The organism is Pseudarthrobacter arbutini, from assembly GCF_054510915.1.
Genome location: NZ_JBTNDQ010000004.1, coordinates 168849 through 260900 on the forward strand (window position 1 = coordinate 168849; position 92052 = coordinate 260900).

The following is a 92052-nucleotide window of genomic DNA, read 5'->3' on the forward strand; positions in this document are numbered from 1 at the left end:
GGCTGAAACGTCCTCAGCCTCAGCCAGGACACGGAGTTCAAAGCCAAGGGCGGTAGCGGCCGGGGCCATCATGCGCGCGAGTTGGCCGCCGCCAACTACGCCGATTACTGGAAAAGTCACATATGCCAGCCTACAGAAAAGCTCACCGGATCCGGGCTTTGGGACGTCGAAGGGCCCGCTTTTCGGGTATTTTCGCGATCACCCTTCACTCCGCGTGGGGCGGGTTCACCGATTTCGGGTCTAAAATAGACCTCTGGCCGTGTGGCCCAATGAACGGACGGCCATGGAGGGTCATGTTTAGCGCACTTGCAGATCGTATCCGGGGGCTCGCCTCGCTATTTTGGCGTGAAGTGGCCAAGTTCGGAGCCGTGGGCGGTGTGGCCTTCGTCATTGACTCGGCCATCTTCATCTGGCTGTTCACCGGACCGATGCACGGCAGCGAGGTCTGGGCCAAAGCGGTGGCAACCATCGTGGCAAGCATCTTCTCGTGGGTTGCCAACCGTTACTGGACGTTCAGACACCGCAAGCAGGCCAACGTGGCCCGTGAGGCCGCGCTGTTCGCCGTCATGAACCTGGTGGGACTGCTGATCGCCTCAGGCTGCGTCTGGTTCGCGAAGTACATCCTGGACCTGAACGACAAGCCCTCGCTCTTTATTGCCGGCAGCGTCGTGGGCCTGGTCCTGGGCACCATCTTCCGCTTCTTCGCGTACCGGTTCTGGGTCTTCAACGAAGAACTGGATCAGGAGCCGGAGTTCTCCCACGACCACGAGCTCATCGAACGGCACCATCGTGAGAAGGCAGCTGCCGCTGCTGCCGTCGCCCAGCACGGGGAGCAGCCGGAGGCAGACTCACCGGAAAGCCGCCGGCAGCAGCCGTAACCCGGCCGTGCCGGGAAAGCTACTTGCCGTGGATGCGTTCCGCGGCCAGCAGCTTGTCCGTCAGCTGCACATCGGCGTGAGCCAGCACCACTGAACCACCGTTGTGCCACGCGCCGAGTGAGTTCGCCAGCGCCGGCTCCAGCCCTTCAGAGGCCGGGACCAGAAGCCTGACGCCTTCCTCATGCGGCGCCGCAAAACCAGTGATCAGGCTTTCGTGGATGTGACGCTGCCCTCCGCCAGCCCGAATGGCACAGCCGGCCGCCGAAGGGTCCGTGTGCGCCATAAAGACGTCGCCATGGGAGCGGACCTCGGCGGCGTAGTCGATGACTCCGGCAGGCAGGTCACCCGGCCACCGCATCGCCAGGGCCGGAAGGGCGACGGCGATAACGGCGTCGTGCTTCCCCTCAACGGTTCCGGGCCTGTCGGTGACCAGGAGCTCCGCCTCCCCGCCGTCCAGGACTGTTTCCATGCCCAGCTGCCAGGCGGCCAGTGCCCAGATCATTGACTTCCAGTGGGCTGGCAGGTCAAGAGTCAGCCGCATGCCGGGCTCGGCGTCGAGTTCGTCCTGCAGCAGATTGCTGGTTTTTGCCACCCAGTTGTCCAGCACACGACCGGAGAGTTCCACGCGCTCGGAGTCCGGGCCGTACCAGGTCAGGCGGGGTGACGTGGCGTGGCCGGAACGCAGGGCAGTCATCAGATCTATCGCCGGGATGCTCATGGCTTTATCTTGCCACGGACACAGTGGGGCGTCCTTGGCTGGGATGCAGCGCACCGAGTCCCTAAGGGTCCCAGTCGGGTCCGGCCGGGCTGTGATTTTACTCACAGGAGTTTGTCATCTTATTTGTCTAATTCGGGCTGCGCCTGTATTTTCGGCAGCTATTCAGCGGAAACGGGACCTTTTGGCCGCCGATGCGGACCGCCAGGCCTCCGGCGCGCCGGACCTTCGGAAAACTCCCGGGCGTGGCGTGACCGGGATTGTCCCGGAAAGTTGATTATTATCCCGTCCACGGCTTGACTCCCCAGTAGTTACACGCGTGTAATTAGATATCGAAAGTCACTGCATAAATACGGGCACGCAACCGAGTGTCCAAGTATTCAGGCAAGGGCTGCAACATTTTGGGGAGGGTCGCCGTGGGGCAAGCAGAGCGTATCCATGAAGATGCCGTCGTCGCCGGACTGGCAACGGCAAAATACCGCGCACGGGGGGTGCCGAGCGACTGGTACGTCGATCCCGCGGATCCCGACGCCGCGGACCGCTACAACCGCAATACCAAAGACCCCCTCCAGGACCAGGCCACAGCCTTCCTGGCGGCGCACGAAGCACTCCTCGACGGCGGACACGACCAGGACGATGACGACCTGGATCCGCCCATGGAACTGCGCACCCCGGCACAGGGAACAAGTTCTCAGCCGGTGTGGATCGGACTGCCGTTCGGGCAGGACTTCGACGACGAAGGTGAACTCGGCTGGCAGACTGATGCATTGTGCGCGCAAACGGATCCGGAAGCCTTCTTCCCGGAGAAGGGCGGATCCACGCGCGACGCCAAGAAGGTCTGCGGTGCATGCAATGTGCGGTCGCAGTGCCTGGAATACGCGCTGGCAAACGACGAACGGTTTGGCATTTGGGGTGGCCTTTCCGAGCGTGAGCGCCGGCGGCTAAGGAAGCGAGCAATCTAATTCTTCAGGAAGTACATGTCACTGCCGTTGTGGTGTCCCACAACGGCAGTGCCTATCTCCCCAGAACCCTGGCTGCCCTCGCGGACCAGACCCGGCCCGCGGACTCCCTCATCGGAGTGGACACCGGATCCCGCGACGACTCCGCCCTCCTCCTGGAACGGGCCTTCGGCGCAACCAATGTGAGCACTTTTCCGCCCGGCAAGAGCGGCATGGGCGGCGCCGTGCGCGCCGGGCTCAACAAGCACGCGCCCTGGGAAGGCCAGTCCCAGCGCGCCGCCACAGAGTGGGTCTGGCTGTTGCACGACGATGCGGCCCCGGCCCCGGAGGCGCTGGCCGAACTCCTCAGTGCCGTGGAGCGCGCACCATCCGTGACCGTGGCCGGCTGCAAGCAACTGGACTGGCACTCGGAACGCCGGCTGATCGACGTCGGACTCTCCACCAGCCGCTGGGCCGAGCGGCTTACCCTGATCGATGCCGACGAACTGGACCAGGGCCAGTACAACGGCCGCACTGACGCGTTTGCGGTGAACTCGGCCGGCATGCTGGTCCGCCGTGATATCTGGGAACTCCTGAACGGCTTCGACCCCGCACTGCCGGGCACCGGCGACGACGTCGACTTCTGCTGGCGCAACCGCCTCGCCGGGCACCGTGTGGTGGTAGTTCCCACTGCACGGATGTTCCACGTAGCCCACCGGCCGCATGCCCAGGGAAACGCTTCCGCGGCGCGAAAGGCCCAGGTCCATCTGCGTCTCAAGCACGCCCCGCTGTGGAAGGTGCCTGTCCATGCGGTCGGTGCGCTGCTTGGCAGCATTTTCAAACTCGTGCTCAGCATTGCGGTCAAGGATCCCGGGCACGGTTTCTCGCAGCTTGTGGCCACATTCGCTGCCCTGGCCCGGCCCGGTGCCGTGGCAAAGGCCCGCCGGACCGCGGCAAACAGCCGGCGGATCCGGCGGTCCGTCATCAAGAAGCTGCAGACGCCCCGGCGTGAAGTCTGGAACCACCGCCGCTCCCTGATGGAAGCCCTGGGCGCCGACAACTCCACGGCCGATGGCCTGGTCCATGACCCCCTGGCGGACCAGCCGACGGGGGACTCATCAGATGATTTCGCTGCCCTGACCACCACCGAACGGGGTTGGGTGGGGGTCGGCGCCATCGCCGCCATCATCATTGCGTCCGCGGCTTCCCTCACGGCGCTCACCGGGCTGTTCCGGGCCGACGCTGTTTCCGGTGGAGGCCTCATTCCGGTGTCCTCCACCCTTGGCGAAATCTGGCACCACGCCTCCAGCTGGTGGATCAGCCTGGGGGCAGGGCTTCCGGGCAAGGGCGACCCCTTCGGCTATGTGCTGTGGATCCTTGGCCTGCTCGGCGGGGGAGACGCCAACGCGGCCATGGCCTGGCTCCTGCTGCTCGCCGCCCCGCTTTCCGGCCTGACCGCGTGGTTTGCGGCCGGGGGCCTGACCATCCGGCGCCGATTCCGCCTCGTTGCCGCACTCTTCTGGGCGGCCGCTCCTGCCTTGCAGATAGCACTGAACCAGGGCCGGGCCGGTGCCTTGGTGGCCCACATCATGATCCCGCTGCTCGTCCTGGCACTCCTGCGCGCCACCGGGTCCGCTGTGGGCCACGGACGGTTCATTGTCCCGTCCCCGGGTGACCGGCGTTTCACCGAAAAACCACCCGCACGGCCTGGGATCAACGGCATGCCGTCCTGGACTGCCGCCGCCGCCGCAGGATTGACGCTGGGTGTTGTGACCGCGTCGGCGCCTTCACTGCTAGTCCCGGCCGTTGTGGTTATTGTGCTCTGCGGGCTGATGCTTGGCCGTCGTGGCCGCACCGTGTGGTGGGCTCTTTTGCCCAGCGCCGCGCTCTTTCTTCCCTTCGGGCTGTCCGTTATCGACCGGCCGCGGGCATTGCTGGCAGACCCGGGTGTTCCGCTGGGATTCGAGGCAGCCCCGCTGTGGCAGCAGTTCCTGGGCCAGCCGCTGCTGTTCTCCGCCGAAGGTGGCCTGTCCGGCCTTCCGTTCTTCAGCGGCCAGGCGATCCCATGGGCACTCGTGCTGGCACTGCTGCTGGCCGTTCCCGTCCTGCTGCTTGCCGTTGCCGCCCTGTTCCTCCCGGGTAAGCGCAGCAGGACAGCACGTGTTCTCTGGGTGGCGGCTCTGGTGATCTTCGCGGGTGGCTGGCTCGCAGGGCACGTTGCCACGGGCGCAACTGCCGACACCCTCGTGACACCGTTCACCGGTCCAGCCGTCTCCGCCGCAGGGTTCGCCCTGCTCGGAGCCGCCCTGATCGGTGCCGAGCGCTTGCTTGATGCCGCGGACCGGGCAGCCTCGCCGAGTATTCGGCGCAACGTGGCCCTTCGCTCCGCGACGGCATTTGCCATGGTGGTGCTGCTGGCCGGTCCGCTGGCCGGCATGGCGGTTTGGTCGGCGCAGAACCTGCTACGTTCCTCAGCCGTTGCCCTCCCGGCCGACGTGCCGGCAGAGCCCGCGCTGGGAACGCCACGGCTGGTGCAGCCAGGCAGCGCCCGGACGCTTCCCGCCACCGCCATAGACCGTGGCACCGGGCCGGAGCAGACACGCACGCTGCTGATCAGCACCCAGGAGAACGGCGCCTTTGACGCGGCCCTGATGCGCGGTGCCGGGACCACCCTGGACAGCTTGTCAACGATTGCCGCCGCCCGGAACATCCTGGGCGCGCCCGGCCAGGAGACAGTCAGGGAGGACGACGACGTCACGGCGTCCATCCGCAGCGTGGTGGCCACGCTGGTGGCCGGCCAAGGCGTGGACCCCCGTCCCGAGCTCGAGCGCCTTGGTGCTGGATTCGTCGTGCTGCGCTCGGCAGACACCGCCGCCCAGCTCACGGCCAGCAGGATGGACGCAGTTCCGGGGCTCGTTGCCGTCGGCCAGACGGATGTCGGCTGGCTCTGGCGGATAACGCCGCTGAACCAGCCGGTACTGCAGCCCGCCGACGTCGCCCATCGCGTCAGGATCGTGGACGGCACCGGCGCCACCGTGGCGCTGGTGCCCTCCAAGTACGACGACGTCGACACCCCTGTGGCCGAGGGGCCGGAAGGGCGGCTGGTGGTGCTCGCCGAACGGGCGGACCCGGGATGGAGCGCCTGGTTCGACGGGCGAAAGCTCACTGCCACAACGTCCGGCTCGGCCCAGGCCTTTACCTTGCCTGCCACCGCCGGCCAGCTGACCATCCGGTACGACACCCCTTGGGCCCTTTGGTCCGGAATCGCACAGATCACGGTGATAGGACTCACTGTAATGCTCGCCATTCCCATGCCCGCGCGCCGGCCCAACACAGGGCTCTCGAGGGACGAGGGATCTTTGCGTAAGGAACACCAGAATGCATAAGGACGCAGCCCGCAGGACCCCTCGCAAGCAGATGCTGGCAGGCCTGGTCTCGGCCGTGGCGATTGTGGCCGCAGCCGGCGCGGGACTCGCAGCCTCCTCGGTCGCTCCGCAGCCGGCAGGGAGCCGCAGCATCCCGGCCGTGCTGGCTGCAGTTCCCGCAGGCGCCAGCGCGGGGGTATGTCCTGGCCCGGCCCGCCTGCTCGAAGGAACGGAGGCGGGCACCGACCCCCAGTTCAGCCCCGAATCCGCGACCGCCAAGAGCGCTGTCACGGGCGCCGTCCTGAGCGCCCCCGGCGGTGTCCTCCCCGGCAGTAGGCTCGCCGCCCTTGACGGGACTCCCGCCGTCGAGATCGCCAAGGACGGCAGCCAGCCCGGCCAGGGAACAGGTCCCCAGGACCTGACCGCCGGCGTCCTCGCCGGGCACAGCGTGGATGATGCCAGCTTCCTGAGCGCCGACGCCCAGGCAGGCCGGAAGCCCTCAGCCGCCGGGCTTATGAGATTCACTGCCACGGACGGTGACCTGCAGGGCTCGGCGGCTGCCAATTGCCAGCCGCCCGCCAACGACCTTTGGCTGTCCGGTGCCAGCACCACCGTGGGCCGCACCTCCGTCCTTGTCCTCAGCAACGCCTCAAGCACACCTGCCACCGTCAGCCTGGAGCTCTTCGGCAGCAAGGGTCAGATCCAGGCCCCGGGCAGCAGGGGGCTGCTGGTCGCGCCGGGAGGTACGCGCTCAATCGTCCTGGCTGGCCTGGCCCCTGGTGAAGCCCAGCTCACGGTCCATGTCCGAAGCGCCGGCGGTCCGGTGGCCGCGTCCATCCAGCAGAGTGTCCTGAGGGGACTGACGCCCGGCGGCGTCGATTTCATTGCTCCGGGCGCCGCACCTGCCGCACGGCAGGTCATGACCGGAGTGGACATCCAAGATGCCGGCGCGATCTCCGCCTTCACGGGAAACAGCGGCTTCAACGACGCCGGCCCCGCGCTGGCCATCACGGTTCCGGGACCGTCGGATGCGGTAGTGGAGGTCAAGCTCTTCGGCCGGGACGGCCAGAAGGCACTCCCGGGCGGCGGCGTTGTCACGGCAAAAGCCGGGGCCGTCACCGAGATTTCCCTGGCTGGCGTCCCCGCCGGCCACTACACGGTGTCCACCAGTTCGGACGTGTCATTTGTGGCCGCAACCCGCATCACCCGGGGCGTCACGAACGACAAGGCCTCGGACGTCGCCTGGGCTGCCTCCGGTGTCCGGCTGGGAAGCCAGCATGTGGTGCCCGTGCCCCAGGGCGGTGACCGAACCCTCGTGTTCGGCGTCCTCGAGAACCGGGCCACGGTCTCCTACGCTGCCATCACCGCGGACGGCAAGATCCGCGCGGCCGCAACTGCCGACGTCGCCGGCGGCACCACAACGTCCATCAAGGTCCCCGAGAAGGTGGACGAGTCGGAAGTGGTGGCGTACGTTGTCTCCGCGTCAGGTGACGCTGCCTACGGCGCGCTGCTCCTGCAGCAGGACGGCCGGGACGACACCTCCACGGTGGCCTTCACGCCGGCGGCTTCAGGGCAGGAAAAGGTGCCGGTCTCCCTGGGATACTGACAGGACAGCACCGGCGGCGTCAGTACCGGCGGCGGTAGACCGGATCCAGGGTTTCCGGCGCTACGCCGAGCATTTCGGCGGTGTGTTCCACCACGACGTCGTGCACCAGGTCCTGGAGTTCCTCCCGGCTGGCGCAACCCTGCTCAACCACCCGGCGGTACAGGGTGATCACCGGGCCTTCCTCTGCCGTGGCGGGGGTGTAGGCGCCCATGGGAGGCGGGGCGGCGTCGGCCACCAGCTGCTCCAGCAGCGGGGGTATTTCGTCGACGGCAAACCGGACGCCGTCGAGCGTTTTGCCCCAGATGTCGTGGAGCCGCTGCGCGGAATCCAGCACCATGTCGTCAAAGCGGTCCGACCGTGTCCTGTAACCGGGGTGCGTTGGCAACACCAGCTCCCCGCGCAGGCCGCGACCGTGGCGGTTCCGGCGGCGCATCGCAAAGCTTCGGCCGGGCGAACCCGAACCCGTTTCTGCGGCGCGGTCATCCGGGTCAGCCAAACGGACCGTAAAAGCTGAATCATGGTTCGATGACTGCATACCTTGACTGTAAACCCGGGCGCAGAATTACGCGACATAACCCCGGTTTGCGTGCAAGGGCGCGGCGGCCGATTCGGCAAATACTCCGAACAAGTTGGGATACGGAGTAGTCTGTGATGTCGTGGGAGCTATCCGTCAATGTTCAAGGTCAGCCTGCCGTCAGTCGGCGGTGGCAACTTTGACGTACGTCTATGCCGACTCCACCGCCGTCCTGGGTCCGCTTGCCACCTACGCCGAGCCGCATTGTTACGATTTGTGCGAGCAGCACGCCGGGTCACTGACCGTGCCCCGCGGCTGGGAAGTGCTTCGCCTGGCGATGCCCACAAGCCCGCAGCAGCCCGGACCGGACGACCTCCTGGCCCTCGCCAACGCGGTCCGCGAAGCAGCGGCCCAGCCGCCCAATTCGCAGACCACGCCGGGTCAGCGTGGCTTGCATTCAGCGCTGGAGGCCCCGGCCGGCACCGAAGGCGTCCGCCGGGGGCATCTGCGCGTCCTGCGCGAACCTTCCTGAGGCGGATCTGGCGGTAGGCTGGAACCTGCTAATCAGTCAGCCAACGGCGCGAACGCGCCCCTGTCGGGAGCACCAATCATGCCAAAGATCAGTCCTGAACTGTTGTCCGTCCTCCGCTGTCCCGTGACCGGATCGCCCCTGGTCCAGGAAGGCGAAGAGCTTGTGTCGACGGCGGCGGGAGATTCGGGCGTGAAGCTGCGCTACCCGATCGAGGACGGTATCCCGCTGCTGCTGCCGCCGGAACTTCTCCAGGCCGCCACGGCTGCCGGTTCGGACCAGCACGATCCCGCCGTCCGGCCGGCCACGGACCCAAGCCCCGCCACGGACAAAACCGCAGCTACTGCCTAGGCAACGCCTGGACAACCCGCACCACCACCAGCGGTCGACTTTCGCGCAGAGGCTTCAACGCCGGCGCCGCCATCGGACAAAAGCAAAGGAACCCCATGACATTTGACTACAAGGTAGCCGACATCTCGCTGGCCGAAGCCGGCCGCCACCAGATCCGCCTGGCCGAGCACGAGATGCCAGGCCTGATGTCACTCCGCAAGGAGTTCGGACCCACCCAACCGCTGAAGGGCGCCCGGATCGCCGGATCCCTTCACATGACGGTCCAGACTGCCGTCCTGATCGAAACCCTCACTGCCCTCGGTGCCGAGGTCCGCTGGGCCTCCTGCAACATCTTCTCCACCCAGGACGATGCCGCCGCAGCCGTCGTGGTGGGCACGGGAACGGTCCAGGACCCGCAGGGTGTCCCGGTGTTCGCCTGGAAGGGCGAGACGCTGGAGGAATACTGGTGGACTGCACAGCAGATCCTGGCCTGGCCCGGCGCGGACACCAATCCGGAGCTCGGCCCGAACATGATCCTGGACGACGGCGGCGACGCCACCATGCTGGTCCACAAGGGCGTTGAGTTCGAAGCTGCCGGCGCTGTACCGGCGGCAGGCGAAGACGAGTCCGAGGAAGGCCGGATCTTCCTGGACGTGCTTCGCGCCTCGCTGCAGGAAGACCCGCAGCGGTGGACCCGGATCGGGGCCAGCCTGCGCGGCGTCACCGAGGAAACCACCACCGGCGTGCACCGCCTGTACCAGCTGGCTGAACAGGGCAAGCTGCTGTTCCCGGCCATCAACGTCAACGACTCGGTCACCAAGAGCAAGTTCGACAACAAGTACGGCATCCGCCACTCGCTGCCTGACGGCATCAACCGCGCCACCGACGTCCTGATGGGCGGCAAGGTGGCCGTCGTCTGCGGTTATGGCGACGTCGGCAAGGGAGCCGCAGAGGCCTTCCGCGGCCAGGGTTCCCGCGTCATCGTCACAGAGATCGACCCCATCTGTGCCCTCCAGGCAGCCATGGACGGCTACCAGGTGGCCAAGCTGGAGTCGGTGCTGAGCCAAGGCCACATCTTCATCACCACCACCGGGAACAAGGACGTCATCCTGGCCGAACACATGGCCGGCATGCGTGACAAAGCCATCGTGGGCAACATCGGCCACTTCGACAACGAGATCGACATGGCCGGTCTGGCGCGGATCCCCGGCATCAAGAAGGTGGAGATCAAGCCGCAGGTGCATGAGTGGGTGCTCGACGCCGGGACCCCCGAAGAGCGCTCCATCATCGTCCTGTCCGAGGGACGCCTGTTGAATCTGGGCAACGCCACCGGCCACCCGTCCTTTGTGATGAGCAACTCATTCGCCAACCAGACCATCGCCCAGATCGAGCTGTGGACCAAGCGGGACCAGCCCGAAGGCGAACGCGAATACAGCAACCAGGTCTATGTCCTGCCCAAGATCCTGGACGAAAAGGTTGCCCGCCTGCACCTCGACGCCCTCGACGTGGAGCTTACGGAACTCTCCAAGGAACAGGCCGACTACCTGGACCTGGACATCGCCGGACCGTACAAGCCCGAGCACTATCGTTACTGACGTGTGATGCCCCGGGTGCAGACCGCGCCCGGGGCTGTTATGTCCAAGCATTAAGATCGGACTATGGAACCTGTTGTTAAGCCACGCCGGCGGGGGACCGCCAAGAAAATTCTCTTGGTGGCAGCCGTGTGTGTCCTTGCCGCAACGGGCGGCGTCTTCGCCGCCGTCGCGCCGGGTTTTGCGCGCGGTGGCCTGGAGTCCGAAGCCAGCTCGGCAGTCCGGTCCGCACCGGGCATCGCATCGCCCGTGGTGGCCCCGGTCAAGGTGGACGTCACGCCGGCCAACGCCGCAAAGCAGGTGAACCCGGCAATGCCGGTGTCGCTCAAGGTGGGCAACGGCAGGATCGAGAGCGTCACGCTGACCAGCACCGCCGGCGAAGTAGTCCACGGCACCTTTGCCGGGGACGGCAGCAGCTGGACAGCGACAGACTCGCTGAAATTCAACACCGAGTACAGCTACACATATGTGGTCACTGACGGGGCGGGACGGGATACCAGCACCACAAACTCATTCAGTACGGTTTCGAGCACGCACGAGGCGGATGCTGCTATCTACCCGCTGGATGGGATGAAGGTTGGCGTGGGCCAGCCGCTGCAGGTCATCTTCAGCGAACCGGTGGTCAACCGGGATGCCGTGGAGAGGGCCATCAAAATCACCTCCAGCGCAGGGCAGGCCGGGGCCTTCCACTGGTTCAGCGACACCATGGTCCGGTACCGCCCGGAAGCCTTCTGGGCGGCGAACTCCACAGTCACCATGGACATGCAGCTTTTCGGCGTGGACCTCGGCAACGGCCAGATTGCCAACTTCAACAAAAAGGTCACCGTGAATTTCGGTGACAAGCGGGTGGCTATCGCCGATGCCGCCGCACACACTTTCACGCTCAGCGTTAATGACCAGGTAGTGAAAACCCTCCCGGTCAGCATGGGCGATCAGCGTTTCCCGTCAGCGCGCGGCTACGCGGTCCTGATGGAAAAGAACCGCTATGACCACTTCCGGGCGGCCAGCATCGGACTCAAGCCCGGCGATCCGGCCTACTACGGCGAAGTGGACGTGGAGTATGCCATCCGCCTCACCCTGAGCGGCGCCTACATCCACCAGGCGCTGGAGTCCGCCTACCCCTTCATCGGCAACACGAACGTCTCGCACGGCTGCATCGGGTTCGCTCCCGACGGCGCCGCCTGGGTTTTTGACAACATGACCACCGGCGACGTGGTTCAGATCATCAACACCGAAGGCGACTACGCCGCCGTCGACGACGGCTATGGCGACTGGAACATCCCCTGGGCGGAGTACAACAACTAGGAACCGTTTGGCCCAGGACCAGGCCCAGGACCAGGACGAGGTTCAGGCCTATGGCTCGAACGGCAGGCGGTCCAACCGCTCCGCCGTGGCCGAGTTCCGGCGCCGGGCCTGCTGCAGCCGCGCGAGTTCACGGTGACGGCGCTCCGCGGTGACGGCCGCCAGGTACTGGTCCGGGCTGGTTCCCGGGGGCGGCGGAGGGGCCACATGCCCGGCCAGTTCCGTGGCGATCGACGCCGCCATTCCGGCGGCGGACAGCGGTGACATGCGTCCGGCCTGCCGGATGAATTGGGCGGCCTGCCGTGCGGTCGCATCTGGGATCCGGCCGATGTCCGCAGCTGTGGCCCAGCCCTGAAGCTGTGGGGGAACAAAGACGCGGACCGGTACCTCTGCCGGCACGCGCCGGCGCAGCGCATACGTGCCGGCAAGGATGTCACCCAGCCGCTTGGAGCGGCTGTTGAAGAGGGCGACGCCGATGGCGAGGCCACCCAAGGTGAGGTAGATTTCCAGGAATCCAGTCAGCCCCCGGATCACGGCGTGGCGGAACCGGATGGCGCCGCCGTCGTCCCTGACCACACGCAGGCCGGTCGCCAGTTTTCCGAGCGAGAGCCCCCGGGTGAGGGTCTCCACGGCTACCGGGACAATCACGAAGCAGAAGACCACGCTCACCAGCGTCAGCGCCCGCATTGCTGCCTCGTCAAGGTCCTGGGCGGCGGCTGCGACGCCCAGCAGGATCAGGACCAGCAGGATGATGTTGAACAGGACATCCAGCAGCAGGCCAAGGGCACGGGCGGCGAAGGATGCGGGGCGCAGTTCCAGGACAACGGCCTCGCCGGTGATTATCGAACTCAAGCGGATACCCCAATCCCTGGTCAGCCGTCCTGCGGACCTTCACAGTCTATGGCGGCTAGGCTGTTGCCGTGGATATGGATGCCTTCTCCGCCGCCAACGGGGACAAGTGGTCAAGGCTGCACCAGCTCGCCCATAAGCGGCGCCTCAGCGGCGAAGAGGCCGATGAACTGCTGCGCCTTTACCAGTCGACGTCGGCCCACCTTTCCTTCATCCGGTCGATTGCCCCGGAGAGCGGCCTGTCGGCGTCCTTGTCCGCCACCCTGGCCCAGGCCCGGACCCGTTTCACAGGCGCCCGGTCCAACGTGATGGCGGACCTGGCCCGGTTCTTCGTGGCTGCCCTGCCGGCGGCTCTGTACCGCCTGCGGTGGCTGACGGTGGCCTGCGGCGCCGCATTTATCCTGGTTGCCGGCGCCTACGCGCTCTGGATCGGGACGTCCCCCGAGGCCCTGCGGTCCGTTGCCTCCGAGGCTGCGGTCCGGCAGTACGTCGAGGAAGACTTCATTGGCTACTATTCGGAAAATCCCGCGGCCTCGTTTGCGGGGGCCGTCTGGACCAACAATGCCTGGATCTGCGCGCAGGCGGTGGCCCTGGGCATCACCGGCTTCTGGGTACCCATGATCCTGTTCACGAACGCCCAGGGCGTCGGGATCGCCGCCGGAGTTTTCGCCGCCGTGGGCCGGCAGGATGTCTTTTACAGCTACATCCTGCCGCATGGCCTGATGGAACTGACGGCTGTTTTTATTGCCTGCGCGGCGGGCTTGAGGATCTTCTGGGCCATGGTGTCCCCGGGACCACGGACGCGGGGACGGGCAGTGGCGGACGAAGGCCGGTCGCTGATCACCGTGGCCCTGGGGTTGGTGCTGGTGCTGTTCGTTTCCGGATTAGTGGAAGGTTTTGTCACGCCCAGCCCGCTTCCGGTATGGGCCAAGATCGGCATCGGCCTGGCGGTGCTGGCTGCCTACTGGGGCTACGTCCTGGTATGGGGACGGCGGGCCTATGACGCCGGTGAACGCGGCGACTTGGTGGCCGGCGACGCTGGATACAGCGAAATCGCCGCATGAATCCGGGAGCGACGGGGTGGCTCCTCGCCCTCGTGGAGGAGCGGGCGGTAGGCTCGACATCAGATACACGGCGCTGCCCGGATCAGAGCCGGCGGCGTGGAACCCAACGGAAGTGACGCTGCTGTGAACGACAATTCGCCGACCCCTGCCAAACGCACGGAGCCGCAGCCGGATCCGGACCTGGATACTTCGTCGGACTCGGAAGAGCCTGCTTTTGCTTGGCTGACAGACTCCGGCTCCAGCACTCCCGACGTGTCCCCAGCACGTAGCGCCGGTGCCGGGCAGGGCGGTGCCACCCAGCCCGAAAGCCGCGCCGGCCGCAAAGCCGCGGAGGCCGCCGTCGAACCTCCCGCCGCGGTACCTTCCGTAGAAGAGTCGCTCCGCAAAGAACCGTCCGCCCAGGGCGCCACCCGAAACGGTGCCCACTTCAGCGAGCCGCTGCCCACGTCAGCGCTGCAGGTCCGTCCGCCGCAGGAGGAAGTGGAGCGCCGCAACGCGGAGCGCGAAAGCGCAGCCAACGCCAAGCCCGTGGCCCCGCGCATCTGGCAAGTCCTGCTGGCCCTTTTCTACCCGGTGATCCTGCTGGTGCTGGCCGTCCGCGCAGTCACCAGCCCGCTGTTCCTGTGGGCCGAGTACAACAGGCCCGGGTTCCCGGGCGACGGGTACGGGTTCAGCACCGACGACCGGATGACGTACGGTTCCTACGCGGTTGACTACCTCAGCAACTGGGCGGGCCCGCGGTACCTGGGTGATCTGGTCAATCGCAGTGGCGGGGACCTTTTCAAGGACGGCGAAGTCAGCCACATGGCCGACGTGAAAGTTGTCATCCTTTCCGCGTTTGGCGGGGGAGCACTCCTGATCGTCCTCAGCCTCGTGGCCATCGCCTACCTGCGCCGCCGCAGCACCGGCGGTGTGCGCCGCGGACTCTTCGCGGGATCCATTGTTGCGCTGGCGATCATCCTGGGGCTTGGCGCATTGGCCGTGCTCGGCTGGCAGCAGTTCTTCACCGAATTCCACCGGATCTTCTTCGCCAGCGGTTCCTGGACGTTTGCCCTTGAAGACACCCTGATCAGGCTGTTCCCGGGCCAGTTCTGGATCGATGCCGGTATTGTCATCGCCGCGCTGGTCCTCCTGGCGTCTCTGGTGACGCTCATCCTCACTTGGCCCACCCGCCGCCGTCGCGGCCTGGCCAAGGATGAGCCGATAGGCGCTGAGGCGTAGCCCCAAGCAACTGCACGTGCTCAGCCGTTTATTTTGGCGGGCTGCTTCTTGCGGCCGGTGATGGTCAGGAAGCCCTGAGGGTCGAGCTCGCCGAGGTCCCCGGTACGGAAGAACCCGTCCACAAAGGCCTCGGCGGTGGCCGCTTCGTTGGCGTGGTAGCCCTTGAACACGCCGATCCCCTTGACCAGCACTTCGCCGTCCTCGGCCACGCGGATGGTGGTGCCCGGCAGGGGGACGCCCACGCTGCCCACCCTGGTCCGGGCGGGCGTGTTGGCCGTACAGGGGGCGGTTGTCTCGCTCAGCCCGTAGCCCTCAAGGACCGGGATCCCGGCGCCGCGGAAGAAGTGTGCGTCCTCAGGTGCCAGGGGGCCGGCCGCCGATACCGCGTATCGGACCCGGCCGCCAAGGAGCTGGCGGAGCTTCGGGTACACCAGCCGGTCAAAGACGGCGTGCCGCGCCCGCAACGCCAGCCCGGGTCCGCTGCCCCCGCCGCGGGCCACGGTGTCCTGTGCCGTGGAGAAACGGATGGCGGCGGCTGACGCAGCCCTGAAGATCCCCGCTTTCCCGGACCCGGCAGCCTGATGCGCGGCGTCCGCCCGGACCTTCTCGAAGATCCGGGGCACCGCCAGGAGGAATGTGGGTTTGAACGTGCCCAGATCCGCCCGCAGGTCAGCAGGACGGCTGACGTGTCCCAGGGTGGCGCCCGCATGGAGGCACGCCACCTGGGCGGCGCGGGCGAGCACATTGGCCAGCGGCAGAAACATCAGGGTGCGCGCATTCTGCCCCTTGAGGATCTCCGGGAGAAAGGCGACGACGTTGACGGCCACGAGCGCAAAGTTGCCGTGGGTGATCACGCAGCCTTTGGGCCGTCCGGTGGTGCCGGACGTATAGGCAAGGGACGCGACGTCGTCCAGGCCCGCGGCGGAGCGGTGGCGTTCCAGCTCGGCGTCCGTGACGCCCATTCCGGAAGCCGAGAGGCTGGCGAGGTTCGGAGCCTCGCCGTCGTTATCCATCCTCACCACGGTGACCAGCCGGTCCTTGAGCAGGGTGGAAGACTCCAGGATGCCTGTAATAAGCGACACCTTGCCGCGGTCCTGCGCGAACACGCGTCGCGCGCCGGCGTCGTGCAGGATCCACTCCACCTGGCCGGGGGTCGAGGTCTCGTCGATGGGGACGCTCACGCCGCCGGCAAACCAGATGGCGAAGTCCACCAGGGCCCACTCATAGCGAGTGGCGGACATGACGGCGACGGTGTCGCCGGGCTCCAGGCCGCCGGCGATCAGTCCCTTGGCGAGGGCACAGACATCGTGCACGAATTTTTGCGCCGGGACGTCGGTCCAGCCGTTGGGGCCTTTGCGCGCGTAGAGGGCGTGGGCCGGGTTGGCGGACTCCCGTTGGCGAAGGAGATCCGTGACATTGCTGCCGGGCTCCAGCTCCACCAGGAGTTTTGTGCTTGCTTCTCGCACGGGGGCGTCTCCGTTCCGCTGCCTCAACGCAGTTCGCGGCTGGTCAGGGTTTCATGCAATCCTGCCTTAGATCCAGGACGGCATCCACATCCGGTAGCGCCATTCCTGGTAGGGGATGGTCTCCGCCGTCCACACCGGGTAGAAAAATGCGGACAACAGGACTGCCCCGGCGACGAAGAGCGCCACCAGGTAGACACCGGACCGCCGGCGCCAGAGCGGGTCGGTGTCCCGGCCCAGGACGAGGCCCAGGCAATACACCAGCGCGAGCACCAGGAAGGGCTCAAAGGAGACGGCGTAAAAGAAAAACATGGTCCGCTCCGGGTACAGGAACCATGGCAGGTAGCCGGCGCCCACGCCCGCAAGGATCGCCCCTGCGCGCCAGTCCCGGCGCCCGGCCCACCAGAACAGCAGGACCACCAGCGAGATGGCGGCTCCCCACCAGATCATCGGGTTCCCCACCGAGAGAATGGCTGAGGCGCAGTTGGGCACGTCGCATCCCGGGACGCCCTGCTCCGGCTTCTGGTAGAAGAACGACGTCGGCCGGCCCATCACCAGCCAGCTCCAGGCGCTTGCCTCATAAGGGTGTTCGGAGCCCAGGCCCTGATGGAACTTGTAGGCCTCCAGATGGTAGTGCGCCAGCGAACGCAGGGAGTCCGGCAGCCAGCCCCACTCCGCTGAGGGGTTGCTCTGGGCCCACCGCCGGAAGTAGGCGCCCCCGGAACGGAACCAGCCCGTCCAGGTGGCGGTGTAGACCACCGCCGCAACCGGAACCATGCTGACAAAGGCAGGCATGCCATCCTTGATGATTCCGCCGCTGACCCAGCCGCGGATTCCCGCGACGCGCCGTGCATTGAGGTCCCACAGGACCGTCAGCACGCCGAAGCCGGCGAGGAAAAACAGGCCCGACCATTTGGTGCCTATGGCGAGTCCCATGCACACGCCCGCGGCGAGACGCCACCAGCGGATCCCCAGCCACGGTCCCGCCAGCAGTTGGCTGGCTGCGGGCCGAGCGTTCCGGGACGCGGCCGCGAGCCGTCCGAGCCGTGCGGCCAGCCGCCGTCGTCCGTCATCGCGGTCCAGCAGCAAAGCTCCGAAGGCCGCCAGGAGCCAGAACATCAGGAAGATATCCAGGAGTGATGTCCGCGACATCACCAGGTGGTGGCCGTCGACGGCGAGCAGCAGGCCCGCGGCGGCAGCCAGCGGCACTGAGCGGAACAGTTTAAGTGCAATCAGTGTGAGCAGCAGGATGGACAGGGTTCCGGTCAGTGCGGCCGCGAACCGCCAGCCGAACGGATTATCGGCCCCGAAGAGCCACATGCCGCCGGCGATCATCCACTTGCCCACGGGCGGATGGACCACGTACTCGGGAGTGTCCAGGAGGATGGCCGGGTTGCCTGCGTTGAAGGAGTCGTTGGCCTTGTCCGGCCAGCCCCGTTCGTAGCCGCTGACCACGTAGGAGTAGGCGTCCTTGACGTAATACGTTTCATCGAAGACCAGGCTGTGCGGCGTGTCCAGCCGGACAAAGCGGAGGACGCCGCCGATCACGGAGGTCAGGGCGGGCACCAGCCAGAACCAGAGACGCAGCGACGGCGGGTAATCCCGCCAGCTGCGGGTGCTGCCGATCAGGCGCTCGCGGAGGGCTGTGGCAGAGAAAGCCTCCGCCGGACGGGCGATCCACGGGCCTCGTGCCGGCGGGATGGTCTGGCCGGCCTCGGCAGGCCGCATGGAGGTCTGCGTCACGAGCCCCATGCTACCTTTTGCAGCTTGGGCCGCCGGCCAGCAGTACGCTGGGGGAGTGGACCCTAACCCCAGCACCTTCGCCGATTCCCGCCCCGCAGAACCTTCCGTTGCCGCCGGGGAGGAGCCAGAGACAGAGGTTCACGTGGCAGCGGACCCGGCTGCGGCGGCACCGGTCGCCACGGGGCCGGGCCGGATCGTACTGGCGGCAACGCCCATCGGGAATACGGGAGACGCGTCGGCGCGCCTGATCGAGCTCCTGGGGACGGCGGACATCGTGGCCGCCGAAGACACCAGGCGCCTGCACCGCCTTGTCCAGAGCCTCGGAGTCACCGTCGCCGGGCGGGTCATCAGCTACCACGAGCACAACGAGGCCACCAAGACGGCCGAACTGCTGGAGCACGTCCGGTCCGGCAAAACCCTGGTCATGGTCACAGACGCCGGCATGCCTTCGGTCTCGGACCCGGGGTTCAGGCTGGTGGAAGGCGCTGTGGCAGCCGGACTCACCGTGACCGCCGTCCCGGGCCCGTCCGCGGTACTGACCGCCCTGGCACTGTCCGGTCTGCCCACCGACCGCTTCTGTTTTGAGGGATTCCTGCCCCGGAAAGCCGGCGAACGGGCGTCGCGGTTGGCGGACCTTTCGGCCGAACGCCGGACCATGGTGTTTTTTGAGGCCCCGCACCGGCTGGAATCGATGCTGCGGGCCCTGCGCGAGCGTTTCGGTGCCGAGCGGCGGATCGCCGTCTGCCGGGAACTGACCAAGACCTACGAGGAAGTCATCCGCGGGACGGTCGGGGAACTGTTGCTGTGGGCCGAAGGCAACGAGGTCCGCGGCGAGATTGCCGTGGTGCTGGGCGGCGCCCCTGAGCAGGCGCCGGGCACCCCCGAGGACCACGTGGCGGCCGTCAACGAGCTGGTGGCCCAGGGAATCCGGCTCAAGGAAGCCGTGGCCGCCGTAGCCGAGGACGTCCGCGTCAGCAAGCGGGAGCTGTACTCGGCGGTCCTCGCGGCACGCTGAGCGTACAAAAGGCCAGCTGTGCAGCTGCACAACGAAATCTCGCTTCAGCAGTGCGTCCAGGCGTAGACCCCTTGGCGGCCGCGGCAGTAGTGTGACAGTAAATCAGCCAATACGGCAGGCCGCCCAGGCCCTGCGTCAAGGCTGAACCAAACCTTACTGACGAGGGAGTCACCGTGACTGTCACCGCACAGCCAGCTGTTACCGCGGAGCGCGAAATCGCACTCCTGGCCTCTGTACCCACCGGATTGCTGATCAATGGCGAATGGCGCCCGGCGGCGTCAGGCAAGACGTTCGACGTTGAGGACCCCGCCACGGGCAAGGTGCTCCTCAGCATCGCTGACGCCGGCGCCGAAGACGGCAAGGCTGCTTTGGACGCGGCCGCCGCAGCGCAGGAATCGTGGGCGAAGGTCCCGGCCCGTGAACGTGGCGAAATCCTCCGCCGTGCCTTTGAGATGGTTACGGCCCGTGCCGAGGACTTCGCGCTGCTGATGACCATGGAAATGGGCAAGCCGCTGGCCGAGGCCCGCGGCGAGGTCACCTATGGCGCCGAGTTCCTGCGCTGGTTCTCCGAGGAAGCCGTCCGTGCGTTTGGCCGCTACTCGGTCTCGCCCGATGGCAAGTCCCGCCTGCTGGTCACCAAGAAGCCGGTGGGCCCGTGCCTGCTGATCACGCCGTGGAACTTCCCGCTGGCCATGGCCACGCGCAAGATCGCCCCTGCTGTCGCGGCCGGCTGCACCATGGTGCTGAAGTCCGCCAACCTCACGCCGCTGACCTCCCAGCTGTTCGCCGCAGTCATGCAGGAGGCCGGCCTTCCGGCCGGAGTCCTGAACGTCATCCCCACGTCCACGGCAGGGGCCACCACCGGCCCGCTGATCAAGGACCAGCGCCTGCGCAAACTCTCGTTTACGGGCTCCACCGAGGTGGGCCGGCGTCTGCTCGCCGACGCGTCCGAGACCGTCCTGCGGACCTCCATGGAACTCGGCGGCAACGCCCCGTTCGTGGTGTTCGAGGACGCGGACCTGGACGCCGCCGTCGCCGGTGCCATGCTGGCGAAGCTGCGGAACATGGGCGAAGCCTGCACCGCGGCGAACCGGTTCATCGTCCACGAGTCCGTCGCCGACGAATTCGCCCAGAAGTTCGCCGCGAAAATGGGTGAGATGACCACCGCCCGGGGCACCGAACCGGAGTCCAAAGTGGGTCCGCTGATCGATGCCAAGAGCCGGGACAAGGTTCATGAGCTGGTGTCCGATGCCGTGGCCTCCGGCGCCAAGGCTGTCCTGGGCGGCGCCCCGGCCGAGGGCCCGGGCTACTTCTACCCGCCCACCATCCTCACCGGCGTCACCGAAGGCACCCGGATCCTGTCCGAGGAAATCTTCGGCCCCGTCGCCCCGATCATCACCTTCGGCACCGAGGACGAAGCCGTCCGCCTGGCCAACAACACCGAGTACGGTCTGGTGGCGTACGTCTTCACGCGCGACCTGAACCGCGGCATCCGGATGGGCGAACGGCTCGAGACCGGCATGCTCGGCCTGAACGCCGGTGTCATCTCCAATGCCGCCGCACCGTTCGGCGGCGTCAAGCAGTCCGGGCTGGGACGTGAAGGCGGCCTCGAAGGCATCGAGGAATACCTCTACACCCAGTACATCGGCATCGCGGACCCCTACGCCGGCTGAAAGGATCGTCCTTCGCCTGACAGGATTATCCTCCGGTCAGCCGCTTCCTCCACCGCCAGTAGGTAGCCGCCGCGGCGAGCCGCTATTGGCTACCACGCGGCCGGAACAAGCCGCCGCGCGCCCTCGACCAGGAGCGTGCGGCGGCTTTTGCCGTCCGGCGCGCCAGCCTGTTGAGCCCTCTGAACGGGGCAGCCAGGAGCCAGGCCCACCGGCCCAGAACCGACGGCGGGAGCCAGTCGGCACGGAGGCGTCGAGGGAGCGAGGCGTTGGCACGCAGGGAATGCTGCACCGCCGCGATGCGTGGGGCGATGGCCCCTGTCCTGCCGCGGCCGGCTGTGTCCTGGACAGGCGGGCCGTAGTGCCGGCGTTCAAAGTCGGAGGTGAGGCTGCGGATGGCTTGGTGCGCGGCGTCGTCCATGCCTCCATGTTCACCGAGCAGCGATGAATGGCGGAGCCGTGCGGAATACGTCCGGGCTGTTTCGCTGGCGCCCGCTGGCAGTCCGTAGTCGGTTCCGAGATCACGGATTTCGGCCCACGCCAGTGGAATCACGTCCTCCCGCGCCCGGCCCTCGGTGCGGAGCCGCCGGGCACGCCGCCCCATCCTCACCAGCCGCGGCGAGGCCGCCAGGAGGACGAGGCCCAGCGCGGCCGCCGTCCCCAGCAGCCATGGCAGGAGCAGCTGCCCGAGGTCCCCTGCGCCGCCACCTGCACCGGGGAGGGGCACGGCCGTGGCGCTTGGTGTGGGGGTCGGGGCGGTTGCGCCGGGAAGGAGGTCCTCGTTATTACCCAGCGAACCGGGGATGCCGGGTGTGCTGGTTTCCGTGGCGTACGCGGGTATGACACCACGCGACGGCGTGGGTTCGAAAGGCACCCACCCCAATCCCTGAAAGTAGAGCTCGGGCCAGGCGTGGGCGTCCCTGGCGTCCACCTCATACTCCGGCAGCGCACCTTGCCCGGCCACTGAAACCGTGGAACCAGTGCTTCGGCCCGGCGCGTAGCCAACCGCGATCCGGCTGGGGATACCTTCCAGCCGGGCCATCACGGCCATCGCGGACGAGTAATGGATGCAGTATCCGCTCTTCTGAGTCAGGAAATCGGCCAGCACCGAGAGCCCGTTACCGTCGTAGCCGCCCTGGACAGGTGACTGGAGCGAGTAGGTGAACTCCCCTGAGCGAAGGTATTTCTGGATGGCCATGGCCTTGGCGAAGGGCGTGTCACTCGAAGCTGTCACCGTGTCAGCCGTGCTGCGGACGATGTCCGGGACGTTGCCGGGAACCCTGGTGAAGTCGGCAGGGATTCCCTGCACGGCCTGCGACGACTGTTGAAGGAGGGTGGCCGTGAGCTTCGGCGCCGTGGACACCACAAGGTATTGCTGTGACCGCGTGTTGGTGTTGGAACCCTTGACGGCCAAGGTGGCCGGGTCCCATGTCCAGGCGCCATTGAGCCCGCGGATTGTTTCCGGCGCGTACGGCAACGGCAGGTACGGGCTGGTGAACGTGCCCGTATCCACGGCAGTCACCTGGCGGAGCTGCTCCTCGGCGACGATCTCGTGGCCCGTCTCAAACTGTCCGGCCACGGGGCGGCGCTCTGCGTCGCGGTCATCAGGTCCCCAGGATTCGCCGTCGAAATTGTCAACAGTGACGGACCGCAGATACAGCGGCCCGGCCGCGTTGGTGGCATAGGTGATCCGCCCGCTTCCGGCCGGTGCTCGCAGGCTGTTTCCCAAGGTAATCATGGGGTTCAAGCCGGTCCCGGCGCCCCACGGGTTCAGCCGGGAGCCCTGCGGAAACGTGCCGTGGTCGAACCCGGGGATGGCCGCCGGCACTGCCAGTGTTGCCACCAGTGCCACGGTTCCGGTCAGCATGGCCCGCCGGAACTGGCCGGGATTCCGGCCGCTGTCGGCCGCAGTGCGGGCATCCGGTGCAAACCACTGGCTGCACGCGAGGATCAGGAGGTACCCGGCCGCCGTGGCAGTGAAGCCCCAAACCCCCACGCTCTGGGGCTTCACTGTGGCGGGGACTACCAGGATGGCCAGCAGGCCCAGTCCGGTTGTTGCCGGCATGCCAAGCGGCACGGCCAGCGCATCGATGAGGATGACTGTCAGGCCCAGGGCTGCGCAGCTGACCATAACGATTCCGGCGTTCGGGGCCACCGGGGCACTTTCCGCAAGTACCGTCTCGCTCGCCCGGCGGACGAACCTGTCCACTTCAGCCAGGGTTGCCCCGGACGGGATGAAACCGGCAATGCCCGTGCTCCGGAAGAACGTCAGGGTGAGAATCGCGATCAGGGAGGCAAAGCCGCCGGCAGCCACCACGAGAGGATGGGCCCGCAGCGCGCGGAGCGTGGCGATGGTCAGGCAGACCACCACCACCGTGGTCAAGAGGGGCAAGTACCAGCCCCAGCCCCGCAGGACACCGTTAAGGGAAATCGCGGCGCCGGCCACGGACAGGGCGACGGCGCAGGCCATGGCCCAGGGGTACGCCCCGACCCGCGTCCGTGCCGGAACCTGGCCCGGGGCACCTGTGGCTGCCTGCCCGCGGGACGCGTTGCGTTCCGGTGCCAGTGTCACCGTCCCACCCCCGCTCCGCGGCGTACGTCTGCCGCTGCCGTGGCCGGCGCAGCACCACCCTGGTCGAAGTGCGCCCAGGCGTCCGGGACCGGAACCGAGGTTGGCACCGCCACTGCCCGCCAGCCGCCCCGGCGGAGGGCCTCCAAAGAGTCCTCGGAATCCGCGGGCCTCTCGGAAACGATGATGGCGAAGGCATTCGCGCCATAACCCGCCGCCGGAGCGAGGGCTCTGGCCTCGCTCGGAGAGATCCTGCCGAGCACGGCAATAAGGGGCCCCCGCATCCGGTGGGCGGAGAGTTTGTCCATCAGATGATCGTCGAAAACGGCCGGTCCGGCATCCTGGCCACCGTGGTCCCGGGCAGCGTGGTGCGGACCGGACAGCTGGATGGCGGCGAGGCTTTCGGCGATCGACTGGAGCCCGGACACTCCGCTGAACTCTTCCGCTTCCGGTTCCGGTGCGGACGGGGAGCGGAGGAACGCGGGTTCGCCGCGGGGGTCCAGGAGGCGGAGGGCGTAGTTCCGCTCCGACAGGTGCGTGCAGATGGAGATCGCGGCCACCACGGCCCACTCGAACGTGCCGCTGGTGATCATCTCGTGGCCGTCCACGGCCGCATTGCCCCCGAAACCGGAGCCGTGCCCGCCGGAGAATGCCGCGAACCGTTGGTCAAGGATGATGGTGGCCTCCGGCGTCGTGACGGACTCCTCCTGGCGCACCATCAGGGCGCCGTGGTGCGCGGTGGCTGCCCAGTGCACCCGGCGCATGGGATCGCCCGGGCGGTATTCGCGGGTCATGACGTCGTCGTCGCTGGGGTTGGCGCGGGTACGGGTTGCTGTGATGCCGTCGTTGCCGCGGGCTCCCGCGAGGCCCGTCACGGGAAGCTCGACGGCGGCGGGCGTCACGGTGAGTGTGTCGCCGTCGTCAATTGACCGCCGGTGCAGGGACAACCCGAACGGATCCGTGAACTCTGCGGTTACCGGGCCGATCAGGTACTGTCCGCGTTTGGTGGAGCGCAAGTGGTATTCGTACCTGCTGGTCCCGCCCTTGGCCGAGCGGGCGGGGAAATGGAAGGCCGGGGACTCGCCGAACCGTGGCGGCAGCCGTTCCTCCATGATCGCCCGGCCGCCCCCGTAACCGGTCCGCGCCACGGCGAGCCGCACTGTGGTGGCGGCGGAGGTCTCCACCGGGGACGGGTTGAACTCGCGGTAAACCTGGAACCGGGGCTTGAGGAGCCTGATCCCGGCCAGCGAAACCAGGGGAAGTACGATGAGCAGGACACTCAGGCTCAGCAGGTCCCGCCGCCCCATGATCTGCGCAGACAACAGGCAGAGGGCGCCGGCGGCCAGGAGCCCCCAGCCACGCTGGCTGAACAGGTGCCGGGGCAGTCGGTCACGCAGCGCCATATGACGGCCCTGCCTAGTGGTTCCGCCGCAGTCCGGCCGGCGGGGCCGGGTTGTTCACCGGGTCCTGGTTCACCGGGAGCCGGGAGAGGATGCCCCGGATGACGCTGTGCGGGGTCTCGCCGGCGCCGGCCGCCTTCCGGTCCACGATGATCCGGTGGGCCAGCACGGATTCCGCCACGCTGACGACGTCGTCTGGCAGCACAAAATCACGGCCGTCCAGCGCCGCCGTGGCCTTCGCGGCCCGGAGCAGCTGGAGCATGGAGCGTGGGCTGGCGCCCAGCCGGAGCAGGGGGCTTTCGCGCGTTGCGCGGCCTACTGAGACGGTGTATTCCTTGATGGCCTGGGAGACGTAAACCTGTTGGACCGTGGCGATCATCGCTGCGACGTCCGCCGAGGTGACCACAGCGGAGACCTTGGCCAACGGGGAGGTTGCCTGATGGGTCTCCAGCATTTCGATTTCGGAGTCCTTGTCCGGATAGCCCATGGAAATCCGCGCCATAAAGCGGTCGCGCTGGGCCTCGGGGAGTGGATAGGTGCCTTCCATCTCGATCGGGTTCTGGGTGGCCACCACCATGAACGGTTCGTCGAGTTTGTACGAGTCCCCGTCCACCGTCACCTGGTGTTCCTCCATACACTCCAGGAGGGCGGATTGGGTCTTGGCGGACGCGCGGTTGATTTCATCGCCAATAACAATGTTGGCGAAGACGGCACCCGGGCGGAACTCGAACAGCCGCGACGCCTGGTTATAGATGGACACGCCCGTCACGTCCGAAGGCAGCAGATCAGGAGTGAACTGAATGCGGCTGACCGTGCAGTCAATGCTCCGGGCGAGGGTTTTGGCCAGGAGGGTCTTGCCCACACCTGGCACGTCCTCCAGGAGCAGATGGCCCTGGGCCAGCAACACCGTCAGGGCAAGCCTGGCCGCATCCGACTTTCCGTCAATGACGGTGTTGATCGAGGCCAGGATCCGCTGGCTGGCCGCGTGGAATGAGTCCGCGTCCATGGCTGCTGCCTTGTAACCGTTGAGATGGCCCACCTGCTCCGTCACGGGGGTAAAGTTCCGGCTGGCAGGGGTTACCTCGTTGACGGCGGTGCGGCGGTGGGAGTCCATCTGCAACCTTTCAGTCCGGGGATCACCCGGAACGGGACAGCAGGCCTGCCTTCGCCCGGCGGTGGGCGTTCGCATCTGTTCGTACCAGCCTACTAACACAACTGCCCTTGCTGACAGAGAGTTCCGGGAATTCTGCCGCGATCCGCCGCCGCTAGGCTTGAGGGATGTGCAATTCGCTGATTCCCGCCGCTTACCGTGCCGCCGGGGCGGACCCTGCAGACGCCGGCCGGCAGGCGCGGCAGGACTATCCGCCGGCGCCGGAGCCGCTGCCGGTCCCCGTGATGGACAACCATACGCACCTGGATTTCCCCGATGGCGAGAGCCCGGTGGGCATCGCCGCGGCGTTGGATGCGGCCCAGGCCGTCGGAGTGCAGGGGGCCGTCCAGGTGGGCTGCGACCTGGAGTCCTCCCGGTTCACGGTCCGCGCCGTTGACCTGGACAGCAGGTTGCTGGGGGCAGTGGCATTGCACCCCAACGACGCCCCGGACTATGCCAGGCGCGGCGAGCTGGAGGATGCGCTGGCGGAGATTGAGCAACTGGCCGCCCACCCCCGGATCCGGGCCATCGGCGAGACCGGCCTTGATTTCTTCCGCACCGAAGGGGAGGGCCTGGCCCACCAGCGCTATTCGTTCCGGCGGCATATCGATATTGCCAAGCGCTTGGACCTGACGCTGCAGATTCATGACCGCGACGCGCACGACGACGTCGTGCAGGTCCTGCGCGAGGAGGGGGCTCCGGAGCGGGTGGTGTTTCATTGCTTCTCGGGTGATGAGGCGCTCGCCAGGATCTGCAATGCCGCGGGCTGGAACATGTCCTTTGCCGGCACGCTGACCTTTAAGAATGCGGCTAACCTCCGCGCCGCGCTGGCGGTGGCAGACCCGGACCTGGTGCTGGTGGAAACGGATGCCCCGTTCCTGACTCCGCATCCGCACCGCGGCCGTCCCAACGCCAGTTATGTGGTGCCGTACACCGTCCGCGCCATGGCCGAATTGACAGGAACTGACCTCGCGGAGCTCTGCACCCGGATTAGCGAAAATACCGTGCGGGCGTACGGATCGTGGGACTGATTTGGGCCTCGTCACATTGCTTGGTTCACATACCTCGTATGTAAATTTCTTGGCCGCTTTATAACGCTACGGTTACAGTGGAGAACTATTAGCCGGGGTCGGGGAAGGCCTTCGGATAATTTCACTTCATTCGCAGCAGGACCAGGCAGGGCTTTGATGCCCTCTGCCTGCCGCGCGGAGTGTGGCGGCGCAACGGTGCCCGGAGCTTGTCCCCAGGGTCATGCGCCGGCTATTTCACTGCGTTTTTCCCCGTGCCCGGATGGATCTAAAGTTACGGGCAATCGTGGTCAAGCTCTTCACAACGGACGGCAAGTTCAGTTTTATCAAGGTGGGCACCCAACTGGTGGTGCTGTGTGCGCTGGTGTTGGGCCTCGTGGCCTTCGTCGGAAATAACAAAACCGTTACCCTCAACGTCGACGGAAAAGTGACTTCGGTCCAGTCCTTCGGCGGCACCGTGGGCCAGGTCGTAAAAAGCGCCAACGTAGAACTGAAGCCGGCTGACCGCGTCTCGCCCTCGGCGGACGCCAAAGTGGAGAACGGCACCGTGATCAACGTCAACATGGCCAAGGCCGTGAAGGTCAGCCTGGACGGCTCTGAAAAGACCATCAACACCACGGCGCCGGATGTTGCGGGCCTCGTCACCGAACTGGGAGTGGCCAGCTCCTCCTCCGTTTCCGTCCCGAAGGACGCCCAGCTCGCCGTGGCCGGATCGTTTGTCTCCATCTCCACGCCCAAGTCCGTCAGCATCGTTGCCGACGGCAAGGCCTCCACGGCCACCACCACCGCGGGGACCGTCGCCCAGGTGCTGGAGGACGCCGGCATCACCCTCGGCGTCGATGACCGTACTTCCCAGCCGGGCAACGCGCACGTGGTCAACAACATGGTGGTTAAGGTCTCCCGGGTGGATACCAGCCAGACCGCGGCCACTACTGAAGATGTTGCTTTCGACAGCATGACCACTGAGAGTGCTGAGCTTCTCAAGGGCGAGAAAGAGGTCACCCAGGCCGGCGTGGCCGGCAAGGTGGATAAGAGCTTCAAGCTGGTGATGGTTGACGGCCGTGAAGCCTCGCGGACGCTGGTCTCCGAAACTGTTTCCGTCCAGCCCGTGACGGAAAAGGTCACGGTAGGCACCAAGGCAAAGCCCGCAGCCGCCGCCGGAACGAACACCGGCGCCTCGGCCCCGGCCATGATGAACGAGGCCATGTGGGACAAGATCGCCCAGTGTGAGTCCACCGGAAACTGGTCCATCAACTCGGGCAACGGCTACTACGGCGGCCTCCAGTTCGACATCCAGACCTGGATCGGCTCCGGCGGCGGCGCCTACGCCCCCAACGCCAGCCTCGCCACCAAGGCACAGCAGATCGACATCGCCAACCGCGTGTACGCGCAGCGTGGCCTGCAGCCGTGGGGCTGTGGCTGGGCCGCTACGAGCTAGGCACCAATGAGCACCTGCGCTGGCGGCAGCTGACCACAGCCGCCAGGCAAGCAGAAGACAGCGGCCGGCCCCGGATTGTCCCGGGGCCGGCCGCTGCCGTTAAGCGGAAACACACACCGCGTAACACGCATGATCCGCGCGGAAAGCGGATGGCCCGTCACTGCGGCCGGGATAGGATGCCTAGGTGACTGAACCGACTGCCGCCGCGCCCGCACCCCTCTTCGGTGCTTCCGACATACGCCGGCTGGCGGAAGAAATCGGTATCCGGCCCACCAAGACACTGGGACAGAACTTCGTCATCGATGGCAACACCATCCGCCGGATCGTCTCCGTTGCCAACATCGGGCCAACCGAGACGGTGCTGGAAGTCGGGCCCGGCCTTGGTTCCCTCACGCTGGGCCTGCTGGATGCCGCGCAGACGGTCGTCGCCGTCGAAATTGATCCGGTCCTGGCGGCAAAGCTGCCGGAAACCGTGAAAGCATGGCGGCCGGACGCGGCGGGCGCTTTCCACCTGGTCCAGGCGGACGCCATGAAGGTCACATCGCTTCCCGTTGAGCCCACCGCCATTGTGGCGAACCTGCCGTACAACGTGGCGGTGCCGGTGGTCCTGCACCTGCTCCAGCATTTCCCCAGCCTGCAGCACGGTCTGGTGATGGTCCAGGACGAGGTGGCTGACCGGCTGGCCGCGGGGCCAGGATCAAAGACCTACGGGGTGCCCTCGGTCAAGGCGGCCTGGTACAGCAGCATGCGCAAGGCCGGAGTGATCGGCATGAACGTCTTCTGGCCTGCGCCGAAGATCCAATCCGGGCTTGTGGCCTTCACCCGGCGGGAACCGCCTGAAACAACCGCCACCCGTGAGCAGGTGTTCGCCGTGATCGACGCCGCCTTCGCCCAGCGCCGGAAGACGCTGCGGGCCGCCCTGGCCGGCTGGGCCGGCGGCGCAGCCGAGGCCGAGCGCTGCCTCATCGCCGCAGGAGTGGCTCCATCGGCCCGGGGCGAAGTCATCGACATCCACGCCTTCGCCCGGATTGCCGAAGCCCGCGAGGCCGGGTCGTGAAGGCAGCCGCCGGGAAGTTTCCCGCACGGACGGTCCGTGTGAAGGCGCCCGGCAAGGTCAATGTTTCCCTGGACGTAGGACCCTTGCGCGCTGACGGCTACCATTCAGTTGCCAGCGTGTACCTGGCTGTTTCCCTTTATGAGGAAGTGGCTGCCACCAGCACGGAGACGCCGGGGATCACCGTCAGCATCAGCCGTGACAGCACCCTGGACCTGGACGGCGTGGATATACCGCTGGACGAGAAGAACCTTGCCTACAAGGCCGCAGCCATCATGGCCGATGTCTCCGAGCATTCCACCGGGGTGCACCTTGAAATCACCAAGCGGGTCCCCGTGGCCGGGGGCATGGGCGGCGGCTCGGCCGATGCCGCAGCCACACTGCTGGCCTGCGACGCGCTCTGGAACAGCGGGCTGTCGCGGGATGAGTTGGCCCATCTGGCCGCCGAATTGGGTGCCGACGTCCCTTTCTCCCTCCTCGGCGGAACCGCCGTCGGGCTTGGCGTTGGCGACGACCTTTCGCCGGCACTGGCCAAAGCCCAAACGGACTGGGTCCTCGTGGCGGCGGACTATGGGCTGCCCACCCCCGAGGTCTTCCGCACCCTGGACCGGCTCCGGGAGGCAGAAGGACTGGACGTTGCCGAGCCCACGGCCGTGGATCCCAAGATCCTGCAGGCGCTGCGGAGCGGGGACGCCGATGCCCTGAGCCGGGTCCTGGTGAACGATCTGCAGCGGGCCTCCATTGAACTTTCCCCCGCGCTCCGCGATACGCTGGGACGAGGTGAAGCGCTCGGCGCCCTGGCCGGAATCGTGTCCGGTTCCGGACCCACCGTGGCGCTGTTGACCCACAATCCCGCCGCCGCCGAAAACCTGGCGGAGGACCTGCGGCACTACGGGCTGACGGCATTCCCTGTCCACGGGCCCGTGCATGGCGCGCGCATCATCTCCGATACTCTCCTTTAAGAGCCCCCTTCCTTACTGAGCAGCAGAAAGCAGTCCCCCTTGGCACACCTTCTTGGCGGCGAAAACCTTACGGTTTCGTACGCAACGCGCACCGTCCTGGACGGCATCACCCTCGGACTCGAGGAAGGTGACAGGATCGGCATGGTGGGCCGGAACGGCGACGGCAAGTCCACGCTGATGCGCCTCCTGGCCATGCGCTCCACCCCGGACTCGGGCCGGGTGACCAAGCGCAGCGAAGTCAACATCGGCTACTTGGACCAGAGCGACGTGCTCGACGGCGACCTCACAGTGGGCGCTGCGATCGTCGGCGACCAGGCCGACTATGAATGGGCCCGCAACCCCCAGATCCGCGAAGTCATGGGCGGCCTGGTGTCCGACGTCGACTGGCATGCGAACGTCCACGCCCTCTCCGGCGGTCAGAAGCGGCGGGTGGCGCTGGCCAAGCTGCTGATCGAGGACCATGACGTCATCATGCTCGACGAACCGACGAACCACCTCGACGTCGAAGGAGTCGCCTGGCTGTCCCGGCACTTGAAGACCCGGTGGCGGGCCAACCAGGGCGCCTTCCTGGTGGTCACCCACGACCGCTGGTTCCTGGACGAAGTCTGCACCAAGACCTGGGAAATCCACGACGGCATCATGGACCCGTTCGACGGCGGCTACGCGGCCTACGTGCTGGCCCGTGCCGAGCGTGACCGCGCGGCGAATGTTATGGAAGGCAAGCGCCAGATGCTCGTGAAAAAGGAGCTCGCCTGGCTGCGCCGCGGCGCTCCGGCCCGCACGGCCAAGCCGAAATTCCGCATCGAGGCCGCCAACGCCCTCATCGCCGACGTCCCCGAGCCGCGTGACTCCACAGCCCTGAGCAAGATGGCCACCGCCCGGCTCGGCAAGGACGTCCTGGACCTCGAGAACGTCTCACTGGACTTCCTCGGCGGCGACCCCGGACAGAAACTCTTCGACAACATCACGCTGCGGCTTGCCCCCGGTGAGCGGCTTGGGCTTGTGGGCGTCAACGGCGCCGGCAAGACCACCCTGCTGAAACTCCTCAATGGCGAGATTGAGCCGTCATCCGGCAAGGTCAAGCGCGGCAAGACCGTGGTCACCGCCGTGCTGACCCAGGAGGTCAAAGAGCTCGACGACGTCTCGGACCTGCGCGTGATCGAAGTCATCGAGCGCGAAAAGCGGTCCTTTAATGTGGGCGGCAAGGAATTCACGGCGGGCCAGCTCGTGGAGCAGCTCGGCTTCACCAACGAAAAGCAGTGGACCCCGGTCAGGGATCTGTCCGGTGGTGAGCGCCGGCGCCTCCAGCTCCTGCGCCTGCTGGTGGGGGAGCCGAACGTGCTGATGCTCGATGAGCCCACCAACGACCTCGACACCGACACCCTCGCCGCCGTCGAAGACGTCCTTGACGGCTGGCCGGGCACGCTCGTTGTGGTCAGCCACGACCGTTACCTGCTGGAACGCGTGACGGACCACCAGATGGCGCTGCTTGGTGACGGCAAGATCCGCGCCCTTCCGCGCGGCGTGGACCAGTATCTGGAACTCCGCGAATCCGCCCTGGCCGGCTCCACGATCACCGGCGGCGGCAACCCCGTCACCGGTCCGAGCGGCAGCTCCGCCCCCGCAGCCTCCGGTTCCTCCGAAGCCGAAAAGCGCGACGCCCGGAAGGCCAAAAACCGGATCGAGCGCCAGCTGGGCAAACTGGAGCAGCAAGAAAAGAAGATTCACGACCAAATGGTCAAGAGCACCGCAGCATCAGACTTCGACGCCCTCGCCGACCAGAACAAAAAACTCAAGGACCTCGCCACCGACCGCGAAGCCCTGGAACTTGAATGGATGGAAGCCCTGGAAGTCCTCGGCGAGTAGCTTCGATAGTGGGGCGCTGGCAGCCGCTGACATCCTCCGCGTGCTGCTCGTTCCTCGCTCTGACGCACGCTTCCGGATGCCACCGGCTTCCAGCGCGATGTCACCTTAGCCACTCCGCCTTTGGTGACGTTCGCTACCGAGGGAAGGATCGCCTCCGGCGAGGAACCTCACCTTACGTCCTGGAACCGACGGCACCCGACCGGAACCTTCGGCAGGGGTACTCGTGGGGGCGCCCGAACGGAGGTTTCGGCTATTGCGGCGCGGCGGAGGTCGCCTAAACGGAACCGTCGGCAATCACGTTTCCTCGGAGTTCCCAAACGCAACTTTTGGCAATAGCGGTGCGGGGGACCTTCGCGTAGTCGCGCATCGCGGCGCATCGTGGCGTGAAGGTCGCCCAGCGACCGGAACGTCACTTTTGCGTCGTGTCTAAGCGACGGCGAAGGGCTCCTGCGCCGCGGAGGTGACCACAGCAACCGTGACCGGAAGACTCAGGCCTCGGACTTCAGTTCGGGGTCTTTTTGGAGGCCGGTGAGGCCGTTCCAGGCGAGGTTGACGAGGTGGGCGGCGACGGTTTGTTTGTCGGGCTGGCGGCTGTCCTGCCACCATTGGCCGGTCATTGCCACCATGCCTACGAGCATCTGGGCGTACATCGCGCCGTCCTGGGCGCTGAAGCCGCGGCGGTGGAATTCGTCGGACAGGATGTGTTCCACGCGGGCGGTGACCTGGGACAGCAGGGTGGAGAAAGCGCCTTCGGGCTGCGATGGCGGTGCGTCGCGCATGAGGATCCGGAAGCCCTCCGCCCGGTCCTCGATGTAGGTGAGGAGGGCCAGGGCGGCGCGTTCCACCAGGACGCGCGGTTTGCCTTCTTCGGTCAGGGCAGCGGTGATCGAGTCCAGCAGAATGTGGAACTCGAAGTCCACCACCTGCGTGTACAGGCCCTCCTTGGAGCCGAAATGTTCGTAGATCACGGGCTTCGAAACGCCGGCGCAGGCCGCGATTTCCTCAATGGTGGTCCCGTCGAGCCCGCGAGCGGCAAAAAGGCCACGGCCGACGTCGACCAGCTGGCTGCGCCGCTGTACGCCTGTCATTCGTGTCCGGGGTAGGTTGTTGCTCACATTTCCATCATGCCCTAGCGCTGCTGAAACAGTTGGAACCGGTGGCGGTGCACTGGCCTGGCTGCCGTGATTCCTGCCAATGTCGCGGGCTGCCCTGAAGCCATGGCAAAATAAATACTTGTGCCTTGGCCTTTGCGCCTGTGGCATGGTCCGCCCTGGTGTAATGGCAGCACCCCGGCCTTTGGAGCCGTGGAGTATAGGTTCGAATCCTATGGGCGGAACTGCTGTGCGAAGACCGTCCAGTAGGATGAACTCGGTGCCCCGCCGTGAATTTTGGCCGGACAGGCACTGCGCCCAGCGCAACGCGCAACCAAGCAAGGAGAACCCGTACGTGATCCCCGAGAATACCGGCCCAGCCGCCGTCATTGTTCTGGCAGCAGGCGCAGGTACCCGGATGAAATCCCGTACCCCGAAGATCCTGCACGAAATCGGCGGCCGGTCCATGGTGGGCCACGCCCTGCTGGCAGCCCGCAGCATTAACCCCGGACGGCTGGCCCTGGTGGTCCGTCACGAGCGGGACCTGGTTGCCCGCCACCTGAACCAGCTGGACCCCGAAGCCCTGATCGTGGACCAGGACGACGTCCCCGGCACCGGCCGCGCCGTTGAGGTGGCCGTGCAGGCACTGGACGCCCAGGAAAAACTCGCAGGCACTGTCGTGGTCACGTACGGTGATGTTCCGCTCCTGACCGGCAGCCTGTTGGCGGACCTGGTGGCCACACATGAGCGGGAGGCCAATGCCGTCACCGTGCTCACCGCGCTGCTGGATGATGCCACAGGCTACGGACGCATTCTCCGCGGTGATGACAGCTCCGTGACCGGCATCCGCGAGCACAAGGATGCAACGGAAACCGAACGCCTGATCCGCGAGGTCAATTCCGGGATCTACGCCTTCGACGCCGATGTCCTACGTGACGCGCTGGTCCATATCACCACCGACAATTCGCAGGGCGAAAAGTACCTCACCGACGTGCTGGGCCTCGCACGGCAGTCGGGCGGTCGGGTTGCCGCCGTGGTCACCGAAGACCGCTGGCAGGTGGAGGGCGCCAACGACCGTGTGCAGCTCTCCGCCCTCGGCGCGGAATTGAACCGCCGCACCGTTGAAGCCTGGATGCGCGCCGGCGTCACAGTGGTTGACCCCGCCACCACCTGGATCGATTCCACTGTCGCCCTGGATGAGGACGTCCGCATCCTGCCGAACACGCAGCTGCACGGCGCCACCACTGTGGCGAGGGACGCCGTCGTCGGCCCCGACTCCACCCTGACCGATGTCCGCATCGGCGAGGGCGCCAAGGTGACCCGCACCCACGGTTCCGGTGCCGTGATCGGCGCGGACGCCGCCGTCGGCCCTTTCACCTACCTGCGTCCCGGCACAGTGCTCGGCGACACCGGCAAGATCGGTGCGTTCTACGAAACCAAGAACGTCACGATTGGCCGCGGCTCCAAACTTTCCCACCTCGGCTACGCCGGCGACGCCGAAATCGGCGAGGACACCAACATTGGCTGCGGCAACATCACGGCCAATTACGACGGCGAGAAGAAGCACCGCACGGTGATCGGCTCGGGCGTCCGCACAGGTTCCAACACAGTCTTTGTTGCACCGGTCACCGTGGGGGACGGTGCCTACAGCGGCGCCGGCGCGGTGATCCGCAAGGACGTCCCGGCAGGGGCGCTCGTCGTGTCCGTTGCAGCGCAGCGCAACGACGAGGGCTGGGTTGTGGCCAACCGCCCCGGCTCACGCTCGGCGGAACTGGCGCAGGCCGCCGCCTCAGATTCCTCACATACCCCAGCATCGACAGAAGAGGACCAGCGATAATGAGCGAAATTACGGCACGCGGCGAGAAGAAGCTGGTGCTTGCCGCTGGGCGGGCGCACCCCGAACTGGCCCGGGAAATCGCCAAGGAGCTGGGTACCGAGCTGCTGCCCGTGGATGCCTACGACTTCGCCAACGGGGAGATTTACGTCCGCGCCGGCGAAAGCGTCCGGGGAACCGACGCGTTCGTCATCCAGGCCCACCCGGCTCCGCTGAACAACCACCTCATGGAACAGCTGATCATGATCGATTCGCTGAAGCGGGCCTCCGCCAAGCGCATCACCGTGGTGTCCCCGTTCTACCCGTATGCGCGGCAGGACAAGAAGGGTCGCGGACGCGAGCCTATTTCCGCCCGCCTGGTGGCGGACCTGTACAAGACCGCCGGCGCTGACCGCATCATGAGCGTTGACCTGCACACCTCGCAGATCCAGGGTTTCTTCGACGGGCCCGTGGACCACCTCATGGCCATCCCGCTCCTGGCCGATTACATCCGTACCCGCGTCGCCGCCGACAACGTCACCGTGGTGTCCCCGGACACGGGCCGCGTGCGCGTCGCGGAGCAGTGGGCCGAACGCCTGGGCGGAGCGCCGCTGGCGTTTGTGCACAAGAGCCGTGACCTCACCGTTCCCAACCAGGCCGTCTCCAAGACCGTGGTGGGCCAGATCGAGGGCCGGACCTGCGTCCTGATCGACGACATGATAGACACCGGCGGCACCATTTCCGGAGCGGTCCAGGTCCTGAAGAACGCCGGGGCGAAGGACGTCATCATCGCCGCGACGCACGCTGTCTTCTCCGAGCCCGCGGCCCAGCGGCTGTCCGAATCCGGCGCCCGCGAAGTGGTGGTCACCAACACGTTGCCCCTCACTGCGAATCAGCAGTTCCCGCAGCTGACGGTGCTGTCCATCGCACCGCTGATCGCCCGCGCCATCCGCGAAGTGTTCGACGACGGTTCGGTCACCAGCCTGTTCGACGGCAACGCCTGATTCCAGCAGGCGGCTGGGCCCACGCCAGCAGGGTTCCCTGGGCGAGCTTGCGAGCTTAGGGGGCTGGTGGGGACCGTCGAAACCCGACAGCCTCAACCACCGCAATCAGGCTCAACCACCGCCGTTTTCAGTAATTTGGCCCGGCGCTGGTAAGCTTTTTCACGATACCTTGGCGAGGGAGAGCATCCGGGAAACCGGACTGCAGGTCTCCGTTATCGACTGGGTCTGAATCTCCCTTCTGGAAGGGCCGCCTCAGGGCCGCCCGGCGTTGAAGGTCGTAACAGACCTCCGCCCTTGCTGAACACCTTTTAGTCTTCCGAGGAGATACACATGTCTGAGCAGAAGCTCGCAGCAGAAGTACGCACCGAATTCGGCAAGGGCTTCGCCCGCCGCGCGCGCATGGCCAACCTGATCCCCGCCGTCATCTACGGCCACGGCGCGGAGCCGATCCACATCACGCTTCCGGCCAAGGCCACCACGCTTGCAGTCCGCAAAGCCAACGCCCTGCTGTCCCTGGACGTCAACGGCGAAGAGCACCTGGCCCTGGTCAAGGACGTCCAGCGCGACCCGATCAAGCAGATCATCGAGCACATCGACCTGCTGACCGTCATCAAGGGCGAAAAAGTCACCGTGGACATCCCGGTTCACATCGTTGGCGAACTGGCTCCGGGCAGCGTCTTCAACCAGGAACTCACCGTCATCTCCCTTGAGGCTGAGGCAACCCACCTGCCCACCGCCATCGAGGTCGACATCGAAGGCCGCTCCGCCGGACAGCACATCCACGCTTCCGACCTGGTCCTGCCGAAGGGTTCGGTCCTGCTGGCCGACGCCGACGCCCTGGTTGTCCACATCTCCGAGGCCACTGAGGTCTCTGAGGAAGAGGCACAGGCTGACTCCGCAGCCGCAGTCGCAGGCGAGTAATAACGGCACAGTTTGATATGTGGCCGGGCCCTGTCGGGGTCCGGCCACAGCCATGTCCGGACCACCTTAGGATTGAATAATGACTGACACCTGGCTGATCGTTGGCCTCGGAAACCCCGGGGCCGAATACAAGGGCAACCGGCACAATGTCGGCCAGATGGTCCTGGACGAACTCGCGGGCCGGATGGGTGGCAAGTTCAAAACCCACAAGGCACGCGCCCAGGTCCTCGAAGGACGGCTGGGGATCGGCGGCCCCCGGGTGGTGCTGTCCAAGCCGATGAGCTACATGAATGTTTCCGGCGGCCCGGTGTCCGGCCTGGCAAATTTTTACGGCATTGACCCTGACCATGTTGTCGCGGTGCACGATGAGATTGATATTCCGTTCAACACCATAAAGCTGAAATGCGGCGGCGGTGAGGGCGGCCACAACGGCCTCAGGGACATGTCCAAGGCGCTGGCCACCAAGGATTACCTCCGGGTACGGGTGGGCGTGGGCCGCCCTCCAGGGCGGATGGACACTGCAGACTATGTCCTGCGCGATTTTGGCACTGCAGAGCGCAAGGACCTTCCGTTCCTGCTCGATGAGGCGGCTGATGCCGTGGAGACGCTGGTCAGGGAAGGGCTGACTGCGGCCCAGCAGAAGTTCCATCCGGCCAGGTCAGACGTTCAGGAATAAAACTTAAAACCGCCTGTCCCTGTTTACCTGCGTGTGCCAAGGGGTAGTCTTCTTCCTAAGCGGGGGAGCGATGGGGCTTATCCCGCTTTAGTGGGATGTAGGGGACAAGTTCATGTCAATCGAGCCACTCAGCTGGGGACGTGGGTCACCGCTCAACGACCTTGAGCTGCGCACCGACACTGCAGGCGTGTCAGAGCCGCAGCGATGGTCCGTGCCCGCGCGGAGCGCCAACCTCGAAGCGGTCCGCACCGCCCTGACCAGCCTCGACTCCCTGGGAGTCGTCATCACCGGCGGACGAGGCGTAGGTAAGTCATCCTTGGCCAGGACAGCTGTCGCCGACCTTGGCCCGGATATCTGGACGTTGCAGCTGCGCAGCGGACCGTCGTCCGGCACAACACCCTACGGCTGCTTGGCTTTCCTGCTGGCGCGTCTTCCCCAGGCGTACATGGGGTCGCCCACAGCCATCCTCCGTGGCATTACGTCCCTCATCAAAAGCGATGCCGCGGGGCGCCAGTGTGTCATCACCCTGGACACTGCCGGCAGCATTGATGATATGAGCGCCGGCGTCCTGCTCAACATCCTCCTGACCGGGACCGCCCGCATGGTGGCCGTGGCACCCATGGTCAGTGATCTACCGGCCGACTTCCACTGGCTCCTCAACGACCGCCGGCTCACCGAGGTCAGGCTGGACAACCTCAATGAGCTGCAGACCCGCCAGGTGCTGCTTTCCCTGCTGGGCCACCGCGTTTCTGCCTCCCTGGTCAGCACTTTCCACACCATGGTTGGCGGCAACCCCCTGCTCCTGAAAGCGCTTGTAACCGAGCAGCAGCATTCGGGGAACCTGGTTCTGTCGGACTCCGTCTGGACTCTTCGGGACAAGGTGGTGCTCGACGGCGCGGCCAGCCTCGACGACATCGTCCGGTCCCAGTGGACCCGGAAGTCTCCGGAGGAACGGGATGTCATCGAGATGCTCTCGTGCGCCCGCAGCGTGGAACTGTCCAGGCTGACCAAAGTCTACGGTGCCGGTGTGGTGGCGGACATGGAAGATTCGGGCCTGCTGGAGATCGATTCCTCGGACAACCGATGGGTTTCACTGCGTGAAAAGTACCTCGGCGACGTTGTCCGCTCCTGGCTCAGCATCACTCGGCGAAGGGAACTGCGGAGCCTGCTCCTGGGCGGCAAGGAACCTGACCCTGCCACGATGACGGTGGAAGAACTGATGGCGTTCGGCGCCTGGACCCAGGAATGCGAGGCCGAGCTGAGTCCGGCCATGGCGCTTGCCGCCGCCGAGGCCGCAGTGCAGCTCTTTGACCCCCATTTTGCCCTCAAGTATGCCGACACGCTGAAGCGGAATGACCCTCAATGGGTGCCTGCCCAGCGGCAGAAAGCCGCAGCGTACCTGCTCATGGACCTCCCGGTGCAGGCCATGGCAGCACTGGACGATATTTCCCAGCCGCAGCTGGACAACCTGGACGTTGAGGAGTTCGCCCGGGTGGTCGAGGCCAAATCTCGGGTCATGGTCTGGCTCCCCGAACACACCGCCCGGGTGCCGGCGCTGCTGCAGACGGCACGCGAGCGGCTGGGCGTGGAGCCAGGAATCGCGAAGGGCTGGCCGGAGCCGCTGGCTGCTGCGGCCAACCGGATCAGCCTCAGCGAATTCGAGTACCAGGCTTTTGTGGGGGACTACGCCTCCGCCTTGCCGGCACTGGAAGCCGCTGCGGACCCCGGGCAGAATCCGGACACCTGGTTCAGGATGAACTCAGCGGTGATCCTCATGAGCGCCCTGTCCATGGCCGGGCGGGAAATGGACGCCCTGAGCCTGATGAGGCAGCTGGGCGGGCAGATCTCGGACGCCGCCGAGATCGTGGGGCTGCGCGAGAGGTTCGCCGGCCGGGCGTACAACGTGCTCCTGATGGCAGGGCAATGGCGCCGGTGCATCGACCTCCTGGATCCGCCTTCCGCGCGCGAGTTCCACAGGCTCCCTTACCGGAGCGCCGCCGCGGAGCTAGCGGCCGGCATCGCCTACGTGTACTCGGGCCGCGGCGCCGTTGCCCTTGATTCGCTGCTCTCGGCCGCTGCACAGCTGGAACTGCGGCCCGTCCAGAGCCTGCTCCGCGCCGCCTACGCCGCCATCGCCTTCGCGTATGCGCAGATCGGCAATGCCGGGCAGTCCCGGCAGTATCTTGACCGGCTGCAGCGGACGGCAGGTGCCGCTGACCATGCCACCCGGAGCCGCACTGAATTCTGCGCTGATATGGCCGCCCGATGGCTGGGGGACAATGACGCAGCCACCCGCCTCAAGCAGTCAGCCCGGCGTGACATCGCAGCAGGCAGGTTCACCCTGGCCGGGATCAGCCTGCTCGGAGCCACGGTCAACGGCACGGAAGCGGACTTCCGGCTGATGGAACAAGTGGCCGGGCAACGCCAGGGCCCCTTGGCGGAAATTTCGCGGCTTGTCGCCGTGGGCAGCCGCACACACGACGCCAAAACGTTGCTTGCCGGCGGGGAACTGGCGGCCACCCTGGAACTGGATGCCGTTGAGGCCCGGTGCATGGCGCTGGCCGTTGACTACGCCCGGCAGGCCGGTGACTCGGTTTCCGCCAGGACTGCACAGGCCCGACTGGACATCCTCGCAGCCACCGTGGCAAGCCTGCCGATCGTGCCGAGCAGCGGCAGCCCGCTGCTGACCGCCAGGGAGAGGCAGATCGCGCGGCTGGCCGGCCGGGGCGCGTCCAACCGCGATATCGCCGTGGAGATGGGCGTGTCCGTGCGCACTGTGGAAGGCCACCTCTACCAGGTCTTTACCAAGCTCGGAGTTACATCCAGGGGTGATCTGACTGGACTCGTCTAACGGCCACGCTGCCAAACAGGGAACGCAATATCGACTGCTCACGGGCCGGCGCGAGCCGCTGGACCGGATCTGCAACATCATTCGCAGCCGCACGAGCCAGGCTGTGTTCCTCATGGCGGGCCCGGGCATCGGGAAGTCAACGCTGACCGAGGCCATCACCGAGCGGCTTTCCCAGGAGATGATCGTTGTTCAGATCCATGGAAGTTCGTCGCTGTCCGGCGTTCCCTTTGGAGTTTTGGCGCCCTACACGGCGGAGCTGACGGCCGAAGACTCCGTGTCTTCGGTGGCTGTGCTGCGGTCCGTGTGGAGGTACTTTGAGAAGCTGAAAGCCGGCAAGGATACCCCGTTGCTTCTGATGATGGATGATGCCCATCACCTGGACGAGGCAACGGCCAGCATCGTGGCCGACATGATCTCCGCTGGCTGGGCCACAGTGCTTGCTGCCGGCAGGCCGCGGCCCGGGCTGCCCCAGCCGCTCGCTCAGCTCTGGTATGACGGCCTGGCTGACCGTGTGGATCTCCGACCCATGAACCGGGAGCAGGTCGAGGAAGTCCTCTCCCACGCACTTGATGGAACAATCCCCTCCGGAACCATTGACACAATCTGGAGCGCGTCTGGCGGAAATCCGCGGATTCTTGATGCCTTGCTCCATGATGCCGCAGAGCGGGGCGAACTCGCAAAGCGGAACGGGATCTGGATGCTGCTGGGCCCGTTGCCTGCCGACGGACCCAGGCTCGCCGAGGTGGTGGTAAAGGACATGCTCCGGCGCAGCCCGGAAGAGCAGGAAGTCCTGAAACTTGTCGCCCTCGCCGGGCCCGTGAGCCGGAAGGTGATCGAGGATATTTTTGGCGCTGAAGTAGTTCGCACGCTGCTGGACCAGCAGATGATGGTGGAAAGTTCCGGCATTCCAGCCGATCTCCGGATCTGGAACTCCGTGTTCGGCGAGGCGCTCCGCACAAGTATCTCGGTGTCCCGGAGCCTACAGCTGCTTGAAAAGATCCGGGATCAGCTGGGAACCGCTCCCGAAGGGTCTGAAGGCAGGATGAGGGCCGTGGAATGGGCCCTTGAATGTGGATTGAAAATATCCGATCCCGAGCTGCTTGAGGCGGCCGGCACTGCCTTGGTCCACTCCCGGAACCGGAGCAGCCGGATGATGGCGGCGAAGGTCGCGGACCCGGACCTCGTGCCGCAGGCACAGGCCGTCCAGGGACGCGCCTTATTCAATGAAGGCGACTTTGCGGGTGCGGCCAAGCTCCTGGACGGATGCTGGCTGCAGCTGGGGAACGGTGCCTGGGCTGTTCCGGTCCTGATGCTCAGGGCCATGGCACACCAGGCTCTGGGAACGCCGCTGTCAGTATTCGCGGCCGATTCCCGTGAAGCGCTTCAGGGCGCAGGGGCCATGACGGCTGGCCCGGATGCTGTGCCGCCGGATTCCCAAGAGACCGCCGGTGCGCCGGCCGGGCCCTGGCAGGAGCGCTTGCTTCGCCTGCTGGAACTTTGCGAAGCAGGCAACCACCAGGCCTTGGAGGCCGAGGTCCAGGAACTTCGGAGCAGCCGCGCCGGCGATGCCACGGACGACGCCCTGCGTGCGGTGGGCCTGGCGCTGCTGGCCCATTCGCTCGCCCCGGCCGGACGGGCCGTCCAGGGGCTGGATGCCGCATTGCTGGCCGTCTCGGAACTTCCCTCACTGCAGGGTGGCGTGTTCTTCTTCAATGAATTTGTCCTTGGCCGCCTGGTGGCAGATTACCTGGCCATGGGGGAGTGGGACTCGGCGGAACGGGAGTTGGCGAACTATGCTGCCGGGCAGCCGCGGGGTGTCGCCTATTTCGGCGGCAGCCTCGAGGTGCTCCGTGGCTACTCGCTCCTGCGGCAGGGGCGGATGGAACGCGCCTACCAAACGCTGCTGCCGGCGGTGGAGACCCTGAGGCTCAACGATCCGCTGCAGATGTTCCGGTTTGGTTCCGGGCTGGCGTTTTATGTAGCGGCGAGGCTCGGCGACGCCGCCCAGGCCGGCCGGCTTGAGCTGGATTACAAGGATTCACCGCAGGGTTCCCCCGGCTACGGACTCCTTGCGAGGGCGTACGCGGCAGCGGCATCGGAGTATGTGGCGCATGACGGAAAAGGCCTGGCGCGCCTCCACACACTGGCCACCACGCCCGAGGTGACCACCCGGGCCGGGACACTCCTGGAACTCTTGGCTCTCTGCTGGGACCTGGGCGACCATTCCGTGATCCCGTTGGTCCACTCACTGGCGGGGAGCGTCGAAGGCCGCTGGGCCGCGGCAATGCTCACCCTGGCTGGGCATTGGGAGTCCGAAGACGCCGATTCCATCATGGAAACGGCAGCCATGCTTGAAGGCGCGGGATTCGTTAGCCTTGCGCGGGAAGCCTACGCGCGGTCGAGCACCGTCCTTGAGAGCTCCGGTGAGCGCCGGCGGGCCCGTCAGGCGGTGGCCCTGCGGGAGAAATGCGACCACGAACTGGGCGAGCGGTTCCGGGAAGGCCACTTCATCGCCGCAGCACCCAGCGTGCACCTCACCCGCCGGGAACAGGACATCGTAGAGCTCGCTGTGAAAGGTCTCACCGACCGGGAGATCGCACAAAGACTCATGGTGTCCGTGCGTACTGTGGAGGGCCACCTCTACCGCACGTACGTCAAACTCGGCGTGCGGAGCCGCGACGAACTGGCTTCAGCCCTTCCGCACTAGGCCTGCGTACGGACGCCAGACGTCCGGGACCCTGTGTACGGACGTCCGGAAACGCGTAGCCCCGCCGCAAAAAAGTAGAGTACTGCCTACTCGTGTGCTGAGCTTCAGCATGCGATTGACTTAGTGCGGCAGGAAAACACGGAGCCACCAAAACCGCGGACCGGCCAACAGACTTTCAGGCCTCATTTTGAAGCAAACTTCCGGCCCCTGGGGCTGGATCGAAGCGGGGCCGGCGACGTCAGAGTCTTCTGAGACCGAGACTCTCCCCCCAGCCGTCGCCGGCCCTCACTTCCGCGGGCTGAAGCCCGGAGCTGCTGTGGCGGTTGCCCATCGGGCCGCCGCCATAGTGGTGTTGTGGGACAATTGAGTGTCAATCCATTGGCATCTCAAGGAGTTTAGCTTTGGCCCTAGTATCAACGCCTGCCACGCTGGAACGCGCAGTGCCGGCCATGGATAACGCCGAAGTCCTCAGGATTCGAAACGACTTCCCCGTACTTGGCCGGCTTGTGAACGGCCAGCCCCTGGTGTACCTCGATTCGGGCGCCACCTCGCAAAACCCACTCAGTGTCATCGAAGCTGAGCAGGAGTTTTACGAACAGCGCAACGCGGCCGTGCACCGCGGCGCCCACTACCTTGCCGTGGAAGCAACAGAGGTTTTCGAAGATGCCCGCCAGACCATAGCGGACTTCATCGGTGCCGACTACACGGAAACGGTGTGGACCTCCAACGCCACCGAAGGCCTCAACCTGGTCAGCTACGCCCTGTCCAACGCCGCGCTGTGGGCGGCGCAGGGGCGCGGCGACGCCCGGCTGAAAGACCTCGCAGTGGGCCCGGGTGACCAGATCGTGGTGACCGAGATGGAGCACCACGCCAACCTGATCCCCTGGCAGGAACTGGCGTTCCGCACCGGCGCCACGTTGCGCTACATCCCCATCGACGACGCCGGTGCCCTGCGGCTGGATATTGCGGCCGAGATCCTGGGCAGCAAAACCAAAGTCCTCGCATTCACCCACGCCTCCAACGTGCTGGGCACGATTAATCCCGTGCAGGAACTGGTCGCGCTGGGGCGGCAGGCCGGAGCCCTGGTGGTCCTGGACGCCTGCCAGTCCGCGCCGCATCTGCCGTTGAACGTCAAGGCGTTGGACGTAGACTTCGCCGTGTTCTCCGGCCACAAGATGCTGGCGCCCACCGGAATCGGTGTCCTCTACGGCAGGCGGGACATCCTGGACGTGCTGCCGCCGTTCCTCACCGGCGGCTCCATGATCACCACCGTGACCATGGATCAGGCCGAGTACCTGCCCGCGCCGCAGCGCTTCGAAGCCGGCACCCAGCGGATCTCGCAGGCCGTCGCCCTGGCTGCCGCAGCCAACTACCTCACGGAAACCGGCCTGGCCCGCGTGCACCGCTGGGAATCGGAACTCGGCCAGCGGATGGTGGCCGGGTTGGAGTCCATTCCCGGCATCCGGGTCCTGGGGCCCGCCGCCGGACGGGAACGGATCGGCCTTGCCGCGTTCGACGTTGACGGTGTGCACGCGCACGACGTCGGGCAGTTCCTGGATTCCCGGGGCATCGCCGTCCGCGTGGGTCACCATTGCGCCCAGCCGCTGCACCGCCGCCTGGGCCTGACCGCCACCACCAGGGCAAGCGCCTACCTGTACAACACCACCGACGACGTCGACGCCTTCCTGGAAGCCGTAGCCGGAGTCCGCTCCTACTTCCGCGTCTAGAGCGATCACCGAAGGTACACCACCATGAGCCTTGACCAGCTGTATCAGCAGATCATCCTTGACCATTCCAAGGTCCGCTACGGCAGCGGCCTGGCGGGAGTCGCAGCGCCGGCGGGGGCGTCCACTGGCCAGTCCCACCAGCTCAACCCGGTCTGCGGCGACGAAGTCACGCTGCGGGTGGCCGTGGAAAACGGCAAGGTGGCACAGATTTCCTGGGACGGCGAAGGCTGTTCCATCTCGATGGCGTCGGCGTCGGTCCTCAGCGAGCTCGCGGAGGGAATGACCGTGGACGAACTCCACGCCGTCATTGCCAACTTCCGCGAATTGCTCCGTTCACGCGGGAAGATCCACGCCGATCCCGAGATCCTGGGCGACGCCGCGGCGTTCGAGGGTGTGGCCCGCTACGCCGCGCGCGTTAAGTGCGCCATGATTTCCTGGGTGGCCGCCGAGGACGCCCTGAACCAGGCCGCCTAGCCCTTACGGTCCGACGCAGGTCCGACGCAGGTCCGAGGCCGCGGCTAGGCCGCGCCGCTGTCAGCCCCGGTGCTCGAAAACGTCCGGGATGCCGTCGCCGTCAGCATCATGCCGTTCCGCAAGTTCCACTGCGCGGTAATGCCGGTTCCGCAGCCGGAGCACCACGGCGGCGAGCAGGGCGGCAACCAGTGATCCGGTGAGGATGGCCACCTTCGCGTGGTCATCGTGGGCCGAGCCCGCACCAAAGCTCAGCTCGGCGATCAGCAGCGACACCGTGAAGCCCACTCCGGCCAACATCGCAAGGCCGGCAACATCGATCCAGGCCAGGCCGTCGTCGAGCTTTGCCCTGGTGGTCTTAGTGATCAGGTAGGTCGTGCCGAACACTCCAATCGTTTTACCGGCCACCAAGGCGGCCACAATTCCCACCGCCACCGGATCCGCCAGGGCCGACCGGAAGCCGTCGAGGCCGCCCACGGCAACTCCGGCGGAAAAGAAGGCGAAGACCGGGACGGCGAAACCTGCCGAAAGCGGGCGGAGCCGGTGTTCCAGGGACTCAGCCATACCGGAACCCGCCTCACCGCGTTTCCGCGACGCCAGCACCGGGACGGCAAAAGCGAGCAGCACACCGGCCACCGTGGAGTGGATACCGGAAGCGTGCACGAGTCCCCAGGTGGCGGCGGCCAGCGGCAGCAACAGGTACCAGCTGCGGACCCTCCTCTGGGCCAGCAGGGTAAACAGCCCCAGCGGAACCAGTGCCGCCAACAGGAAGAGCGGCTGCAGTCCGGACGAGTAGAAGAAGGCGATGATGCCGATGGCCAGCAGGTCATCCACTACGGCCAAGGTGAGCAGGAAGGTCCGGAGGGCCGCAGGCAGGTGCGTGTTGATGACGGCCAGAACGGCCAGGGCAAAAGCGATATCGGTGGCTGTGGGAATGGCCCAGCCCCGCAGGCTCTCGGCGTCCTGGCCCAGGTTCAGCAGCGTGTAGATCAGGGCCGGAACTGCCACGCCGCCCACGGCCGCGGCCACCGGAACCACCGCCTTGGACACTTCGCGGAGTTCACCGGTGACAAACTCCCGCTTGAGTTCCAGGCCGGCCAGGAAGAAGAAGATGGCCAGGAGACCGTCTGACGCCCAATGCCCCAGGGAGAGCCGGAGGTGCCAGGGCTCATAGCCGATTTTCAGGTCACGCAGCGCGAAGTAGCCCTCAGCCGCCGGCGAGTTGGCCCAGATGAGGGCCGCGGCTGTGGCCAGCAAAAGGAGGGCACCGCCGGCTGTTTCCAGTCTGAGGATCTCTGAGATCCGCAGGAATTCGGGGTAGCTTGAGCGGCTGAGGACTTTGGCAGTGAAGGCGGGGCGGGACGGGCGCTTGGCCATGGGTGGCTCCTGGAATTAAGGGGTCGGCAAAACTGTTGCCGACCAGACTTCCCGGCGCACCTGTGTCCAGCCTACCCGAGCAGGCCCATAACCCCGATCACGGCAGTGGCAGCTCCCAGCACCATCGAGATGCTGACCAGCACCACGTGGACGGTGAGGAACTTTGTGGCCTTGCCGGCGGCGTCCATCGCCCTGGGATCCTTCATCACGCGGCGCAGGAACTGTGGCCAGACCACCAGGGACCAGAGGCCGGCGATAATCAGGACCAAGCCCGCAAACAGGGGGAGCTGCATGGCCTTAGTGGCTTTCGAGCCAGGCCTGGGCCTGCTGTGACTGGATGTTCAGGGCCTTGGCCACCATGGGCTCAGCTGCCTCGGCGATCTTGCCGCCCAGGAACGGGACGGAGGAGGTCACGTTGCCTTCGAGTTCAATGCGCGTGCTGCCGCCCTCCGCGACGAGCCGCTGGACCGCGGTCACATCAAGGGGGGCGCCGGCGATCTTCAGCGTGATGTTGCTCTGGCGGGAACCGTCGGCCGCCGGGGCCTCCCAGTTCTCCACCTGCGTCACCGTGAGCTTTTCGCCCACGAACTTACGGGCGATCTCCGGCAGCCGGGTGGTGGGCAGCGTGCGGACCGAGGTGGTGCTGAATACTCCGTCAACGTCTCCGGCCACCTCGAAGGATTCTAGTGTGCCGCCAACGAATTGGCTCGTGTGCCGCTGGAAGTCCTCGTTGATAAAGACGGCAGCGACGCTGTCGACGGCGTGCGGAAGGGTAGTGGTTGCACTCAGTGCCATGGGTCCTCCAGTGGTGTATAGGTCAGAACGCTTTTTGCTCCCCACATCCTACGGGGAGCCTTGCGTGTTGTTGGAACCGGCCTCCGCGCTGTCGGCGCTGGCGATTTTCTGCGCCGCCGTGGTGATGTTCCGTGCCATCGCCGGAAATATGAGGCTGTGGAAGGGCAGCACGGCAAGCCAGTAGAGCTTTCCGCTGAGGCCCTTGGGGAAGAAAATGGCCCGCTGCCGGTAGCGGCTGCCCGTCCCGTCAGGTTCTACGGACAGTTCAAGCCAAGCACGTCCGGGGGCGCGCATCTCCGCGCGGAGGCGCAACAGGTTTCCGCGCTCGATCCGTTCCACGCGCCACCAGTCCACCACTTCGCCCGAGGCCAGGGTGCCGGGGTGCCTTCGTCCCCGCAGCAGGCCCGCGCCGCCGGTGAGCTTGTCCAGCCAGCCACGTACGCGCCATGCCAGCGGCAGGGAATACCAGCCGTTCCGGCCGCCGATTCCTTCGATGATGGTCCACACATGGGCGGGATCAACATTGCCGTGGAAGGTCCGCTCATCGACATAGACCGTGTGGCCTGCCCAGTCCGGATCGCTGGGCAGCGGATCGGCGTCGGCCCCGGCATTTGACCATGTGGTTTCCACCTGGCCGTCACGCTCCTTGCCCAGGGCGAGGGCAACGGCCCGCCGGTACGGGGTCAGGCCGCCCGCCGGCACCGGGATATGGACGTCGATGTCGTGCTCGCGGGACACGGCATCGTGCTGCAGCGACTCGACGAGCGGGAGCGACATGGACAGCGGGATAGGCGTGGTCAGGGCCACCCACACGCCGGCGAGCCTCGGGGCGGGAATGGGCAGAGCCAGCACCACCCGGTATGGCAGCCCGGCCTCGGCGGCGTATTCCTTCATCATGCCCGCGTAGCTCAGGACCTGCCGGCAGCCGATGTCGAAGGTGCGGTTGACGGGCCCGTCCAAGGATGCGGCGCCCACAAGGTAGTGCAGCACGTCCCGGACGGCGATCGCCTCGATCTTGTTGCGCACCCAGCTCGGGGCCGGCATCAGCGGAAGAGTTTCGGACAGGTGGCGGATCATTTCGAAGGACGCGGACCCGGAGCCGATCACCACCCCGGCCTGGAAGACCACCGAGTCCACCGCGCTGTCCAGGAACACCTTTCCCACGGCTTCCCGGGACCGCATGTGGGTGGACAGTTCCACGTTGGCCGGGTGCAGGCCGCCCAGGTAGACGATCCGGCCTACGCCGGCGGCGGCAGCGGCTCTGGCCGCCGTTTCCGCCATGGCCTTTTCCTTGGACTCGAAGCCGGCGCCGGAAGCCATGGAGTGGACCAGGTAGTAGAGCACGTCGACGCCGGCCAGCGCCTGCTCCAGGGCTCCGCCGTCGTCGAGACTGCTCTCGATGACCTTAACCTTGCCCAGCCACGGCACGCCGGCGATCTTTGCCGGGGTCCTGACCAAGACCTTGACGGTGTGCCCGGCTTCCAGCAGCCGGGGGACCAGGCGGCCGCCGATGTAGCCGGTGGCGCCGGTCACCAGGACGGTTCGCGCCGTCCCCGGTGCCACGGTGGGGGGAGTGTCGCTCGGACTATTGCTAGCGCTCACTGAAAGCTCCTCAGGCCGGCAGGCGGAGGCGCACAACAGGCGCGCTTCCTCAGCAAGCTTAGCAACGGGGTGCCCGGCGGGCCCCGGGGCAGGGGTAGGCTGGGATGACCCGGGATTCGAAGTGAATTTCGGGCTTTCGTGTTGCCTGCGATCCCATGAACCCACAGGAGTTTCCGCCATGAGCCCCACTGGCCCGTCCCATCCTGGCCCGTCCAACGGTGGTCCCTCGCTGACCGGACTGCGCCGTGTCCTGGCAGAAGACCAGACGTTCGCGCGGGTCCAGGCGGAGGCGGCCAGGGGTTTTGACGTCCGGGGCCAGGACTACCAGATCAGCGCGCCGGCCGGACTCCGCGCCGTCCTGTTGGCGGAAATGGCAGACGGCCTGGACGCCGGCGCCGACGAAGGAACTCCCGACGTCGGGCTCCCTCCTGTGGTGCTGGCGGTCACCGCGACAGGACGCGAAGCAGAGGATCTGACAGCGGCCCTGCGCGCTTACCTGCCGGCCGATTCAGTGGCCGAGTTCCCCAGTTGGGAAACCCTGCCGCACGAACGGCTCTCGCCCCGCTCCGACACGGTGGGCCGCCGGCTGTCCGTCCTGCGCCGCCTGGCGCACCCGGAAAGTTCGACGGCGGGCCGGCTGCGTGTGGTGGTGGCACCGGTCCGCGCGGTGGTCCAGCCGATCGTCGCCGGGCTGGGTGACCTGGTTCCGGTCACCCTGAAGGTGGGACAGGACATGCCGTTCTCCAGCGTGGTGCGGAGCCTTGCCGATGCCGCCTACGCACGCGTGGACATGGTCACCCGCCGTGGCGAGTTTGCCGTCCGCGGCGGCATCATCGACGTCTTCCCGCCCACCGAGGACCATCCCATCCGCGTGGAGTTCTTCGGCGACGAGGTGGACCAGATGCGCTGGTTCGCGGTGGCCGACCAGCGCTCGCTGTCGGCGCCCGGTGTGCATCACCCCGCCGAGCTCCACGCCCCGCCCTGCCGCGAAATCCTCATCACGCCGTCGGTGATGTCGCGCGCAGCCACCCTCAAGGCGCAGCTTCCCGCGGCCGCGGACATGCTGGAGAAGATCGCCGGCGGCATCGCCGTGGAAGGGATGGAATCCCTGGCCCCGGTGCTGGTGGACGCCATGGTCCCGTTCGTGGAGCAGCTGCCCGCCGGGTCCATCTCGGTGATCATTGAACCGGAAAAGGTCCGCCGGCGCGCACATGACCTTGCGGCCACCAACGAGGAGTTCCTGGAAGCAGCCTGGTCCACGGCCTCGGATGGCGGCACGGCTCCGCTGGACCTCAGTTCGCAGGCGTCGGCAGCGTTGCACTCCGCCAGCTTCCGTTCCCTGGCCGAAACCCGGAGCTTCTCGCTGGAGCACGAGGTGTCCTGGTGGTCCATCACGTCGCTGGCAACTGACGAGGAGCTGCTGCCCGAGATTGACGTCCTGAACCTCCGCGCCCGCGAACCGCGCGGGTACCAGGGTGATGTGGCCGAGATGATGGACTTCATCGGCTCCCACGTCCGGGACCAGTGGCGGATCGTGGTGGCCACGGAGGGTCCCGGCCCGGCGCAGCGCCTGGCGGAACTTTTCCACGACGCCGACATCCCCTGCGCCAGGGTGGACACCCTTGAGAAGGAGCCGCAGGCGGGCATCATCGAGGTGACCACTGCCGCCGTCGGACGCGGTTTTGTCCTGGACAGCCTCAAGCTGGGGCTGCTCACCGAAGCAGACCTGCTGGGACGGACCTCCGCGGGCTCCACCAAGGACATGCGGCGCATGCCGTCCAAGCGGCGGAACGCCGTGGACCCGTTGCAGCTGGTCAACGGCGATTCCGTGGTACACGAACAGCACGGCATTGGCCGCTTCATCGAACTCATCCAGCGCAAGGTGGCCGGCGGCGGAGACGGCGTCCGCGAGTACCTGGTCCTGGAATACGCCCCGTCCAAGCGCGGCGCCCCCGGGGACCGCCTGTTTGTCCCCACCGACCAGCTGGACCAGGTGACCCGCTACGTTGGCGGCGATACCCCTGTGCTCAGCAAGATGGGCGGCTCCGACTGGGCCAGCACCAAGTCCAAGGCACGCAAGGCCGTCAAGGAGATCGCCGGCGAGCTCATCCGGCTGTACTCCGCGCGGATGGCCTCAAAGGGCCATGCCTTCGGGCCGGACACTCCGTGGCAGCGTGAGCTGGAGGAGGCCTTCCCGTACGTGGAGACGCCGGACCAGCTGACCACCATCAATGAGGTCAAGGCGGACATGGAGCGCGAGATCCCTATGGACCGCCTGGTGTCCGGCGACGTGGGCTACGGCAAAACCGAGATCGCCGTCCGGGCCGCGTTCAAGGCGGTCCAGGACGGGAAGCAGGTGGCGATCCTGGTGCCCACCACCCTGCTGGCCCAGCAGCACTTCGAAACGTTCACCGAGCGCTTCTCCGGGTTCCCCCTGCGGGTCAAAGCCCTGTCGCGGTTCCAAGGGACCAAAGAAACCAAAGAGACCGTGGAGGGCGTCAAGAGCGGCTCCGTTGACGTCGTCATCGGCACCCACCGGCTGCTGTCGAAGGACTTCGCGTTCAAGGACCTGGGCCTGGTGATCGTGGACGAGGAGCAGCGCTTCGGTGTGGAGCACAAGGAAGCGCTGAAGAAGATGCGGACCAACGTGGACGTGCTGGCCATGAGCGCCACCCCGATTCCGCGGACCCTGGAGATGTCGTTGACCGGCATCCGGGAAACGTCCACGCTGGCCACCCCGCCGGAGGAACGCCATCCCGTGCTGACATATGTGGGACCGTACACGGACAAGCAGACCTCGGCAGCCATCCGGCGTGAGCTGATGCGCGAAGGCCAGATGTTCTTTGTGCACAACCGGGTGTCCACCATCGACCGGACGGCCGCGAAGATCCGTGAACTGGTTCCGGAAGCACGTGTTGAGGTGGCGCACGGGCAGATGTCCGAGAGCCGGCTGGAGCAGATCATCGTGGACTTCTGGGAAAAGCGCTTCGACGTCCTGGTATGCACCACCATCATCGAAACCGGCCTGGACATCTCCAACGCCAACACCCTGATCGTGGACGGGGCCGATAAATACGGCCTCTCCCAGCTGCACCAGCTCCGCGGCCGGGTGGGCCGCGGCCGTGAACGCGCATATGCCTACTTCCTGTACCCGTCCGAGAAGCCCCTGGGCGAGGTGGCCCTGGAACGCCTCAAGGCCGTGGCCACGCACAACGAGCTCGGAGCCGGCATGCAGCTGGCCATGAAGGACCTCGAAATCCGCGGCGCCGGCAACCTGCTGGGCGGCGAGCAGTCCGGCCACATCCAGGGCGTCGGCTTCGACCTCTACATCCGCCTGGTGGGTGAGGCGGTGGCAGACTTCCGCGGCGACGCCGAGGAAAAGGCCGCCGAAATGAAGATCGAGCTGCCGGTCAACGCCCACCTCCCGCACGATTATGTGCCGGGGGAGCGGCTCCGCCTGGAGGCCTACCGCAAGCTGGCCTCCGCGTTGACGTACGAGGCCATCGAGGAGGTCCTGGCCGAACTTGTGGACCGTTACGGTGAACCGCCGCTTCCGGTCCAGAACCTCATCGCCGTGGCCCGCTTCCGGGTGGGTGCCCGCGAAGCCGGCCTGTCCGACGTCGCGCTCCAGGGGAACTTCATCAAGTTCTCCCCGGCGCAGCTGCCGGAGTCGAAGCTGATGCGGCTCACCCGGATGTACCCGGGTTCGCAGTCCAAGCCCGCCCTGGACGCGGTGCTGATTCCGAAGCCCAAGACGGCCAGGATCGGCGGCCGCGACCTGCAGGACGCCGAAATCCTGGAATGGGCCAACGGGGTCATCCGCAACATCTTCTCCGACGCACCACTGGCGGTGAGTTAGAGCTTGATGGGAGGACATCACGCCGCGTCGGGGGCCGCGGCGTGGGTAGCTATTGCCTCGACGGGACCGTACACGCTGGGCTGGTATCCGCTGGACGCCACGGGAATCCTCATCGGCGGGATGGCGACGGCGGGGACGGCGCTCGTGTGCGACTGGGACCACCGCCACAGCACCGTAGCCAACTCACTGCCGCCGCTGTCCAATGTGATTGCCGTGGGGATTGAAAACGTCAGCGGCGGGCACCGGCAAGGCACGCACTCGGTGCTCGGGGCGGCGTGCTTTGTGCTGCTGGCCATGATGGCCGGGCAGTTCCAGCTGCAGACGGAATGGGGCCTGCTGTCCGTGGGTGCCGGCCTGCTGTGCATGTTCATGATCAACATTGCGGCCAAGGCGCTGAAGCTGTTTCCCAAGTCCGGATTTATCAGCAACTGGATCTTTGCCCTGGCCATGGCCGGACTGGTGACCTGGTTCGCGCCGGAGCAATGGACCTGGCTGCCCGTCTCGATGCTGACCGGGGTAGTGGTCCACATAGTGGGGGACATGATCACCACCGGGGGCGTGCCGCTGCTCTGGCCGATCGTCATCAAGCCACCGAAGTTCCTCCGGAAGCTGCCGGTGCTCAACGACGTCTGGAAAGCCAATGGCGCCTTTTCCCTGCCGCTGCTGGGCCGCGCAGGTTCCCGGCGCGAGTGGCTGGTGCTGATCCCGGTGAGCGCCTACGCGATGGTGGGCATGTGCCTAGCTGCCTGGTCGTTGGCGAAGGCACAATGGCCGGCCGTCCTCACCGCACTCGGCAACGCTATCCACCCTTAAACAAACCAACGCGGGGTCACTTACTGCCCAAACCATCCCGAGGGACGGGCATTAAGTGACCCCGCGTTGCTGTTATTTGGGGGTGTTACTTGCCGCCGGCTGAATCGGAGCGGCCGGTGATGGTCTGCGGGATCCAGAACGCCAGGAAGAACATGCCCAGGCAGGCGGCCATCGGCCACGGGTTGCCGAGCGTGAGGAAGGACAGGGAGTAGATGGAGCCCAGGAACAGCGCCATCATGGGTACAAACAGAAGGATGCTGCCCAGGAGGCTGTTCTCGTTCTGGGGGGTCTGTACCGTGGCGTTGCCGGACTCGGTGGTCTTGCTGGACATTGTTTCCTCCTCGGCCCCGCGGGGCTCAAACTGTGGCGGCTCCGGGCCGGCGTCAGTAGCTGGATGAACCCTGTTCACCCTTGACGATGGCAATGCCGGAGCTGGCACCAATACGTGTTGCACCTGCAGCAATCATAGCCTGCGCGTCGGCGAGGGAACGTACGCCGCCGGACGCCTTGACGCCGAGATCGGGGCCGACGGTGCGGCGCATCAGGGCGATGTCTTCGGCCGTGGCTCCCCCGCCGTTGAACCCCGTGGAGGTCTTGACGAAGTCCGCGCCCGCTTCAACGGATGCCTGGCAGGCAAGGACCTTCTGGTCATCGCTGAGCAATGCGGTTTCGATGATGACCTTCAGGATGGCTCCGCCCGCGTGGACTGCGTCCGCGACGGCCGAGATATCGTCCACCAGTGCACCCTTGTCACCGGCACGGGCTGCCGCGATGTTGATGACCATGTCGATTTCGTCCGCACCGTCCAGCACTGCGCCGCGGGCTTCGAAAGCCTTCACGTCGCTGGGCGTGGCACCCATGGGAAAGCCGATCACCGAGCACGTCAGCACACCGGACCGCTTAAGCGCGGTCTTGACGGTCTTGACCCAGAGAGGGTTCACACAGACTGACTTGAAGTGGTACTCGGCGGCCTCGGCACACACTTTGAGGATCTCCGCTTCGCTGGCCTCGGGCTTGAGGAGAGTGTGGTCGATGTAGGAAGCGATGTTGCCCGACGCTGAGACCGTACCGGCTCCAGTTTGGTCGGTAGGAGTGGCTGCGTTGCTCATGATGGTCCTTTCCATGTGGCCTTGTGGGCCGCCGGAGCCACGCGGTGCGTGGCCGTTCAGGTGACCATCTTGTCACAGCGGGTGTCGCGGCGGGCGGACGCTTACGCGGCCGCAGGCACGCGCTCAGCCAGGCCTTCCGCCGCTGATGTAGCCGTCATCAGCTGCGCGGCGCAGGCTCCGGCGGCAGAAGCCGCGGCGACCAGCAGTCCCAGCCGGACGCCGTCGAACGCTGCGGCGTCACCAATCGCCCAGATGCCGGAGACCGACGTCCTGAAGTCCTTGCTGATGGCGATTCCGCCGTTGGGGGCGGTGGCGAGTCCGGCGCTGGCGGCGAGTCCATCGCGGGCAACCCGCTCTTCGGCGAGGACAACCAGGTCGCCATTCATGCTGCTGCCGTCCTCGAAGACAATCCCGGAAGCGGTCAGGCCTGAGCCGGCGATGGAGTGCACCACGGCGGCCGGCCGGACCGTTGTGCGGATGGGCCTGACGCCGCGGGCCCGCAGCACCGCTTCGGCTTGGCCCGCTGCCGCGCCGGTTCCCACGAGGATCCCCAGTGGCCGCCGGCCCAGTTCCCGCGTCACTTCCTTGACGGCGTCGCCGATCCGGGCAGCGTCGTCGATCGTGGAGTAGCTCAGGCAGCGTCCGGCGCCGGCCACGGGGGACGCAACGGGCGCAGATCCGGTGGCGATGACCAGTTCGTCGTAGCTGAGTTCCATGCCGTCGGCGGTGGTGACGGAGCGGTTCTCCGCGTCGATGAAGCTGGCTGGCTGGCCGAAGCGGACTGATACCTGCGGCAGCTCTGCGAGCTCCAGGAGTTCGGCGGGAGCGTCGTCCCGGTTGCTGAGGACGGTGACGGTGCCGCGGAAGCGGGCACCGTCCAGCTGGCGGACCAGCGCCTGTGCGGCGGGCCCGGCACCGGCAATGACGATGCGCGGAGCCGGGGAAACTGAGGTGGACGGTGCCGGAGCGGACATGTGCTGGCCCTTTCGCTGGCGGCCGCTGGAGCGGCCGGGACTTCGTGATGAATCCCAGCGTAGGCGGCGGGCTTTTCAGGCGTGTTTCCCCGCTGTTGCTGGGAAAACACCCTTTGTTCGCCAGCGTTTACCGGCCGGTAACAAAACCCGTGACGCACCTCTCCCTGCGCTCCGAACTGACACAAAGGCGGCCGGAGCCCGCGTCACTAGACGCGGATCCGGTAACCCCTCTTGACCACCGTCTCCACCAGGCGGCCGTCCGGCAGCGATGACCGCAGGCGGCTGACAGTCATGTCCAGGGCGTGGACCGAGCCCTTCAGCTCCAGCAGCTCCGACAGCGATTCCCGGGAAAGCACGGCCCCACCGGCCCCCAGGAGGGCACGCAGCAGCAGCAGCGGCGCAGGCGCCAGCTCAACCTGCGCTCCGTCGACCCGCAGGCTGCGGCCGCGCAGCTCAAGGTTGCCGGACGCGGTGTCCAGCCGCCGGACGTGGTTCAGGGCGAGGTGCTCGCACACCAGCCGGATGAGGGCGCCCATCCGGAACCGCTCCGGAATGAGCGGCGAGATGCCAGCGTCGAGCAGGGGCTGGGCCGTGACGGGCCCCACCACTGCTGTGGTGACGTTGGTTTTCAGGCTTTCGACGAGCTGCTTGTAGACGCCCATTTCGTGGGCGGTGCTCCACACCGCATCGACGGCGGGGGCGCTGGTGAAGGTGAGGACGTCCAGGTTGCCGCTGCACACAGCCTCGATGAGGCGCGGGAGCCGGTCTTCGCCGTCGGGCTTTACCCAGCGGTACGGGGTGACTGTCAGGACAGTGGCGCCGGACATACGCAGGCGTTCCAGCTGCCGGACGTCCGTGTAGCCGTGCAGCTGCACGGCCACGGTCTTGCCGCGCACGCCTTCGGCGAGCAGCATGTCCACCAGTGTTGCGGTGGTTTCGTCGCTGCTGATTCCGACGTCGGCGAGTCCGGCCGCCCGGACGGCGCCGCGGGCTTTGGGGCCGCGGACGAACATCCGGCACGCACCGAGGGTTTCCAGCAGCTGCTCACCGATCCCAAAGGAATCGGCGGCTTCGCACCAGCGGCGCATGCCGTACGCCGTAGTGGCGATGCACAGGTCCGGGCGCGCGGCGATAATGGCCTTGGTGTCCTCGATGAGGCGGATGTCCTCCTGCACCGGGGCGATCTTGAGGGCCGGCGCGTGCAGTACTTCCGCGCCGCGGCGTTCCAGGGCCTCGATGAGGTCCCGGGAGCGCCGGTGCGAGGTGACTCCGATGCGGAAGCCCTCCAGCGGGGAGTCCGCAGCCTCCGGCCCGGGCGTCTCTTCAAGCTGGGCAGGTTCAGCTGGTGCCAGTGCGGTCATGGGGGTCAATCCTTTCATGAACCGAGCAGCGAGGCCGCCAGCCGGTCGAGGTCGGCGGCGGCCTCAGCATGCCCGCGGTTGGCTTCTGCCACGCGGACCACCTCGCCAATGACCAGCACGGCGGGATTGCTGCACCCGGCAGCGGCGGAGGTGATGGTGCCCAGGTCCGCGATGGTGGTGCGCTGGCCGGGGCGGTATCCGCGTTCGACGACGGCCATGGGCATGTCGGGGCGCATGCCGGCTTTGCGGAGTCCGGCCGCGAGCTGGTGCAGTGTGCCGATGCCCATCAGGACCACAATGGTGCCACCAAGCCCGGCCAGGTGCGTGTGCTCCTTTTCGGTCAGCGGCGCGTGGCCCGAGACCACGGTGAACATGTGGCTGACCTCGCGGTGCGTGACGGGGATGCCGGCTGCCGCCGGCACGGAGATCGCGCTGGTGACACCGGAGATGACGCGGACGGGAACGCCCGCTGCCACGCAGGAGGCCACTTCCTCGCCGCCGCGGCCGAAGACGTAGGGATCGCCGCCCTTGAGGCGGACGACGTTATTGCCGGCAAGGGCGCTTTCCACCATGAGTTTCTCGATGTCGGCCTGGCCCACCTTGTGGTGGCCGGGCTTCTTGCCCACGTCCACCAGTTCCGCGGAGGTCAGGTCCGGCAGGTCCTGGCACGGAGCCAGCCGGTCGAAGAACACCACGTCCGCATCGCGAAGGGCCTTCACGGCGGCGACAGTCAGCAGCTCGGTGGTGCCGGGTCCGCCACCCACCAGGGTGACGTGGCCGACGGGACCGGCGGCCGGCTCGGCCGCCACCGGAATGCCGGTGATACGGCAGCGCTCGAGCAGGGCCTCCCAGCCGGGCTGGCCGTCGTCGACCGCTGCGACCAGGAAGGGACGCTCGGGCAGCGGGCCGTCATGCGCGGCACCCGCAGGGGTGCTGAGGCGGAAGACGACGGCGCCCGCGGCATCGTAGCGGCGGACCGCCTGGCGGGCGGCGTGGTCGGAGCCGGTGACCAGGACTTCGCGTCCGGTGAGATCGATGCTGAGCTGCATGGCTATACCTCGTTCTCGGCGCGGGGCCGCATGGGGATGGAGGCGCCGATCAGGACCGGCTGTTGGCTGGCGCGGGTCTTTTCTTCCGGAGTGGCAGGACGCATCTGGCCACGATCGTCTGAGACGAAGGTGATGGAGTCATCCTTCTGGTCGGGCGCGTTGACGAAGGAACGGAACCGGCGCAGGCGCTCGGGGTCCTTGAGGGTGTCGGCCCATTCGTCCACGTAGGTGTCAACGTGCTTGGCCATGGCGGCTTCAAGTTCCTCGGCGATGCCCAGGGTGTCCTTGACCACCACGTCCTCAACGTGCTTGATGCCGCCGTCGAGCTCTTCCTGCCAGCGGGCGGTGCGCTGCAGGCGGTCCGCCGTGCGGATGTAGTACATGAAGTAACGGTCGATGTACTTGAGCAGGGTTTCGTCGTCGAGGTCCTTGGCCAGCAGTTGGGCGTGGGCCGGGGTGGCACCGCCATTGCCGCCGACGTAGAGGTTCCAGCCGTCGGCCGTGGCGATCACGCCGACGTCCTTGCCGCGGGCCTCGGCGCATTCGCGGGCGCAGCCGGAGACGCCCATCTTGAGCTTGTGCGGGCTGCGGAGGCCGCGGTAACGGAGCTCCAGCTGGATGGCCATGGCCACCGAATCCTGGACACCGAAGCGGCACCAGGTGGACCCGACACAGGACTTCACGGTGCGCAGGCTCTTGCCGTACGCCTGGCCGGATTCGAAGCCGGCGTCCACCAGTTCCTTCCAGATTTCCGGGAGCTCTTCCAGCCGGGCACCGAACATGTCGATCCGCTGGCCGCCGGTGATCTTGGTGTACAGGTTGTACTTCTCGGCCACGGCGGCGATGACGCCGAGCTTCTTGGGGGTGATTTCACCGCCGGCGATGCGGGGGACCACCGAGTAGGTGCCGTCCTTCTGCATGTTGGCGAGGGCGCGGTCGTTGGTGTCCTGCAGGGTGCCGCGGCCGGCGTCCAGGACGTAGGCGCTGTTCTGGCTGGCCAGGATGTTGGCGATGGTGGGTTTGCAGATGTCGCAGCCGGCGCCGGTGCCGTACTTGGCCATGATCTCCTCGAAGGAGGTCAGTTCCAGGACACGGATGGCGTCGAAGAGTTCCTGGCGGGACAGTTCGATGTGCTCGCAGAGTGCCTTGGAGACCTCGACGCCGGACTTGGTGAGTTCGGATTCCAGCAGCTTCTTGAGCATCGGGACGCAGGAACCGCAGCTGGTGCCGGCGCGGGTGCAGCCCTTGAGCTCGCCGAGCTCCTGGACGGGGGCGTTGCCGTCGCAGGCACCGCACCCGTTGACGGTGTCGCGGATGGTTCCGGCGGAGACGTTGTTGCAGGAACACAGGATGGCGTCGTCCGGCAGCTCGGTGTCCGGGGCGTCGCCGCCGCCGGCCGCCGTGAGGTAAGCGCCCGGTTCGGCACTGAGTTCGCGGCCGAGCAGCGGGCGCAGGCTCATGTAGGGGGATGCGTCGCCCACGAAGATGCCGCCGAGCAGGGTCTTGGCATCGTCGGTGGTGACGATCTTCTGGTAGACGCCGCGGGCGGGGTCGGCATAGACGATCTCGAGCGAGTGCTCGGTCCGGGCGAACGCGTCACCGAAGCTGGCAACGTCCACGCCGGAGAGCTTGAGCTTCGTGGCGGTGTCAAAACCCGGGAACGTGGCTTCGCCGCCGTGGAGGCGGTCCGCGACGATCTCGGCCATGGTGTTGGCGGGGGCAACCAGGCCCAGGCACATGCCCTCAAAGTTGGCCACTTCACCGATGGCCCAGATTCCGTCGACCTCAGTAGCGCAGTAGTCGTTGATGACCACGCCGCCGCGCGGGCCCAGGCTGAACTGCGGCTCCTCGCCTTCGGCTGTGCGGAAGAGTTCGTCACGGGGCTTGACGCCGATGGCCACGATGACGAGGTCGGCGGGGATGATCCGTTCGTCAGCCATGAGGACGCCGGTGACCTGGCCGTCGTCGTCGGAGAGGACCTGCGAGGGGAACACGCCGCCGTGGACGGTAAAGCCCTTGGCTTCGATGAGGCGGCCCAGTGACTGGCCCGCGCCTTCATCCAGCTGGGTGTTCATGAGCCACGGCGCGCCGTTGATAACCACGGGTGTGGCGCCGAGCTGTTCCGTGCCTGCAGCTGACTCGAGTCCCAGGAGCCCGCCGCCGATGGTCACGGCATTGATCTTGCGGCCCAGCTTTTCCGTGAGCTCCGCGATGGCCTTATTGATAGCCCAGACGTCTTCGAGCGTGCGGTAGACATGCACGTGCTCGGCGCCGGGGATGGGCAGGCGCATGGCATCCGAGCCGGTGGCAACCACCAGGTCGTCGTATTCAAAGATGCTGCCGGCAGCGGTCTCAACCGTTTTTGCCCCGGCATTGATCTTGACCACGCGCTCGCCGGTCTTCAGAGTCAGGGAGTCGTGGTCCCACATCGAGGCCGAGCCCAGGGTCAGGTCCACGCTGCTGTCCGTCAGTGCCTTGGAGAGCGCCACGCGGTCGTAGGGGAGGTGGGCTTCTTCCGTGAGGACTGTGACGTCCCAGCCCTCAAGGCCCCGGGTGTGCATGGCATCGGCGAAGCGGTGGGCAGCAGGGCCGCCACCGGCGACAACGATCCGGCGCGTTGCCGTCTGGGGTGAAGTCTGTTCGGTCACTGTGGGCCTTTCGCATGTGCCGCAGACGATGTTCTGCGACTTTCTCTGACGAGGTGTCCATTCAGACTAGGCAGCCGCAGTTTCGCTTCAGTTTCCCTTATGTTTCGTAGGCTTAACTTCTGCATCACGAACGCGTTTCCGATCGGGTGAGGTCTCTTTTACGCGCCGGACACATTTACTGCACGCCTTTGAAACACCCGTTCCCTAAGTTGTTTAGTACGGCCATAGAGGTGGCCAATCAAGCACGGGGAGAGGAGCCGGACATGACGGCAACACTGGAACTTGGGGCGCTCGCCGCCGACACCGCGACCTGGCACCGGGTCTGCGCCGTGGACGAGCTTGAGCTTGCCTGGGGCGAAGCAGCACTCATTGAAGGCCGCCAGGTGGCACTCTTCCGGACCGGCCCCAGTGAGGTTTTTGCCGTGGCCCACGAAGATCCGGCCACCGGCGCCCACGTGATGGCCCGCGGCATTCTGGGTTCACGCGGCACACGCCCCACCATCGCTTCGCCGCTGCACAAAGAGGTCTACGACCTGGAAACCGGCGAATGCTTCGGAACCGCGGCGGTCCGCCTGGAAACGTTCAGCACCCGCATTTCCGACGGTTTCATCGAAGTCGCGGTCTAGCGCCAGGCCGAAACGTCAGAGCCCGAGGGCCTCGCGGACATCGTCGAGCACATTGTCCAGGGCGGTCCGGGCTGCCTGCCGGGCTTCCGGCAGTTCGGCCGCTGACTCAACCGGGAGGATGACTTCCACGTAGCACTTGAGCTTGGGCTCGGTGCCGCTGGGCCGGATGATGACCCGGGTTTCGTCCCGGGTTAGATACAGCAGGCCATCGGTGGGCGGCAAGTGCTCGCGCCCTTCGGCCAGGTCCACAAAAGTTTCAACGGCGGACGAACCGAACGAATCGGGCGGGCTGACCCGGAGCCGGTTCATCATGGCGTCCAGCAGGCCCAGATCCGCCACCCGGATGCTCAGCTGGTCGCTGGCGTGCAGCCCGTGCTGAAGGTAGAGCTCGTCCAGCGTGTCGAAGATGGTTTTTCCGTCTGCCTTTGCGGCGGCAGCCAGTTCCGCGATGAGGACAGCCGCGGAGATCCCGTCCTTGTCCCGGACCAGTTCAGGTGCAACGCAATAGCCCAGGGCTTCCTCGTAGCCGTAGACCAGCCCGGGCACCCGGGAAATCCACTTGAACCCGGTCAGCGTTTCCTCATGTGCGTATCCTGCCGCGGCGGCGATGCGGGAGAGCAGGCGCGAGGACACAATCGAATTTGCGAAGACGCCGGCCCCTTCGCCACTGGCTGTTTCAACGGTACTGCCGGAGGTTTCGTCGGAGCCGGGCGCCAGCCGGGCCACAATGTGTGCCCCCAGCAGCGCGCCCACCTCGTCGCCGCGCAGCATGCGCCACGCGCCGGTGTCAGGATCTTTCGCCGCCACTGCAGCGCGGTCCGCATCCGGATCGTTGGCCAGGACGATATCGGCGTCAACACGGGCCGCAGTCTGCAATGCCAGGTCCAAGGCGCCGGGTTCCTCCGGATTCGGAAAGTTCACTGTGGGAAAGTCGGGATCCGGCTCAGCCTGTTCGGCCACGAGGGTGACATCGGCAAAGCCGGCAGCATTCAGCACCGCCACGGCAGTCTCGCCGCCGACGCCGTGCATGGGCGTCAGGACAATCCGCAGGTCGCGGGACGGGAAGCGGGCCGCATCGGCGAGTGCCGCCGTCGAGCGTTCATAGTCCGCCGCAACCGACGGCTCCAGGACCGTCCAGCCGTCCACGGCAAGGGTGATGGATTCCAGTGCGCCCACGGCATCGATCCGCGCGGCGATCCGGGCGTCGTGGGGCGCCACGATCTGCGCTCCGCGGCCGCTGTCCTCCACAGCATGGCGGCCCAGGTACACCTTGTAACCGTTGTCCTGCGGGGGATTGTGGCTTGCCGTCACCATCACACCGCCGTCGCAATCGAGGGCCCGCACGGCGAACGCGAGCAGCGGGGTGGGCAGCGCGGACGGCATCAGGAAGGTTTCAATCCCGGCAGCCGTGAAGATGGCCGCCGTTTCCTCGGCGAAGATGTCCGAGTTATAGCGGGCGTCATAGCCGACGACGGCGCGTGGCCGGGTCCCGGGGGCAGCCTTACTCACCGCATCAACTAGGAAGTCGGCGAGCCCGGCGGCGGCGCGGCGCACCACCACGCGGTTCATGCGGTTCGGCCCGGCGCCCAAGGCGGCGCGGAGGCCTGCGGTGCCGAACTGCAGCGTGCCGCTGAAGCTGTCGGCGAGCTCCTGTGACGCTGCGGGCGAGCCCTCCTCCGCGAGTTGCAGCAGCTCTGTGAGCTCTGCGGCTGTGGCGGGATCCGGATCTTTGGCCGCCCATTCGCGGGCGTGGCTGAACAAGGAAGCGGCATCGGAGGACGTCATGCGGTCAACGCTATCGTCATTGCTTCAGGAACTGTGCCTGAACACTCGCCTGTGACAGCGGAAAGCAGCGAATCCTTGCAGTAAATTTTCTGGACAAGTAATGTCGCGAATATGAAATTGGGGCAGGGCGTTGAGTGGGGGCTGCATAGCTGCGTCAACATGTCCTGGACCGCGCCGGGGGAGGCCGTCAGCAGCGCACGGCTGGCCGAGTTCTACAAGCTCCCCGCCGCATACCTGAACAAGCAGCTCCAGGCCCTGGTGCGGGCCGGGATCCTGACCTCGGTATCCGGCCCGCGGGGCGGCTTCTCGCTGGCCAGGCGTCCGGACCGGATTTCCGTCCTTGACGTGGTCCTGGCCATCGAAGGAAATGACCATGCCTTCCGGTGCGAAGGCATCGCCAAGGACGCCCCGGGCGGGAGCATGGACGCCGACTACGCGCGCACGTGCCTTATTTCGCAGACCATGCGCCACGCCGAAGTCACCTGGCGGACTGAGCTGTCCCGGCAGAGCATTGCCGGGATCGCCCAGTCCATCGAGCGCCGCTTTCCAGATGCCCGGGAGTCCACCCTCCTGCAGCTCGTCGGTCCGCGAACCTGACCAGCCCTACAGCAACGCGGGGTCACTACACACCCATGGGAATGCCTCCGTTGGGCGCTTAGTGACCCCGCGTTGTCCTAAAGTTTCGCGATGATCCCAGCCAGCAGTTTGGAAATCCGCGGTCCGGCGGCCTGGCCGGACTCGATGACTTCCTGGTGGCTCAGCGGCATGGCGCTGATGCCGGCCGCGAGGTTGGTGACCAGCGAAATTCCGAACACTTCCATGCCTGCGTGGCGGCCGGCGATCGCTTCCAAAGCAGTGGACATGCCCACCAGGTCCGCGCCGATCCGCTTGGCGTACTGGACTTCGGCCGGCGTTTCGTAATGCGGTCCGCTGAACTGGGCATAGACGCCTTCCTCCAGCGACGAGTCCACTTCACGGGCTAGGGCACGGATGCGCGAGCTGTACAGATCCGTCAGATCAACGAACGTTGCGCCTTCAAGCGGGGACGTGGCGGTGAGGTTGATGTGATCTTTGATGAGGACCGGAGTGCCCGGCGTCCAGCTTTCGTTCAGCCCTCCGCACCCGTTGGTGAGGACCAGGGTTTTGCAGCCGGCAGCGGCAGCGGTGCGGATGCCGTGGACCACGGCGCGGACGCCTTTGCCCTCGTAGTAGTGGGTCCGTGCGCCCAGGACGAGCGCGCGTTTGCCCTCCTTGGTCAGGACGGAGCGGATGGTGCCCACATGTCCTTCCACGGCGGGGGCATGGAAGCCCGGCACGGTGTCGGCGGTCAGGGTGGCGGTGGTCTCGCCGATGAGGTCTGCGGCTTCGGCCCAGCCTGAGCCCAGGACGAGGGCGACGTCGTGGCGGTCAACCCCGGTCTCCTGGGCGATGTACTCAGCGGCGGAGCGCGCGGCGGCGAAAGGGTCCGTGTTCTGGAAGTCTGTATTACTCACTGGTACAAGTTATCGTGCCGTTGCCGCTGTGCACAGTGGCAACGGTGGTGCGCCGGGCCGCGTCCGGCACCGTGACGGGCCACTCTTTTATTGGTGGTCCCTGCGCAGATGCGGGAGAATGGTTGATTGTGACTACGCACCCTGATTTCAGCTCCCCCCGGATCGCAATCCTCGGAGGTGGCCCCGGCGGATACGAAGCCGCTATGGTCGCTGCCTCGCTGGGGGCGCAGGTCACCATCATCGAACGCGCGGGCATGGGCGGCTCGGCGGTGCTGACCGACGTCGTGCCTTCCAAGACCCTGATCGCCACCGCGGACCTGATGACCCGCGTCGGTGAGGCGGGCGAGCTGGGAGTGAAGTTCGACGTCGACGGCGGCGACTTTGTGCCCGCGATGCGCGCCGATCTCAAACACATCAACGACCGCCTGCTGGGCCTTGCCCGCCAACAGTCCACCGATATCTCCACCGGACTGGAGCACCAAAACGTCCGCATCCTGCTGGGTTCGGGCAAGCTCCTGGACAACCACACCATCGAGGTCCTGACCGCTGACGGCACCGAAATCGTGGAGGCTGACACCATTCTGCTGGCCGTCGGCGCGCACCCCCGCGAGCTGCCCACCGCGCGCCCGGACGGGGAACGCATCCTGAACTGGGCGCAGATCTACAACCTTGACGAGCTTCCCGAGGAACTGATTGTGGTGGGCTCCGGTGTGACCGGTGCCGAGTTCGCCTCCGCCTACAACGGCCTGGGCTCCAAAGTCACCCTGATCTCCAGCCGTGACCGGGTGCTGCCCGGCTCGGACACCGACGCGGCGGAGGTGCTGGAGGAAGTCTTCGAGCGCCGCGGTGTGCGGGTCCTGTCCCGCGCCCGTGCCGAAACCGTCGAACGGACCGACGACGGCGTGGTGGTCACCCTCGGTGACGGATCCAAAGTCACCGGCAGCCACTGCCTGGTCTGCGTGGGCTCCATCCCGAACACCGCCGGCATCGGCCTTGAAGAGGCCGGCGTGGCCCTCACCGAGAGCGGCCATATAAAGGTCGACGGCGTCTCCCGCACCACGGCGCCGAACATCTACGCCGCCGGCGACTGCACCGGCGTGCTGGCTCTGGCCTCGGTGGCCGCCATGCAGGGCCGGATCGCGATCGCGCACTTCCTGGGCGACAGCGTTATGCCGCTCAAGCTGCACCAGGTGGCGTCCAACATCTTCACCTCACCCGAGATCGCGAACGTGGGCGTCTCCGAGGTCGAGATCCAGTCCGGCAAATACCAGGGCGACATCGTCAAGCTCTCACTCAAGAGCAATGCCCGCGCCAAAATGCGCAATCACAAGGACGGCTTCGTCAAGATCTTCGCGCGTAAGGGCTCTGGCACCGTGATTGGCGGTGTTGTGGTGGGGCCGAACGCTTCCGAGCTGATCTTCGCCATCTCCCTTGCGGTCACCCAGAAGCTCCACGTCGACGACGTAGCCAACACTTTCACTGTGTACCCGTCACTGAGCGGGTCCATCTCGGAGGCGGCGCGCCGCCTGCACGTCCACATGTAATTGACTTGCGGTAGCGTGGCCGCATGACTACAGCACTTGAGCGGCCACGCCGCGGAAAAATCATCGGTGGCGTTTGTGCCGCCCTGTCAGCCCGGTTCGGGATCCCGAAGTTCCTGGTCAGGCTCGGCTTTGTGATCTTCGGCCTGGTGGGGATCGGCGAGCTGGTCTACATCGCCCTGTGGATCATGATCCCCAAGGCCCCGGCCTAAAGACCGCCCGGATTCCCGGCCTCGGTGTCTAGGCCAGGGCGTAGGGCGGCACGGTGCTGCCGGAAGTAAAGGGGGTGAACCAGCCCTCGATACGCTGCTTCCCGGCGTCGATTTCCGGAATGCCGGGGCTGTCCGAGTAGAGAGCTGGACTATCCGCCTCCTCCAACAGGACTTCCTCGACCTGTGCCCGCCAGTCTTCCGGGAGGTCGAGTTCATAGATGTCCTCGGTGATTTCCGCCTGATCGAGCAGGCAGCGGACGGCGAGCTCGGCTGCGAGGCAGCCGGGGGCTGTCCAGCCGCGGACCAGAGATGCCGTCACATCGGAAGCGACGACGATGAACTTCCGGGTAAACGTCGCGTCGTAGCTGGCGGCGAACTGAGGCGGCAGCGAGGACAGCACAGACGACCCGGCGACGTCAGACGGCGTGACCGCATCCAGGGCTGTCAGGGTCCCCAGATCGCGGAAGAGCTGGTCCACGAGAACGCCCGACGAGTTCCACAGGAGGCCTGCCAGCAGGAGTGTCTGGCTCACAGCTGTTTTCCGGTCTTCCGGCGAGACCGCGGCCATTTCGTCCAGGTCTTCCGGCTCGAACTGCAGCCGCTGTTCCGGCGTCATGTCATCCGGGTGCGGGTCAAGACCCAGCAGCTCCAGGCTCAGCCCCGTCAGTTTCCCGGCGTCGGCCAGCAGCTCTTCGGTGATGTCGTCTTCTTCGTCGGCATTCATGGCCCGATGCTACCTGCCATCAGTTCCGGGTCCGATTTCGTGACGCGCACATGTCCGGGTTCCCCGGCTTCAGGACAGGTCAGGCGGCGGGAGCCGCCTGGAAGTGTTTTTCGATGAGCCCCTTGATGTCCTCGTGGCAGCCGCCGCAGCCGGTGCCGGCGCGGGTTGCCTTGGACACCTCGGCCACCGTGGAGCAACCTTCCGCCACGGCGCCCTGGATCTTGGCGCCGCTGACTCCGGCGCAGCGGCATACGGTGCCGGCCGGATCGGCGGGACCGGACGCGGCCAGCTGGTCCGGGCCATCGAGCCGGAGCAGTAGTGACCTGTCGGCCGGCAGTTCCGCCCCGCGTTCGAACAGTCCCACGAGCTCGGCGGCGGTCCGTGGCATGCCCACGGCCACCAGGCCTTCCAGCACTCCGCCGCGGGTGGTCATCTTCACGTAGCGGCCATGCTCCGGATCGGCCCACTGGGCGATCTGCAGGCGCGGCCGGCCGTTCACGGCGCCGGCGGTGAGCACGTCTTCGTCCCACGGCTCGGCACCGTTGTCTCCGGCCACAGCCATGTTCATGCCACGGGCCTTCAGCACAATCACGCCGGCCTGTTCCTGGGGTAGCTCCTCCAGCGCGTCGGCCTCTTCCTGCGTGCCGGTGGCCAGCAGCGTCAGGTATTCGGCCAGCCATTCGGCCTGCCGCCATCCGGGTCCCACCAGACCGGACGGGCCTTTGGCGGTGCGGCACCCGTTGCAGGCCGGATCCGGGCAGCGGACCTCGGCGCAGTCGCCGATCGCGAAGATGTGCGGCTCGTGGTGGGCCCGCAGCCGGTGGTCCACCAGGATGCCGGTGCCGGTGGACAGACCGCAGCCTTCGGCCAGCTCGGTCCGCGGACGGACGCCGCAGGAGAGGACCAGGAGATCGCCGTCGATCGCCGAACCGTCATTGAGCAGCAGTGCCGAGAATCCGCCGTCGGGCCCCTTGTGCTCCACCCCGGTGGACCGGGCGTTGCCGGCCATCCGCACGCCGCACCGGCGCAGGCTGGCGGCGAGGACCGCCCCGCCGCCGCGGTCGATGTTGCGGCCCAGCGGGTGCGGCCCGTTGTGTACCACCGTGACGGTGGCGCCTTCCTCGGCCGCCGCCAGGGCTGTTTCGAGGCCCAGGACGCCGCCGCCCAGCACCACAACACGTTTGCCGCCGTCGACTGCCTTCTTGAGCACGGCAGCATCTCGGAGATCCCGGAGCGCCGTCACACCGGCCGGGAGGACGGGAGAGGCGGGGTCCGGGTTGATGCCGGTCAGGTTGGGGATGACGGGCCGGGAACCGGTGGCGAAGACCAGCCGCTCGTAGTGGGCGGAGGTGCCGTCGGTGAGGAGTACTTGCTGGCGGGCGCGGTCCACGCGGCGGACTCGTACGCCGAGCCGGACGTCCACGCCGTCTGCCACCAGGGCTGCGGCGTCGGCGAGCGCCAGGGCGTCGGCCGTGGTGCGTCCAACGCCCAGATCAGCCACCAGCACCCGGTTGTACGCGGCCTCGGTTTCCTCGCCCACCACGGTCAGGCTGACGTGCCCGTCGCGGACCGCGGGCAGCAGGTCATCGATCAGGCGGGCAGCCACGGGGCCGAATCCAACAATGACAATCTGCTCACTCATGAGGCCTCCGATGTCTGAAGAACACTGTTCTGAAGTCCGTTGGCCGCAGCCCGGACCCACACCTTGTTGAACTTGAACTCGGGCATCCCGGAAATGGGATCCGTCGCCGCCTCGGTGAGGCGGTTGGCGCTTTCGAGTTCGGGGAAATGGAACGGCAGGAAAACCGTCTCGGGCCGGATGGCCGTGCTGAGTTCTGCCCGGCAGAGGACCTCGCCGCGTTCGTTGGCTACCGAGACGAAAGCGCCTTCGGTGATGCCCATGCCGGCTGCGGCGGCCGGGTGGATCTGAATTTTCGCCTCGGGCTGGGTGGCCAGCAGCTCGGACACGCGCCGGGTCTGGGCCCCGGACTGGTAGTGCTCCAGGAGGCGGCCGGTGATCAGGGTCATGGTTTTCGCGGCCGGGTCCGGGTTAGCGTCCGGCGTACGACGGCGGCGGGGCGTCACCGGGGTCATGACCGCCTTGCCGCCGGCGTGGGCAAACGAGTCCAGGAAGAGCCGGGGCGTGCCGCTGCTCCCCACGGGGTACGGCCAGTAGGCAGCTTCGCCGCGGTCCAGCATCGCGTAATCGATGCCGGAATAATCGGCATGCCCGCCGGCCGAGGCCAGGCGCAGTTCCTCAAAGACCGTTTCCGGATCCTCGCTGTACGTGGACGGGGCCCCGAGCGCTTCTGCCAGCCGGGCCATGATCCACAGCTCACTGCGTGCGCCCGCTGGTGGCTGCAGGGCGCGGCGGCGGCGCAGGACGCGTCCTTCCAGGTTGGTGAGGGTGCCCTCCTCCTCGGCCCACTGCAGGACCGGGAGGATGAGGTCGGCTTCCGCGGCGGTCTCGGACATGAAGAAGTCGCAGACCACCAGGAAGTCCAGGCTGCGGAGCCCGGCGATGACGGCGTTCGCATCGGGGGAGGCCACCGCGATGTTGGAGGCGTGCACAAAAAGGCACCGCACGCCGTCGGGCTGTCCCAGCGACTTCAGCAACTGGACGGCAGGCAATCCCGGCCCGGGAATGGTTTCCTCCGGGACGCCCCAGACGCCGGCCATGTGGGCGCGGGCGGCGGGGTCGGTGATCTTTCGGTAGCCGGGGAGCTGGTCGGCCTTCTGGCCGTGCTCGCGGCCGCCCTGGCCGTTGCCCTGGCCGGTGAGGGTGCCGTAGCCGCTGCGGCGTGAGCCGGGCAGGCCCAGGAGGAGGCTGAGGTTGATCGCGGCGGTGGCGGTGTCGGTGCCGTCCACGTGCTGCTCCACACCGCGTCCGGTAAGGATGTAGCTGCCGCCCTTGCCCGCACCGTCGGCGAGCCTGCGGGCGGTTTCGCGGATGAGCTCCGCCGGAACGCCGGTGAGGGACTGGACGCGTTCGGGCCAGAACGCGTTGACGCTGCGGACCACGGCCTGGTAACCGGTGGTGCGTGCCGCGATGAAGTCGTCATCTGCCAGGCCTTCGTGGATGATCACGTGCGAGAGGCCCAACAGGAGGGTGAGGTCGGTGCCCGGCAGGGGCTGGAGGTGAAGGCCGCCGCCGTCGGATGTGAACTTTGCCGTGGCTGAACGGCGCGGATCCACCACGATCAGTCCGCCGGCGTCGCGGGCGCCCTGCAGGTGCTGTACAAACGGCGGCATGGTTTCGGCCACGTTGGAGCCGAGCATCATGATGGTGCTGGCCGAGTCCAGGTCTGCCAGCGGAAACGGGAGGCCGCGGTCCAGGCCGAAAGCGCGTATCCCGGCGGCCGCGGCGGAGGACATGCAGAAGCGGCCGTTGTAGTCGATGCGTGACGTGCCCAGGGCCACGCGGGCGAACTTGCCCAGCATGTAGGCCTTCTCGTTGGTGAGGCCACCGCCGCCGAAAACCCCGACGGCGTCCTTCCCGTAGCGTGCCTGCGTGTCCTTCACGGCGGTGGTGACCAGCGCCAGGGCCTGGTCCCAGCCGATGGGGCGGTGGACGCCGTCGGCCCCTTTGAGCAGGGGTTCGGTGACCCGTCCCGGGTGGTTGAGGAGTGTTGCTGAGGTCCAGCCCTTGCGGCAGAGGCCGCCCCGGTTGGTGGGGAAGTCCCGGCCGCTCACTTCGAGGAGGGGGGCTTTCAGGGTGGCGTCCGCAGCGGCCGGCACCGCGGATTCAGCCGGCACGGGGACTGACCCCGGCTCGGAAGCCGGGGTCAGTTCCGCTGGTGACGTGAGCGTCATGGCGCACTGCAAGGCGCAGTAGGGGCAGTGCGTGTCGGCGCTTTTGGTCATGTTAGACGTGTCCCATCGCGTTTCGGTTGGCGTTGCGGATGTAGCAGAACCAGCAGACCGCCAGCATTACTACGTAGGCTCCGACGAAACCGTAGAAGGCCGGGGTGTAGGAGCCGCTGGCCGTGTTGGAGGCGTTCAGGACCTGCGGGATAACGAAGCCGCCGTAGGCGCCGATGGCCGAGATGAGGCCGAGGGCCGAGGACGCGAGCCGCTGGGTTTCCACGGTGCTTGCCCCGGCCTTGGCGGCGCGGCTGGAGGTGGCGAAGATGATGGGGATCATTCGGTACGTTGCACCGTTTCCGAAGCCGCTGGCAGTGAAGAGCAACAGGAACAGTGCCAGGAAGAGCCAGAAGTTCTTCAGCGGCAGGGTCCAGATCATGGTGAGGGTGATGACGGCCATGGCGGTGAATGCTGCCACGGTCATCCGTGCGCCGCCCATGCGGTCAGCCATCCGTCCGCCGTAGGGGCGGGCCAGTGAACCGACCAGCGGGCCGAGGAAGGCCAGCGAGAGTGCCACGGTGCCGACTCCGATGGAGGAGAACGCCGGGAAGTAGTCCTTGATGAGCTTGGGGAACACGCCGGCGAAGCCGATGAACGAACCGAAGGTGCCGATGTACAGCAGTGCCATGATCCACAGGTGCGGTTCCTTCAGTGCCGCGACCGAGCCGGCCACGTCACCCTTGGCACTGGTGAGGTTGTCCATGTACTTCCAGGCACCGAAGGCGGCGATCAGGATGAACGGGATCCACATCCAGCCGGCCATCGGCAGGTTGACGCTGCCGACGGCGAGCAGGGTGATCGCAATCGGGACGGCGAGCTGCGCGACGGCAGCGCCCATGTTGCCGCCGGCGGCGTTCAGGCCAAGGGCCCAGCCCTTCTCCCGTGCCGGGTAGAAGAACGTGATGTTGGCCATGGAACTGGCGAAGTTGCCGCCGCCGAAGCCAGCAAGTGCTGCCACGAGCAGCATGACCCCGAACGGGGTTTCCGGATTGGAGACGCAGAGTCCCAGTCCGACGGCGGGAATCAGGAGCAGGAGCGCGGACACGATGGTCCAGTTCCGGCCGCCGAAGCGGGGAACCATAAAGGTGTAGGGGATCCGGAGGGTGGCGCCTACCAGGCTGGGCATGGAGATCAGCCAGAAGATTTCCGAGGTTGTGAACGTGAAGCCGGCTGCCGGTAGCTGGACCACCACGATGGACCAGAGCTGCCAGACCACAAAGCCGAGGAACTCGGCGAAGATGGACCAGTTCAGGTTGCGCCGGGCGATGGTCCGGCCGGCGGACTCCCACTGCTCTTTGTTCTCGGCGTTCCAGTTGGCGATCCAGCGGCCAGGGCGGAATTCAAGGGCGGGGACGTCGGTTGTACGTGTGGAGGGCTGCGCGCTGGCGGATGAGGACACGCCTCCGTGCAGCGGGTCGGTGTCTATATCTACGGAATTGCCGGTGCCGGCATTTGGGCTGCGGTCAACAGTCACGGTGGACCTCCTCATGGGGGATGTTGTTCTTCTACGGTAGAGAACGCGCGTTTCACGGACAGTCGCCGTTTGTTAACGCGCTGTGACATTTGCCTATCGGCAACCGACGGGCGACGTGAGGAGAGTTAACGGACCGAAGGATGAGACATGTGCCACTGGTCCACATGATGGACCTTTTGTCCATTGACTGGACGGCTGGAACTAGTATCGAACTCTAACTACTGCGCGCCGGGTCTCACCAGGCCCGGCCGGTTCTCAGGAAAGTGTTCATATGTCATCTACGCAAACCACCGCGGAGCAAGGATCCCCCAAGGCGGTGAACTCACGCGGCCGCGTGATTGTGGCCAGCCTGATCGGCACCACCGTTGAGTTCTACGATTTCTACGTCTACGCCACCGCCGCCGTGCTGGTCTTCCCGGCGCTGTTCTTCCCCAACCAGAACGAGACCACCCAGCTGCTCAGCTCCTTCGCTGTCTTCGGGGTGGCCTTCGTGGCCCGCCCGCTGGGATCCATCGTGTTTGGCCACTTCGGCGACAAGTTCGGCCGCAAGGGCACACTGGTGGCCTCGTTGCTGACCATGGGCATTGCCACGTTCCTGATCGGCTGCCTGCCCACCGCACTCGTCCCGGGCTGGGAATTCTGGGCTCCGGCACTGCTCGTGGTCATGCGCTTCGCCCAGGGCCTCGCCCTCGGCGGCGAATGGAGCGGCGCTGCCCTGCTGGCCACCGAAAACGCCCCGGCCAACAAGCGCGCCATCTACGGCACCTTCCCGCAGCTTGGTGCGCCCATTGGCTTCATCATCGCCAACGTGATCTTCCTGGTGGCCAGCTATGCACTGACACCGGCCGACTTCCTGGCCTGGGGCTGGCGCGTGCCGTTCCTGCTCAGCGCCGTCATGGTGATCATCGGCCTGTACGTCCGCCTCAAACTGATCGAAACGCCTGCCTTCACCAAGGTGCTCGAATCCAATGAGGTGGCCAAGCTGCCGCTGGCCCGGGTCTTCAAGACCAGCTGGCGTCCGCTCATCCTGGGCACGTTCATCATGCTCGCCACGTACGTGCTCTTCTACTTGATGACCACGTTCACGCTGACCTACGGCACCCGCGCCTCCAACGTGGATGCCGCCAGGGCTGCCGCCGAGAAGGCCGGCAAACCGATGTCCGAGGCCGCCGCGGCAGCATTTGTTCCCGGCCTGGGCTTCACCCGCAACGACTTCCTCTGGATGCTGATTGCCGGCGTCGTGTTCTTCGGCATCTTCACCCTGGTTTCCGGACCGCTGGCGGAGAAGTACGGCCGCCGCAAGATGCTGCTGGCCGTCACGGGTGGCATCTTCGTCTTCGGCCTCCTGTTCGTCCCGCTGTTCAGCGGCGGCTTCGTGGGCACCATGGCCCTGCTGGTCATCGGCTTCTCCCTGATGGGCCTCACGTTCGGCCCCATGGGTGCGCTGCTGCCGGAACTGTTCCCCACCAATGTGCGCTACACGGGATCCGCCGTCAGTTACAACGTATCCAGCATCCTGGGTGCTGCGGTGGCTCCGTTCATCGCCGTCGCGCTCTGGGAGCTGGCTGACGGCAGCCCGGTCCTGGTGGGTGTCTACCTGACCGCGATGTCGGTGCTGACGCTGATTGCGCTGTTCGTAAGCAAGGAAACCCGCGACCTGGACTACGAGAACAACGTAGCCTGAGTCCCCGCCGTCGGGCGTTCCAGCCCGGTTGCTGACAGAAATGCCCGGCGTGTTCCCCGTTATTGCGGGGAGCGTGCCGGGCATTGCTGTGTCCGGGCGGGACCGACCGGGGAGGAACGCACGACGGCGGCGCTCGCCACCCGTCCGCAGGCTCAGTTGGCGTAGCGGTCCACGAAGTTGCGGAGGATCTTCATGGGCTCGGTGGCGGTGTACGTCCGCGCGTCCGCCATGAGTTCCTCGGCGGACTCCGGCGGGAAGTAGCCGGCGTGGCGGTAGATGTCGATCCGGGTCACCAGGCCCTCCGCGTCCAGCTCAGGGTGGAACTGCGTGGCGTACAGGTTCTGCTTGATGCGGAACATGTGGACGGGGCAGGCCTGGGAGGATGCCAGCAGCACCGCGTGGGAGGGCAATCTGGTGCAAGCCTCCTTATGCCCGGTGAAGGCGGTGAAACGCCGTGGCATCCCGTGCAGGAGCGGATCCGCGAGCCCCGCCTCCGTCAGCTCGATTTCCACCCCGCCCAGCTGTTCGCCAAAGGTCCTGTCGATCACGGCGCCCTGATGCCTGCCCAGCGTCCCCACCCCGTAGCACGCGCCCAGGAACGGAAAGTCCTGGGCCACGATCCGGTCCAGCAGCCCGGCCAGTTCCCGCTCCACCCGGTGCTGGGTTTCGCTCTTGTGGTCTGCCGGGTCGCTGGACGTGAAGGGACTGCCGCCCACAATCACCGCCGAGTAATCGTTCAGGTCCAGTTGCGGCAGGGGAGCGGCCTCAAGCCGGACACGCCTCAGCTGCGAAGGGGTCAGCCTGCCATACGTCAGGTACGCCTCATACTCTTCCTCTGCGGCGGCGTCTTCAGCCCGGGAGGCAAGGAGGAGGAAAGGCTTCACACGCTAAGTGTGCCTTTCGCCCCAGCTCAACGCCAGAGGACGCAGCGAGCCTGCGGTTGGCGCCGGAGCACAGCCCCGGCGCCAGAGGCACGAACGCTGTCAGTGGCTGGCAGGCTGCGCGAAGGATCGCCGGGACTGCGGCTGCGCGGCCGGGTCTGCGTGGCGGTGGACCAGCTTCCAGTAGCCTTCTTCGCGCCGGAAGATGCTGGTCACACGGAGCGCGAATTCCTCTGGCGCTGCGGCGCTCTCCAGCCGGGCACGGAAGTGTTCCGTTTCCACCAGGTAGGCCGTGTCGCGTGCGGTGTAGGAGGTGATGGTGTCGAACCCCAGCATCTCGCCGTCCTGGAACTGCCGGGACGCCTGGTCCAGCCGGGCCTCCACCTGGGCCCAGCCACGTGCGATGCCGCCGAACGGGTTGGCCAGCGTGACGTCGTCGAGCCTGGAATACAGGTCCTTGACGGCACCGGGATTCCCGCGGGTGATTTCCGGAACCGCCAGGTGGTAGCGGTCTACTTCTTCTTCAAAACTGGGTGCGAGCATGGGGTGCCTCCGGCAGGGTCTAGTCTTCGATCGTGGCGATGACGGCGCCGGCCGAAACCGTCTCACCGGCCACTGCGCTGAGTCCGGTGATGATGCCGGAACGGTGCGCGGTCAGGGGCTGTTCCATCTTCATCGCTTCGAGAACCACCACCAGGTCACCCTCGGACACAACGTCGCCGTTGGTCACGGCAACCTTGACGATGGTGCCCTGCATCGGGGAGGTCAGCGCGTCGCCGGCGGCGGCCGCAGCCGCTCCGCCTGAACGGAGGCGTTTCTTAGACTTGTTGGACTTCACGCCGGCTGCGGAACCCGCCCCGATCGAACCAAGGGAGGCCGGCAGGACAACCTCGAGGCGCTTGCCCCCCACTTCAACCACCACGCGCTGGCGTTCACCGGCGTCGCCACTGGCTTCAGCGGTTCCGTCCGGCGTCCAGGCGGGAATGTTGTTGACGAATTCGGTTTCAATCCAGCGGGTGTGGATGCTGAAAGGCCCTTCCGCGGGCGCAAAAGCGGGGTCCGAAACAACGGCGAGGTCGAACGGGATAACGGTGGGGATGCCCCCCACCACCATTTCCTCCAAGGCGCGCCGCGAACGCTGCAGGGCCTGGGCACGGGTGGCGCCGGTGACGATCAGCTTGGAGAGCATCGAGTCGAAGTTGCCGCTGATGACATCGCCCTCCTCCACGCCGGAATCGATCCGGATACCGGGGCCCGTGGGGTTCTTCAGGGTGGTGATGGTGCCGGGGGCGGGCATGAAGTTGCGGCCCGGGTCCTCGCCGGTGATGCGGAATTCGAACGAGTGGCCGCGGACCTCGGGGTCGCCGTAGCCGAGTTCCTCGCCGCGGGCCAGCCGGAACTGTTCGCGGACCAGGTCGATGCCCGTGACTTCCTCGGAGACGCAGTGCTCCACCTGCAGGCGGGTGTTGACCTCGAGGAAGGAGATGGTGCCGTCCTGGCCCACCAGGAACTCGCAGGTTCCGGCGCCGAGGTAACCGGCTTCCTTCAGGATCGCCTTGGAGGATTCGTAGAGGCGGCGGTTCTGCTCTTCGGTGAGGAACGGGGCAGGTGCTTCTTCAACGAGCTTCTGGTTGCGGCGCTGCAGCGAGCAGTCACGCGTGGAGATGACCACGACGTTGCCGTGGGCGTCCGCGAGGCACTGCGTTTCGACGTGGCGCGGGGCGTCCAGGAAGCGTTCGATGAAGCACTCGCCGCGGCCGAAGGCTGCAGTGGCCTCACGGACGGCAGACTCGAAGAGCTCCGGGATTTCTTCGCGGGTGCGGGCCACCTTGATGCCGCGGCCGCCGCCGCCGAAGGCTGCCTTAATGGCCACGGGCAGGCCGAACTTGTCCACGAACTCGAGGATTTCCTCGGCGGACTGCACAGGATCGGCGGTGCCGGGGACCTGGGGGGCGCCCACTTTCTCGGCGATGTGGCGGGCCTGGACCTTGTCGCCTAGGGCGGAAATGGCCTCGGGGGACGGGCCGATCCAGGTGATGCCGGCGTCGATGACCTTGGCGGCGAACTCGGCGTTTTCGGCGAGGAAGCCGTAACCGGGGTGGATGCCGTCGGCACCGGACTGGCGGGCAACGTCAATGATCTTGTCCATCACCAGGTAGGACTCCGCGGCGGTGTTGCCACCGAGGGAGTAGGCCTCGTCGGCCAGCCTGACATGGAGCGCGTCGCGGTCCGGATCGGCGTATACAGCCACGGAGGCAATGCCCTCGTCGCGAGCCGCGCGGATGATGCGCACTGCGATTTCGCCTCGGTTTGCGATCAGCACCTTGGTGAGGTTCGATTGCACGGGACTAGCGGACTGCTCCAAATTTGCTGACAAGGCGTCTCCTTCTTTCCTTCAGGGAGCCTAGCGCGATTTTGTGGGTTCCGCCGATATTACTTGCGGTTTCCGCGTGTAAACGGGCGCGGCTTTGTAGGGAACCTACAATTGGTCGGAAAATCGCCGCAATTATTCGGCGGACCACAGGTCCGTGATGCGTACGTTTGCGTGTCCGAGGAGACTGCGCAGCGTGGAGACTGACAGCCCGACGACGGCGTGCGGGTCCCCGTCCACCTTCCGGATGAACGCCCCGCCCAGGCCGTCGATCGTAAACGAGCCGGCGCAGTGCAGCGGTTCGCCCGTGGCGATGTACGCGTCGATCTCTTCCGGATCCATCTCCGTGAAGTGGACCTCGGCGGAGGCGACCGCACCGAGGGTGGCGCCGGATCCCGGTGCCGTGATGCCGCCGTCGGCCGCTGCGTCGGTGCCTATCTCGGCGGGCTCGTCATCGGCTGCCGTCGCGCGGCAGTCCACCAGCCAGTGCCCGGTGTGCAGGACACCGCTGTTGCCGCTCATCCGCAGCATCCGTTCGCGGGCGACGGCGGCCGTGTACGGTTTGCCGTGCGCCTCGCCGTCGAACTCGAAGACGGAGTCGCAGCCGATGACCAGCGCGCCCTCCGCTTCCGGCAACGCGGCCACCGCCTCGGCCTTGGCGCGGGCCAGCAGCAGCGCGGTATCATGCGGATCCGTGACGCCGTAGCGGGCCTGGACCGCGTCCTCGTCCACGTCGGAGACCAGCACGGAGTGCCGGATACCGGCGTCGGCCAGGAGCTTGGTGCGGGCGGGGGACTGGGAGGCGAGGATGAGGCGGGTCACCGTTTTAGCCTAGTGGACGGGCTCGGGCAGCTTCTGCGGTTCGTTTTCTCGGCGTTCCAGCCGGGCGCCCTCCACGTCCACGTCCGGCAGGATCCGGTCCAGCCACTTGGGCAGCCACCAGGTCTTTTCGCCCAGCAGGTACATCACAGCCGGCACGATGGTCATGCGGACCACAAACGCGTCCAGCAGCACACCGAACGCCATGGCGAAGCCCAGCGGCCGGACCATGGTCAGGTGGCTGAAGATGAAGCCGGCGAACACGCTGACCATAATGATCGCGGCGGCGGTCACCACGGCGCCGGCATGGCTGAAGCCGATGCGCACGGCCTTTTTCGCCGGCGCGCCATGCATATAGGACTCGCGCATGCCCGACGCGATGAACACCTGGTAGTCCATCGCCAGGCCGAACAGCACACCGATCAGGATGATCGGCAGGAAGCTCAGGACCGCCCCGGGATTGGCGACGTCGAACACGCCGCCCAGCCAGCCCCACTGGTAGACGGCCACCACCAGGCCGAACGCGGCGGCCAGGGACAGCAGGAAACCGCCGGTTGCCAGGAGGGGAACCACAATGGAGCGGAATACGAGCAGCAGCAGGATGAGGGAAAGCCCGACGACGATCGCCAGGTACGACGGCAGGGCGTCACCGAGTTTTGTGGAGACGTCGATGTTGCCGGCGGTCTGCCCGGTCAGGCCGATGGTGACCCCCGTTTCGGCCTGGATCTGGGTGCCGCGTTCGCGGAGTTCGCTCACCACCTGCACTGTGCCGGCCTTGGCGGGCCCCTCTTCCGGGATGACCTGGAATACGGCGGTGCGGCGGTCCTCGCTCAGCGCCACGGGCACCGTTGCCACCACGTTGTCCACGCCCCGGATCAGGTCCGCGACGTCATACTGCAGTTCCTGGGCCTGGGCTTCGTCCAGGCCGGTCGGGAATTCACCCACCACCACAATGGGGCCGGTGACGCCTTCGCCGAAACTGCGGGCGGTGACGTCATAGGCCTGGTAGGCCTCGGAGTCCACCGGTTCGGAGCCGCCGTCGGGCAGCGCGAGCTGGAGCTGCGCGGCAGGCAGGGCCAGCGTTCCCAGCAGGAGTACGCCGGCGACTAGCGCCACAACCGGGTGCCGGGTGACCAGGCCGCCCCAGCCCCGGGTGCTCTTTTCCTCATCCTTGGCCTGGTCGGCAACCTCGTGGCCGGCCTCGGCGTTGTGGGCATCGGCCTTGGCCCAGGCCCGCCGGGAAATGATGCGCCGGCCGATCAGGGACAGCAGGGCCGGGGTCAGGGTGAGCGCCACCAGGACGGCCACCGCGACCGTGCCTGCCGCTGCCAGGCCCATCACGCTCAGGAACGGCAGCCCGGGCACCACCAGGGCGGCCAGGGCAATGATGACCGTCAGGCCGGCAAAAAGCACGGCGTTGCCCGAGGTTCCCGTGGCGCGTGCTACGGATTCCTCGGGGTCCATTCCTGCCAGCAGCTGGGTCCGGTGCCGGTTGACGATGAACAGGGAGTAGTCAATGCCTACGGCGAGGCCAAGCATCAGCGCGAGCATGGGGGAGATGGAGCTCATCTCGAAGGCGCCGGACAGGGCGAACGTGATGCCCACCCCGACACCAACGCCGATGACGGCCATCAGTAGCGGCAGGCCCGCGGCGATGAGCGTGCCCAGCATCAGGATCAGGACCAGGGCCGCCACACCGATGCCGATGATTTCGGCCGTGCCGAACAGTTCTGAAATGTCTTCGGTGATTTCCTTGCTGGCCAGCGCCGTCACGCCCACGGACGAAGTCTCATGGGCGATGTCCTGGACCTGCTGGCGCACCGCCGGGGTGAGGGCGTTGATGGAGGTGTTGAACTGCACCTGTGCCACGGCCGCCTGGCCGTCCGCCGAGACAAACCGGATCCCGCCCGAAGCTTCCGCCTGCCGCTTGCCCAGATCGAGCTTGGCCTTGGCGGCCTGCAGTTCCTGGGTCCCGGCGTCGAGCTGCGCCTGGCCCTGTGCCAGGGCGGCCTTCTGCGCTCCGAGCTGGGCCTCGATCATGGCTGAGGTTGCGCCGCCGGCAGCGAGCTGCTGCTCCGCGGCGTTCAGCTGCGTTGTGCCGGCGTCGAGCTCGGCACGTGAGGCATCCAGGCGGGCCTTGCCCGCGGCAAGCTGCTGCTCGCCGTCGGAGATGGCCTGCCCGGCCTTGTCCAGCTGGGCCTGCGTGGCGAAGGGATCCACCGTGGACTTGACGTCAGGCAGGTCACCAAGCTTGGTGAGGGCAGCCGTGACGGCGGCGCGGCTGCCGTCAGTAAAGCCGCCTTCCGGGGCTTCAAAGACGATCGTGGCAGAGCCGCCCGACGCTGCCGGCAGTTCCTGCTTCAGCTTGTCCGCGATCCGCTGCGTCTCAGTGCCCGGAATCTGGAAGTTGTTGGACAGTGTGCCGTGGAAGGCGGCTGCTGAGCCGCCGACGGCCACCAGCGCGGCGAGCCAGAGCGAAATGACCAGCCAGCGGTGGCGGTAGGAGAACTTGCCGAGGCGGTAGAGCAGCAGGGCCATGTCAGAGCCGTTCTTTGTTGAGGTGCGTAGTGGCGGTTGTGGACGTCGCGGAGGGGCTGGCTGCCGGAACGGGGCTGCCGAAGCCGGAGCCGAGGTGTCCCATGGCGTCAATGAGCAGTTGCCGCAGCACAGCGAGTGATGCGGGGGAGAGATCGGCGCCGCATCGGGCGAACCACACGTCCATGGCCGCCTTCCCGCAGGAGATGACGGAGCCTGCGAGGGCGCGCAGGTACAGTTCGTCGACGACGGCGCCCGGGGTTCCGGCGAAGCGCTCCCGGGCCGCGCTGATGATCTCTTCGGTGCAGTGGTCCCACGCCTCAAGTTCGGACCGGGACAGGACCGCGTTGTCCTGGGTGAGGGTGAAGAGTTCAGCCAGCGGCGCCACCGTCATGGGGTCGGCCAGCTGCATCAGGGCCGCGCGCGCCGATTCGAGGATGGGCTCGTCGGCGGGCCGCTGCCGGAACTGCTGAAGGGCGTTGTCCAGGAACCCATGCGTCATGGAGGCCAGCGCGGCCTCGGTGCTGCTGAAGTAGTTGAAGAAGGTGCGGCGCGAGATCCCTGCTGATTCGGCGATGTCTTCCACCGTGAAATTCCCGGGTCCCTGGGCGCGCAGCAGGGTCAGGGCGGCATCGGTGATGGCCTGGCGGGTGGCGGCTTTGTTCAGCTCACGGCGCGAGAGAAGTTCGGGCATGAACTTACACTACGTGCAAGTTTGCACGCCGCGCAAGTTGATTCACAGGAAGATGAAAGGTTCCCGACAGCTGAGCCTGAACCTGCCGCCGAAGACTGGAAGAGTCCCGTCTGGGACATCTTCACCAGCCGTCACCGGACGGCAGATCCAGGAGACAAGAATGTTACGCACAAAGAGAATTGCCCTTGGCCTCACGGCCACCGCGCTGGCCCTTGGCGCCGGGATCGGCGTCGCCGGCATGGCGTCCGCAACCACGACGCCGACGCCCACCCCCAGCGCCAGCTCAAGCGCCTCGGCCGACGGGGGCACCGGCACTGCCCCAGCTGAAGGGAAGGGCATGCGGGGTGGCCATGGCCACGGCGGCTTCCGCGGCGTTGACGCAGCGGAACTTGCCACCAAGCTGGGCGTGGACGAGGCCAAGGTGACGGAGGCCCTGAAGGCCTACCGCGAGGCCAACAAGCCCACCACCCCGCCGGCCGACGGAACTGAAGGAACCCGGCCGGACCCGGCCGCGAAGCAGGCTGAACTCGCGAAGTCCCTCGCGGCAACGCTCGGCATCGACGAGGCCAAGGTCACGGCGGCGCTTGAAGAGCTGCGCACCGCCGAACAGGCAGATCGCGCCGCGGCTCTGAAGACGCGCCTGGACCAGGCCGTCACCGACGGCAAGCTGACCCAGGCCGAGGCTGACGCCGTGACCAAGGCTGTCCAGAACGGAGTCATCGGAGGGGGCGGCCGCTAACGAAAGGCCGGGCTGAGCGAAACCCGGCACCGAACAGGAGAAGTCCCTGGGAGCACTTCCCGGGGACTTCTCCTGTTTGCTGTTCGAGCCGTGCGTCAGGCCTTCGCGTCGGCCAGTTCGCGTCCGGCTTCCGGAGAGTCAGTACCTCCGGCGACGGCGGAAGGATCCGCAGCGGAGGAGTCGGCGTCGTCGTCCACAAACGGAGTGCCGTTGCGGGGTGCGTTGTAGAGCGCCTCGTCGAGCATGCCCTGCCGTTTGGCCACGATGGTGGGCACGAGGGCCTGGCCCGCGACGTTGACCGCGGTGCGGCCCATGTCCAGGATGGGGTCCACCGCGAGCAGGAGTCCGACGCCGGCCAGGGGCAGTCCCAGCGTGGAGAGCGTCAGGGTGAGCATCACTACGGCGCCGGTGGTGCCGGCCGTTGCGGCGGAACCGAGGACCGAGACGAGGGCGATGAGGAGGTAGTGGCTGACCTCCAGCTGGACGCCGAAGAACTGGGCCACAAAGATGGCGGAGATCGCGGGGTAGATCGCGGCGCAGCCGTCCATCTTGGTGGTGGCGCCCAGGGGTACGGCGAAGGAAGCGTAGGCGCGGGGAACACCGAGGCTGCGCTCGGTGACGCGCTGGGTCAGCGGCAGGGTTCCGATCGAGGAGCGGGACACAAACGCGAGCTGCACGGCGGGCCATACCCCGGAGAAGTACTGCTTCACGGACAGGCCGTGCGAGCGGATCAGCGTCGGGTAAACCACAAACAGCACCAGGGCCAGGCCCACGTAGATGGCGAAGGTGAACTTGCCGAGCGCGCCGATGGTGTCCCAGCCGTACACGGCCGCGGCGTTGCCGATCAGGCCCACCGTGCCGAGCGGGGCGATGCGGATGATCCACCAGAGGACCTTCTGGATGACGGCCAGCGCCGAAGCGTTGAGGTTCAGGAACGGCTCGGCAGCCTTGCCGACCTTGAGGGCGGCGACGCCGACGGCGATGGCAATCACCAGGATCTGGAGCACGTTGAAGCTGATGGAGGTGCTGACTGTGGTGGCCGCGGTGGCGCTTTCAGTCACGGTGGAGCTGGCACCGAGGCCGAGGAAGTTCTTGGGGAACAGCCCGATCAGGAAGGACCACCAGTCACCGGACTTGCCGGCGTACTTGGCCTCCTGGGTGATGCCGGTGTTGGCGCCGGGCTGCAGAAGCACGCCGAGGCCGATACCGATCACGACCGCGATCAGGGACGTGATGGCGAACCACAGCAGGGTGTTCCAGGCCAGCTTGGCGGCGTTGGAGACTTGGCGCAGGTTCGAGATCGAGCTAACCACGGCGGTGAAGATCAGCGGAACCACCGCAGTCTGCAGCAGCGAAACGTAGCTGGAGCCAATGGTCTGCAGCGTGGCGCCGAGGCCGTTGGGGGCCTCCTTGGTGCTGCCCGTGTACTTGGCCAGCAGGCCGAGGCCCAGGCCCACTATGAGGGCGGCGATGATCTGGAAACCGAACGAGCCGGCCCACTTGGGCAGCTGGAAGCCGGTCTTTCCTGCGGATTCGGGGGTGCGGGTTTGAGTGCTCACCAGAACACGCTAGGCCCGGGTTTCTTATCACGGCGAACAGATGTTGAGAAGTGTTACGCCGCCCCAGAGCCCTGGCGGCGCACAATCCCCGAAAATCCGGCGCCAATCATGGCAATTGTGAAGTTATTCCCGCCCCGAATGTGGCAAGAGTCTCACCGAACCCGGCTCGGAGGGGGCGCATCCGGCAGCGTGCGTCAGAGCGACGAAGGAGCAGCACGCCGAGGATGCGGGCCCCTCCGGGGCCACGAGAGACCTAGGAAAGCAGCGCCCGGCGGAGGGTATCGAGGCCCACCGACCCGATGTTCAGCGCTCGCGTGTGGAAGGCCTTGAGGTCGAAGCCGGGCCGGGTTTCGAGGTCGGCCCGGATTTGTTCCCAGAGGCGCTGTCCCACTTTGTAGGACGGGGCCTGGCCGGGCCAGCCGAGGTACCGGGTGAACTCGAATTTGAGCTGGCCTTCGGTGATGGGCAGGTTTTCTTTGAGGAAGTCGTAGCCCGCCTCCGGGGTCCATGTTCCGCTGCCCCAGCGTTCGGGGATCTCCAGTTCCAGGTGGACGCCGATGTCGAACACCACGCGCGCCGCCCGCATCCGCTGCATGTCCAGCATGCCCATGTGGTCGCCGGGATCGGCCAGGTAGCCGAGTTCCTGCATAAGCTTTTCGGCGTATAGGGCCCAGCCCTCGCCGTGGCCGGAGGTCCAGCAGATGTTGCGCCGCCACTTGTTCAGCAGTTCCCGCCGGTAGGTGGCGGTGGCCACCTGCAGGTGGTGGCCGGGGACGCCTTCATGGAAGACCGTGGTGGTCTCGGCCCAGGTGGTGAAGGTGTCCTCGCCGGCGGGAACTGACCACCACATCCGGCCGGGACGGCTGAAGTCATCGGAGGGGCCCGTGTAGTAGATGCCGCCCTCGTCGGTCGGGGCGATGAGGCATTCGAGCTTCTTCATCACGTCCGGGATCTCGAAGTGCACGCCGGCAAGCTCGGCAACTGCCTTGTCCGAGAGTTCCTGCATCCACGCCTTGAGGGCCTCTGTGCCCTTGAGTTGGCGGGCAGGGTCGTTGTTGAGGACGTCCTTGGCCTCCTCGATGCTGGCCCCTTGCTTGATGAGGGACGCAACGTTTTCCTGCTCGGCGATGAGCCGGTCGAGTTCCTGGACTCCCCAGGCGTAGGTCTCTTCGAGGTCGACGGCGGCGCCCAGGAAGGAGCGCGAGGCCAGGGCGTAGCGTTCCCGGCCGACGGCGTCCTGCTGCGGGGCGGCAGGGAGCAGTTCCGTGCGGAGGAACTCCGCGAGCTCCCGGTAGGCACCCCGGGCAGCGGCAGCGCCGGCGTCGAGCGTTTCCTGCGTTTCGCCCGGCAGGGGACCGTCCGCAGTCCGGGCCTCGGCGGCGAACTTGGCGAAGAAACCGTCTTCGGCGGCGTATTTGGCGGTCTGCTCGATGACGATGGAGACCTGGCGTTCGGCCGCGACTTTGCCCGCGTCCCGGGCCTGGCGCAGTGATTCGGTGTAGCCGCGGAGGGCGCCGGAGACGTTCAGCGCGCGGCCGGCGATGTGTTCCCAGTGCTCAGCGGTGTCCGTGGGCATCAGGTCGAAAATGGCCCGGATGTCCTGTGCGGGGGAGGCGATGTTGTTCAGCTCCGCCACGTCCCAGCCGGACTCGTGGATTTCCAGCTGGAGGCCCAGCCGTTCCCGCATGGCGTCGAGGGTGACGGCATCGACGTCGTCCTGGGGTGCGAGGCCCTCCAGGGCAGCAAGGGCCTTGCGGGCTTCCGCTGCGAAACCGGCGATGCCGGCGGGGGAGTAGTCCGGGTACTCGGTCTCATGCCCCGGCAGCCCCAACTCGGTGGCAAGCGACGGGTTCAGGCGGATAAGTGTGTCGGTATAGTCATCCGCCACGGCATCGATGGCGGAGTGCGGACGGGCGGCAGGGGCGGCTTCGGTAGTCACCCCACGAGCCTAACCCCGGCTCCGCCTCCAGGCGCCGGGACCCGGCGTCGGGGCGAGCCGCAGCTGCTGGCGGCGCACCCAGTCGCGGGCGGTGGGCTTCCCGGCGGCCACAGCGTCCGCGCTGCCCAGGGAAAGCACGACGGCGGTCAGCGCCGCGAGCTCTTCGGCCGACGGTTGCCCTTTGACCACAGAAAGCAGGGCTTGCGCGTCGTCCACCACCGGCTTGTCCGCACTCACAGCGGGATGTTCCCGTGCTTTTTGGTGGGCAGGCTCGCCCGCTTGTCGCGGAGGGCGCGGAGGCCCTTGATGATCTGGCCCCGGGTATCGGACGGTGCGATGACCGCGTCCACGTAGCCCAGCTGGGCGGCCTGGTAGGGGTTCAGCAACTCTTCTTCGTACTGGCGGATAACGTCGGCGCGCCGGGCCTCAACGTCCCCGCCGGCCTCGGCAACTGCGGCCAGGTCGCGGCGGTACAGGATGTTGACGGCGCCCTGGGCGCCCATCACGCCGATCTGCGCCGTGGGCCACGCCAGGTTCAGGTCCGCGCCGAGTTTCTTGGAGCCCATCACGATGTACGCTCCGCCGTAGGCCTTGCGCGTGATGACCGTCAGCTTGGGGACGGTGGCTTCGGCGTAGGCGTACAGCAGCTTGGCGCCGCGGCGGATGATGCCCTGGAACTCCTGGTCCTTGCCGGGCAGGAAGCCGGGGACATCCACCAGGGTGATGATGGGGACGTTGAACGCGTCGCAGTTCCGGACGAAGCGGGCGGCCTTCTCCGAGGCTGCAATGTCCAGCGTGCCGGCGAACTGCAGCGGCTGGTTGGCCACGATCCCCACGGTGTGTCCCTCAACCCGGCCGTAGCCGATCATCACGTTGGGGGCGTAGAGGGACTGCATCTCCAGGAAATGTGCGTCGTCAACGATCTGCTCGATGACTGTGCGCATGTCGTACGGCTGGTTGGCCGAGTCCGGGACGAGCGTGTCCAGGGCCAGGTCGTCGTCGTTGATCTCCAGCTCCTGCTGGTGCTCCAGCACCGGGGCCTCTGCGAGGTTGTTGGACGGCAGGAAGTCCAGCAGCTCGCGGACGAACTCGATGGCATCGGCTTCGTCGGAGGCGAGGTACGTGGAGGTGCCTGTGTTGGCATTGTGCTGGCGGGCGCCGCCGAGGGTTTCCATGTCCACGTCTTCGCCCGTGACGGTCTTGATGACGTCCGGTCCCGTGATGAACATGTGCGAGGTTTTGTCCACCATCACCACGTAGTCCGTGAGGGCGGGGGAGTAGGCCGCGCCGCCGGCGGACGGTCCCATGATGAGCGAGATCTGCGGGACGACGCCGGAAGCGTGGACGTTATTGCGGAAGATGTCGGCAAACATGGCCAGCGAGGCCACGCCTTCCTGGATGCGGGCACCGCCGCCGTCGAGGATGCCCACTACAGGGCAGCCGTTGCGCAGGGCGAATTCCTGGACCTTGACGATCTTCTCGCCGTTGACCTGGCTCAACGATCCGCCGTAGACCGAGAAGTCCTGGCTGTAGACGGCAACGGGACGCCCGTCCACGGTGCCGTAGCCGGAGACCAGCCCGTCGCCGAGCGGCTTCTTCTTTTCCATACCGAAGGCGGTGGAGCGGTGCACGGCAAGTGCGTCAAGCTCCACAAACGAGCCTTCGTCCAGCAGGAGTTCCACGCGCTCGCGGGCGGTGTTCTTGCCGCGGGCGTGCTGCTTTTCGATGGCTTCGGGGCCGGAGGGTTGTTCTGCACGGGCCTGGCGGTCGCGGAAATCGGCGATCTTTCCCGCTGTCGTTGTCAGATCGTGGCTCATCAAGTGTCTCCGGCTCTGTAGCAGATTGGTGCTGTAACAATGTGGTGCTGCGTGCGGTGGTAGCTGGCAGGTCAGGCGCGGGATTTAAGTAGATTCCACACAAAAGACGAACCCTGCTGGCTAGTCTAATGACGCATCTGCGTGGGACGACTGTAGAAAACCTACAATTTTCCGCACTTTCCAGCGGCCAGCACTATGTTACTCGCCAGTAACACACCTCGGCTACAGTGGAGCCATGACTTCCAGCAACGACGCAAGGTCCACTGCCGCAACGCCGTACCAGGCCACCGGGTCCCTTCGCGGCCGCACCATTCTGATGTCCGGCGGCAGCCGCGGCATCGGGCTGGCCATTGCCACCCGGGCCGCACAGGACGGTGCCAATATTGTCCTCATGGCCAAGACCGGCCAGCCCCACGCCAAGCTGGCAGGCACCGTCTTCAGCGCCGCCGAGCAGGTGGAGGCTGCCGGGGGCAACGCCCTGGCAATCGTCGGTGATGTGCGCAGCGACGAAGACGTCGCAGGAGCCGTGGCGGCCGCCGTCGAACGCTTCGGCGGGATCGACATCGTGCTCAACAATGCGTCCGCGATCGATCTCTCCACCACCGACGACGTGGACATGAAACGCTACGACCTGATGCAGGACATCAACGTCCGCGGCACGTTCCTGCTGTCCAAGCTGTCACTGCCCGCCCTGCGCAAATCGGCCCACGCACACATCCTGACGCTGTCGCCGCCCCTGAACCTTGACCCCCACTGGGCAGGCAGGCACCTGGCCTACACCATGGCCAAATACGGGATGAGCCTCACCACGCTGGGCCTTGCCGAAGAACTCAAGGCCGACGGCATCAACGTCAACTCGCTCTGGCCGTGCACCCTCATCGATACCGCGGCCATCCGGAACATGCCCGGCGGCCAGGAGATCGTCCAGGCCGCGCGCGGACCACAGATCATGGCCGACGCAGCCCACGCCGTCCTGACCGGCAGCAACCTGGCCGGCCCCGGTGCACCCAGCGGCAACTTCTATACGGACGAACAGGTGCTCCGCGCGGCGGGTGTCACCGACTTCCGTCCGTACAGCCTCGGGGCCGCGGAGGATCGGCTGGTTCCGGACATATTCCTCTGAGCCGCGGGTTCCAGTCATGTGGCTGCGGGAACAGCCAGCGGCGGCGCCTGAGTCGATAGGATTCAACCATGGATGACTCACACACCCCAGGAAATCCGTTGGATCGCGGAGCCTTGGCGGACCAGGATTTCCTGGCGGCCACAGGCATCGCCAAGGTGGTGGTGGTGGACTCCACCGGTTCCACCAACGCGGACCTCCTGCGCTCGGTGACGGTTGAGCCAAAGGAGTGGCCGGACCTGTCAGTGCTGACGGCCGAGTACCAGACCGCCGCCCGCGGACGCCTGGACCGGCGGTGGGAAGCGCCGCCGCTGAGCTCAGTGTCGGTGTCCCTGGTCCTGCGGCCCGCCAATGCCGAGGGCAGGCCCCTGCCCACGCACACGTATTCGTGGCTGTCACTGCTGGGCGCGTTGGCGCTGCGGGAGACGCTGCTTGAGACCGCGGGTATTCCGGCCGAGCTCAAGTGGCCCAATGACGTCCTGGTCCGTGGCCGCAAGATCGCCGGGATCCTGGCCCAGCTGGGGCCCATGGGGGACGGTTCTGTTCCACCGGTCATTTTGGGGACCGGCTTGAACGTGACGTTGACCGCGTCGGAACTCCCGGTGCCCACAGCGACGTCGGTTGCCCTGGAAGAACCGCTGACCGTTGATCGGACCGTGCTGCTCAAGAGCTACCTCGCCCATTTCGCCGTGCTCTACCGCGGCTTCTGCAATGCCGACGGCGACCCCACCGCCGGGATTGCCGGCGGCCCTTCGCTTCACAAACGGGTGGAGTCCGCCATGGTGACGCTGGGCAAGCAGGTGCGCGCGCAGCTGCCCGGTGACCACGAGATCATCGGGCACGCTTCGAGGCTGGACGAGTACGGCTCACTGCTGGTGGTGGACAAGGACCGCCGCGAGCATGTGGTCACCGCCGGCGATGTTGTCCACCTGCGCCCGTGGACCCCGCCGGGCCAGGGCGCTGAAAGCGGCTATGCGTAAAGGCCTCGTGCCGGGCGAGCAGGTCATTACGATCACCCGCCCGCAGCCGAGGAAGCTGGCCGGCCCGGCCGCAGCCTTCATTGCGGCACCGGCCGCTGCAGCTTTTGCCAGTGCCTGGACCGTGCGGGGTGAGGCTACCCGGCTGGTGCCGGTGGCTTCCGCTGACTGGACACCGTGGATCGTCCTGGCATGCGTCCTGGCCGCTGCGTGGATATGGTTGGCATATTGCCTGCCTCGGCTGCTGCGGTGGCAGGCAACCCGGTACATCCTCACGAGCAGGCGGATTGTTGCCCGCTACGGCATGATGCGGCGCCGGGACGAGCAGGTCAACCTCGCGTCGATCCGCAACGTGACGGTCCACCAGTCGGTGCTGCAGCGCATATTGCGCTCCGGGAATATATCCTTGGAAACCGGGTACCAAGGTGTGGTGAACATCCAGGACGTCCCGGAAGCCGTGCGGTTCCGGGACTTCGTGCTGGATGCGATTGACGAACTGCCTGTGGGCGGGGACCCGGGGACTGATGAGATATCGGATGACATAGACGAAGCGTTGCCGTGGGAGTTGAGAGAAGGTGGAGACGATGAACGATGAGGACCAGCGGGACGAAGCGGACCTGCCGGCTCCCGCCGTGCCCGAAACTGCCCACCCGGCAACAGGCACACTCTCTCCGGAACGAGTGGCTGCCAAGGCTCTCGAGACCCGGCTGTTGGGCGGCGAACGGAAGCTGCGGCGCCGTGAGGTGGCCGCCGGCGCAGGGCTGTCCCTCCTTTCTGCCCGGAAGCTGTGGCGTGCCCTCGGCTTCCCGAACTTCGGCGACGAAGACGTCGCCTTCACCGAACGGGATCAGGCTGCGCTGTCCACCGTGGTTGACCTGGTCCGCACCGGGGTGCTGACCGAGGAAGCCGCCATCTCCGTGACCCGGTCCATCGGGCAGATGACCGACCGCATGGTGGTCTGGCAGATCGAGGCCCTGGTGGAGGACATGGTCCACGAACAGGGCGTCACGGACGCTGTGGCCCGCAAGCGCCTGGTGAAGGAACTTCCCTCCCTGCTGGATGCACTAGAGGAGATGCTGGTCTATTCGTGGCGGCGGCAACTCAATGCCGGCGTGCAACGCCTGGCCGTGCGCGCCGAAGCCGGCCTGCAGGCCAGCGAAGAAGGCCGCGATGGCGATGAAGACGATGCCCCGCTGCCGTTGGCCCGCGCCGTCGGCTTTGCTGACCTGGTCTCCTATACGAGTCTCTCCCGCCGGATGAATGAAAAAACGCTCGCGCGGCTGGTCCAGCGCTTTGAGAACAAATGCGCCGAGATCATTTCCGTTGGCGGCGGGCGCCTGGTCAAGACCGTAGGTGACGAAGTCCTGTACATTGCGGAAACGCCGGCTGCCGGAGCCGAGATCTCACTGGCCCTGGCACAGGCGTTCACCGAAGACGAGATCCTGCCGGAAGCGCGGGTGGCGATGGTCTGGGGCAGGATCCTGTCCCGGCTGGGGGACATCTACGGCCCCACGGTCAACCTCGCCGCCCGGCTCACCACGTTGGCGGATCCGGGAACCGTCCTGATCGACTCCATGACTGCATCCGCGCTGGACCAGGACAAGCGCTTCATTCTCGTTCCGCAGCCTGCTGAAAATGTCCGCGGGTTCGGCGAAATCCATCCCGTGCTTCTGGCACGCGGACAAGGAAAAGGCCTGGTCCTGGACTAGCGCGTTACCGTCCCCACGTATTTATCCACTTGATGGTGAATGCCGCTATAGTCGGTTGTGCCCGGCTGCAGCGGACCGTACATCGGCCCGGCCGGAGTCTTATCTGGGGAGATACTGGTCATGAAACTTCGCCGAACGGCGCGCGCCACAAATCCGCGTGCCACAAATGCGCGCGCAGGAATCGGCGCGGGCTGGACCACCCGCCGCGGCATCCTGCGCTCCCGCGGCGTTGCGGGGACGGCTCTTGCTGCTGCTGTGGTTGTCCTGGTGACCGGTGCGATCATCTATCCGGGGTTCAAGACCACTGAGGTGGAGTTGAACGACGGCGGCGTGTGGGTAGTCAGTAAATCCAAGAATGCGGTGGGTCGGCTGAATTATCC

73 protein-coding genes, 1 tRNA gene and 1 pseudogene (1 of these 75 cut by a window edge) are annotated in these 92052 nt (G+C 66.6%); 39 read left to right on the forward strand and 36 right to left on the reverse strand.

The genetic code is table 11. The annotated features are described in order from the left end of the window. Positions 1 to 72, reverse strand: the 5' end (the start) of a protein-coding gene (locus ACX80V_RS06460) for a 5-(carboxyamino)imidazole ribonucleotide synthase (RefSeq protein ID WP_058929642.1). Its footprint begins 1077 nt before the window's first position; 72 of the gene's 1149 nt are visible here — the first part of the coding sequence; it begins with the start codon at positions 70 to 72; its stop codon lies off the left edge, out of view. A gap of 221 nt (positions 73 to 293) precedes the next feature. On the opposite strand from ACX80V_RS06460, the gene ACX80V_RS06465 reads away from it, so the two are divergent. After that, entirely contained in the window at positions 294 to 878 is a 585-nt protein-coding gene (locus ACX80V_RS06465) for a GtrA family protein (RefSeq protein ID WP_056348028.1), read from the forward strand. A 19-nt stretch (positions 879 to 897) separates the two neighbouring features. Here ACX80V_RS06465 and ACX80V_RS06470 read toward each other — a convergent pair whose 3' ends face one another. Further along, positions 898 to 1596 carry a TIGR03089 family protein gene (locus ACX80V_RS06470; protein ID WP_485842453.1) on the reverse strand — a complete coding sequence of 233 codons (699 nt, stop codon included), beginning with the start codon at positions 1594 to 1596 and terminating at the stop codon, positions 898 to 900. A gap of 413 nt (positions 1597 to 2009) precedes the next feature. On the opposite strand from ACX80V_RS06470, the gene ACX80V_RS06475 reads away from it, so the two are divergent. Genes ACX80V_RS06475 through ACX80V_RS06485 form a run of 3 tightly spaced genes read left to right on the forward strand, consistent with a single transcriptional unit; the run spans position 2010 to position 7502 of the window. Continuing rightward, positions 2010 to 2555 carry a WhiB family transcriptional regulator gene (locus tag ACX80V_RS06475; protein ID WP_485842454.1) on the forward strand — a complete coding sequence of 182 codons (546 nt, stop codon included), beginning with the start codon at positions 2010 to 2012 and terminating at the stop codon, positions 2553 to 2555. 29 nt (positions 2556 to 2584) lie between these two features. Further along, entirely contained in the window at positions 2585 to 5917 is a 3333-nt protein-coding gene (locus ACX80V_RS06480; protein WP_485842455.1) for a glycosyltransferase family 2 protein, read from the forward strand. Then, positions 5910 to 7502: a DUF5719 family protein gene (locus tag ACX80V_RS06485; RefSeq protein ID WP_485842456.1), complete on the forward strand. Its 1593-nt coding sequence runs from the start codon at positions 5910 to 5912 to the stop codon at positions 7500 to 7502. Before ACX80V_RS06480 ends, ACX80V_RS06485 begins: the two co-directional genes overlap by 8 nt. Positions 7503 to 7521: 19 nt before the next feature. Here ACX80V_RS06485 and ACX80V_RS06490 read toward each other — a convergent pair whose 3' ends face one another. Next, positions 7522 to 8037, reverse strand: coding sequence for a metallopeptidase family protein (locus ACX80V_RS06490; RefSeq protein ID WP_485842457.1), 516 nt, complete (start codon positions 8035 to 8037; stop codon positions 7522 to 7524). A 121-nt stretch (positions 8038 to 8158) separates the two neighbouring features. Here ACX80V_RS06490 and ACX80V_RS06495 point away from each other — a divergent pair, with 121 nt between their 5' ends. The 4 genes from ACX80V_RS06495 to ACX80V_RS06510 all read left to right on the forward strand — a co-directional run bounded on the left by ACX80V_RS06495 (position 8159) and on the right by ACX80V_RS06510 (position 11772). Next, positions 8159 to 8548, forward strand: a complete 390-nt coding sequence (locus ACX80V_RS06495) for a DUF3499 domain-containing protein (protein WP_485842458.1) — start codon at positions 8159 to 8161, stop codon at positions 8546 to 8548. Positions 8549 to 8626: 78 nt separating this feature from the next. Continuing rightward, positions 8627 to 8896, forward strand: coding sequence for a Trm112 family protein (locus ACX80V_RS06500; protein WP_248761946.1), 270 nt, complete (start codon positions 8627 to 8629; stop codon positions 8894 to 8896). A 95-nt stretch (positions 8897 to 8991) separates the two neighbouring features. After that, positions 8992 to 10470: an adenosylhomocysteinase gene (gene ahcY / locus ACX80V_RS06505; RefSeq protein ID WP_485842459.1), complete on the forward strand. Its 1479-nt coding sequence runs from the start codon at positions 8992 to 8994 to the stop codon at positions 10468 to 10470. 63 nt (positions 10471 to 10533) lie between these two features. Then, positions 10534 to 11772 carry a L,D-transpeptidase gene (locus ACX80V_RS06510; protein ID WP_485842460.1) on the forward strand — a complete coding sequence of 413 codons (1239 nt, stop codon included), beginning with the start codon at positions 10534 to 10536 and terminating at the stop codon, positions 11770 to 11772. A 48-nt stretch (positions 11773 to 11820) separates the two neighbouring features. Here ACX80V_RS06510 and ACX80V_RS06515 read toward each other — a convergent pair whose 3' ends face one another. Further along, positions 11821 to 12621 (reverse strand): RDD family protein, encoded by an 801-nt coding sequence (locus ACX80V_RS06515; protein WP_485842461.1) that lies wholly within the window; start codon positions 12619 to 12621, stop codon positions 11821 to 11823. 68 nt (positions 12622 to 12689) lie between these two features. On the opposite strand from ACX80V_RS06515, the gene ACX80V_RS06520 reads away from it, so the two are divergent. Beyond that, entirely contained in the window at positions 12690 to 13682 is a 993-nt protein-coding gene (locus ACX80V_RS06520) for a stage II sporulation protein M (RefSeq protein ID WP_485842462.1), read from the forward strand. A 123-nt stretch (positions 13683 to 13805) separates the two neighbouring features. Beyond that, positions 13806 to 14903 carry a TIGR01906 family membrane protein gene (locus ACX80V_RS06525; protein WP_485842463.1) on the forward strand — a complete coding sequence of 366 codons (1098 nt, stop codon included), beginning with the start codon at positions 13806 to 13808 and terminating at the stop codon, positions 14901 to 14903. 44 nt (positions 14904 to 14947) lie between these two features. On the opposite strand, the pseudogene ACX80V_RS06530 reads toward ACX80V_RS06525, so the two are convergent. Both ACX80V_RS06530 and ACX80V_RS06535 read right to left on the reverse strand, forming a co-directional pair. Beyond that, a pseudogene (locus ACX80V_RS06530) lies at positions 14948 to 16369 on the reverse strand (AMP-dependent synthetase/ligase); the annotation flags it as partial. A 66-nt stretch (positions 16370 to 16435) separates the two neighbouring features. After that, positions 16436 to 18118, reverse strand: a complete 1683-nt coding sequence (locus tag ACX80V_RS06535) for a dolichyl-phosphate-mannose--protein mannosyltransferase (RefSeq protein ID WP_485842464.1) — start codon at positions 18116 to 18118, stop codon at positions 16436 to 16438. Between the two features lie 46 nt (positions 18119 to 18164). Between ACX80V_RS06535 and rsmI the strand changes: the two genes are divergently transcribed. After that, the gene (gene rsmI / locus ACX80V_RS06540) at positions 18165 to 19124 is read left to right on the forward strand and encodes a 16S rRNA (cytidine(1402)-2'-O)-methyltransferase (RefSeq protein ID WP_235564656.1); all 960 of its coding nucleotides are present in this window, start codon (positions 18165 to 18167) and stop codon (positions 19122 to 19124) included. Between the two features lie 173 nt (positions 19125 to 19297). Next, positions 19298 to 20797 carry an NAD-dependent succinate-semialdehyde dehydrogenase gene (locus tag ACX80V_RS06545; RefSeq protein WP_056348055.1) on the forward strand — a complete coding sequence of 500 codons (1500 nt, stop codon included), beginning with the start codon at positions 19298 to 19300 and terminating at the stop codon, positions 20795 to 20797. An 82-nt stretch (positions 20798 to 20879) separates the two neighbouring features. Here the strand turns inward: ACX80V_RS06545 and ACX80V_RS06550 are convergent, their stop codons facing one another. The 3 genes from ACX80V_RS06550 to ACX80V_RS06560 are packed head-to-tail and all read right to left on the reverse strand — an operon-like array spanning position 20880 to position 25877. Further along, entirely contained in the window at positions 20880 to 23366 is a 2487-nt protein-coding gene (locus ACX80V_RS06550; protein WP_485842465.1) for a transglutaminase TgpA family protein, read from the reverse strand. Then, complete coding sequence (locus tag ACX80V_RS06555; RefSeq protein WP_485842466.1) at positions 23363 to 24766, reverse strand: DUF58 domain-containing protein; 1404 nt, start codon at positions 24764 to 24766, stop codon at positions 23363 to 23365. Before ACX80V_RS06555 ends, ACX80V_RS06550 begins: the two co-directional genes overlap by 4 nt. 13 nt (positions 24767 to 24779) lie before the next feature. Continuing rightward, on the reverse strand, positions 24780 to 25877 hold the full coding sequence (locus ACX80V_RS06560; RefSeq protein ID WP_485842467.1) for an AAA family ATPase: 1098 nt from the start codon (positions 25875 to 25877) through the stop codon (positions 24780 to 24782). A gap of 164 nt (positions 25878 to 26041) precedes the next feature. On the opposite strand from ACX80V_RS06560, the gene ACX80V_RS06565 reads away from it, so the two are divergent. The 5 genes from ACX80V_RS06565 (at position 26042) to ACX80V_RS06585 (ending at position 32261) form a co-directional block, all read left to right on the forward strand. Then, the gene (locus tag ACX80V_RS06565; RefSeq protein WP_485842468.1) at positions 26042 to 26944 is read left to right on the forward strand and encodes a TatD family hydrolase; all 903 of its coding nucleotides are present in this window, start codon (positions 26042 to 26044) and stop codon (positions 26942 to 26944) included. A gap of 283 nt (positions 26945 to 27227) precedes the next feature. Beyond that, positions 27228 to 28379: a resuscitation-promoting factor gene (locus ACX80V_RS06570; RefSeq protein WP_485842469.1), complete on the forward strand. Its 1152-nt coding sequence runs from the start codon at positions 27228 to 27230 to the stop codon at positions 28377 to 28379. 184 nt (positions 28380 to 28563) lie between these two features. After that, positions 28564 to 29436 carry a 16S rRNA (adenine(1518)-N(6)/adenine(1519)-N(6))-dimethyltransferase RsmA gene (gene rsmA, locus ACX80V_RS06575; RefSeq protein WP_058929623.1) on the forward strand — a complete coding sequence of 291 codons (873 nt, stop codon included), beginning with the start codon at positions 28564 to 28566 and terminating at the stop codon, positions 29434 to 29436. After that, positions 29433 to 30395, forward strand: coding sequence for a 4-(cytidine 5'-diphospho)-2-C-methyl-D-erythritol kinase (locus ACX80V_RS06580; RefSeq protein WP_485842470.1), 963 nt, complete (start codon positions 29433 to 29435; stop codon positions 30393 to 30395). Before rsmA ends, ACX80V_RS06580 begins: the two co-directional genes overlap by 4 nt. A gap of 39 nt (positions 30396 to 30434) precedes the next feature. Next, positions 30435 to 32261 carry an ABC-F family ATP-binding cassette domain-containing protein gene (locus ACX80V_RS06585; RefSeq protein WP_058929621.1) on the forward strand — a complete coding sequence of 609 codons (1827 nt, stop codon included), beginning with the start codon at positions 30435 to 30437 and terminating at the stop codon, positions 32259 to 32261. Positions 32262 to 32749: 488 nt separating this feature from the next. Here ACX80V_RS06585 and ACX80V_RS06590 read toward each other — a convergent pair whose 3' ends face one another. Continuing rightward, positions 32750 to 33376 (reverse strand): TetR/AcrR family transcriptional regulator, encoded by a 627-nt coding sequence (locus ACX80V_RS06590; RefSeq protein WP_485842471.1) that lies wholly within the window; start codon positions 33374 to 33376, stop codon positions 32750 to 32752. Between the two features lie 149 nt (positions 33377 to 33525). On the opposite strand from ACX80V_RS06590, the gene ACX80V_RS06595 reads away from it, so the two are divergent. The 9 genes from ACX80V_RS06595 (at position 33526) to sufU (ending at position 45525) form a co-directional block, all read left to right on the forward strand. Next, a tRNA-Gln gene (locus ACX80V_RS06595) sits at positions 33526 to 33597 on the forward strand. Positions 33598 to 33707: 110 nt separating this feature from the next. After that, entirely contained in the window at positions 33708 to 35189 is a 1482-nt protein-coding gene (gene glmU / locus ACX80V_RS06600; protein ID WP_056348070.1) for a bifunctional UDP-N-acetylglucosamine diphosphorylase/glucosamine-1-phosphate N-acetyltransferase GlmU, read from the forward strand. Next, the gene (locus tag ACX80V_RS06605; protein WP_056348072.1) at positions 35189 to 36169 is read left to right on the forward strand and encodes a ribose-phosphate diphosphokinase; all 981 of its coding nucleotides are present in this window, start codon (positions 35189 to 35191) and stop codon (positions 36167 to 36169) included. The genes glmU and ACX80V_RS06605 overlap by 1 nt, the downstream gene beginning before the upstream one ends. 330 nt (positions 36170 to 36499) lie before the next feature. Further along, positions 36500 to 37090: a 50S ribosomal protein L25/general stress protein Ctc gene (locus ACX80V_RS06610; protein WP_058929619.1), complete on the forward strand. Its 591-nt coding sequence runs from the start codon at positions 36500 to 36502 to the stop codon at positions 37088 to 37090. Between the two features lie 79 nt (positions 37091 to 37169). Then, positions 37170 to 37766, forward strand: a complete 597-nt coding sequence (gene pth / locus ACX80V_RS06615; protein ID WP_485842472.1) for an aminoacyl-tRNA hydrolase — start codon at positions 37170 to 37172, stop codon at positions 37764 to 37766. Between the two features lie 112 nt (positions 37767 to 37878). Beyond that, positions 37879 to 40617, forward strand: coding sequence for a LuxR family transcriptional regulator (locus ACX80V_RS06620; RefSeq protein ID WP_485842473.1), 2739 nt, complete (start codon positions 37879 to 37881; stop codon positions 40615 to 40617). A gap of 34 nt (positions 40618 to 40651) precedes the next feature. Continuing rightward, positions 40652 to 43324, forward strand: coding sequence for a LuxR C-terminal-related transcriptional regulator (locus ACX80V_RS06625; RefSeq protein ID WP_485842509.1), 2673 nt, complete (start codon positions 40652 to 40654; stop codon positions 43322 to 43324). Positions 43325 to 43725: 401 nt separating this feature from the next. Beyond that, on the forward strand, positions 43726 to 45051 hold the full coding sequence (locus ACX80V_RS06630; protein ID WP_485842474.1) for a SufS family cysteine desulfurase: 1326 nt from the start codon (positions 43726 to 43728) through the stop codon (positions 45049 to 45051). Positions 45052 to 45075: 24 nt separating this feature from the next. Further along, positions 45076 to 45525, forward strand: coding sequence for a Fe-S cluster assembly sulfur transfer protein SufU (gene sufU, locus ACX80V_RS06635; RefSeq protein WP_058929615.1), 450 nt, complete (start codon positions 45076 to 45078; stop codon positions 45523 to 45525). Between the two features lie 60 nt (positions 45526 to 45585). Here sufU and nhaA read toward each other — a convergent pair whose 3' ends face one another. From nhaA to ACX80V_RS06655, 4 genes are all read right to left on the reverse strand, one after another. Next, complete coding sequence (gene nhaA, locus ACX80V_RS06640; protein ID WP_485842475.1) at positions 45586 to 46899, reverse strand: Na+/H+ antiporter NhaA; 1314 nt, start codon at positions 46897 to 46899, stop codon at positions 45586 to 45588. Positions 46900 to 46970: 71 nt separating this feature from the next. Then, positions 46971 to 47192, reverse strand: a complete 222-nt coding sequence (locus ACX80V_RS06645) for an SCO4848 family membrane protein (protein WP_485842476.1) — start codon at positions 47190 to 47192, stop codon at positions 46971 to 46973. 4 nt (positions 47193 to 47196) lie between these two features. After that, positions 47197 to 47694: a DUF2505 domain-containing protein gene (locus tag ACX80V_RS06650; RefSeq protein WP_485842477.1), complete on the reverse strand. Its 498-nt coding sequence runs from the start codon at positions 47692 to 47694 to the stop codon at positions 47197 to 47199. A gap of 48 nt (positions 47695 to 47742) precedes the next feature. Continuing rightward, a complete protein-coding gene (locus tag ACX80V_RS06655) occupies positions 47743 to 49296 on the reverse strand; it encodes an SDR family oxidoreductase (RefSeq protein ID WP_485842478.1) in 1554 nt (517 codons plus the stop codon). A gap of 178 nt (positions 49297 to 49474) precedes the next feature. Here ACX80V_RS06655 and mfd point away from each other — a divergent pair, with 178 nt between their 5' ends. Then, positions 49475 to 53155, forward strand: a complete 3681-nt coding sequence (gene mfd, locus ACX80V_RS06660) for a transcription-repair coupling factor (protein WP_485842479.1) — start codon at positions 49475 to 49477, stop codon at positions 53153 to 53155. 6 nt (positions 53156 to 53161) lie between these two features. Next, the gene (locus ACX80V_RS06665; RefSeq protein ID WP_485842480.1) at positions 53162 to 53968 is read left to right on the forward strand and encodes a metal-dependent hydrolase; all 807 of its coding nucleotides are present in this window, start codon (positions 53162 to 53164) and stop codon (positions 53966 to 53968) included. 85 nt (positions 53969 to 54053) lie between these two features. Here the strand turns inward: ACX80V_RS06665 and ACX80V_RS06670 are convergent, their stop codons facing one another. The 6 genes from ACX80V_RS06670 to nirB form a co-directional block, all read right to left on the reverse strand. Then, on the reverse strand, positions 54054 to 54299 hold the full coding sequence (locus ACX80V_RS06670; RefSeq protein WP_058929609.1) for a hypothetical protein: 246 nt from the start codon (positions 54297 to 54299) through the stop codon (positions 54054 to 54056). Between the two features lie 52 nt (positions 54300 to 54351). After that, the gene (gene deoC, locus ACX80V_RS06675) at positions 54352 to 55077 is read right to left on the reverse strand and encodes a deoxyribose-phosphate aldolase (protein WP_058929608.1); all 726 of its coding nucleotides are present in this window, start codon (positions 55075 to 55077) and stop codon (positions 54352 to 54354) included. Between the two features lie 101 nt (positions 55078 to 55178). Continuing rightward, positions 55179 to 56051 (reverse strand): FAD-dependent oxidoreductase, encoded by an 873-nt coding sequence (locus ACX80V_RS06680; protein ID WP_058929607.1) that lies wholly within the window; start codon positions 56049 to 56051, stop codon positions 55179 to 55181. Between the two features lie 206 nt (positions 56052 to 56257). Then, positions 56258 to 57412 carry a uroporphyrinogen-III synthase gene (locus tag ACX80V_RS06685; RefSeq protein ID WP_485842481.1) on the reverse strand — a complete coding sequence of 385 codons (1155 nt, stop codon included), beginning with the start codon at positions 57410 to 57412 and terminating at the stop codon, positions 56258 to 56260. Between the two features lie 14 nt (positions 57413 to 57426). After that, positions 57427 to 58461 (reverse strand): uroporphyrinogen-III C-methyltransferase, encoded by a 1035-nt coding sequence (cobA, locus tag ACX80V_RS06690; RefSeq protein WP_485842482.1) that lies wholly within the window; start codon positions 58459 to 58461, stop codon positions 57427 to 57429. Positions 58462 to 58463: 2 nt separating this feature from the next. After that, on the reverse strand, positions 58464 to 61109 hold the full coding sequence (gene nirB / locus ACX80V_RS06695; RefSeq protein WP_485842483.1) for a nitrite reductase large subunit NirB: 2646 nt from the start codon (positions 61107 to 61109) through the stop codon (positions 58464 to 58466). Positions 61110 to 61372: 263 nt separating this feature from the next. Here nirB and nirD point away from each other — a divergent pair, with 263 nt between their 5' ends. After that, entirely contained in the window at positions 61373 to 61735 is a 363-nt protein-coding gene (gene nirD / locus ACX80V_RS06700; protein ID WP_104061033.1) for a nitrite reductase small subunit NirD, read from the forward strand. A gap of 15 nt (positions 61736 to 61750) precedes the next feature. Here the strand turns inward: nirD and ACX80V_RS06705 are convergent, their stop codons facing one another. Further along, on the reverse strand, positions 61751 to 63520 hold the full coding sequence (locus ACX80V_RS06705) for a phospho-sugar mutase (RefSeq protein WP_485842484.1): 1770 nt from the start codon (positions 63518 to 63520) through the stop codon (positions 61751 to 61753). A gap of 111 nt (positions 63521 to 63631) precedes the next feature. On the opposite strand from ACX80V_RS06705, the gene ACX80V_RS06710 reads away from it, so the two are divergent. Further along, on the forward strand, positions 63632 to 64117 hold the full coding sequence (locus ACX80V_RS06710) for an RrF2 family transcriptional regulator (protein ID WP_485842485.1): 486 nt from the start codon (positions 63632 to 63634) through the stop codon (positions 64115 to 64117). 77 nt (positions 64118 to 64194) lie between these two features. Here the strand turns inward: ACX80V_RS06710 and ACX80V_RS06715 are convergent, their stop codons facing one another. After that, the gene (locus ACX80V_RS06715) at positions 64195 to 65013 is read right to left on the reverse strand and encodes a purine-nucleoside phosphorylase (RefSeq protein WP_485842486.1); all 819 of its coding nucleotides are present in this window, start codon (positions 65011 to 65013) and stop codon (positions 64195 to 64197) included. Positions 65014 to 65141: 128 nt separating this feature from the next. On the opposite strand from ACX80V_RS06715, the gene ACX80V_RS06720 reads away from it, so the two are divergent. After that, positions 65142 to 66557 carry an NAD(P)H-quinone dehydrogenase gene (locus ACX80V_RS06720; protein WP_485842487.1) on the forward strand — a complete coding sequence of 472 codons (1416 nt, stop codon included), beginning with the start codon at positions 65142 to 65144 and terminating at the stop codon, positions 66555 to 66557. Positions 66558 to 66580: 23 nt separating this feature from the next. Continuing rightward, positions 66581 to 66766 (forward strand): PspC domain-containing protein, encoded by a 186-nt coding sequence (locus ACX80V_RS06725; RefSeq protein ID WP_056348113.1) that lies wholly within the window; start codon positions 66581 to 66583, stop codon positions 66764 to 66766. Positions 66767 to 66794: 28 nt separating this feature from the next. Here the strand turns inward: ACX80V_RS06725 and ACX80V_RS06730 are convergent, their stop codons facing one another. The 4 genes from ACX80V_RS06730 to ACX80V_RS06745 all read right to left on the reverse strand — a co-directional run bounded on the left by ACX80V_RS06730 (position 66795) and on the right by ACX80V_RS06745 (position 72828). Beyond that, positions 66795 to 67490, reverse strand: a complete 696-nt coding sequence (locus ACX80V_RS06730; RefSeq protein ID WP_485842488.1) for a hypothetical protein — start codon at positions 67488 to 67490, stop codon at positions 66795 to 66797. Positions 67491 to 67569: 79 nt separating this feature from the next. Then, entirely contained in the window at positions 67570 to 69132 is a 1563-nt protein-coding gene (locus ACX80V_RS06735) for an FAD-dependent oxidoreductase (RefSeq protein ID WP_485842489.1), read from the reverse strand. Next, positions 69129 to 71354 carry a molybdopterin oxidoreductase family protein gene (locus tag ACX80V_RS06740; RefSeq protein ID WP_485842490.1) on the reverse strand — a complete coding sequence of 742 codons (2226 nt, stop codon included), beginning with the start codon at positions 71352 to 71354 and terminating at the stop codon, positions 69129 to 69131. Before ACX80V_RS06740 ends, ACX80V_RS06735 begins: the two co-directional genes overlap by 4 nt. A gap of 1 nt (position 71355) precedes the next feature. Further along, the gene (locus tag ACX80V_RS06745; protein WP_485842491.1) at positions 71356 to 72828 is read right to left on the reverse strand and encodes an MFS transporter; all 1473 of its coding nucleotides are present in this window, start codon (positions 72826 to 72828) and stop codon (positions 71356 to 71358) included. A 271-nt stretch (positions 72829 to 73099) separates the two neighbouring features. Between ACX80V_RS06745 and ACX80V_RS06750 the strand changes: the two genes are divergently transcribed. Further along, positions 73100 to 74512 (forward strand): MFS transporter, encoded by a 1413-nt coding sequence (locus ACX80V_RS06750; protein WP_485842492.1) that lies wholly within the window; start codon positions 73100 to 73102, stop codon positions 74510 to 74512. A 152-nt stretch (positions 74513 to 74664) separates the two neighbouring features. Here the strand turns inward: ACX80V_RS06750 and ACX80V_RS06755 are convergent, their stop codons facing one another. The 6 genes from ACX80V_RS06755 to ACX80V_RS06780 form a co-directional block, all read right to left on the reverse strand. Further along, complete coding sequence (locus tag ACX80V_RS06755; protein WP_485842493.1) at positions 74665 to 75396, reverse strand: glutamine amidotransferase; 732 nt, start codon at positions 75394 to 75396, stop codon at positions 74665 to 74667. A gap of 99 nt (positions 75397 to 75495) precedes the next feature. Next, on the reverse strand, positions 75496 to 75936 hold the full coding sequence (locus ACX80V_RS06760; RefSeq protein WP_058929593.1) for a YybH family protein: 441 nt from the start codon (positions 75934 to 75936) through the stop codon (positions 75496 to 75498). 19 nt (positions 75937 to 75955) lie between these two features. Continuing rightward, the gene (locus ACX80V_RS06765) at positions 75956 to 77770 is read right to left on the reverse strand and encodes an acetyl/propionyl/methylcrotonyl-CoA carboxylase subunit alpha (RefSeq protein ID WP_485842494.1); all 1815 of its coding nucleotides are present in this window, start codon (positions 77768 to 77770) and stop codon (positions 75956 to 75958) included. Positions 77771 to 77899: 129 nt separating this feature from the next. After that, positions 77900 to 78586, reverse strand: a complete 687-nt coding sequence (locus tag ACX80V_RS06770; RefSeq protein ID WP_058929591.1) for a Maf family protein — start codon at positions 78584 to 78586, stop codon at positions 77900 to 77902. A 9-nt stretch (positions 78587 to 78595) separates the two neighbouring features. Beyond that, on the reverse strand, positions 78596 to 81121 hold the full coding sequence (locus tag ACX80V_RS06775) for an MMPL family transporter (protein ID WP_485842495.1): 2526 nt from the start codon (positions 81119 to 81121) through the stop codon (positions 78596 to 78598). A 1-nt stretch (position 81122) separates the two neighbouring features. Continuing rightward, positions 81123 to 81812: a TetR/AcrR family transcriptional regulator gene (locus ACX80V_RS06780; protein WP_058929589.1), complete on the reverse strand. Its 690-nt coding sequence runs from the start codon at positions 81810 to 81812 to the stop codon at positions 81123 to 81125. Between the two features lie 160 nt (positions 81813 to 81972). Between ACX80V_RS06780 and ACX80V_RS06785 the strand changes: the two genes are divergently transcribed. Then, the gene (locus tag ACX80V_RS06785) at positions 81973 to 82551 is read left to right on the forward strand and encodes a hypothetical protein (RefSeq protein WP_485842496.1); all 579 of its coding nucleotides are present in this window, start codon (positions 81973 to 81975) and stop codon (positions 82549 to 82551) included. A gap of 95 nt (positions 82552 to 82646) precedes the next feature. Here the strand turns inward: ACX80V_RS06785 and ACX80V_RS06790 are convergent, their stop codons facing one another. From ACX80V_RS06790 to ACX80V_RS06805, 4 genes are all read right to left on the reverse strand, one after another. Next, positions 82647 to 84110 (reverse strand): dicarboxylate/amino acid:cation symporter, encoded by a 1464-nt coding sequence (locus ACX80V_RS06790; RefSeq protein WP_058929587.1) that lies wholly within the window; start codon positions 84108 to 84110, stop codon positions 82647 to 82649. Between the two features lie 253 nt (positions 84111 to 84363). After that, a complete protein-coding gene (locus ACX80V_RS06795) occupies positions 84364 to 86049 on the reverse strand; it encodes a DUF885 domain-containing protein (protein ID WP_485842497.1) in 1686 nt (561 codons plus the stop codon). A 9-nt stretch (positions 86050 to 86058) separates the two neighbouring features. Beyond that, on the reverse strand, positions 86059 to 86286 hold the full coding sequence (locus ACX80V_RS06800; protein WP_485842498.1) for an acyl-CoA carboxylase subunit epsilon: 228 nt from the start codon (positions 86284 to 86286) through the stop codon (positions 86059 to 86061). Next, positions 86283 to 87866, reverse strand: coding sequence for an acyl-CoA carboxylase subunit beta (locus ACX80V_RS06805; RefSeq protein WP_485842499.1), 1584 nt, complete (start codon positions 87864 to 87866; stop codon positions 86283 to 86285). Before ACX80V_RS06805 ends, ACX80V_RS06800 begins: the two co-directional genes overlap by 4 nt. Before the next feature lie 235 nt (positions 87867 to 88101). Here ACX80V_RS06805 and ACX80V_RS06810 point away from each other — a divergent pair, with 235 nt between their 5' ends. From ACX80V_RS06810 to ACX80V_RS06830, 5 genes are all read left to right on the forward strand, one after another. Next, a complete protein-coding gene (locus ACX80V_RS06810; RefSeq protein WP_485842500.1) occupies positions 88102 to 88989 on the forward strand; it encodes an SDR family oxidoreductase in 888 nt (295 codons plus the stop codon). Positions 88990 to 89057: 68 nt separating this feature from the next. Further along, positions 89058 to 89966: a biotin--[acetyl-CoA-carboxylase] ligase gene (locus ACX80V_RS06815; RefSeq protein WP_485842501.1), complete on the forward strand. Its 909-nt coding sequence runs from the start codon at positions 89058 to 89060 to the stop codon at positions 89964 to 89966. Then, positions 89959 to 90558, forward strand: a complete 600-nt coding sequence (locus tag ACX80V_RS06820; RefSeq protein ID WP_485842502.1) for a PH domain-containing protein — start codon at positions 89959 to 89961, stop codon at positions 90556 to 90558. Before ACX80V_RS06815 ends, ACX80V_RS06820 begins: the two co-directional genes overlap by 8 nt. Next, the gene (locus ACX80V_RS06825) at positions 90548 to 91672 is read left to right on the forward strand and encodes an adenylate/guanylate cyclase domain-containing protein (RefSeq protein ID WP_056348150.1); all 1125 of its coding nucleotides are present in this window, start codon (positions 90548 to 90550) and stop codon (positions 91670 to 91672) included. Before ACX80V_RS06820 ends, ACX80V_RS06825 begins: the two co-directional genes overlap by 11 nt. A 120-nt stretch (positions 91673 to 91792) precedes the next feature. Further along, positions 91793 to 92052: hypothetical protein (locus tag ACX80V_RS06830; RefSeq protein WP_485842503.1), on the forward strand; the 260-nt coding region annotated here is incomplete at its 3' end.

Coding starts and splice junctions, on each gene's coding strand:
- ACX80V_RS06465 (WP_056348028.1), top strand. CDS start 294: ATGTTTAGCGCACTTGCAGATCGTATCCGGGGGCTCGCCTCGCTATTT.
- ACX80V_RS06470 (WP_485842453.1), bottom strand. CDS start 1,596: ATGAGCATCCCGGCGATAGATCTGATGACTGCCCTGCGTTCCGGCCAC.
- ACX80V_RS06485 (WP_485842456.1), top strand. CDS start 5,910: ATGCATAAGGACGCAGCCCGCAGGACCCCTCGCAAGCAGATGCTGGCA.
- ACX80V_RS06490 (WP_485842457.1), bottom strand. CDS start 8,037: ATGCAGTCATCGAACCATGATTCAGCTTTTACGGTCCGTTTGGCTGAC.
- ACX80V_RS06500 (WP_248761946.1), top strand. CDS start 8,627: ATGCCAAAGATCAGTCCTGAACTGTTGTCCGTCCTCCGCTGTCCCGTG.
- ahcY (WP_485842459.1), top strand. CDS start 8,992: ATGACATTTGACTACAAGGTAGCCGACATCTCGCTGGCCGAAGCCGGC.
- ACX80V_RS06510 (WP_485842460.1), top strand. CDS start 10,534: ATGGAACCTGTTGTTAAGCCACGCCGGCGGGGGACCGCCAAGAAAATT.
- ACX80V_RS06535 (WP_485842464.1), bottom strand. CDS start 18,118: ATGGGGCTCGTGACGCAGACCTCCATGCGGCCTGCCGAGGCCGGCCAG.
- ACX80V_RS06555 (WP_485842466.1), bottom strand. CDS start 24,766: ATGGCGCTGCGTGACCGACTGCCCCGGCACCTGTTCAGCCAGCGTGGC.
- ACX80V_RS06560 (WP_485842467.1), bottom strand. CDS start 25,877: ATGGACTCCCACCGCCGCACCGCCGTCAACGAGGTAACCCCTGCCAGC.
- ACX80V_RS06565 (WP_485842468.1), top strand. CDS start 26,042: ATGTGCAATTCGCTGATTCCCGCCGCTTACCGTGCCGCCGGGGCGGAC.
- ACX80V_RS06605 (WP_056348072.1), top strand. CDS start 35,189: ATGAGCGAAATTACGGCACGCGGCGAGAAGAAGCTGGTGCTTGCCGCT.
- ACX80V_RS06610 (WP_058929619.1), top strand. CDS start 36,500: ATGTCTGAGCAGAAGCTCGCAGCAGAAGTACGCACCGAATTCGGCAAG.
- pth (WP_485842472.1), top strand. CDS start 37,170: ATGACTGACACCTGGCTGATCGTTGGCCTCGGAAACCCCGGGGCCGAA.
- ACX80V_RS06620 (WP_485842473.1), top strand. CDS start 37,879: ATGTCAATCGAGCCACTCAGCTGGGGACGTGGGTCACCGCTCAACGAC.
- sufU (WP_058929615.1), top strand. CDS start 45,076: ATGAGCCTTGACCAGCTGTATCAGCAGATCATCCTTGACCATTCCAAG.
- nhaA (WP_485842475.1), bottom strand. CDS start 46,899: ATGGCCAAGCGCCCGTCCCGCCCCGCCTTCACTGCCAAAGTCCTCAGC.
- ACX80V_RS06645 (WP_485842476.1), bottom strand. CDS start 47,192: ATGCAGCTCCCCCTGTTTGCGGGCTTGGTCCTGATTATCGCCGGCCTC.
- ACX80V_RS06650 (WP_485842477.1), bottom strand. CDS start 47,694: ATGGCACTGAGTGCAACCACTACCCTTCCGCACGCCGTCGACAGCGTC.
- mfd (WP_485842479.1), top strand. CDS start 49,475: ATGAGCCCCACTGGCCCGTCCCATCCTGGCCCGTCCAACGGTGGTCCC.
- ACX80V_RS06665 (WP_485842480.1), top strand. CDS start 53,162: ATGGGAGGACATCACGCCGCGTCGGGGGCCGCGGCGTGGGTAGCTATT.
- ACX80V_RS06670 (WP_058929609.1), bottom strand. CDS start 54,299: ATGTCCAGCAAGACCACCGAGTCCGGCAACGCCACGGTACAGACCCCC.
- deoC (WP_058929608.1), bottom strand. CDS start 55,077: ATGAGCAACGCAGCCACTCCTACCGACCAAACTGGAGCCGGTACGGTC.
- ACX80V_RS06680 (WP_058929607.1), bottom strand. CDS start 56,051: ATGTCCGCTCCGGCACCGTCCACCTCAGTTTCCCCGGCTCCGCGCATC.
- ACX80V_RS06685 (WP_485842481.1), bottom strand. CDS start 57,412: ATGACCGCACTGGCACCAGCTGAACCTGCCCAGCTTGAAGAGACGCCC.
- cobA (WP_485842482.1), bottom strand. CDS start 58,461: ATGCAGCTCAGCATCGATCTCACCGGACGCGAAGTCCTGGTCACCGGC.
- nirD (WP_104061033.1), top strand. CDS start 61,373: ATGACGGCAACACTGGAACTTGGGGCGCTCGCCGCCGACACCGCGACC.
- ACX80V_RS06705 (WP_485842484.1), bottom strand. CDS start 63,520: ATGACGTCCTCCGATGCCGCTTCCTTGTTCAGCCACGCCCGCGAATGG.
- ACX80V_RS06710 (WP_485842485.1), top strand. CDS start 63,632: ATGAAATTGGGGCAGGGCGTTGAGTGGGGGCTGCATAGCTGCGTCAAC.
- ACX80V_RS06725 (WP_056348113.1), top strand. CDS start 66,581: ATGACTACAGCACTTGAGCGGCCACGCCGCGGAAAAATCATCGGTGGC.
- ACX80V_RS06730 (WP_485842488.1), bottom strand. CDS start 67,490: ATGAATGCCGACGAAGAAGACGACATCACCGAAGAGCTGCTGGCCGAC.
- ACX80V_RS06735 (WP_485842489.1), bottom strand. CDS start 69,132: ATGAGTGAGCAGATTGTCATTGTTGGATTCGGCCCCGTGGCTGCCCGC.
- ACX80V_RS06740 (WP_485842490.1), bottom strand. CDS start 71,354: ATGACCAAAAGCGCCGACACGCACTGCCCCTACTGCGCCTTGCAGTGC.
- ACX80V_RS06750 (WP_485842492.1), top strand. CDS start 73,100: ATGTCATCTACGCAAACCACCGCGGAGCAAGGATCCCCCAAGGCGGTG.
- ACX80V_RS06760 (WP_058929593.1), bottom strand. CDS start 75,936: ATGCTCGCACCCAGTTTTGAAGAAGAAGTAGACCGCTACCACCTGGCG.
- ACX80V_RS06775 (WP_485842495.1), bottom strand. CDS start 81,121: ATGGCCCTGCTGCTCTACCGCCTCGGCAAGTTCTCCTACCGCCACCGC.
- ACX80V_RS06780 (WP_058929589.1), bottom strand. CDS start 81,812: ATGCCCGAACTTCTCTCGCGCCGTGAGCTGAACAAAGCCGCCACCCGC.
- ACX80V_RS06785 (WP_485842496.1), top strand. CDS start 81,973: ATGTTACGCACAAAGAGAATTGCCCTTGGCCTCACGGCCACCGCGCTG.
- ACX80V_RS06805 (WP_485842499.1), bottom strand. CDS start 87,866: ATGAGCCACGATCTGACAACGACAGCGGGAAAGATCGCCGATTTCCGC.
- ACX80V_RS06810 (WP_485842500.1), top strand. CDS start 88,102: ATGACTTCCAGCAACGACGCAAGGTCCACTGCCGCAACGCCGTACCAG.
- ACX80V_RS06815 (WP_485842501.1), top strand. CDS start 89,058: ATGGATGACTCACACACCCCAGGAAATCCGTTGGATCGCGGAGCCTTG.
- ACX80V_RS06820 (WP_485842502.1), top strand. CDS start 89,959: ATGCGTAAAGGCCTCGTGCCGGGCGAGCAGGTCATTACGATCACCCGC.
- ACX80V_RS06825 (WP_056348150.1), top strand. CDS start 90,548: ATGAACGATGAGGACCAGCGGGACGAAGCGGACCTGCCGGCTCCCGCC.